The sequence below is a fragment of the Arthrobacter pasteuri genome (assembly GCF_054510955.1).
Window position 1 is genome coordinate 1 of record NZ_JBTNDO010000001.1, and the last position, 112,176, is coordinate 112,176.

Annotated in this window: 113 protein-coding genes and 2 riboswitches (1 of these 115 only partly in view); of the genes, 55 read left to right on the forward strand and 58 right to left on the reverse strand. The window is 66.3% G+C overall.

Translation table 11 applies throughout. From position 1 onward, the window contains the following. Positions 1–361: 361 nt before the first annotated feature. From ACX80H_RS00005 to ACX80H_RS00040, 8 genes are all read left to right on the forward strand, one after another. Entirely contained in the window at positions 362–1,570 is a 1,209-nt protein-coding gene (locus ACX80H_RS00005; RefSeq protein ID WP_459310364.1) for an NAD(P)-binding domain-containing protein, read from the forward strand. A gap of 124 nt (positions 1,571–1,694) precedes the next feature. Next, positions 1,695–2,831, forward strand: coding sequence for a hypothetical protein (locus tag ACX80H_RS00010; protein WP_459310366.1), 1,137 nt, complete (start codon positions 1,695–1,697; stop codon positions 2,829–2,831). Positions 2,832–3,034: 203 nt separating this feature from the next. Then, positions 3,035–5,836: a S8 family serine peptidase gene (locus ACX80H_RS00015; protein WP_459310368.1), complete on the forward strand. Its 2,802-nt coding sequence runs from the start codon at positions 3,035–3,037 to the stop codon at positions 5,834–5,836. Between the two features lie 168 nt (positions 5,837–6,004). Further along, positions 6,005–6,610 (forward strand): helix-turn-helix domain-containing protein, encoded by a 606-nt coding sequence (locus ACX80H_RS00020; protein WP_459310370.1) that lies wholly within the window; start codon positions 6,005–6,007, stop codon positions 6,608–6,610. Beyond that, the gene (locus ACX80H_RS00025) at positions 6,603–7,346 is read left to right on the forward strand and encodes a B3/B4 domain-containing protein (RefSeq protein WP_459310372.1); all 744 of its coding nucleotides are present in this window, start codon (positions 6,603–6,605) and stop codon (positions 7,344–7,346) included. Before ACX80H_RS00020 ends, ACX80H_RS00025 begins: the two co-directional genes overlap by 8 nt. Next, positions 7,333–8,232, forward strand: coding sequence for an EamA family transporter (locus ACX80H_RS00030; RefSeq protein WP_459310374.1), 900 nt, complete (start codon positions 7,333–7,335; stop codon positions 8,230–8,232). Before ACX80H_RS00025 ends, ACX80H_RS00030 begins: the two co-directional genes overlap by 14 nt. A 27-nt stretch (positions 8,233–8,259) precedes the next feature. Continuing rightward, a complete protein-coding gene (locus tag ACX80H_RS00035; protein ID WP_459310375.1) occupies positions 8,260–9,156 on the forward strand; it encodes a dihydrodipicolinate synthase family protein in 897 nt (298 codons plus the stop codon). Next, positions 9,134–10,366 (forward strand): MFS transporter, encoded by a 1,233-nt coding sequence (locus tag ACX80H_RS00040; RefSeq protein WP_459310377.1) that lies wholly within the window; start codon positions 9,134–9,136, stop codon positions 10,364–10,366. Before ACX80H_RS00035 ends, ACX80H_RS00040 begins: the two co-directional genes overlap by 23 nt. On the opposite strand, the gene ACX80H_RS00045 is transcribed toward ACX80H_RS00040, so the two are convergent. The 6 genes from ACX80H_RS00045 to ACX80H_RS00070 all read right to left on the reverse strand — a co-directional run bounded on the left by ACX80H_RS00045 (position 10,296) and on the right by ACX80H_RS00070 (position 17,014). After that, positions 10,296–10,649, reverse strand: coding sequence for a DUF8691 family protein (locus ACX80H_RS00045; RefSeq protein ID WP_459310379.1), 354 nt, complete (start codon positions 10,647–10,649; stop codon positions 10,296–10,298). The genes ACX80H_RS00040 and ACX80H_RS00045 overlap by 71 nt on opposite strands. After that, on the reverse strand, positions 10,646–11,332 hold the full coding sequence (locus ACX80H_RS00050; RefSeq protein WP_459310381.1) for a hypothetical protein: 687 nt from the start codon (positions 11,330–11,332) through the stop codon (positions 10,646–10,648). The genes ACX80H_RS00045 and ACX80H_RS00050 overlap by 4 nt, the downstream gene beginning before the upstream one ends. 119 nt (positions 11,333–11,451) lie before the next feature. Next, positions 11,452–14,148, reverse strand: a complete 2,697-nt coding sequence (locus ACX80H_RS00055; RefSeq protein WP_459310383.1) for a winged helix-turn-helix domain-containing protein — start codon at positions 14,146–14,148, stop codon at positions 11,452–11,454. Positions 14,149–14,201: 53 nt separating this feature from the next. After that, a complete protein-coding gene (locus ACX80H_RS00060) occupies positions 14,202–15,680 on the reverse strand; it encodes an MFS transporter (protein WP_459310385.1) in 1,479 nt (492 codons plus the stop codon). A 55-nt stretch (positions 15,681–15,735) separates the two neighbouring features. Next, on the reverse strand, positions 15,736–16,587 hold the full coding sequence (locus ACX80H_RS00065; RefSeq protein ID WP_459310387.1) for an HNH endonuclease: 852 nt from the start codon (positions 16,585–16,587) through the stop codon (positions 15,736–15,738). A 73-nt stretch (positions 16,588–16,660) separates the two neighbouring features. Beyond that, positions 16,661–17,014 (reverse strand): hypothetical protein, encoded by a 354-nt coding sequence (locus tag ACX80H_RS00070; RefSeq protein WP_459310388.1) that lies wholly within the window; start codon positions 17,012–17,014, stop codon positions 16,661–16,663. Between the two features lie 181 nt (positions 17,015–17,195). On the opposite strand from ACX80H_RS00070, the gene ACX80H_RS00075 reads away from it, so the two are divergent. After that, positions 17,196–18,335 carry an App1 family protein phosphatidate phosphatase gene (locus ACX80H_RS00075; RefSeq protein ID WP_459310390.1) on the forward strand — a complete coding sequence of 380 codons (1,140 nt, stop codon included), beginning with the start codon at positions 17,196–17,198 and terminating at the stop codon, positions 18,333–18,335. A gap of 32 nt (positions 18,336–18,367) precedes the next feature. Then, positions 18,368–19,270, forward strand: coding sequence for a methylenetetrahydrofolate reductase (locus tag ACX80H_RS00080; protein WP_459310392.1), 903 nt, complete (start codon positions 18,368–18,370; stop codon positions 19,268–19,270). A 61-nt stretch (positions 19,271–19,331) separates the two neighbouring features. Here the strand turns inward: ACX80H_RS00080 and ACX80H_RS00085 are convergent, their stop codons facing one another. Further along, a complete protein-coding gene (locus ACX80H_RS00085) occupies positions 19,332–20,378 on the reverse strand; it encodes an SDR family oxidoreductase (RefSeq protein WP_459310394.1) in 1,047 nt (348 codons plus the stop codon). A gap of 95 nt (positions 20,379–20,473) precedes the next feature. After that, entirely contained in the window at positions 20,474–21,427 is a 954-nt protein-coding gene (locus ACX80H_RS00090) for a LysR family transcriptional regulator (protein WP_459310396.1), read from the reverse strand. 408 nt (positions 21,428–21,835) lie between these two features. Between ACX80H_RS00090 and nrdH the strand changes: the two genes are divergently transcribed. From nrdH to nrdF, 4 genes are all read left to right on the forward strand, one after another. After that, entirely contained in the window at positions 21,836–22,081 is a 246-nt protein-coding gene (gene nrdH, locus ACX80H_RS00095) for a glutaredoxin-like protein NrdH (protein ID WP_087073531.1), read from the forward strand. 38 nt (positions 22,082–22,119) lie between these two features. Then, positions 22,120–22,593, forward strand: a complete 474-nt coding sequence (gene nrdI / locus ACX80H_RS00100) for a class Ib ribonucleoside-diphosphate reductase assembly flavoprotein NrdI (RefSeq protein WP_459310399.1) — start codon at positions 22,120–22,122, stop codon at positions 22,591–22,593. Continuing rightward, entirely contained in the window at positions 22,590–24,749 is a 2,160-nt protein-coding gene (gene nrdE / locus ACX80H_RS00105) for a class 1b ribonucleoside-diphosphate reductase subunit alpha (RefSeq protein WP_459310401.1), read from the forward strand. Before nrdI ends, nrdE begins: the two co-directional genes overlap by 4 nt. 96 nt (positions 24,750–24,845) lie before the next feature. Continuing rightward, positions 24,846–25,820 carry a class 1b ribonucleoside-diphosphate reductase subunit beta gene (gene nrdF / locus ACX80H_RS00110; RefSeq protein ID WP_301228194.1) on the forward strand — a complete coding sequence of 325 codons (975 nt, stop codon included), beginning with the start codon at positions 24,846–24,848 and terminating at the stop codon, positions 25,818–25,820. A gap of 46 nt (positions 25,821–25,866) precedes the next feature. Here nrdF and ACX80H_RS00115 read toward each other — a convergent pair whose 3' ends face one another. Together ACX80H_RS00115 and ACX80H_RS00120 are read right to left on the reverse strand one after the other, a co-directional pair. Then, complete coding sequence (locus ACX80H_RS00115) at positions 25,867–26,763, reverse strand: diacylglycerol kinase catalytic domain-containing protein (protein ID WP_459310403.1); 897 nt, start codon at positions 26,761–26,763, stop codon at positions 25,867–25,869. Positions 26,764–26,771: 8 nt separating this feature from the next. Next, positions 26,772–27,833, reverse strand: coding sequence for an SPFH domain-containing protein (locus ACX80H_RS00120; RefSeq protein WP_459310405.1), 1,062 nt, complete (start codon positions 27,831–27,833; stop codon positions 26,772–26,774). A 104-nt stretch (positions 27,834–27,937) separates the two neighbouring features. On the opposite strand from ACX80H_RS00120, the gene ACX80H_RS00125 reads away from it, so the two are divergent. After that, positions 27,938–28,672: an NUDIX hydrolase gene (locus ACX80H_RS00125; protein WP_459310407.1), complete on the forward strand. Its 735-nt coding sequence runs from the start codon at positions 27,938–27,940 to the stop codon at positions 28,670–28,672. A 297-nt stretch (positions 28,673–28,969) separates the two neighbouring features. On the opposite strand, the gene ACX80H_RS00130 is transcribed toward ACX80H_RS00125, so the two are convergent. Next, positions 28,970–29,161, reverse strand: coding sequence for a helix-turn-helix domain-containing protein (locus ACX80H_RS00130; protein ID WP_459310409.1), 192 nt, complete (start codon positions 29,159–29,161; stop codon positions 28,970–28,972). Positions 29,162–29,492: 331 nt separating this feature from the next. Then, positions 29,493–29,735, reverse strand: a complete 243-nt coding sequence (locus tag ACX80H_RS00135) for a YegP family protein (RefSeq protein ID WP_459310411.1) — start codon at positions 29,733–29,735, stop codon at positions 29,493–29,495. Positions 29,736–30,354: 619 nt separating this feature from the next. On the opposite strand from ACX80H_RS00135, the gene ACX80H_RS00140 reads away from it, so the two are divergent. Continuing rightward, a complete protein-coding gene (locus ACX80H_RS00140; RefSeq protein WP_459310413.1) occupies positions 30,355–30,591 on the forward strand; it encodes a hypothetical protein in 237 nt (78 codons plus the stop codon). On the opposite strand, the gene ACX80H_RS00145 is transcribed toward ACX80H_RS00140, so the two are convergent. From ACX80H_RS00145 to ACX80H_RS00165, 5 genes are all read right to left on the reverse strand, one after another. Further along, entirely contained in the window at positions 30,573–31,433 is an 861-nt protein-coding gene (locus ACX80H_RS00145) for a sigma-70 family RNA polymerase sigma factor (RefSeq protein WP_459310415.1), read from the reverse strand. The two genes, ACX80H_RS00140 and ACX80H_RS00145, sit on opposite strands and share 19 nt — an antisense overlap. A gap of 188 nt (positions 31,434–31,621) precedes the next feature. Continuing rightward, positions 31,622–33,169: an amino acid permease gene (locus ACX80H_RS00150; protein WP_459310417.1), complete on the reverse strand. Its 1,548-nt coding sequence runs from the start codon at positions 33,167–33,169 to the stop codon at positions 31,622–31,624. Between the two features lie 9 nt (positions 33,170–33,178). Continuing rightward, positions 33,179–34,594 carry an aspartate ammonia-lyase gene (locus ACX80H_RS00155; protein WP_459310418.1) on the reverse strand — a complete coding sequence of 472 codons (1,416 nt, stop codon included), beginning with the start codon at positions 34,592–34,594 and terminating at the stop codon, positions 33,179–33,181. Positions 34,595–34,602: 8 nt separating this feature from the next. Continuing rightward, on the reverse strand, positions 34,603–35,661 hold the full coding sequence (locus tag ACX80H_RS00160) for an asparaginase (RefSeq protein WP_459310419.1): 1,059 nt from the start codon (positions 35,659–35,661) through the stop codon (positions 34,603–34,605). 63 nt (positions 35,662–35,724) lie between these two features. After that, on the reverse strand, positions 35,725–36,453 hold the full coding sequence (locus ACX80H_RS00165; protein WP_459310420.1) for a FadR/GntR family transcriptional regulator: 729 nt from the start codon (positions 36,451–36,453) through the stop codon (positions 35,725–35,727). A gap of 128 nt (positions 36,454–36,581) precedes the next feature. Between ACX80H_RS00165 and ACX80H_RS00170 the strand changes: the two genes are divergently transcribed. Further along, positions 36,582–36,917: a nuclear transport factor 2 family protein gene (locus ACX80H_RS00170; protein WP_459310421.1), complete on the forward strand. Its 336-nt coding sequence runs from the start codon at positions 36,582–36,584 to the stop codon at positions 36,915–36,917. Between the two features lie 346 nt (positions 36,918–37,263). Next, positions 37,264–37,458 (forward strand): YegP family protein, encoded by a 195-nt coding sequence (locus ACX80H_RS00175; RefSeq protein ID WP_459310422.1) that lies wholly within the window; start codon positions 37,264–37,266, stop codon positions 37,456–37,458. A 157-nt stretch (positions 37,459–37,615) separates the two neighbouring features. Here ACX80H_RS00175 and ACX80H_RS00180 read toward each other — a convergent pair whose 3' ends face one another. The 4 genes from ACX80H_RS00180 to ACX80H_RS00195 form a co-directional block, all read right to left on the reverse strand. Next, complete coding sequence (locus ACX80H_RS00180) at positions 37,616–38,398, reverse strand: SRPBCC family protein (RefSeq protein WP_459310423.1); 783 nt, start codon at positions 38,396–38,398, stop codon at positions 37,616–37,618. A 210-nt stretch (positions 38,399–38,608) separates the two neighbouring features. Next, positions 38,609–39,520 (reverse strand): alpha/beta fold hydrolase, encoded by a 912-nt coding sequence (locus ACX80H_RS16475; protein ID WP_525929877.1) that lies wholly within the window; start codon positions 39,518–39,520, stop codon positions 38,609–38,611. Then, a complete protein-coding gene (locus ACX80H_RS00190; protein WP_459310425.1) occupies positions 39,471–39,872 on the reverse strand; it encodes a VOC family protein in 402 nt (133 codons plus the stop codon). Before ACX80H_RS00190 ends, ACX80H_RS16475 begins: the two co-directional genes overlap by 50 nt. A gap of 122 nt (positions 39,873–39,994) precedes the next feature. Beyond that, entirely contained in the window at positions 39,995–40,354 is a 360-nt protein-coding gene (locus tag ACX80H_RS00195; RefSeq protein WP_459310426.1) for a hypothetical protein, read from the reverse strand. 91 nt (positions 40,355–40,445) lie between these two features. Here ACX80H_RS00195 and ACX80H_RS00200 point away from each other — a divergent pair, with 91 nt between their 5' ends. Further along, positions 40,446–41,036 (forward strand): hypothetical protein, encoded by a 591-nt coding sequence (locus tag ACX80H_RS00200; RefSeq protein ID WP_459310427.1) that lies wholly within the window; start codon positions 40,446–40,448, stop codon positions 41,034–41,036. Positions 41,037–41,119: 83 nt separating this feature from the next. On the opposite strand, the gene ACX80H_RS00205 is transcribed toward ACX80H_RS00200, so the two are convergent. After that, positions 41,120–42,013, reverse strand: coding sequence for a ribonuclease Z (locus tag ACX80H_RS00205; RefSeq protein ID WP_459310428.1), 894 nt, complete (start codon positions 42,011–42,013; stop codon positions 41,120–41,122). A 314-nt stretch (positions 42,014–42,327) separates the two neighbouring features. Here ACX80H_RS00205 and ACX80H_RS00210 point away from each other — a divergent pair, with 314 nt between their 5' ends. Both ACX80H_RS00210 and ACX80H_RS00215 read left to right on the forward strand, forming a co-directional pair. Then, a complete protein-coding gene (locus ACX80H_RS00210; protein WP_459313322.1) occupies positions 42,328–43,098 on the forward strand; it encodes a CPBP family glutamic-type intramembrane protease in 771 nt (256 codons plus the stop codon). A gap of 21 nt (positions 43,099–43,119) precedes the next feature. Continuing rightward, complete coding sequence (locus ACX80H_RS00215; protein ID WP_459310429.1) at positions 43,120–43,731, forward strand: DNA alkylation repair protein; 612 nt, start codon at positions 43,120–43,122, stop codon at positions 43,729–43,731. Between the two features lie 18 nt (positions 43,732–43,749). On the opposite strand, the gene ACX80H_RS00220 is transcribed toward ACX80H_RS00215, so the two are convergent. From ACX80H_RS00220 to ACX80H_RS00230, 3 genes are all read right to left on the reverse strand, one after another. Then, positions 43,750–44,511: a glycosyltransferase family 2 protein gene (locus ACX80H_RS00220; RefSeq protein WP_459310430.1), complete on the reverse strand. Its 762-nt coding sequence runs from the start codon at positions 44,509–44,511 to the stop codon at positions 43,750–43,752. Positions 44,512–44,549: 38 nt separating this feature from the next. Then, positions 44,550–45,455, reverse strand: coding sequence for a KPN_02809 family neutral zinc metallopeptidase (gene ypfJ / locus ACX80H_RS00225; protein WP_459310431.1), 906 nt, complete (start codon positions 45,453–45,455; stop codon positions 44,550–44,552). Between the two features lie 71 nt (positions 45,456–45,526). Beyond that, the gene (locus ACX80H_RS00230; protein ID WP_459313324.1) at positions 45,527–46,411 is read right to left on the reverse strand and encodes an SGNH/GDSL hydrolase family protein; all 885 of its coding nucleotides are present in this window, start codon (positions 46,409–46,411) and stop codon (positions 45,527–45,529) included. 373 nt (positions 46,412–46,784) lie between these two features. Between ACX80H_RS00230 and ACX80H_RS00235 the strand changes: the two genes are divergently transcribed. Continuing rightward, positions 46,785–47,642 (forward strand): Rieske (2Fe-2S) protein, encoded by an 858-nt coding sequence (locus ACX80H_RS00235; RefSeq protein WP_459310432.1) that lies wholly within the window; start codon positions 46,785–46,787, stop codon positions 47,640–47,642. Between the two features lie 114 nt (positions 47,643–47,756). On the opposite strand, the gene ACX80H_RS00240 is transcribed toward ACX80H_RS00235, so the two are convergent. After that, the gene (locus ACX80H_RS00240) at positions 47,757–49,310 is read right to left on the reverse strand and encodes an MDR family MFS transporter (RefSeq protein ID WP_459310433.1); all 1,554 of its coding nucleotides are present in this window, start codon (positions 49,308–49,310) and stop codon (positions 47,757–47,759) included. Between the two features lie 264 nt (positions 49,311–49,574). Between ACX80H_RS00240 and ACX80H_RS00245 the strand changes: the two genes are divergently transcribed. The 7 genes from ACX80H_RS00245 to ACX80H_RS00275 all read left to right on the forward strand — a co-directional run bounded on the left by ACX80H_RS00245 (position 49,575) and on the right by ACX80H_RS00275 (position 55,523). Beyond that, positions 49,575–50,351: a thioesterase family protein gene (locus tag ACX80H_RS00245; protein WP_459310434.1), complete on the forward strand. Its 777-nt coding sequence runs from the start codon at positions 49,575–49,577 to the stop codon at positions 50,349–50,351. Between the two features lie 122 nt (positions 50,352–50,473). After that, positions 50,474–50,758, forward strand: a complete 285-nt coding sequence (locus ACX80H_RS00250; RefSeq protein WP_459310435.1) for a DUF427 domain-containing protein — start codon at positions 50,474–50,476, stop codon at positions 50,756–50,758. A 122-nt stretch (positions 50,759–50,880) separates the two neighbouring features. Beyond that, a complete protein-coding gene (locus ACX80H_RS00255; RefSeq protein ID WP_459310436.1) occupies positions 50,881–51,909 on the forward strand; it encodes an aldo/keto reductase in 1,029 nt (342 codons plus the stop codon). A 142-nt stretch (positions 51,910–52,051) separates the two neighbouring features. Further along, positions 52,052–52,150, forward strand: a riboswitch (TPP riboswitch). Between the two features lie 38 nt (positions 52,151–52,188). Continuing rightward, positions 52,189–53,034: a hydroxyethylthiazole kinase gene (gene thiM / locus ACX80H_RS00260; RefSeq protein WP_459310437.1), complete on the forward strand. Its 846-nt coding sequence runs from the start codon at positions 52,189–52,191 to the stop codon at positions 53,032–53,034. Next, complete coding sequence (gene thiE / locus ACX80H_RS00265; RefSeq protein WP_459310438.1) at positions 53,034–53,693, forward strand: thiamine phosphate synthase; 660 nt, start codon at positions 53,034–53,036, stop codon at positions 53,691–53,693. Before thiM ends, thiE begins: the two co-directional genes overlap by 1 nt. 200 nt (positions 53,694–53,893) lie before the next feature. Then, complete coding sequence (locus tag ACX80H_RS00270) at positions 53,894–54,694, forward strand: alpha/beta hydrolase (RefSeq protein WP_459310439.1); 801 nt, start codon at positions 53,894–53,896, stop codon at positions 54,692–54,694. A 94-nt stretch (positions 54,695–54,788) separates the two neighbouring features. Then, the gene (locus ACX80H_RS00275) at positions 54,789–55,523 is read left to right on the forward strand and encodes a lipoate--protein ligase family protein (RefSeq protein WP_459310440.1); all 735 of its coding nucleotides are present in this window, start codon (positions 54,789–54,791) and stop codon (positions 55,521–55,523) included. Between the two features lie 51 nt (positions 55,524–55,574). On the opposite strand, the gene ACX80H_RS00280 is transcribed toward ACX80H_RS00275, so the two are convergent. From ACX80H_RS00280 to ACX80H_RS00290, 3 genes are all read right to left on the reverse strand, one after another. Further along, positions 55,575–56,204 carry an MBL fold metallo-hydrolase gene (locus ACX80H_RS00280; RefSeq protein ID WP_459310441.1) on the reverse strand — a complete coding sequence of 210 codons (630 nt, stop codon included), beginning with the start codon at positions 56,202–56,204 and terminating at the stop codon, positions 55,575–55,577. Continuing rightward, positions 56,204–57,289, reverse strand: coding sequence for an S-(hydroxymethyl)mycothiol dehydrogenase (locus tag ACX80H_RS00285; RefSeq protein WP_459310442.1), 1,086 nt, complete (start codon positions 57,287–57,289; stop codon positions 56,204–56,206). Before ACX80H_RS00285 ends, ACX80H_RS00280 begins: the two co-directional genes overlap by 1 nt. Positions 57,290–57,382: 93 nt before the next feature. Next, positions 57,383–57,640 carry a mycoredoxin gene (locus tag ACX80H_RS00290; protein ID WP_459310443.1) on the reverse strand — a complete coding sequence of 86 codons (258 nt, stop codon included), beginning with the start codon at positions 57,638–57,640 and terminating at the stop codon, positions 57,383–57,385. Positions 57,641–57,800: 160 nt separating this feature from the next. Here ACX80H_RS00290 and ACX80H_RS00295 point away from each other — a divergent pair, with 160 nt between their 5' ends. The 4 genes from ACX80H_RS00295 (at position 57,801) to pgsA (ending at position 61,553) form a co-directional block, all read left to right on the forward strand. Next, entirely contained in the window at positions 57,801–58,103 is a 303-nt protein-coding gene (locus ACX80H_RS00295) for a chorismate mutase (RefSeq protein ID WP_459310444.1), read from the forward strand. A 224-nt stretch (positions 58,104–58,327) separates the two neighbouring features. Continuing rightward, positions 58,328–60,322 (forward strand): threonine--tRNA ligase, encoded by a 1,995-nt coding sequence (gene thrS, locus ACX80H_RS00300; RefSeq protein ID WP_459313326.1) that lies wholly within the window; start codon positions 58,328–58,330, stop codon positions 60,320–60,322. Continuing rightward, positions 60,322–60,933 (forward strand): HIT family protein, encoded by a 612-nt coding sequence (locus ACX80H_RS00305; protein ID WP_459310445.1) that lies wholly within the window; start codon positions 60,322–60,324, stop codon positions 60,931–60,933. Before thrS ends, ACX80H_RS00305 begins: the two co-directional genes overlap by 1 nt. Next, complete coding sequence (pgsA, locus tag ACX80H_RS00310; protein WP_459310446.1) at positions 60,933–61,553, forward strand: phosphatidylinositol phosphate synthase; 621 nt, start codon at positions 60,933–60,935, stop codon at positions 61,551–61,553. Before ACX80H_RS00305 ends, pgsA begins: the two co-directional genes overlap by 1 nt. A 34-nt stretch (positions 61,554–61,587) precedes the next feature. Here the strand turns inward: pgsA and ACX80H_RS00315 are convergent, their stop codons facing one another. Next, entirely contained in the window at positions 61,588–62,055 is a 468-nt protein-coding gene (locus ACX80H_RS00315; protein WP_459310447.1) for a DUF7793 family protein, read from the reverse strand. A gap of 231 nt (positions 62,056–62,286) precedes the next feature. Here ACX80H_RS00315 and ACX80H_RS00320 point away from each other — a divergent pair, with 231 nt between their 5' ends. After that, a complete protein-coding gene (locus ACX80H_RS00320) occupies positions 62,287–62,505 on the forward strand; it encodes a hypothetical protein (RefSeq protein WP_459310448.1) in 219 nt (72 codons plus the stop codon). A 50-nt stretch (positions 62,506–62,555) separates the two neighbouring features. On the opposite strand, the gene ACX80H_RS00325 is transcribed toward ACX80H_RS00320, so the two are convergent. Both ACX80H_RS00325 and ACX80H_RS00330 read right to left on the reverse strand, forming a co-directional pair. Continuing rightward, entirely contained in the window at positions 62,556–63,809 is a 1,254-nt protein-coding gene (locus ACX80H_RS00325; protein WP_459310449.1) for an acyl-CoA dehydrogenase family protein, read from the reverse strand. A gap of 96 nt (positions 63,810–63,905) precedes the next feature. Further along, on the reverse strand, positions 63,906–64,526 hold the full coding sequence (locus ACX80H_RS00330) for an AmiS/UreI family transporter (protein ID WP_459310450.1): 621 nt from the start codon (positions 64,524–64,526) through the stop codon (positions 63,906–63,908). 37 nt (positions 64,527–64,563) lie between these two features. Next, positions 64,564–64,676: riboswitch (SAM riboswitch) on the reverse strand. A 465-nt stretch (positions 64,677–65,141) separates the two neighbouring features. Here ACX80H_RS00330 and ACX80H_RS00335 point away from each other — a divergent pair. From ACX80H_RS00335 to ACX80H_RS00345, 3 genes are all read left to right on the forward strand, one after another. Beyond that, positions 65,142–65,456 (forward strand): hypothetical protein, encoded by a 315-nt coding sequence (locus tag ACX80H_RS00335; RefSeq protein WP_459310451.1) that lies wholly within the window; start codon positions 65,142–65,144, stop codon positions 65,454–65,456. A gap of 331 nt (positions 65,457–65,787) precedes the next feature. Continuing rightward, on the forward strand, positions 65,788–66,771 hold the full coding sequence (locus tag ACX80H_RS00340; protein ID WP_459310452.1) for a serine hydrolase domain-containing protein: 984 nt from the start codon (positions 65,788–65,790) through the stop codon (positions 66,769–66,771). A gap of 273 nt (positions 66,772–67,044) precedes the next feature. Continuing rightward, positions 67,045–67,668 carry a hypothetical protein gene (locus ACX80H_RS00345; RefSeq protein ID WP_459310453.1) on the forward strand — a complete coding sequence of 208 codons (624 nt, stop codon included), beginning with the start codon at positions 67,045–67,047 and terminating at the stop codon, positions 67,666–67,668. 39 nt (positions 67,669–67,707) lie between these two features. On the opposite strand, the gene ACX80H_RS00350 is transcribed toward ACX80H_RS00345, so the two are convergent. Then, positions 67,708–68,235 (reverse strand): GNAT family N-acetyltransferase, encoded by a 528-nt coding sequence (locus ACX80H_RS00350; protein ID WP_459310454.1) that lies wholly within the window; start codon positions 68,233–68,235, stop codon positions 67,708–67,710. A 359-nt stretch (positions 68,236–68,594) separates the two neighbouring features. Between ACX80H_RS00350 and ACX80H_RS00355 the strand changes: the two genes are divergently transcribed. Together ACX80H_RS00355 and ACX80H_RS00360 are read left to right on the forward strand one after the other, a co-directional pair. Next, positions 68,595–69,209 carry a DUF2306 domain-containing protein gene (locus ACX80H_RS00355; RefSeq protein WP_459310455.1) on the forward strand — a complete coding sequence of 205 codons (615 nt, stop codon included), beginning with the start codon at positions 68,595–68,597 and terminating at the stop codon, positions 69,207–69,209. A 45-nt stretch (positions 69,210–69,254) separates the two neighbouring features. Next, the gene (locus tag ACX80H_RS00360; RefSeq protein WP_459310456.1) at positions 69,255–69,551 is read left to right on the forward strand and encodes a hypothetical protein; all 297 of its coding nucleotides are present in this window, start codon (positions 69,255–69,257) and stop codon (positions 69,549–69,551) included. A gap of 349 nt (positions 69,552–69,900) precedes the next feature. Here ACX80H_RS00360 and ACX80H_RS00365 read toward each other — a convergent pair whose 3' ends face one another. The 4 genes from ACX80H_RS00365 to ACX80H_RS00380 all read right to left on the reverse strand — a co-directional run bounded on the left by ACX80H_RS00365 (position 69,901) and on the right by ACX80H_RS00380 (position 71,969). After that, positions 69,901–70,377, reverse strand: a complete 477-nt coding sequence (locus ACX80H_RS00365) for a GNAT family N-acetyltransferase (RefSeq protein WP_459310457.1) — start codon at positions 70,375–70,377, stop codon at positions 69,901–69,903. A 77-nt stretch (positions 70,378–70,454) separates the two neighbouring features. Then, positions 70,455–70,949 (reverse strand): GNAT family N-acetyltransferase, encoded by a 495-nt coding sequence (locus ACX80H_RS00370; RefSeq protein ID WP_459310458.1) that lies wholly within the window; start codon positions 70,947–70,949, stop codon positions 70,455–70,457. A 45-nt stretch (positions 70,950–70,994) separates the two neighbouring features. Then, entirely contained in the window at positions 70,995–71,210 is a 216-nt protein-coding gene (locus ACX80H_RS00375) for a GNAT family protein (RefSeq protein ID WP_459310459.1), read from the reverse strand. Positions 71,211–71,270: 60 nt separating this feature from the next. Beyond that, positions 71,271–71,969 carry a helix-turn-helix transcriptional regulator gene (locus ACX80H_RS00380; RefSeq protein WP_459310460.1) on the reverse strand — a complete coding sequence of 233 codons (699 nt, stop codon included), beginning with the start codon at positions 71,967–71,969 and terminating at the stop codon, positions 71,271–71,273. Between the two features lie 73 nt (positions 71,970–72,042). On the opposite strand from ACX80H_RS00380, the gene ACX80H_RS00385 reads away from it, so the two are divergent. Next, entirely contained in the window at positions 72,043–72,783 is a 741-nt protein-coding gene (locus ACX80H_RS00385) for an alpha/beta fold hydrolase (RefSeq protein ID WP_459310461.1), read from the forward strand. 84 nt (positions 72,784–72,867) lie between these two features. On the opposite strand, the gene ACX80H_RS00390 is transcribed toward ACX80H_RS00385, so the two are convergent. Next, positions 72,868–73,218, reverse strand: a complete 351-nt coding sequence (locus ACX80H_RS00390) for a hypothetical protein (RefSeq protein ID WP_459310462.1) — start codon at positions 73,216–73,218, stop codon at positions 72,868–72,870. A gap of 145 nt (positions 73,219–73,363) precedes the next feature. On the opposite strand from ACX80H_RS00390, the gene ACX80H_RS00395 reads away from it, so the two are divergent. Then, a complete protein-coding gene (locus tag ACX80H_RS00395) occupies positions 73,364–73,972 on the forward strand; it encodes a DUF1349 domain-containing protein (protein ID WP_459310463.1) in 609 nt (202 codons plus the stop codon). Positions 73,973–74,152: 180 nt separating this feature from the next. Here the strand turns inward: ACX80H_RS00395 and ACX80H_RS00400 are convergent, their stop codons facing one another. Next, complete coding sequence (locus tag ACX80H_RS00400; RefSeq protein ID WP_459310464.1) at positions 74,153–75,022, reverse strand: EamA family transporter; 870 nt, start codon at positions 75,020–75,022, stop codon at positions 74,153–74,155. Between the two features lie 92 nt (positions 75,023–75,114). Here ACX80H_RS00400 and ACX80H_RS00405 point away from each other — a divergent pair, with 92 nt between their 5' ends. Beyond that, complete coding sequence (locus tag ACX80H_RS00405; RefSeq protein WP_459313328.1) at positions 75,115–75,969, forward strand: LysR family transcriptional regulator; 855 nt, start codon at positions 75,115–75,117, stop codon at positions 75,967–75,969. 22 nt (positions 75,970–75,991) lie between these two features. On the opposite strand, the gene ACX80H_RS00410 is transcribed toward ACX80H_RS00405, so the two are convergent. The 3 genes from ACX80H_RS00410 to ACX80H_RS00420 form a co-directional block, all read right to left on the reverse strand. Then, on the reverse strand, positions 75,992–76,156 hold the full coding sequence (locus ACX80H_RS00410) for a hypothetical protein (RefSeq protein ID WP_459310465.1): 165 nt from the start codon (positions 76,154–76,156) through the stop codon (positions 75,992–75,994). A 39-nt stretch (positions 76,157–76,195) separates the two neighbouring features. Continuing rightward, positions 76,196–76,546, reverse strand: coding sequence for a hypothetical protein (locus tag ACX80H_RS00415; RefSeq protein ID WP_459310466.1), 351 nt, complete (start codon positions 76,544–76,546; stop codon positions 76,196–76,198). A gap of 329 nt (positions 76,547–76,875) precedes the next feature. Then, entirely contained in the window at positions 76,876–77,649 is a 774-nt protein-coding gene (locus ACX80H_RS00420) for a GAF domain-containing protein (protein WP_459310467.1), read from the reverse strand. A 473-nt stretch (positions 77,650–78,122) separates the two neighbouring features. Here ACX80H_RS00420 and ACX80H_RS00425 point away from each other — a divergent pair, with 473 nt between their 5' ends. After that, on the forward strand, positions 78,123–78,653 hold the full coding sequence (locus ACX80H_RS00425; protein ID WP_459310468.1) for a sigma-70 family RNA polymerase sigma factor: 531 nt from the start codon (positions 78,123–78,125) through the stop codon (positions 78,651–78,653). 222 nt (positions 78,654–78,875) lie between these two features. Here ACX80H_RS00425 and ACX80H_RS00430 read toward each other — a convergent pair whose 3' ends face one another. Together ACX80H_RS00430 and ACX80H_RS00435 are read right to left on the reverse strand one after the other, a co-directional pair. Continuing rightward, on the reverse strand, positions 78,876–79,334 hold the full coding sequence (locus ACX80H_RS00430) for a DUF7793 family protein (protein ID WP_459310469.1): 459 nt from the start codon (positions 79,332–79,334) through the stop codon (positions 78,876–78,878). A gap of 320 nt (positions 79,335–79,654) precedes the next feature. Further along, complete coding sequence (locus ACX80H_RS00435; RefSeq protein WP_459310470.1) at positions 79,655–79,855, reverse strand: hypothetical protein; 201 nt, start codon at positions 79,853–79,855, stop codon at positions 79,655–79,657. 733 nt (positions 79,856–80,588) lie between these two features. On the opposite strand from ACX80H_RS00435, the gene ACX80H_RS00440 reads away from it, so the two are divergent. The 3 genes from ACX80H_RS00440 to ACX80H_RS00450 all read left to right on the forward strand — a co-directional run bounded on the left by ACX80H_RS00440 (position 80,589) and on the right by ACX80H_RS00450 (position 82,831). After that, on the forward strand, positions 80,589–81,425 hold the full coding sequence (locus tag ACX80H_RS00440) for an alpha/beta fold hydrolase (RefSeq protein WP_459310471.1): 837 nt from the start codon (positions 80,589–80,591) through the stop codon (positions 81,423–81,425). A 158-nt stretch (positions 81,426–81,583) separates the two neighbouring features. After that, complete coding sequence (locus ACX80H_RS00445; protein WP_459310472.1) at positions 81,584–82,132, forward strand: MarR family winged helix-turn-helix transcriptional regulator; 549 nt, start codon at positions 81,584–81,586, stop codon at positions 82,130–82,132. 234 nt (positions 82,133–82,366) lie between these two features. Continuing rightward, on the forward strand, positions 82,367–82,831 hold the full coding sequence (locus tag ACX80H_RS00450; RefSeq protein ID WP_459310473.1) for an SRPBCC family protein: 465 nt from the start codon (positions 82,367–82,369) through the stop codon (positions 82,829–82,831). Between the two features lie 208 nt (positions 82,832–83,039). Here ACX80H_RS00450 and ACX80H_RS00455 read toward each other — a convergent pair whose 3' ends face one another. After that, positions 83,040–83,489: a hypothetical protein gene (locus tag ACX80H_RS00455; protein WP_459310474.1), complete on the reverse strand. Its 450-nt coding sequence runs from the start codon at positions 83,487–83,489 to the stop codon at positions 83,040–83,042. Positions 83,490–83,748: 259 nt separating this feature from the next. Next, positions 83,749–84,102 (reverse strand): hypothetical protein, encoded by a 354-nt coding sequence (locus ACX80H_RS00460; RefSeq protein WP_459310475.1) that lies wholly within the window; start codon positions 84,100–84,102, stop codon positions 83,749–83,751. Between the two features lie 170 nt (positions 84,103–84,272). On the opposite strand from ACX80H_RS00460, the gene ACX80H_RS00465 reads away from it, so the two are divergent. Further along, the gene (locus tag ACX80H_RS00465; protein ID WP_459310476.1) at positions 84,273–84,617 is read left to right on the forward strand and encodes a hypothetical protein; all 345 of its coding nucleotides are present in this window, start codon (positions 84,273–84,275) and stop codon (positions 84,615–84,617) included. A gap of 1,109 nt (positions 84,618–85,726) precedes the next feature. On the opposite strand, the gene ACX80H_RS00470 is transcribed toward ACX80H_RS00465, so the two are convergent. Further along, complete coding sequence (locus ACX80H_RS00470; RefSeq protein WP_459310477.1) at positions 85,727–86,149, reverse strand: GNAT family N-acetyltransferase; 423 nt, start codon at positions 86,147–86,149, stop codon at positions 85,727–85,729. A gap of 268 nt (positions 86,150–86,417) precedes the next feature. Between ACX80H_RS00470 and ACX80H_RS00475 the strand changes: the two genes are divergently transcribed. Beyond that, positions 86,418–87,230, forward strand: a complete 813-nt coding sequence (locus ACX80H_RS00475) for a hypothetical protein (protein WP_459310478.1) — start codon at positions 86,418–86,420, stop codon at positions 87,228–87,230. Between the two features lie 285 nt (positions 87,231–87,515). Here ACX80H_RS00475 and ACX80H_RS00480 read toward each other — a convergent pair whose 3' ends face one another. Continuing rightward, positions 87,516–88,064 carry a TetR/AcrR family transcriptional regulator gene (locus ACX80H_RS00480; RefSeq protein ID WP_459310479.1) on the reverse strand — a complete coding sequence of 183 codons (549 nt, stop codon included), beginning with the start codon at positions 88,062–88,064 and terminating at the stop codon, positions 87,516–87,518. Between the two features lie 68 nt (positions 88,065–88,132). Between ACX80H_RS00480 and ACX80H_RS00485 the strand changes: the two genes are divergently transcribed. Next, on the forward strand, positions 88,133–89,023 hold the full coding sequence (locus ACX80H_RS00485; RefSeq protein ID WP_459310480.1) for an alpha/beta fold hydrolase: 891 nt from the start codon (positions 88,133–88,135) through the stop codon (positions 89,021–89,023). Between the two features lie 210 nt (positions 89,024–89,233). Here ACX80H_RS00485 and ACX80H_RS00490 read toward each other — a convergent pair whose 3' ends face one another. The 5 genes from ACX80H_RS00490 to ACX80H_RS00510 form a co-directional block, all read right to left on the reverse strand. After that, positions 89,234–90,181, reverse strand: a complete 948-nt coding sequence (locus tag ACX80H_RS00490) for a phosphotransferase (protein WP_459310481.1) — start codon at positions 90,179–90,181, stop codon at positions 89,234–89,236. 220 nt (positions 90,182–90,401) lie between these two features. Beyond that, a complete protein-coding gene (locus ACX80H_RS00495) occupies positions 90,402–91,364 on the reverse strand; it encodes a class C sortase (RefSeq protein ID WP_459310482.1) in 963 nt (320 codons plus the stop codon). 72 nt (positions 91,365–91,436) lie between these two features. Further along, positions 91,437–92,927 (reverse strand): SpaH/EbpB family LPXTG-anchored major pilin, encoded by a 1,491-nt coding sequence (locus ACX80H_RS00500; protein ID WP_459310483.1) that lies wholly within the window; start codon positions 92,925–92,927, stop codon positions 91,437–91,439. Between the two features lie 90 nt (positions 92,928–93,017). Continuing rightward, entirely contained in the window at positions 93,018–96,902 is a 3,885-nt protein-coding gene (locus tag ACX80H_RS00505; RefSeq protein ID WP_459310484.1) for a DUF7933 domain-containing protein, read from the reverse strand. A 1,388-nt stretch (positions 96,903–98,290) separates the two neighbouring features. Next, complete coding sequence (locus tag ACX80H_RS00510; RefSeq protein ID WP_459310485.1) at positions 98,291–98,569, reverse strand: alpha/beta fold hydrolase; 279 nt, start codon at positions 98,567–98,569, stop codon at positions 98,291–98,293. A 122-nt stretch (positions 98,570–98,691) separates the two neighbouring features. Here ACX80H_RS00510 and ACX80H_RS00515 point away from each other — a divergent pair, with 122 nt between their 5' ends. Beyond that, complete coding sequence (locus ACX80H_RS00515) at positions 98,692–98,967, forward strand: terminase gpP N-terminus-related DNA-binding protein (RefSeq protein WP_459310486.1); 276 nt, start codon at positions 98,692–98,694, stop codon at positions 98,965–98,967. Between the two features lie 22 nt (positions 98,968–98,989). Here the strand turns inward: ACX80H_RS00515 and ACX80H_RS00520 are convergent, their stop codons facing one another. From ACX80H_RS00520 to ACX80H_RS00540, 5 genes are all read right to left on the reverse strand, one after another. Next, positions 98,990–100,186 carry a low temperature requirement protein A gene (locus ACX80H_RS00520; RefSeq protein WP_459310487.1) on the reverse strand — a complete coding sequence of 399 codons (1,197 nt, stop codon included), beginning with the start codon at positions 100,184–100,186 and terminating at the stop codon, positions 98,990–98,992. Positions 100,187–100,472: 286 nt separating this feature from the next. Continuing rightward, on the reverse strand, positions 100,473–100,898 hold the full coding sequence (locus ACX80H_RS00525; protein WP_459310488.1) for a hypothetical protein: 426 nt from the start codon (positions 100,896–100,898) through the stop codon (positions 100,473–100,475). Then, positions 100,888–101,079 (reverse strand): helix-turn-helix transcriptional regulator, encoded by a 192-nt coding sequence (locus tag ACX80H_RS00530; protein WP_459310489.1) that lies wholly within the window; start codon positions 101,077–101,079, stop codon positions 100,888–100,890. The genes ACX80H_RS00525 and ACX80H_RS00530 overlap by 11 nt, the downstream gene beginning before the upstream one ends. Before the next feature lie 710 nt (positions 101,080–101,789). Continuing rightward, entirely contained in the window at positions 101,790–102,839 is a 1,050-nt protein-coding gene (locus ACX80H_RS00535; protein WP_459310490.1) for a LacI family DNA-binding transcriptional regulator, read from the reverse strand. Positions 102,840–102,880: 41 nt separating this feature from the next. Next, on the reverse strand, positions 102,881–104,626 hold the full coding sequence (locus ACX80H_RS00540) for a glycoside hydrolase family 13 protein (RefSeq protein WP_459313329.1): 1,746 nt from the start codon (positions 104,624–104,626) through the stop codon (positions 102,881–102,883). A gap of 112 nt (positions 104,627–104,738) precedes the next feature. Between ACX80H_RS00540 and ACX80H_RS00545 the strand changes: the two genes are divergently transcribed. The 5 genes from ACX80H_RS00545 to ACX80H_RS00565 all read left to right on the forward strand — a co-directional run. After that, positions 104,739–106,673 (forward strand): glycoside hydrolase family 13 protein, encoded by a 1,935-nt coding sequence (locus ACX80H_RS00545; protein WP_459310491.1) that lies wholly within the window; start codon positions 104,739–104,741, stop codon positions 106,671–106,673. Positions 106,674–107,073: 400 nt separating this feature from the next. After that, a complete protein-coding gene (locus ACX80H_RS00550; protein ID WP_459310492.1) occupies positions 107,074–108,378 on the forward strand; it encodes a sugar ABC transporter substrate-binding protein in 1,305 nt (434 codons plus the stop codon). Between the two features lie 121 nt (positions 108,379–108,499). Further along, positions 108,500–110,116, forward strand: coding sequence for an ABC transporter permease subunit (locus ACX80H_RS00555; protein WP_459310493.1), 1,617 nt, complete (start codon positions 108,500–108,502; stop codon positions 110,114–110,116). 1 nt (position 110,117) lies between these two features. Beyond that, complete coding sequence (locus ACX80H_RS00560; RefSeq protein WP_459310494.1) at positions 110,118–111,077, forward strand: sugar ABC transporter permease; 960 nt, start codon at positions 110,118–110,120, stop codon at positions 111,075–111,077. Next, positions 111,077–112,176 carry the 5' portion of a glycoside hydrolase family 13 protein gene (locus ACX80H_RS00565; protein WP_459310495.1) on the forward strand. The gene runs 841 nt beyond the window's last position, so only the first 1,100 of its 1,941 coding nucleotides appear in the window; the start codon lies at positions 111,077–111,079; its stop codon lies off the right edge, out of view. Before ACX80H_RS00560 ends, ACX80H_RS00565 begins: the two co-directional genes overlap by 1 nt.

Sequence of the window (112,176 nt, forward strand, 5' to 3'; positions counted from 1 at the left end):
CCATGGAGCAAATCAGTAGGCAAGAAGCTGGAAGGTCGCGAGTGAACGGGATATCCCTATGGCGGCGAAAGCATCGCCGATACTTCCTCGAAGGCCGTTCTGCGGCGGTTCCGTGGACAGATTCTACTCCTCCACGCGGTGATACCTCCACGTTCTGGGAACGACTTCGGCATCGAAAGCGGTCTAATTCCTGGTTCTGATTCCAATGGGGACGGAGGAAGTAAACGCGCTTTCTGTCTCTGCCGTAACCGGCGATCGTCTTATGCGTCGAACCTCGCGGAACTGGTCGAAACTGCACGAGCACATCCGTTTATTAGGGCGCAGACTGGTACCACTAGGGTTCGGCCGAGGCAGGCGTGTCATGGTGATCGAGTGTGCAGTGATCGGAGCCGGCCCCGCCGGGCTCGCCGCAAGCGCCTCGCTGTCGGGGTTCGGCATCGAGCACGTGGTCCTGGAGCGTGCCCGGCCGGGCGAGACGTGGCGGACCCAGCGATGGGATTCGCTGCATCTCAACAACCCCGGGTTCATGAACGTGATGCTGGGCGAGCAGGATCCGGACTCGTACCTGACCCGGATGGATGTGGTGCAGCGACTGGAGACGCTGGCTTCGAAGGCACCGGTGGTCACGGGGACCGCTGTGGTCGGACTGTCACGGGTCGGTGGGTGGTGGCGTCTGCACACCAGTGACGGCCCGGTCGAAGCCCGTACCATCGTGGTGGCAAGCGGGGGCGAGAACGTTCCCAAGGTGCCTGCTCTGGCGAGCAGACTGCCGGATCGGATCGTCCAGCGCCACGCGTCCACGTACAGGAACCCGGGCGAGCTGCCCGACGGCGGCGTACTCGTTGTCGGCAGCGCCCAGTCCGGGACGCAGATCACCCAGGAGTTGCTGGCCGCCGGCAGGACCGTGTGGCTGGCCACCAGTCCGGTGGGTCGCGTATGGGCTGAGTACCGCGGCAAAGATATCCTCACGTGGCTGGACGAGGCAGGTTTCTTCGACGACCGGCCCGAGAACCTGCCGGACCCTCGAGCAGTCCTGGCCGTGCCCGCCCTGCTCGCACCCGGCGGGCACAGCATGAGCCTCCAAGTGCTCGCCCAGGCTGGAGCAACACTCACCGGTCGCCTCGTAGCAGCCGACGGCGAGGCGCTCACTTTCGATGACAGCACAGCAGCCAATATCGCGTACGGAGATCGTGCCGCAGCCGCCATCCGCGCCCGGATCGACACACACATCCGCACGTACCGCATCGACGCCCCTGCGGCCGGGCCGGACCCAGCGGAACAGCCGATCGAGGGCGACCCACCGCGCCACCTTCGCCTCTCGAGCACGGGGATTGCCAGTGTTGTCTGGTGCATGGGATACACGGGTGCCTTCCGCTGGCTCGGGGATGACCTCACCGATGCGAACGGAGCAGCGTTGCGCCGGGGGACGGCTTCGCCGGCTCCGGGGATCTGGTTCATCGGCCTGCGGTGGCTCGTCCGCCGCACGTCGGGAAACTTCATGGGCTTCCCCAAAGATGCAGACCTCGTCGCTGACTCGGTGCGAACCTACCTGGGTGCAACGAGGCTCTGAGCTCTGGCACGGCAGCAGGGGCGATGACATTGTGCATGACCGCGGGCATGAGCAGTGCCAAGGCCTCCACGCGCGGGTGCCGCCGGGCTGCTGTTACTCTGGCGCCACCAGACCAAGGAGCACAGTGGCACCGACCATCGACCCGCAGGACCTGACCCCGAAGCAGATCGAGCTGATCAACGAGGGCAGGAAGCTCGAGGGCATCGATCTCACGATGTTCGGCTACTTCGGGGGCCCCGAACTGCAGGGTGCGTGCATCGGCCGGATGCAGCTCGACGAGGACGGCCAGCTCCCGGCATCCAATTACGACTCGCCCGAGGATCGGCTGGAGGCCCTGGTGATCGCGCAGCTCCTGCGCGGCGCCCTGCGCCAGGCGATTCCGATCGTGCTCGACGGGCTCTTCGACGACGTCTTCGCGATGCGTACGATCGAGGCTGCCGGCGGGGACCTGCAGGAGTACATCTCCTCGGCCGGGGCGAAGGTGGTCGACATGCTGCCGCCGGCATACCGGCGCCACTACTCCGCCGCATTCCTGCAGCGCTTCGCCGTCGTCGCGGCCGAGGTCGCTTCCGAGTTCGAACTGGGCTGGCACAGTGCCCGCACCTTCGCGCACGAGGTCGCCGTGTACTGCATTGCGAAGAAAGGTGTCCGGAACGCGGACACCGAGTACGGCGCGAACCTCGGAGCGGTCAACCTCGACCGGGCGACGGTCGGCCTCCTCGAGGACCGCACCGTGCTCGAACAGGCTTACCACCGGGCCCCGGGCGAGGAGCCCGAAGCGCCGGCCTGGTTCGTCCCCTACGATCCGGCGTCCCGCGTCAACGCCTACCTCTACCCGCAGGGCATGCCCACCACGGAACAGGTCGACCTGCTCGAGCACCAGATCACGAGCGAGGTGCCGGAGAAGTATCCGGGCCCTGCACGCCAGCTGGCGCTTCGTGCCGGTGACCTGATCGACATCAGCCCGTACGCCTCCCGCCAGTACTTCCTGTGCCCGGTCGCCGTCGAGAAGGAAGTGCTGGAAGTCCTCGGGTTCACGGAGCTGCCGGACGAGGCCGAGTGGGAGGATCTGCTGCTGCACATCGCCTGGCACGGCGCCGCAGAGCACCCGACCTGGAGAAGCTACGACTACATCGCTCCGGGGTTCGACGGCGAGCACGCGTACGTCGCACTGGTCGCCGGCACCGACGAGATGCACAGCCCGGTCCTGACGATCCAGTACCTCGGGGAGGTCGGCGAGGAGCCGGAATCCGAGGAATGACCTTGTCGTGCCGGTGCAGCCGGCAACTCCTCCCTGGAGCGGCCCCAGTCAGCGATGGGCTGATACCTGCCCGTGACCTGCGGAAACACTGCGGATTCATGCCGGTAAAACCACATGATCTCTCGGCTACGCTTCGGCAGGGGACAGCATCAGGGCCTCCCCGCCGCCGCCCACCATCGGTGGGATGACCACCGAGGACGCGCATGTTCACCCGCCCCCGCCGCACTACTCGAGGAGCGGCGGCAGCCACCATTGCAGCCCTGCTCGCCGCCCCACTGTTCGCCGTTCCGGCGTCCGCCGTAGAGCCTCTTCCCGAGCCGATCGCCAACCCGGCGATCCGCGGCACCGAGCCCCCGCGGCCGACCGACCGCTTCATCGTGAAGTTTCAGGACCAGGCGCAAGCCAGCTCCAAGGCCCGCGGCAATGCCTACGGTGTGAAGGCCAGGGAGCTCGGCATCTCCGTCAAGGAAGTCAAGGTCATAGGCACCGGGGCGACTGTCGTGGAGACGAGCCGCGAGCTGGGGTCAGGCGAGGCGGAGGCGTTCGTCGAGTCGCTCGAGTCGAACATCGCCGTCGAGTACGCCGAACCGGACCAGATCATGCAGGTCACCTCGCTCTCGCCTGACGACGAGTTCTACCACTACCAGTGGCCGGTCTTCGGCGAGAACGGCATCGACGCCAACGCGGCCTGGGACACCACGACCGGCGAGGGCATGACGCTCGCCGTCGTCGATACCGGCATCACCCGCCACGCAGACCTCGACGCCAACGTCCTCCCCGGCTACGACATGATCGGTGATCCGGCGGAGGGCCGCGACGGTGACGGGCGGGACCCGGACGCGACCGACGAGGGCGACTACGGCGTTTCCTCCGAGTGCGGAGCAGCGCCATCGTCCTGGCATGGCACCCACGTCGCGGGAACCATTGCGGCCGCCGCCAACAACGAAGGTGTCGTAGGCATCGCACCGGGGGCGAAGATCCTCCCCGTACGGGCCCTCGCCGAATGCGGTGGCTGGATGTCCGACATCATCGACGGGGTCATCTGGGCCTCCGGAGGAACCGTGCCGGGCGTCCCGGCGAACCCGAACGCCGCCCAGGTCATCAACCTCAGTGTCGGCGGCAGCGGTGGGTGCACCACCAGCTGGCAGAGCGCCATCAACGGCGCTGTCGGCCGTGGATCGATCGTCGTCACGGCCGCCGGCAACGACAACGAGAACGCAGCCCTCGTCAGCCCGGCCAACTGCGAGCACGTCATCGCCGTCGCTGCTTCCGGCCTCGACGGGGGACTGGCGCCCTACTCGAACTACGGCGACACCGTCGACGTCGTCGCCCCCGGCGGCAACATGGACATCGACCCGCTCGGCGGCGTCCTGTCCACGATCAACATGGGTTCCAGCGGTCCGGTCGAGGACTACAGCGGCCAGGCCTACGCGTTCTACCAGGGCACCTCGATGGCAGCACCGCACGTCTCGGCGACCGCCGCCCTCATGCTCTCCGCCAACCGCACCCTGGCCCCGGCGGCGGTCGAGGACATCCTCAAGGGCACGACCAGGCCGCTGCAGATCCCGTGCGAAGGGGGCTGCGGCACCGGACTCATCAACGCCCGAGCAGCCGTCGATGCAGCACGTGCCGGCGGGGTGCCGACACCGCCGGAACCCGGCACGCTCATCGTCCCCGGAGCCGTGGTCATCTCCGGGAACACGCGCGTCGGCCAGACGATCACCGCTGATCCGGGAACGTGGACGCCGGCACCGGAGACGTTCACCTACCAGTGGCTGCGCAACGGGGAGCCGATCACCGTCCACGGCACCGGCAAGGACTACGTCCTCGCGGCGGATGACCACGACAAGCACCTCAGCGTCGTCGTCACCGGGACCAGGACGGGCTCTGCATCCGTCTCGGCGACCTCACCGCAGACCGGCCCGATCGCCCTGGGCGAGCTCACGGGACCGGTTCCGGCCATCAAGGGAACGCCCGCCTTCGGCCGGACCCTCACGGTCGACGCCGGCATCTGGAGCACGAACACCTCGCTCGACTACCGCTGGTTGCGCGACGGCGTCCTGATCGCCGACAAGACCGGGTCGACCTATCCGATCGCCCTGGAGGACATGGGCCACAGGATCTCCGTGCAGGTCATCGGCAGCCAGGCCGGCTACGCCACGCTGTCGAAGGATGCCGTACCGACCGCTGTCGTCACAGCCGGCTCCCTCACGGCCCCCGTGCCGACGGTGACCGGCACGACCAAGGTCGGCTACACCCTGACCGCGAACACCGGCACCTGGACGACGGGGGCGACGCTGAAGTACCAGTGGTACCGCTCCGGCGTCCCGATCACGGGAGCAACAGGCGCCACCTTCGCCCTGACGGCCGTCGACCTCGGTAAGAGCGTCAGCGTCGGAGTAACCGGCTCGAAGCCCGGCTACACCACCGTTGTGAAGTACTCGGCGTGGCCCGGAACCGTCGTCGCCGGAAGCCTGGCAACCGCCAAGCCCACCGTCACCGGCACGACGAAGGTCGGTTCCACCCTCACCGCGAACACGGGCACCTGGACGTCGGGGACGACCTTCACGTACCAGTGGTTCCGCACCGGCGTTCCCATCACCGGAGCCACCGGAAGGACGTACGCGCTCACGGCGGCCGACCTCGGCAAGAACATCAGCGTCGGAGTGACGGGCTCCAGGCCCGGCTACACCAGCGTCCTGTCCTACTCGCTGCGGACGGGAGCGGTTGTCGCAGGCACCCTGACCGCCCCGAAGCCGACCGTGTCGGGGACGACCCGGATCACCTACACGCTGACGGCCAACACCGGCACGTGGACCGCAGGGACGACCCTGAGGTACCAGTGGTTCCGGACCGGCGTTCCTATCGCGGGCGCAACAGCGAAGACCTACCGGCTCACCTCGGCGGACCTGGGCAAGAACATGAGCGTCGGGGTCTACGGCTCCAAGTCCGGCTACACCAATGCGACGGTGTACTCGGTGCGGACGGTGGCCGTCACCCGGTAGGGCATCGAGCATGAAGGCGGGTCCGGGATCATCCCGGGCCCGCCTTCTTCGTCCGGGTGATTCGTCCGGGTACTTCGTCCCGTCAGAGCACCGGCTCGGCGGGGCGCGAGTCGCGTGGCAGCCAGAGAGTCATTGAATACTGCACTACTAGTGCAGTATGATGCACTTATGGATGAAAGCACATCAGCCCTGGCCACCGCGATCGGTGATCGGGTGAAGGAGCAGCGGCAGTCGAGGCGCTGGACCCTCGATCAGTTGGCGGAAGCGGCGGGCGTGAGCCGGCGGATGGTCGTCAATGTCGAGCAGGGAGCGGTGAACCCGAGCGTGGGAACGTTGCTGAGGATCGGGGACGCACTGGGCGTCGGGCTGCCGGCATTGGTCGAGTCCCCGCGGCCCAGGCCCGTTGCGATCACCCGGAGGGGTGAGGGCGCGGTTCTCTGGAGGTCGGAGTGCGGCGGCCGGGGTGTACTGGTGGCCGGAACGGAACTGCCGGATGTGGTGGAGCTCTGGGATTGGACTCTCGGCCCAGGGGACCGACACGCGAGCGAGGCCCACTCGGAGGGCACGAAGGAACTGCTGCAGGTCCGGCAGGGATCCGTCACCGTGGAGGTGGGGGACGAGTCGTTCGTCCTCGAGGAGGGTGATGCCGTGTCGTTCCCCGGCGACGTCGCCCACGCCTACGCCAACGAGGGCGAAGAACCGGCAACGTTCTCCCTGGCGGTCTTCGAGCCCGGTGCAGGGTCAGGACACGGAGTGGAGGTAACCGGTGCGTGAGCCGGGAATGCTCCAGGAGTTCCTGGACGGTGCTCGGGTCGACGATTCGGTGTTCTCGCTCCGGCCCGACTACCGCGCCGTCCTGCTCGCGGTGGACGGGCTGCAGCCGGGTCCCAGCGACGAGTCCAGCGACCTGCTGCTCCAGGCAGCGGAAACGTCCGCGCGGAAGGCGCTGGACGACCTGCCGGTGGAGAGCCTCCCTCAGGTGGCTGCCTGGCGCGAGGCCTACAGGTCGTTCGGGGCGAAGCCGCAGCGCACGCGTAACAGCCTCGAGTCGCTGCTGCGCCGCGCCGGGTCCGGGCTGCCCCGGGTGAACCGGCTGACCGACATCTACAACGCGGTGTCGGTACTGCACCAGATTCCACTGGGCGGCGAGGACCTGGCCGGCTACACCGGTCCGCCCCGACTCATCCGGGCCACGGGTACCGAGGCCTTCGACACCATCGCCGGCGGCGATGACGTGATCGAACACCCGGACCCGGGGGAGGTCATCTGGTGCGATGAGACAGGCGTGACCTGCCGTCGCTGGAACTGGCGTCAGGGCCGTCGCACCCAGCTCACCGACGGCACGACGACGGCTCTGTTCATCCTCGACGCCCTGGCGCCCCTGAGCGATGATGCCCTCACTGCAGCTGCCGACGACCTGACCCGCCACCTGATGGATCTAGGACCGGACGTCATCGTCGTCGGCCGCCTCATCACCGATGACGGGGAGCGCCACCATGAGCAGTCTTAGGGCGGGCGCAGCGGTGCCGCCGTGGGGACTCGCGGTAGCAGCGATCCTCTCCGTGCAGCTGGGGTCGGCCCTCTCCGTGGACCTCATCGGGGAGATAGGCGCCGGGGGCACCGCATGGCTCAGGCTGAGCATGGGTGCCGTGATCTTCCTGATCATCGCCCGCCCACCCCTGTCGCGGGTGCGGCGGAGCGATGTTCCGGTGCTGCTGGGACTGGGGATCACCACCGGGCTCGTGACAGTCGGGTTTCTCGCCGCGATCCAACACATCCCGCTCGGCACGGCGGTCGCCATCGAATTCCTCGGCCCGCTGACCGTCGCCGCCCTGCAGAGCCGTTCCCCGCGCGCGTTGATCTGGCCAGGTCTCGCCCTGTGCGGTGTTCTCCTCCTCACCGAGCCCTGGCATGGCGCGGTCAATCCGACCGGCGTCCTGTTCGCCGGACTGGCCGCCGTCGGGTGGGGCATCTACATCATGCTCACCCAGCGCATCGGCGACCGGTTCACCGGCATCTCCGCGCTGTCCCTGACGATCCCGGTCGCGGCCGCCACCGCCGCGGTCATCGGCATCCCTCAGGCGGCAGGGCACCTCAGCCCCGGTGTCCTCGCCGCGGCAGCCGGCCTTGCCATCCTCCTGCCCGTGCTGCCCTTCGCCCTCGAGATGCTGGCGCTGCGCCGGATGACAGCGACCGCCTTCGGGACCCTCATGGCCCTGGAACCTGCCATGGGCCTGGTGCTCGGGATGATCGTGCTCCACCAGCAACCCTCTCCCATCCAGTTCCTCGGGATCCTCCTCGTCGTCCTAGCTGGTGCCGCAGCACAACGCGGCGGCCGACGGCGACGTCCCGCCGAGCGACTACCCGGCGGGTCGACGCTGGACCCCATCACCTGACGCCTCACCCATCATCGGAGCCACTCCATGTTCACCGGACTCAGCGCCTTCCCCCTCACCCCATTCGCCGGCGACGAGGTCGACGAGACAGCCTTCGCGCGCCTGATCGAACGTCTCGCGACAGCGGGCGTCGATTCGATCACGGCTCTCGGATCCACGGGCTCCTACGCGTACCTCACCCCTGAGGAGAGGAGCCGCGTCGCCCAGCTGGCCGTGGAACACGCCGCCGGCACTCCTGTCGTGATCGGCATCGGAGCTTTACGGACCTCGCAGGTCCTCACCAACGCGGCCACCGCAGAGAAGGCCGGGGCGGCAGGCCTGCTCCTGGCACCGATGACGTATCAGCCCCTCACCGAGGACGACGTCTTCGCGCTGTTCCGGACCGTCACGGCGCACTCCTCACTGCCCGTCATCGTGTACGACAACCCGGGTACCACCCACTTCACCTTTACTCCCGAGCTGTACGGGCGCATCGCCGAACTGCCCGGAATCGCCTCCATCAAGATCCCCGGCGTTCCCGCTGAACCGGCGGAGGCCCGAACCCGGGTCGGGAAGATCCGGGCCGTTCTCCCCGACCACGTGACCATCGGTGTCTCCGGCGACGCCCGCGCGGCCACCGGACTGGCCGCCGGCTGCGACGCCTGGTACTCGGTCATCGGCGGGACCCTGCCGGTCCTCGCCCTGGGAATCACCCGGGCGGCCCGGGAAGGGCGGTTCTCCGATGCCATCGCGGAGTCGGAACGGCTCGCCCCGCTGTGGGAGTTGTTCTCCGGGTTCGGTGGGAGCATCCGCGTCGTGTCCGCCATCGCGGAACACCTGGCACTGGCGCCCGCATCCAGCCTGCCGCTGCCCCTTCAAGGCCTGACCGAGGCCCAACGTGATCGCGTCGCCGAAGTGATCGATGAACTCGGCCTCGACCGGTAACCCTGACACCCGGGTGCCGGAGCGGATGAAGCGCCGTCGCGGGGCGCTGGGCCGCTACGTCTTCGCTGCGACGCTGGTCCGGAGCGCCGACGGCGGCGCGGTCGTCGCCATCGTCCTCCTCGCCCATGCCTCCGGGCTACCCGGCTGGCTGGCGGGATTGCTGGGGGCATCCATCACCGCCCCCCACCTCCTCGGGCCTTTCATCGCCCGCCGGCTGGACACCGCCCGCGACGGACGTCGGGTCATCGCGTTCTCCGCTGTCCTCCACGGCCTACTCCTTGCCGGCGCGGCACTGCTCATCCCCGTCACCTGGGCGCTCTGGCCGGCCGTCCTGCTGTTCATCTCCGGGGTCTTCGGGCCGATGCTCACCGGGGGGATCAGTAGCCGCCTGCCCTCCATCGCCGGACCGGGGAAGCGCGACCAGCGCAGGGCGCAGAGCTGGGACGTGGCGAGTTACGGGATCAGTGGCACCCTCGGACCTGCGGCGGTGGCCTGGATCGCTGCCACCTCCGACGCTCTGACAGCACCCTTGGTCCTCGCTGGTGCGGCAGTCCTCGGCGCCGGAGCGGTCCTCGTGCTTCCCCGCCAGGAACCACCCGATCAGGCGGTGGCGGTGCCGTCACCGGGTCGGACACTCGGGCACATGACCCGACACGGTCCTCTGCGGCGCACGCTGGGCCTCACCGTCACGGTCGCTTTTTCGGTGGCCGCGTTGCCGATCTACGCGGTCGCCATCGCTCCCGCCCTGGGCGGCGCTTCGACAGCCGGACTCCTGGTCGCCGCGTACGGGGTGGGCAACCTCCTCGGGTCAGCAGGACTGATGGTCCGGCCGCTCCGCGGCGACGCGGACCGGCTCATGAGCTCCCTGGCTGTCCTCGTGGCGGCAGCGTTGATCCTGGTGATCCTCGCCCCCTTTCTCGGGGCTTCTCTGGTGGCGTTCTGTCTGGCCGGAGTGGCCAATGCGCTGTTCTTCGCGGCAACGTTGGCCGCTCGCAGCGAGTACGCACCCATCGCGTCCCGCGGGCAGGTCTTCATCTGGGTAGGTGCCCTCAAGATCGCCGCGGGATCAGCAGGAACGGCCGTCGCCGGTGCGACGACGTCCCCCGCCGCCTGGGCACCACTGGTTCTCGCGGTGGCACTCACCGCACTGGCCACGACCACCAGTATCGTCGACAGACGCCGGCTGCCGTTCCGTCAGGAGCAGGGGTAGTACCTGCACCTGCCGATCGGCGCTCGCGGTCCCGGTGCGTTCCCGTCGGCAGCGGATGCGGACAGGGACGGTCGACGTCGTCGTCGCGCAGGAGGGTGATCGAGAGCAGGACAACTCCCAGGTCGCCGACTCGCCGGAGCACCCCGTGGAGGGCGGCCTGATCGACGACGGCCCCGGTGAGCACGGTGGAGCCCTCCACGCCCTGCGTGAGCGTGAAGCCCTCGAACCAGGAACCCCATCCCGCATCGAGCTGCGCTGCCAGACGGATCTCGTAGCGGCTCATCGCGCCAGGCGGCCGAGGCCCGCTTCGTCCGCTCCTGCCCGCGACGCTGCTGGGTTCCGCTGCTCGGACCAGAGGGAGTAGCCGAGCCAGATCAGGGCGAGGCCCATGGGGACGGCGGCCATGCGCTCGAGCGTGTGGGGCAGGAACGCGCCGGCGATCGGCGTGGCCACCGCCGCGGCGATCAGCAGGATGCCCGCTCCGCGTGACAGTACCCGGGCGCGGGTGACGGCGATACCGAAGAGCAGTGCGCCACCCACGTAGAGCAGGGCCCCGATCACGGGAAGTGCGGCCAGCGCGCGCAAATCCGTCACGGCCTCGTACCGACCGAACAGCCCGACGACATCCACGGAGATCTGGGGTGCGTCGACGACGAACAGGGGCGCGATGAACGCTTCGGCGAAGGTGAACGAGGACTGCAGGATGAAGAAGAAACCGAACATCAGGTACCCGATGAGCCCGAGGATCCCGAAGTGCCGTACCTGCCGCAGGTAGATGGCTGTGATGCCGACGACGGCGAGCACCGCTTCCGCAAAACTCAGGACGTGGACGACCGCCCAGCGTTGCGTGGACAGCGAAGCGGCGACGTCGGCGGGGTGGATGAATTGGATGACGATGTAGGCGAGCCCCGCCAGGACGGCGGCGATCGCGCCACCGCGCGTGAGGGTGGACGGCGTGATGCTCATGGTGCGCTCCTCGTGTTCCGTGGCCGGACGATCCGGCCACACCCGAAAGCTACGCAGCGATGTGGTGACGCGGCATCACCACATCCGACCAAAATGTGGTGATGCCGCCGCAGGCGGCGCTAGATCAAGCCCAGCGACTCGGCCCGGCGGACGGCGTAAGCCCGGCTGCTGACGTCAAGTTTCCGGTAGATGTGTTTCGTGTGGGTCCGCATCGTGTTGAGCGAGACGTAGAGCTCCCGGGCGATCTCCGGGCCCGACAGACCTGTGGCCAGGAGCCTCAGCACGTGGAGTTCACGGTCGCTCAGCGCCTCGGCGGGGTGCTCCGGGGCCAGGGCGGCGTCAGTATCGCGGAGTGCCTGGCTGACCCGGCGGACGTACTCGGGCCGGATGCCGGCCCCGGCCGCGGCGCGCAGGATGGCCAGCATCGGCGCGCCCTCGTCGACGAAGAGCCGAAAGGCGCCCTCGGCTTCGGCCTGGGCGAGGGCGCGTTCGAGGGGTGCGAGTGCGAGTGCTGTCTCACCCTGCGCGTGGAATGCGAGAGCCTGCAGCACGCGGATCTCGCTCAGGCTGCCCCTGCGCCCGCCGCCTTCCGCCGAAGACTCCAGTCGGCCGAGCAGTTCCTGCGCATCGTCGAGCGGACTGCCCGGGGGAGTGACGGCATGCTCCGCGATCAGCAGCCGGGCCAGTGTGATGTAGCCGAACTCCCGGAGATAGTCCGGCGTATCCGTGAACGCCAGCCCTTGCTCGTCCACCCAGACCCGCGCCTCGGGAAGGCGCCCCTGCGTGATGAGAAGGCGGGCCCGGAGCCCGCCGATCGGGCGGACGTCGGGGAAGAATCCACGGCGGTAGTACTCTGCTGCGCGTGCCAGCGACTCGAGAGCGAGATCCGGTTCACCGTCGGCCTCCTGCACCCTCGCCATCGCCACGAACCACCGGTGGCGATGCTCGTGCGAGAGGGCGGTATCGCCCAAGGCCGTGCTCGCCGCCAGGTGACTCCTCGCGGTCGCGAGGTCGTCGCGCTCGCGATAGATCTCGCTGATGCCCGCGTGGAGGTCTGCTGTCGGCTGACCGCCGCTGCAGTGCTCGATGGACTGCTGCAGTGCGGCCTCGTAGATCGCCTGTGCTTCCCGCAGCCGGCCGAGCGGCAGCAGCATGTCGGCGATGACCATGGTCGTGCTCAGGGCGTCGGTGAGGTTGCCGGCGGCCTGGAGGCTCCTCGCGGAGTTCCCGAAGGCGATGACGCCGGCCTCGAGGTCGCCGTCGGCCCACAGGGCGATGCCCAACATGCCGGCCGCGGCGCCCCGGCCCAGGTGGTCCTCGGGGCCTACCGCGTCCAGTGCGCGGCGGGCAGCGAGGGTCATTCCGGGCTGGTCTCCCATTGCCAGGGCGAGGGAGGCACGGTAGAGCGCGATCGTGACGGGCAGGGTCCGGAGCTCCTCGCCGGGCTCCGAATCGTGCACGGGTGCCGTGCCGTCGCCGTCGCCCGCGAGGAGACGCTCAGCCTCGGTCAGTCGGCGATCGGCGGAGGAGAGGTCGCCGGCGACGAGCGAGGACCATGCGGAGAACACCCGGAGGACGGGCCTGCGTTTCTGGGCGTCCTCGGGGAGCCTCGCCAGCCATCCGAGGAGGGTCGCATCCTGCCGGCTCCGGCGGACGCCGGGGATGGTTGTCTCGATGATCCGGGCGGCACGTGGGAAGTCGGCGGCTTCGAACGCATGCCTGACCGCCTCGTCGGGCGAACCGTTGCTCTCGTACCACTCGCTGGCCAGACTGTGGAGCTCCGCACTGGGTCCCGGGCCGCGCGCGAGCATCCTCGAGCGCAGCACATCGGCGAACAGATGGTGGTATCGGTACCACTGCCGACTGTCGTCCAGGGGAACGATGAACAGGTTGGCGCGCTCGAGCGATTCCAGCATCCGGAGGCTGTCGGTCCGTCCGGTCACCGCGTCGCACAGCGGACCGCTGAGCCGCTCGAGGATGGCGGTCTGGAGGAGGAACTCGCGCACGGGGAGCGGCGCGTGCCGGAGAACCTCCTCGGTGAGGTAATCGATCACGAAGCGATGGCTGCCCGTGAAGGCGTCGATGAAGGCGGGGACGTCCGTGCTGTCGCGCAGGGACAACGCCGCAAGTTGGAGCCCTGCGATCCAGCCCTCCGTACGCGTTTCGAGCGCTGCGACGTTCTCGTGCGTGAGGGAGAGTCCCATCACCCCGTTGAGAAACGCGGACGCCTCGTCGGGAGTGAAGCGCAGGTCGGCGGCGCGCACCTCGGCCAGGTCGCCGGCGGCCCGCAGCCGCGCCAGGGGCAGGAGCGGATCGGAGCGGCTCGCGATGGCGACGTGTAGTCCGGGCGGCAGGTGGTCGAGCAGGAAGACGACGGCGTCGCGGACGGACGGGTTCTCGATGACCTGGAAGTCATCCAGGAACAGCATCATCGGCTGCGCGCGGCGGGACATGTCGTTGAGGAGAGAGGTGAGGGCCGCTTCGGCCGACAACCGCACGTCGTGATCCTCCGGCCCGACCTCGGGGTCGGCATGATGGAGTGCGGCAGCCAGGTAGGAGAGGAAACGGACGGGATCGTTGTCACTGTCCTCGAGGGACAACCATGCGACGCTCACCGCCGGCTCCTGTCGACGCAACTGCGCGATCCACTCGGCGAAGAGCGCCGTCTTGCCGAACCCGGCAGGCGCAGAGACGAGGGTGAGCCGTCGTCCTTCCCGAAGCGCGGCGGTCAGTCGGCCGACGAGACGGGGACGGGAGATCGAATGCGGGCGCGGGGACGGCACGAAGAGCTTTGTCGCCAGGACCTCCATCACCATGGGCTCATCCTAGGATGCGGGGACTGCGCGGCCGTTCCTCGGCTCGTACATCATCACTCCGGCCGGGCCTCACCGGCCTGCGCGTAGGATGCCGAAACCCGCCGGTAGACCGGAGTTGCGAAGGCCACGAGTGCCGCGGCGATGACGATGATCCCGGCGACGAGGAAGATCAGGGCGATGCCGCGGGAGGTGCCCTCACCCAGCAGCGGGGCCAGCTGGGCGGCGCCCGCCGTCGACCGGGTGTACGGGATGATCCAGACCTGGGCGATCGGCGCGATCAGGAACGCGGTGATCGGTGCTGCCGCGGACTCGAACGCCATGGCGAATCCGAACACGCGCCCCTGCCGGTTCAGGGGCACGACCTGCTGGATGACCGTCTGCTCGGCGGCCTCGACGAACGGCACCAGGACCAGGTACAGCCAGATGCCGAGGACGTACAGCCATGCCCATTCCCGTACCGTGAACAACGCGCCGACAACACCCATCAGGATCACGGCGATGAGCATGGTGCGCAGCGGATTGGGCCCGAGGCCGAACTTGCCGATCAGGGCGCCGCCCACGAGGAACCCGGTCGCGCCGAGCGCGAAGAAGGTTCCCCACAACTCCACGGAGAACATTTCCAGGCCGTAGGGATCCATCAGCGCCATGTAGACGCCGCCGACGAAATTGTTGAACGTCGAGAACAGGATCAGCGCGAACAGTCCCGGAATGACCAGGACCGCCGCGAGGGAGCCGCGCAGGTCGAATCCGCCGTGCGCGTCCGTGGCAGCCGGGCGCACTTCTTCGGGCATGCGCAGGGTGAGCAGATGCGCGAAGGCCAGCGCCGTCAGCACGAGGGCCACGACGATCGTCCATCCCATGCCGATCAGCCCGACCGACAGCCCGGAGAGCACCGAGGTGATGATGAACATCAGTCCCTGCACCATGCCCACCAGCCCGTTGGCATTGGCACGTCGGTCCGGCTCGACGAGGATGGTGACCGTGGTGGAGAGGGCGATGTTCCGCAGGTTCTCCACGACCGCGCCGATCAGGATGATGAGGGTGAAGACCCAGAACCACGGCTGCCGCAGGTCGAGGAGCCTGGCGGCGGGTGTCAGCAGGTACATGACACCGGACAGGACGAACATCGCCAGCGTGAAGCCGGCGGCGAAGCGCATCACGGCCAGCTTGCGGTAGCGGTCCACGAAGGTGCCGAAGCTGATGCTGGAAAGGGCGATCAACAGCATGTACGCACCGCCGATCACCCCGGTGGCGATCACGTTGCGGGTCTGCAGGTAGGCCCAGAAGGTCAGGGCGAACCACAGGAAACTGGTGGTGATGTTCGCGAGGCCGGTGTTCACGAGGATGCCCAGGAAGGTGCGGGACCGTTCCGCCGGACTCCGCAAGGTGGTGTCGACGTCGCCGCTGTCGTCCCGGTCCGGGGTGCCGCTGTCGTCGGCCTGCAGGGAGGGGGCGGGCAGATCCTCGGGGAAGCCTGCGCCGTCGTGGGGAACCGCAGCGGCCCTGGGCAGGGCCGGTTCCTGCCCGGTCATGCGCCCCAGTGTACTGACAATCACCACGTACCGAAACGGTGGTGCGTGGGCAGGCTCAGGCGCCCAGGATCCGCGCGGCGGCCGCCTCTGCTTCGAGCTGCTCGTCGGTCAGCGTGGATCCGCGGAGGAACCCGCTGGTCCGCAACCGGCTCCTGATCTCCTCCACGGTGAGCGGTTCGGGCCAGCGGCTGTGGGCCACGACGTGGCAGTTCGGGCAGAGGGGGATCAGGTCGACGAGCGGATCGACCTCGTACCCTGCGTCCAGGAGCTCCAGCGGCGTGATGTGGTGGACCTGGACCAGGTCAGCGGTCACGCCGTAACCCTGCTCGAAGTCCATGCCGCAGGCGTGGCACGCGGAGCCGCGGTGGGCCACCGCCACCCGGCGCAGCTCGAGGTCCCGCTCGAAGCGATTGACCACCACGCGCCGGATCGCGGCGGACGGCAACGCTCCGGGGACCGGATCCAGTGAGCCGGGTTCGGGGGAACCGGCGGCGGCCCAGAGCGAGCGCATGGCCACCTCGGTCCCGCCGTCGATGGCGAGCACACCGAAGCCCCCGGCCAGGGCGGGGACCCGCTCGACGAGCTGGTCCAGCGATACCTGGTCACCGTGGGGGAGCAGGCTGTCGAAGTCGATCCCGATGCACTGTGCCGGCCCGTCGGATCCCCGTGCAGCAGCCACCTCGGAGGGAATGCCCGCAAGGGTCCCATGCCCGATCAGCCCCCGCATGGCAGGACGCCGGCCCGCGACGACCACCCAGACATCCATGCCGTGGTCCAGCGGCGTCCTGGCCGGCACCATCCAACGCTGCCTGACGACGCCGGTGCTCCGGACGGTGCCGACGTCCGAGGCGTACGTCCCCCGCCACTCCGGCCGCTCCGGGTCCCACTCGATGATCAGTGCCGTCATGGCATCGAGTGTGCCACGACCGGTCCGGGAGGCTCGGGGTCAGTCCTGCAGGTCTGGTGCTCGGGCCTCGTTGTCAGAGGGTCCAGGCCGGCTGGCCGTCCCACAGCCCGTATTCGTCGAAGGTCCCGATGATCTGTCGGATGCCGGGCGCCAGGACGGGGACGTTGTCCTCCACCGCGATCAGGGGGCCGTAGTGCCGCAATTCGGCCATCTCATTGGCGAAATGGAGCGCCCGGGCGTGGTCGGCGGTGAGCGTAACCCCGCCGGCCGCCACCGCCTCGAGGGCCGGTTGCGCCTTGCCGAAGCGGATGGCATGCGCCAGGTCGACCGCGGTGGCGCGGAGGTCGACTGTCGCGCAGGTGTCCCAGTCGTGCAGGATCCTTTCCTCCACGAGGCGCACGCCCTTGTATTCCCACCCTAGTGCCATGACATCCCCACTGATCGTTCGCCTGATCGAAGTTCCAGCGTCCCAGCCGCCACTGCCCGCTACAAGATCGTCCCGGGGATAAGTCGGAGTTGTTAGACGCCTGTGACCTGCGCCCTCGTGTTCTGCCCGACCGGCGCGGCAGGGCTCGTCCCCGGGGTGCCGCCGTGCCAGACTGGGGGGCATGTGTCCACGATCTGCGAAGTCGCACACCCCGTCCGCCGGCCCCGGAAGCAGGAATCCCGCGAAGCCGGGGCTCGAAGACCGTCACGTCGCGGTGCGCCTCGACGACGCCTGGCTCAAGTTCCAGACGCGCCTGGCGATCCGGCGCGGCAGGGTCGACACCGTCATCCCGTACACCGGGTACGGCACGACGTCGTGGGTGCGGGTCCTGGCACGCGTCGTGCTCGGTGACCCGAGAGATACGGGGCGGAGTGCGCAGGCCGGCCCGCTCAAGCCCCTGAAGGAAGGGATGCGCGGCTGGCGCAACTTCACGAGCGCCCCCGTGGCCCACGCCGTCGTCCACGTCACCGTCGGCGACACGGTGCACGACGTCGAGGCCGACCGCGGCGGTGTGGTCGACGCGCGCATCCCCGTGACGCTCGACGCCGGCTGGCACACCATCACCCTGCAGGCGGGGAACTCCCGCGTGGTGGAGGCACCCGTGCGGATCGTCGCTGAAGACACGGATTTCGGCGTCGTCTCCGACATCGACGACACCGTGATGGTGACGGCCCTGCCACGCCCCTTCCTCGCTGCATGGAACACCTTCGTGCTCGACGAGCACGCGCGGACACCGACCCCCGGTATGGCCGTACTGTACGAGCGGATCGTACGGACGCTTCCGTCGGCGCCGGTGCTCTACCTGTCGACGGGCGCCTGGAATGTCGCGCCGACCCTGTCCCGCTTCCTCTCCCGCAACCTGTATCCGGCAGGGCCCAAGCTCCTGACCGACTGGGGACCGACCCGCGACCGGTGGTTCCGCAGCGGCCAGGAACACAAGCGGACGTCGCTCGAGCAGCTGGCCGAGGAGTTCCCCGCCGTCAAATGGCTGCTTGTGGGCGACGACGGACAGCACGACGAGGCGATCTACTCCGAGTTCGCGCAACGCCACCCGCAGAACGTCCGGGCCATCGCGATCCGCCAGCTGTCCGTCGGTGAAGCGGTGCTCGCGGGCGGCCGCTCCAAGACCGGCGTCCAGCCGACACCGGGTATCCCGTGGATCTACGCGCCCGACGGAGCCGGGATGTCCGAGAAGCTCGAGGAGCTCGGCATCATCCACAGCGAGGTACGCTCGGCCGATGTACCGGAGGAGACGGACTGATCGATCCTGCGGCACCCACGAAGAGGACTCAGATGTCGCCACCCACCTATCCCGCCCTGTCCTACGAGTTGTACCCGCCCCGGAACGCCGAGGCAGAGGACTCACTGTGGACGACCATCCGCCGCCTCGAGGACACGCGTCCCGATTTCGTGTCGGTCACCTATGGTGCTGCCGGCAGCAACCAGGAGACGGCGATCGACCTCCTGCGCCGCCTGTTGACGGAGACCACGCTCAAGCCGCTGGCACATCTGACCTGCGTCGGGACCAGCCGCGCCGACCTGACGGAGATCGTCGACCGGCTCATCGGTGGCGGGGTCCGCGGCATCCTCGCCCTCCGCGGTGACGCGCCCGAAGGACGGGAGAGCCGGCCCGGCGACGTCGAGCACGCTGACGAGCTCGTGCGGCTGATCCGGGAGGTCGAAGCGCAGCGGGTCGCCCAGCTGGCAGCCGGCAAGGTATCGGTCGGGGTAGCGGCCTACGCGACCCGGCATCCGGACTCGCATAGCTTCGATCAGGACATCGAGGTGCTGCTCGCCAAGGAAGTGGCAGGGGCCGACTTCGCGATCACCCAAGTGTTCTTCCAGGCCTCCGACTATTCGCGGCTCGTCACGCGCGCACGGCGAGCAGGCGTCACCATCCCGATCATCCCCGGCGTCATGCCCATGACGAGTACCCGGCGCCTGAAGAAGCTGAGCGGGCTCGCGGGGATCGACGTCGACGAGACCCTCTGGGGACGCCTGGAGGGCGCCCGCACCGACGAGGAACGCCGCCGGGTCGGCGTCGAGGCGACCGTGGACTTGGCTCGGGCAGCGCTCGACGACGGTGCGCCGGGGCTCCATCTCTACACCTTCAACGAGCACGCCGCCGCGCTCGACGTCCTGGATGCCCTCGAGCTGGAGCGTCCACCGGAGGCGGGCCTGGCAGCCTCGATGTAGCCGACCAGATGTAGCCGACCAGATGTAGCCGACCCGCGGGCGGGGCCCTGCGCTCGCGTACCTAGGATCCCCTGCCCATGGCCTTGACCGCCTGTCCCACGGTCCCCGCGGCCCCAGCCGCGAGGGGAAGGACGCCCTTGAGCTTGTCCCCGAACACGACCGCGCCGGCACCCACCAGGGCGGTGCCGAGGACCATCCGCTGCGCAGTGCGCCGTTTACCGCTCCAGCCACCCGTCACTGAGGCATTCGCCGGATCCAGGGAGGGCCCGTAGAGGTTGCCGGTCGAGTCCTCGGCCGATTCCTTCCTGGACAGATGGCTGTTCTCCACCTGCACCGCCATCACCTTCTCGAGCCGGGCCGGCATGAGTCGGTGCTGCCGGACCATGGAGCGGCCGATCCGGCCTACCGCCACCTCCCGGGTCGGTACCTCGATGACGTCGAGGATGGCCTTGGCGACGCGGTCCGCACTGTAGACCGGCGGCATCGCCACCGCCCGGCGGCCGGTGTAGTTCGCGGCGTGGTTGAAGAACGGCGTGTCGATGGTGGGCGGGAGGACCGTGCACACGTGGATGTGCTTCTTCCGGTCGAGTTTCAGCTCGGACCGCAGGCTGACGCCGAGGGCCCGGACGGCCGCCTTCGACATGGAGTAGGCGGAGGTGTAGGGCTGGGGGATCTCCCCGACGATGGACGCGACATTGACGAGGACGCCGGAGCCCTGGTCCTGCATGCGCTCCAGTGCGGCCCGGGCCCCGTAGACGTAGCCCATCACGTTGACGTCGATCACCCGCTCGAAGTCGCGCAGGGGCACCTCCAGGAACGGCGAGAAGAACGAGACGGCGGCGTTGTTCACCCAGACGTCGATGCGCCCGAACTCCTCGACGGCCCTGCTCGCAAGCTCCTGGACCGCATCGTACTCGGAGGTGTCCGTGGGAACGGCGATGGCACGGGAGCCCAGCGCCGCGCACTCGGCGACGAGCGTCTCGAGCGCTTCCACCCGCCTGCTGGCGAGGACGAGATTCGTGCGGCGACGGGCGAACCGAAGGGCTGTGGCCCGGCCGATGCCGCTCGCTGCCCCGGTGATGACGACCACGCTGTTCTTGATCCGCATTGGGTTTCTCCTCGGAAGATCACGGGAAAACCAGCGGATCGGTGTCCGCTCCTGACCCGAAGGTACGGACAGCGCCGGACGGGCGCAATGGGAATTCAGGAGCTGGAGGGGCGTGCGTGCCCGGGAGCGGTGTGCTTGGGGCCGATGCTCTGTCCCCGGAGGATGTCCGCGAGCTGGTCCATGAAGAGCCGCACCCGTGCGTCGTCGGCATCGCCCGTGCGCAGGGCGAAGATGCTGCGGGCCAGCCGGATCTCCGGGACGTCGAGCGCCACGATGCCCTCGGGCCGGTTGACCATGGCGAGTTCGGGCACCAGTGCTGCTCCCAGGCCCGCTGCGGTCAGCTCGAGGCTGGCATTGAAGTCGTCGCAGTAGGCCGCGATACGGGGATGCAGGTTGCAGCTCGCGAAGAGACGTTCGATGACCGTCGCATCCGCGGTGCCGGGGTGGTGCATGATCCACGGCATGTCCGCGAGCTGGTCGGCGGTGACGCGCGAGCCGCTGCGGATGCCCCAGCTCGCGGGCAGGATGACCCGGAAGTCGTCGTCGCCGATCCACTGGCGGCTCAGGGTCGACGGCCAGGCGAGGCCGGCCTGCCCGACCTGGTACACGAGGGCGAGGTCGAGATCGCCCCCGGTGCGCAGTCCCTGGATGGTGTGCGCCGGTTCGCCGACGAAGACGCGCAAGGACACGCCGAGCCGCTGCCATTCCGGCGTGCGCAGCAGCCGCGGGAGGGCGAATGTCGCGAGGCTGGGGAAGATGCCGAGCCGGAGCTCATGGGCGGGACCGGTACCGGCACGGGCGGTCGAGGCGAGCAGCGCATCGATGTCGGTCAGGACCTTCGAGGCATGCCGGGACATCGCGAGGGCGGCGTCCGTAGGAATCGCGCTGCGGGCGGCCCGCGTGAAGAGCGTGGCGCCCGTGTCCCGTTCCAGCGCCGACATCTGCTGGGATACCGCCGACGCCGTGTAGCCGAGGCTCGTGGCGGCGCCGCTGAAGGACCCGTGGCGGATGACCTCGAGCAGTGTCCGCAGGTGGACCGGGTTGACCACGTAGCACTCTCCTCGTCGGCTGGATCCTTCGCCCCAGTCTTCTACACTCGACTCCCGCGACACGCCAGGGAAACGCGACACGGAAGTTTTTCAGTCTGTGCGGAAGTACTCCACAGCGTGTGGACCAGATGTCTTTTCCGGCCTCGGATCGGCTCGTTTCCGGGCTTTCCGGAGCCCTGGATCTGTGGACATCGTGTGGACTACTCGCTCCCGTAATGACATACTTGTAATACATCATCTAGGGGTAGGCACGAGTTGGTCGCACTAGATGTAGTATCGAGGGACAGAACAACCGCTGGACGGGCATGGGCCCGGAGGCGCGGAAATCCCCGGATTTCCTTCCCCTTTCCGGGGCCGCGCGCCACCCATGACACAGCACGACAGCAGTAGAGAAAAGGGGACTTAGACATGACCGTCACGGTTTACACGAAGCCGGCTTGCGTACAGTGCAACGCCACCTACCGGGCTCTGGACAAGAAGGGCATCGCCTACCAGAGCGTCGACATCTCGCAGGATCCTGCAGCACTCGAGCGCGTCCGCTCGATGGGCTACATGCAGGCTCCGGTCGTCATCACGGACAATGACCACTGGTCCGGATTCCGTCCCGACAAGATCAACTCGCTCGCCGACTCCGTCGTGAGTTCGGTAGCCTGACCGGTTCCCCTCGGGGATCCGCCGGTGTGGCATCGAACATGGCCACGACCGCCGTGGAGGACCGAGCCGACCACCCCGATCCGGCAGAAGCCGGAGTCGGGGAGGGTCCGGTCACCGATGCCCCGCTGATCTACTTCTCGTCGGTCTCCGACAACACCCACCGCTTCGTCAAGAAGCTGGGGGTCCGGGCCGCCCGCATGCCACTGCTCACCAGGGAGCCGACGCTGCGGGCGCTCCGACCCTACGTGCTGGTCCTTCCCACCTACGGGGGGATCACCGGCAAGGGTGCGGTACCACGCCAAGTCGTGAAATTCCTGAACAACGAGCAGAACCGCAGCCTCCTCCGGGGGGTCATCGGGGCCGGTAACACCAATTTCGGTGAGACCTACTGCCTTGCCGCCGACATCGTCGCCGCCAAATGCAACGTCCCCGTCCTGTACAGATTTGAAGTCATGGGCACGTCCGAGGACGTGGACCGAGTTACCAGAGGATTGGAAGAGTTTTGGACATGAGTGTTGCAGAGACGGAGACGGGCGCACCCGCAGCCGCGGTGGACCGCTTCAAGGACATGGGCTATCACGAGCTGAACGCCATGCTCAACCTGTACGGCGCGAACGGGGAGATCCAGTTCGACGCCGACCGCGAGGCTGCGCACCAGTACTTCCTGCAGCACGTGAACAACAACACCGTGTTCTTCCACGACCTCGAGGAGAAGCTCGACTACCTCGTGAAGAACGAGTACTACGAGCGGGAGACGCTCCACCAGTACACGATGAACTTCATCCGCGACCTCTTCAAGCGCGCCTACGCCAAGAAGTTCCGCTTCGAGACCTTCCTCGGCGCCTTCAAGTACTACACCTCGTACACACTGAAGACGTTCGACGGCAAGCGCTACCTCGAGCGCTACGAGGACCGCGTCTGCATGGTCGCCCTCCACCTGGCCCGCGGCAACGAGGAGCTTGCCACGCAGATGGTCGACGAGATCATCGACGGCCGCTTCCAGCCCGCCACTCCCACGTTCCTCAACGCCGGCAAGCGCCAGCGCGGCGAGCTGGTCTCCTGCTTCCTGCTCCGCATCGCAGACAACATGGAGTCCATCGGCCGGTCCATCAACTCGGCCCTGCAGCTCTCCAAGCGCGGCGGCGGCGTCGCGTTCGCGCTGACGAACATCCGCGAGGTCGGCGCGCCGATCAAGCAGATCGAGAACCAGTCCTCCGGCGTCATCCCCGTGATGAAGCTCCTCGAGGACAGCTTCTCCTACGCGAACCAGCTCGGTGCCCGCCAGGGTGCCGGCGCCGTGTACCTGCACGCCCACCACCCCGACATCAACCGCTTCCTCGACACCAAGCGCGAGAACGCCGACGAGAAGATCCGCATCAAGACGCTGTCCCTCGGCGTCGTGGTGCCCGACATCACCTTCGAGCTCGCCAAGCGCGACGAGGACATGTACCTGTTCTCGCCCTACGACGTCGAGCGCGTCTACGGCATGCCGTTCTCCGACATCTCGGTCACCGAGAAGTACTACGAGATGGTGGACGACGCCCGCATCAAGAAGACCAAGATCAAGGCCCGCGAGTTCTTCCAGACCCTCGCGGAGATCCAGTTCGAGTCCGGCTACCCGTACATCATGTTCGAGGACACCGTGAACCGGGCCAACCCGATCGACGGCAAGATCATCATGTCCAACCTGTGCTCCGAGATCCTCCAGGTCTCCGAGCCCACGACGTACAACGAGGACCTGTCCTACGACCAGGTGGGCAAGGACATCTCCTGCAACCTCGGCTCGCTGAACATCGCGAAGACGATGGATTCGCCCGACTTCGGCCGGACCATCGAGACCGCGATCCGCACCCTCTCGGCCGTCTCGGACATGAGCCACATCAGCTCGGTGCCGTCGATCGCCAAGGGCAACGACGCCTCGCACGCCATCGGCCTCGGCCAGATGAACCTGCACGGCTACCTCGCCCGGGAGCGGGTCCACTACGGCTCCGAAGAGGGCCTGGACTTCACCAACATCTACTTCTACTCCGTGGTGTACCACTGCATCCGGGCGTCGAACCTGATGTCCATCGAGACCGGCCGCCGCTTCGCCGGCTTCGAGAAGTCCAAGTACGCGAGCGGAGAGTTCTTCGACAAGTACACCGATCAGGTGTGGGAGCCGGCGACGCCGCGCGTGCGTGAGCTGTTCGCCGACGTGCACATCCCCACGCAGGAGGACTGGCGTGCCCTGAAGGCCTCGGTCATGGAGCACGGCATCTACAACCAGAACCTGCAGGCCGTCCCGCCGACCGGTTCCATCTCGTACATCAACAACTCGACGTCCTCCATCCACCCGGTGGCGTCGAAGATCGAGATCCGCAAGGAAGGCAAGCTGGGCCGCGTGTACTACCCGGCGCCGTACCTCACGAACGACAACCTGGAGTACTACCAGGACGCGTACGAGATCGGCTACGAGAAGATCATCGACACGTACGCCGCCGCCACGCAGCACGTGGACCAGGGCCTGTCCCTGACACTGTTTTTCAAGGACACCGCCACCACGCGTGAGATCAACAAGTCGCAGATCTACGCCTGGCGCAAGGGCATCAAGACCGTCTACTACATCCGTCTCCGCCAGCTCGCGCTGGAAGGGACCGAGGTGGAGGGCTGCGTCAGTTGCATGCTTTAGGCAACTAAGTCGTCAGGCCGGGCATTCCGCCCGGCCTGACACTCCAGGCTCCACCGGTATCACCGGCATTACTTACACGCAGACAAGGAACACACCATGAGCGAGAAGCTGAAGCTCGTCGACCAGGTCCAGGCCATCAACTGGAACCGCATTCAGGACGACAAGGACGTCGACGTCTGGAACCGCCTGGTGAACAACTTCTGGTTGCCCGAGAAGGTGCCGCTGTCCAACGACGTGCAGTCGTGGGCGACCCTGACGCCGGAGGAGCAGACGCTCACCATGCGCGTGTTCACGGGCCTCACCCTGCTCGACACCGTGCAGGCCACCGTCGGTGCCGTCAGCCTCATCCCTGACGCCGTCACCCCGCACGAGGAAGCCGTTCTCACGAACATCGCGTTCATGGAGTCGGTGCACGCCAAGAGCTACTCCTCGATCTTCTCCACGCTGGCCTCCACCAAGGAGATCGACGAGGCCTTCCGCTGGTCCACAGAGAACGTGAACCTGCAGAAGAAGGCGAACATCGTCACGGACTACTACCGCGGCGACGATCCCCTCAAGCGCAAGGTCGCGAGCACGCTGCTCGAGTCCTTCCTGTTCTACTCCGGCTTCTACCTGCCGATGTACTGGTCCTCGCGCGCCAAGCTCACGAACACCGCCGACCTGGTGCGCCTGATCATCCGTGACGAAGCCGTGCACGGGTACTACATCGGCTACAAGTTCCAGCGTGGTCTGGAGAGCGTGACGCCGGAGCGCCGCCAGGAGCTCAAGGACTACACCTTCGAACTGCTCTTCGAGCTGTACGAGAACGAGGTCCAGTACACGCACGACCTCTACGACTCCGTCGGGCTGGCCGAGGACGTCAAGAAGTTCCTGCACTACAACGCCAACAAAGCGCTGATGAACCTCGGCTACGAGGCGATGTTCCCGTCCTCCGTGACCGACGTGAACCCGGCGATCCTCTCGGCGCTGTCCCCAAACGCCGACGAGAACCACGACTTCTTCTCCGGCTCGGGCTCCTCCTACGTGATCGGCAAGGCCGTCAACACCGAGGACGAGGACTGGGACTTCTAACCCTGTTGTAGGAGTGCCATCGCCCAGGTCGCTTCCAGCAGTCCTCCTACACGACCAGCCGGAGCGGGCGTTCCCCCAGCTGCACCCTGATTTCCTGGCCCCAGGATGCAGTGAGGCGGTCTTCTTCCATGCCGTCGCCGAAGACCACGAGCCGGTCGGATGCCACGGTGATGCGCAGTGTATTGCCTGCCTCCAGTACGCCCTCGGTCAGGGAGGTTCCGGTGATGGGGGAGGGCCAGGCCTCGCGGACGAACCAAGCGAGTCGACGGTCGGTGGGCGCCGGCAAGGCGCGTCCTCCGCGTTCCAGCGCGATGGAGGCGCACCAGCCTGTGGCGCCTGTGCCGGTGGAGATGATCAGGCCCGAAGATGAGTGGCTCTCGGTGCGGCCACCGGGTTCCGTCAGGTGGTACCTGGCCGACTGGTGCGAGGCGTGCCCGATGAAGACCTCGTTGAGCCCGGAGAGTTCCTGCCCGTCGTCAAGCCGTGCCGTCACCATGGCGAGCTCCTGGCGGTTCAGCCGCTCCGGTCCGGCCAGGGCGGCACTTCCGATGAGCTTTGCTGCCGCGTCGGGCGTGTGCCGGACCAGGACTCCGGGATTCGCTCCCCGCTCCGGATCGATACCGATGACGGGCTGGCCGTCGAGGTACTTCGCCGCATTGGCCACCAGCCCGTCCTGGCCCACCACGGCGATAATGTCTTCCGATGTGAGCAGGAAGCGGCTGAGGTCGGCGCGCTCCACTTCGGCGTGACGCCAGTCGGCAGGAACCGCCGCCCGGACCATCCCCAGAGCGGCGGCGATGCGGTCGTGGCGTTCCTGGACGTCCTGAAGGCCGCGGCCCCGCGTGCGCAGGAAGAATTCGGCCTGGCCGCGGGTGGCGTGCCGGTCCAGGAGCTCCTGAAGTTCGGTCCGCCGGTGGACGATGACGAGACGGGGTTTTGCCATGACGGATACTACTTTCCGATGCTGCCGGCGGCGCCGGCCGTTGGACGGGCTGCAACGGTCGGAACCGTGCCGCCGGCGGGCTCCCGGAACAGCCCGGCAAGTGCCCCGCTCAGCAAGTCCGGGGTGATGGTGAGGTTCCCTATGTTCGGCAGTGACCCGGCTGCCTCGCGCAGGGCCAAAGCCAGCAGGGTGGCCTGTTCCATGCCCTGGTAGACCGCCATGGTGGCGGCCTCGCGTGCCGCGGCTGCCTCGCCTACCAAGCGGATCTGGTTCGCTTCGGCGGAGGTGTTGATGCCCTTGCGTTCGGCCGAGGCCTGGGTTTCAATGAGTCCCGCCGCGGCTTTTTCCTCCGCCGCACGCCGGGCGTTGGCGCCTTCCTGGGCGACCAAGTGTTCGCGCCGGGTGGCCAGTTCGATCTGACTTGCCATTTCGTTTTCGGAGATGGTCCGTTCGCGTTCGACGGCGACGGCCCGGCGTTCGTAGACGGCCCGGTCCGCTTCGGCTTGGAGCTGTTCCCGGACCGGTGTTTGGAGTGCCCTCTCGACGTCTGACTCCGGCCGGATGGCCAGGACCTGCACCCCGAGGATCTCGATGCCGGTGGACAGGAGCCGGGTGTCCGCGCGCAGGGCCTCGGTGAGAACGGCGCGGAGCTGACTGACGCCACGCTCCAGAGCCTGGGCCAGCGTGGTGGTGGCGATCTGGTCGATGGCGTGGCTTTGACAGAGCTGGCCGATGATCGTGGCCACCTGCTCCCTCCCCGCCGCGGGCCCCGCACCGGCCAGTTGGAGGCCGAAGTCGAGCCGGCTGGAGACAGCCACGGGGTCGATGAAGCGGTAGGTCACGTTTGCCTGAACGCTTACGTCCTGGTGGTCACGGGTAATGGCGTGGAAGAGCGTGGGCAGTTCCTGGTCATCGACGGGAACCTCACTGAGCACGGAGTTGGCGGGGCGGTACCAGAATGCCTGACCGACTCCCTGGTGCCGGACCGAACCTTTCTGGAGGTGGACGACGTAACCGGTGGGGCTGCCCAGGAAGTGGCTGATCCAGGGGTAGCGCGTGATGCTGGCCATGGGATTCTCCTAAACCTCTATGTTCTCGTCACAGTGACGATAACCGACGATAGACTCCGGTGCGATTTATTGTCAAGGTGACGATAAATGCCTACGATGAGCCCATGCCTGAGTCCCACATGGCGCCTGCGCGCTTCCCGGTGACGGTCGACGTCGTCGCCCTGACCGTGGCCGATGACGCCCTGAACGTCCTGCTCATCACCCGGCTGCTCGAACCGTTCCGCGGCCGGCTCGCCCTGCCTGGCGGATTCGTGCTGCCCGGCGAAGACCTGGTCACCGCGGCGGCCCGCGAACTGGCGGAGGAAACCGGCGTCGAGCACGTCCCGGGGCATTTGGAGCAGCTAGGGAGCTACGGCCCGAAGGGGCGCGATCCGCGCGGGGATGTGCTGACGGTGGCCCACCTGCTGCTCGCTCCCACCTTCCCGGTTCTGTCGGCAGGGAGCGACGCCGAGCATGCCGCTTGGTACCCGGTGCACCAGGTTCTGGATGGCGGATTGCGACTCGCTTTCGACCATGAGCGGATCCTCGCTGACGCTGTAGAACGGGCGAAGTCAAAGCTCGAATACTCGCCGCTGGGGGCGGTCTTCTGCGGCGAAGAATTCACGGTTGCCCAGCTCCGGGCCGTGTACGAGGCTGTGTGGGGTACGCGCCTGGACCCCCGGAATTTTCACCGCAAGGCCACGGGAACGCCTGGCTTCCTGGAAGACACAGGGCGCATGACCACAGGCGATGCCGGCCGTCCTGCGGCGCTTTTCCGGCTGGCGCCGGCAGCCCGTCCGGCTGCGGGTCAGCCAACGCGCGCTGTGCTCAACCCACCCCTCATGCGCCCGCGCGCCTGACGCCCATGCAAGCATGGCTGGGACGAACTGATACACGTTCACCGCTGTAAGCGCGACTGTTGCTGCCCCGGTGCTGATGGTAGGACTGTCTCAGCAGTTCAGAAGAAGTTCGGGCACTAAGGACCATCTGACGTGTCAACGATGAGGTCCAGCGAGACCACTGAGGCGGCTTAAATTGACGGGAGAGGCTCTCCTCCTATAACTCGGTGCGTCCGGTCCTGGTGGCGGAAAGTCAGGAGTCGATCGAGGCCATGTTCGCGTCGTCGCACCCCGCGAGTGTGGCGACCAGGGGGTGGATCAGTGCCCGGAGTTGACCGCTTCGAGGTACTGCTGCACGGCCGTCTCGGTCACCCGGTAGGAGCGGCCGAACCGGATCCCGTGCATTGCCCCGGACTGCACCAGGCGGTACACCGTCATTTTCGAGACCCGCATCCGGGCCGCGATCTCCGCAACTGTCAGCAGGTTCTCCGTCGAATTTTTCTGCACCATCGTCACCTGCTCCTTACGTCTCGCTGGATACTTCCGTGTCTCTATCAACAGTGGCCGCGGCCGACGTTTTCCGCATGAGGAGCTACTACTCGTTTTCCTGGTTCATGCAGCAAGTAATTGCCGGAGGTGGTGAACGTTCACGTTCAGCCATTCTCGGCGACCGCGGGTATGGGCGAGTCGTCCCCACCCGCGAGAATCAGCTCTCGAAGCGGGTTTTCTTTCCGTAGCTCCGGCATATTTTTGGCCGGGCGCTGTGAGTACTTCAAGGTCCAGACGATCTGGCGCCAATCGGGTATCGACCCTCGCTGGCGGCCGTCCTCGGACTAAGAATTTACTGCGCTGCCGTGTACGCCGGTGAGGGGGCCGGCTTCATTGCTGGTTTACGGGACGACTTCGGGCAGAGGTCGGTGATCAGCCCCGTCCCAGCGCACTCACGGACCACGCGGATGCCCTCGACCGCTGACGCTTTGTCCGGGAACTGCCCTGATACGGCTACGACCGCTCCATCGGACGCTTTCAACCTGAACCTGAAGAAAACTCCTCCGTCATTGAAGATCTCGAACGTTCCAGCCACAACTACCCCCTAATCGCCCAGGCAGATTAACTGCTCGGGTTCGTCACTGAATCCGGAACTCAACGCTGCGTTCCGGCTGGCCCGGAAACGGGATAAGGCTTCCCCTATGTGACCCCAGCCACACCCAATGCACTTATAGTAAGGGCCTTATTCCGTACTGGCGAGTAATAGCCGTTGAGGCTGGCCGGCGCAAGGACTTTCACGGTGGTGATTACTAAGTAGCCTAGGGCTAGTGCGTACTTATTGCTAAGCATCCTAAACTTTTGGGCGTTCTTTGCTAAGCAACCTAGAATTCTTTTTCCTTGATTTTGAACGCCCTGAAGTACTTACATTCGACGGGTAGTGCCACGAGGAAGCAGGTATTCAGTACTGTTGTTTGTATTGTCTCCCGTTCCCTCGGTTCCACGCCGACGAAGCTGCCGGATCAGTGCAGTGATCCCAGGCTCGGGGCAGTGCCTTTTAAAGCGCGGCGAGCCTGACATCGTGATGGAACGGTGTCGCAGCAGGAACGTCGCCGGATGGTCGCCATCGGTCACGTTTCCGTCCCGCCACTCGTCAAAGGAGTACAGGGCATCGACGCCCTGCCGGGGAAACCCGCCTCAACCGAAGGATGATCACCATGAAGACGATGACCTGTAGCCAGCTCGGCGGCCCGTGCGACCACACCCTTCGGGGCGACGACGCCGACGCGGTGATCAAGGCCCAGGACCGCCATCTCCGCGATGCCGTCCGGGCCGGCGATGCCAGCCATGAGCCGGCACACGAGGAGATGAAGAGCCGGTGGCGTAGGCCGCTCGCCGCGATGGGCTGGTACCGCGACACGAAGAAGGCCTTCGCTCAACTGTCGGAGGACTGAGCCGGCCGGTTCGCATGGCGGCGCTGCACCGAGGCCAGTGCTTCGGGGTCGGCCCGGAAGGTGATTCCGCTGACCCAGCCGCCGGCGACGGCGAAATCGAAGACCACCTTGACCTCGCCGCGGTGGATCCATGCCGCGGCGGGGCGCGAACCAAGGAACACCGCGAACGCCGTCCTGGCGGCACCGTTGAAGAAGGAAGCCACCTGCTGGCGCCCGGCCATTCTCTGCGGGGTGCCCAGCGCGACTGCGGCGTCGTCGCCCGTGACGATCACGTCGGGAGCGAGCAGCTCAAGCAGGCGGCTGAAGTTCCCTCCGCGCGCGGCAGCGAGGAAGGCATCGACGACCTGCCAGTCGGGCATCCTGACGGGGGAGGGGCCGGCGACCTTGGCACGAGCCCGCGAGGCGAGCTTTCGGGCAGACTCCGGGCTGGCGCCGAGGATCGTGGCGATGGTCGCGAAGTCGACGTCGAAGCTCTCGTGAAGGACGAACGCCACCCGCTCCCGGGGCGTCAGGCGTTCGAGCACGACCTGCAGGGCGGAGCCGACGGTATCGGCCAGGGCCACCTCGTCGGCCGGATCCGGGTAGGTCTCGGCGGGATCCTCCGCGTGATCCTCGAGGTCGTCCTGTGGCACGGGCGTTTTCGCCCTCAGCCGGTCGAGGCACAGCCGGGTGGTGACGGTCGTCAGCCAGGCCGGGACATGGTCGATCTGGCCCGCGGAGGACAGGCGCAGCCACGCCTGCTGGACGATGTCCTCTGCTTCGGCATGGTCGGAGAGTATCCGTTCGGCCAGGCGGAGGAGCCGCGGGCGCTCGCCCTCGAATATCGCAGTTCGCTCGTGCATGTCGACACGCTTTCTCCCGGTCCCTCGTCATCCTAGGGACACAAAGGCCCGGTGGCACGAGGTGCAGCCGCAGGAAGCGGTGACCTCGTGAAACACGGGGAGAGGGGAAACACGAACGGACGCAGAGGCCCCCGCAGTGCGCGGGTTTCTCATGCGTCCGTTCGCTCCAGCGATGCCGGGCGGTTCGGCTAGTCGCGGGCCTTCGCGCCGGGACCGGGACGGTTCGCCACCAAGGGGTAGGGGCCGGTGTGGCCGTCACGGACGGCCGCGAGTTCCAGGACGCGGTCGCGGCACAGGCTCCAGCCGAGCATCAGGAGGGGGATGATGACCACCAGGGAGCCGATGGTCCACGTGCCCACGGGCGAGTCGAAGGCCATGAGGACCAGCACCGCCAGGAGGAACGCGAGGGTGATCCACCCGGTGACGGGGGCGCCGGGCATGCGGAAGGCGGGGCGCAGCAGCTCGCCGCGCCTGGCCAGCCGCGCCAGCTGCATCTGGCACAGGACGATGACTCCCCAGGTGCTGATGATGCCGAGGGACGCGACATTCAGCACGATCTCGAACGCCTGAGCGGGAACCACCGCGTTGAGGACGACGCCGAGAAGGGCGACGGCCGCGGTCAGGGCGATGCCGCCGTACGGAACGCCTGCCCTGTTCATCCGTGACGCGAACTGCGGGGCGGAACCTGCGACCGCCATGGAGCGCATGATGCGGCCCGTGGAATACAGGCCGGCATTGAGCGAGGACAACGCTGCAGTGAGGACCACCAGGTTCATGATGGCGTCCACGCCGTTCACCCCGATAGAGCCGAAGAACGTCACGAACGGGCTCTCGCCAGCCTTGTAGGAGGTGTAGGGCAGCAGCAGCGAGAGCAGGATGAGCGAGCCGACGTAGAACACCGCGATGCGCACGATCACGGTGTTGATGGCCTTGGGCATGATCTTCTCCGGGTTCTCGGTCTCACCCGCCGCGGTACCGATCAGCTCGATCGAGGCGTAGGCGAATACGACACCCTGCATCACCACGACGGCGGGCAGCAGGCCGTTGGGGAACATGCCACCGTTGTCCGCGATGAGGCTGAAGCCGACCTCCTGGCCGTCCACGGGAGTGCCGAAGATGACGAAGTAGATACCCACGACGAGGAAGGACACCAGGGCGACCACCTTGATCAGCGCGAACCAGAACTCGAGTTCCCCGAACACCTTCACGCTGATGAGGTTAAGGCCCAGCACCAGGACGAGGGCCGCCAGGGCCCAGGCCCACTGCGGCACGTCCGCGATCGGCGCCCAGTACTTCCGGAAGAAGTTCATGTAGAGCGCGACGGCCGTGATGTCGACGATCGCGGTCATGGCCCAGTTGAGCCAGTACAGCCAGCCCGTGACGAAGGCGGCCTTCTCGCCGAAGAACTCGCGGGCGTAGGAGACGAACGAACCGGAGGAGGGCCGGTGCATGACCAGTTCGCCGAGGGCCCGGAGAATCATGAAGGCGAAGAACCCGCAGACCGCGTAGCTGAGGATGAGCGCAGGACCCGCCGCGGCGAGGCGGCCGCCGGCACCCATGAAGAGGCCGGTGCCGATGGCGCCACCGATGGCGATCATCTGGACCTGCCGGGGCTTCAGGCCCTTATGGTAGCCCTCGTCCTCGCGGTGGAGGGTCGCCTCGGAGGCGTGGGCGTGTGCAGGGATCGTGTGGTCGGAGATGGCCGGTTGCTGCGTGGCCGGTTGTTGCTGTGTCATGACGGTCCTTTACTTGCTCAGGTTGGCGAGGCGCCGCGGGCTGAGGAGTTCGGTGAGCTGCTCGCCGGTGAGCAGCCCGTGTTCGAGTACGAGTTCGGCAACACCCTTGCCGGTGGCGAGGGCTTCCTGGGCGATGGACGTTGCGGTGGCGTAGCCCAGTTGCGGGTTGAGGGCCGTGACCAGGCCGATGGATTGTTCCACCGTGAGGCGGAGGTGTTCGGTGTTCGCCGTGATGCCCCGGACACAGCGGGCCGCGAGGGTGCGGCAGGCTGCCTCCAGGTGGGAGATGCTCTTGTGGAGGCTGTGGACGATGATCGGTTCGAAGGCGTTGAGCTGCAGCTGACCGGCTTCCGCGGCCATGGTGATGGTGACGTCGTTGCCGATGACCTCGTAGGCGACCTGGCTGACCACCTCCGGGATGACCGGGTTGATCTTCCCGGGCATGATCGAGGAGCCGGACTGCACCGCGGGAAGGTTGATTTCACCGAAGCCGGCACGCGGGCCGGAGGAGAGCAGCCGCAGGTCATTGCAGATCTTGGACAGTTTCACCGCGACGCGCTTGAGCACGCCGGAGAGGTGCACGAAAGCGCCGACGTCCTGCGTCGCCTCGATCAGGTCCACCGCCGTGACCAGCGGCAGGCCGGTGATCTCCGCCAGGTGCCGGCAGGCGGCCTCGGCGTACCCGGCGGGGGCGTTCAGGCCGGTGCCGATCGCCGTCGCGCCGAGGTTGATCTCGTGGATCAGCAGATCGGCTTCCGCCAGGCGGAGCCGATCCTCGCCGATCGTCACGGCGTAGGTGCCGAATTCCTGACCGAGAGTCATGGGGACCGCATCCTGGAGCTGCGTGCGGCCCATCTTCACGACCGTGCGGAACTCGAGGGCCTTGGCAGCGAAGGCATCTTCGAGCACGGTGAGCGCTTCGAGCAGCTCCCGGGCGGCGAAGATAGTGCCCAGCTTCACCGCCGTGGGATACACGTCGTTCGTGGACTGGCTGAGGTTGACGTGGTCATTGGGGTGCAGCCGCGCGTAGTCGCCCTTCGGGTGTCCGAGGATCTCGAGAGCCCTGTTGGCGATCACCTCGTTGGCGTTCATGTTCGAGGATGTCCCGGCACCGCCCTGGATGACGTCCACCACGAACTGGTCGCTGAGCCGGCCCGCCAGTACGTCGGCACAGGCCTCCTCGATGGCCCGGGCGCGCTCGCCGTCGAGCAGGCCGAGTTCGTGGTTGGTGCGTGCGGCGGCGAGCTTCACGGCAGCCAGACCCCGGACCAGATGCATGTTGGAGGACAGGGGCTGGCCGGTGATGGGGAAGTTCTCCACCGCGCGCAGCGTGTGGACTCCCCAATACGCATCGGCGGGGACATCCCTGTCGCCCAGGAGGTCGTGCTCGGAGCGGAAGGGGGCAGTGGAGTTGGGGTCGGTCATCGTAATCCTTACGGGGCTTCGTCAGCGGGCGTGGACAGGAAGTCGAGTGCCTGGAAGGTGCCGACGGGCCGGCCTCCGCCGAGCACCGCCGTCCTGGCGATGGAGGCCAGCGGTTCGGTGTCGACGCCGAGCGCTTCCAGCACGGCGACGGCGACGGGCATGCGGGCGCTGTCCCCGCCGTCGGAGATCTTGACCGCCACGGCGCGGCCATCCGGCAGCCCGATCAGCTGGACACCCTGGAAGCCGTCCTTCGCCACGACGCCGGGGACGAGCCGCATGAGTTCGGCGACGTCGCGGTGTTCTCCGGCCACCATGTCGGGGTGGCGTTGCATGGCCAGTCCGACGGCGGCTTCCGCAGTCAGCGTGCCGGCCGCTCCCTCCGCTTCCGCGGCAGCGCGGGCGATGATACCGAACGCGCGGGCCATGCCGCGGAGGGTCAGGGCGAACAGCGGGGTTCCACAGCCGTCGGTGGACAGTCCCGAGGGCCGTTCATCCGTCAGCTCGGCGACGGACTGGGCCACCAACCGTTGCAGGGGGTGGTCGGAATCCAGGTAGCCCGGAACCGGCCAGCCGTTGATCACACAGGTGGCAGCCATGGAGGCGTGCTTGCCGGAGCAGTTCTGGGTCACCTGCGTGGCGGGACGGCCCGCGCGGAGCCACTCCTCCCGCTCGGCGGTGCCGTACGGGAGGTCGGAGCTATTCTCCAGCACATCCGGGGCCAGTCCGTGCATCTCCAGGATCCGTCGGACACCGTCGACGTGCTGTGGAGCGCCGGAGTGGCTGGCCGCGGTGAGGGCGAGCAGATCGGCGGGAAGGTCGAGACCTGCGCGGACCATCGCGACGGCCTGCAGCGGCTTGAGCGCGGAGCGCGGGTAGAAGGGGGCGAGTGGATCACCTGCCGTGAGGAGGGTCCGGGTACCCGTGCCGTCCTGCTCCGTCGCGATCGCCGAGCCGAAGTGGATGCTCTCGACGAGTCCGTCGCGGGTCTGCGCGGCGAGGGGTACGTGCTGCGGAAGGTGATGAGACGCCGGTTCCGGGGCGGAGTCGGCTAGGGCAGGGAAAAGCATGGAGTCCTCGGGGGTGCTGTTCTGGCGGTCGACTACAGGGTGACGGGCACGCTGTGCGGAGAGTTACGGACGAAGGATGGAGTCGAGGGCGGCGCCCACGGCGTGGAGGTGCCGGCTCATGGCGGCGCGGGCCTCCTCGGCGTCGCCCGCTTCCACGGCGGCAAGGATCTGCTGGTGCTCGCGATCCGACGCGTGCTGGCGGTCGGTCACCATGTTGAGGGTCTCCGACTGGTGCGCCAGGGCATCGCGGATATTGGAGACGACGTCCTCGAAGACCTGGTTGTGGCTGGCCCGGGCGATCGCGACGTGGAAGCCGGAGTCGAGGGCGACCCAGGCTTCGGGATCGTCCTCGGCGGCCATGGCGGCCACGATATCCCGCAGGGCTTCGAGCTCGTCAGGGGTTCGCCGTTCCGCCGCGAGTCCTGCCGCGGGTACTTCGATGTGCGGACGGGCCTCGGTGAGGTCCAGTGCGGAGTACCCGCCGAGCACCAGATCCTTGGCCACGTGGTTCGCCAGCACGAACGTGCCGCGTCCCGTCCTGGTCACGGTCAGTCCGAGGGCGTTGCAGGAACGCAGGGCCTCCCGGACCACGGACCGGCTCACTCCGTAGCGCTGTGCGAGGGCGGCTTCCGAACTGAGTTTGGCACCCACCTCCAGCGCTCCGTTCTCGATGTCGCTGCGGAGCGCATTGAAGACGGCCTCGGCGGCACTGACGCGGGCCAGCGGATAGCTCGTGGCGGCCGGCGGATCGGCAGGCTGCTGTCCGGCTGTCCGGCTGTCTGACAGGTTCACAGAAGAAATATGGCACACATCACACGCTCGCGTCAACGTGGCGCCGGCCCACCTGTCGGGGGGGACGGACCCGGTCGTTCGGGGGCACTGGTCTGGACAGCCGCCGACGGGATGGTCAGGATCAGTACATGACGACTCCACCCCGCGAGGCGGTTCTCCGATTCATGCGCGCGTTCCATCAGCAGGAGCGGGACGTCGCCGAGTCGATGATGGCCGACGACTTCGTCTTCACCAGTCCCCAGGACGACCACATCGACAAGAGCGCCTGGCTGGAGCGCTGCTTCCCGTCCGCGGACCACTTCGACGGGCCGGCACGGACCCTGCAGATCATCGAGGTCGACGGCATCGTCCTGCACCGGTACGAGTACGACGTCGCCGGGCGGACCTACCGCAACATGGAGGCGACCCGGGTACGCGATGGCCTGGTGTGCGAGGTCGAGGTGTATTTCGGGGGAGCCGTCTAGCCCGCGCTGGACTGCCGGCGAGTCCAGTGGTGCTGGCGTCGGCGATGTCGCGAGGGCAACCCACCGTGCCCCGCAGGACCGCGCTGCTGCATCCGCACTCCTCCTCCGGTCCGCGCGCTAGCCGGACTGCTCGAGGCGTGCAGGGCCGGTCGCGGCCCTGCCGGATCAGCGACCCGTCCGCCGACGCGGGGCGATCAGGTCCCCTGTCGCAAGGGCGGGTGACGGAGGCATCTGCCGTTGCCTCAACGAACGGCGGCAGGTGTTATAGGGGTGGCGCGCATTCCGCGGGGGCCCTCGGTCACCTGTTCCGGCAGGCCGGCCGTGCTTCAGGACACAGGAGGTACACGTGGCAGGACGGTTCGAGATCTATCACGACGACGGGGAGAAATTCCGGTTCCGGCTCACGGGGGACGACGGGGCCACCTTGGTGACGAGTGAACCCTATGACGACAGAGAGACCACCGTGGCGGGCATCAACGGGATCCGGGACTGTGCCGCTTCAGCGCTGATCGCCGACCTGACACTGGGACAGCGGACCTGAACCCGTCCGCGGGACGGTTCGCGCCCGGGGAGTCCGACGAGCGACAACCCGGGAAGAGGCAGCACGGGCGGGCAACCACCGGGCCCCAGGCTGCCGGGCTCCTTCACAAGGAGCCCGGCAGCAAACCAGTGCGCGCTCGCCGCGAGTGACCTGCGGGTCAGAGCGCTCCGCCCGTCGTGCGGTTCCTGTCGGTCGCGGATGCATCGGTTTCGTCCACGGGGCGGAGCTTCTCCGTGGTGCTCGGAGAGAGACTGTCGTCCGGGCTGGTGTACACCGCAGGGGCGCCACCATCGGCAGGGGTGATGGTGACATCTGCTGAAGCGTCCTCGGTGTTCTCGGAGCTCTTCTTGCTCGCCGCGACACCGGCGACTGCTGCTGCGGCTGCCAGGCCGACGCCCGCCGCGACCTTGCCGGATACTCCGGCCTTACCGCTGTCCCCACGGGACGCCGCAGCAGCTTCCACGCCGGGCTGACCGACGGTGGAGCCGGCCCCGACGGACCCACGCCAGGCACCCGTCGCATAGCCCTCGTCCTCGATGAACGCCTTGAAGCGTTGCAGGTCGGCCTCGGCCTGGTTCTCCACGACGTTGAGCTTGTCGCCGATCTTCTCGACCAGGCCCTCCGGCTCGTACTCGAGCACGAGGTTGATCTGCGTCTGCCCGCCGCCGAGGTCCTCGAAGGACACCGAGCCAGCATTCGTGGCACCCTCGGTCGCGGCCCATGACACCTTCCTGTCCGGCACCTGCTCCAGGATTCGGGCCTCCCACTGGCGACGGATGCCGCCGATCTCGGCCACCCAGGTCTGGCGCTCGTCATCGAGCTGCGTGATCGATTTGACCCCGCCCATGAAGTGGGGGAACTCCTCGAACTGGGTCCACTGGTTGTAGGCCACACTCACCGGCACGTTGACGAGAATTCTCTTTTCAACCTTCGTGCTCATAGCGACTCCTTCAGTTGTTTCGTGGATCGGCAATCAGGATTGAAGCATCATCCCGATTCATCAGCATGCTTAGCATAACGTCCGGAATCGATTGTTGGCGAGGCCCGGGACAGGAGCGCAGTGCAATCCGCTCAGAGGGCCGGTGGTCAGCGTGGTCTTCTTCCCGCGGGGAGCGTCCGAGGGGCGGTCCTTCCGGCAGGACCGCCGTCGTCAGTCGGAGAAGAACTCCAGGAGTTGCGGTGAGACGGCCTTTTCGGACACCTGGTGGGTCTGGCCGTCGAGGACACGGTGCTCGGCTCCTGGTATGGCCTCCGCGATGTCCCGCTGGGCGGCGGCCATGGCGGGAGCCGCTTTTCCGCCGACCATGACCCGCGTGGGTACCGGGATCGTGGCCAGTCGTTCACGCGGGGCAACGAAGTTGTTCGACACCTTCGTCTCGTAGGGCAGCGTGCCGGCAGCTGCCGTCTGGTGTTTCCAGACTCCGGGCATGATGCGCAGCAGAAGCGGAACGAAGGCAGGCAGGCCGATCATCTTCACCAGGAAGTAGGAAACCATCGCTCCGCGCCTGTTGTCGGCCAGCATCTGCTCGAGGCGGGCACCGTGATCCACGGGAACGCCGTCAACCGTGCCGACGCCCGTATAGGGTGCTTCGAAGACGGCCAGTTTACGGATACGGACGCCTGAGGCCGCCGTTTCGAGCGCCAGCGCAGCGCCGGAGGAAATGCCGTACACGTAGGGGTTTCCTCCGCCGCGGTCATGACCGCGGCGAGGTCCTCGATCTCCCGCTGCACCGCGTAGGGTCTCGTGTCGCCGCTCCCGCCGCGGCCACGACGGTCGTAGAAGAACACGGTGAAGGACGGTGACAGTTCCTCGGCAAGCTTGCGCGCGGGTCCGAAGGAGCGGCCGCAGAACGCTCCGTCCACCAGGACGACGCTCGGTCCGGTTCCGGTTCTCTCGTACGAAATCAGCGTTCCGTCCGCCGACGGAACTTCTGCAACAGTCGGGATGCCTGTGTTCTGCCTCATGATGAGAGCCTTTCGATGAGAAGTCCCGGTGCGTGCAGGGGCTGGTGCTAGCTGAGCCAGTCGCCCCGGTTCCGGATCTCCTGCACGGCCCATCCATTGCCGTCCGGGTCCGAGAAGTAGATGAAGGCGGACGCGTCGCCGTCTCCCATCCTGGTGACGGGTGCGACGTCGACTCCCCGCTCCAGCAGCTCCGAGCGGGCTGCTTCGACATCCCGCACCACGAGCTGAAGGCCGGAAATGGGCGGGCTTCCATCGGAACCCATTCCCTCCATGACCACCACGGAGCAGGATGATCCCCTGGGTGTGAGTTGAACGATCCGGACCCCCGGTGCTGGGGACACGTCATGGTCGAGGACGAAACCGACCTGGTCCCGGTAGAACTTCATCGAGCGGTCGATGTCGCTGCTGGGCAGGACGATCACTTCGAGTTTCCATTCCAGGGAGGTCATACCGGAACCCTACAGCCACTGTCACCCCGTGAACCGGGGATCGGGGAGGATTTCGCCCTCCCGGACCGCCCACCGTAATCCACCGGATTCAGCGCACAGAAGGGGAAACGATCGGGTGGACTTCACTCGCGGGCCGTGCCGGAGTCGAACCATCGGATCTGACTGGTCGCGTGGTGGGCCCGCACCATCGTCTGATGCAGCTCGGCGGCCTGGCGTGCGGCTGCCTGCAGCTCGAAGGCCGCCTCGAGCACGCCTTCGACGCTCTGTTTGTCCTCGACGTGATGCCTGCCCGCCTGCAGCCGTTGATGCCACCTCCCCAACTGGTCCAGCACATACGCGATCCTTTCCTGCACGTGCACCAGTTCCCCCAGGGCGTCCGGCCCCTCGGAGGGGACGGAGAAGGCCGTGCCGGAAGACGCAAGCTCACGGGCGGCGAAATGGAGCGCCAGTGCGCGTTCATAGGTGCCGGGCTTCCTGTCCATCCGAACCCTCCCTGAAAGTGCTGGCCTAATCCTGGCTATGACCTTACTGTCGACCTCAAGGGGCGCCGTCCGCGCCCGTAGGCGGTAGGACGTGCTGGTCTTCAAGGTCCATGTTGAAGCGGCTGAGGATGGGTTCGTCGTGACCTGTCCGGACGTCCCTGCGCTTCATCACCGGATCGCCTCGCTCTGGGATGCGTGCGACGTGCGGACTGTCCTCGCTGGGCTCAACGGGGTTCCCGAGGATCTCGTGTGGTTGCAGATCAGGGCGCGGATCGGAGCAGTCACCGTCGTCTCCGACGTCCATCCACTGCACTGGGTCGCCTTCCACTCCGTTGCACGGCCGGCGCATCCCTCCTTCGATCGCGGGACTCTCGTCTTCGACCATGCCCTGACCGCTCTGGGGCACGAGGCCGATCATGCCGATCGGGAAGGGCGTGCACATGCCAGGGTCAAGGTGATCGTGTCGTTCCTGGACGGCACGAAGGTCCAGGTGCCCCGGGCAGGGGGCTACCCCCTCTCCGACGTCATGGACGGCACCCGTGCGACGCGGGACTTCAGCGGATGGCTCAGGTCCCGGTTGACCGGCCACGTACAGCCGGCGTCGAACTGGCATGCTCCCGTTGTCGGCCTGCAGGTAGGTGTCTTTGCTCCCGAAGCCGCCGACGCCCGGCGCTACCGCTGAACCGGGAGCACCGGGGGAGGCCCGTTCTGCCCGGATCGGCCGGCCCCACTCCCGCAGCGTTCCCTCCGCACGGGTCCTCCCGCTCACGCGACGGAAACGCGGCGCGGAGGAAAGGCGATACGGTCCAGGTCCGATGCCGCGATGACGTCCCCGCCGCCTGCTGCTGCCCTCGCCTGCTCCGCCAGCACGGCGACGTCGTCGTACCGGGACGAGAAGTGCGTGAGCACGAGCGTGCCAGCCCTGCCGGCGCCCGCGAGCGCACCCGCCTGGCCCGCGGTGAGGTGGAGGTATTGGTCGGCGAGTGCGGCGTCGTCGTCGCTGAAGGTGCTCTCCATGACCAGGAGATCCGTGCCGTCGGCGAGCGCGACAGCGCCGTCGCACACCGCCGTGTCCATGATGAAGGCGAAACGGCGGCCCGGGCGATGCACGCTCACGTCCTCCAGCCGCACGTCGCCCAGTCTGCCCTCGCGCTGCAGGCGTCCTACGTCCGGCCCGGCGATGCCGAGGGCCGCGAGGCGCTCGGGCAGGAAGGTCCGTCCGTCGGGCTCGGTCACCCGGTATCCGTAGGCTTCGATGCGGTGCCGCAGCGGCTGCACGTCGATCCCGGGAGCGATCGGCCCCGCCTCACCGTGGGGATGGAGCTGCAGATCGACTCCCGGCGTCGCGAGGGAGACGAGCGCGCGCACCACGTCCTCGCCGGACGCGGGGTAGTGGAGGTGGACGGGGGAGGCGACGCCGTCGAGCACCATCCGGGACAGCACACCGGGCAGGCCGAAGCAGTGGTCGCCGTGGACGTGGGTCAGGCAGATCCTGGTGATACGGCTCGACGCGACGCCGGCAAGGGTCATCTGGCGCTGGGTGCCCTCGCCGGGATCGAACAGGATGCCCTCGCGCTCCCACCGCAGGAAGTAGCCGTTGTGGTTGCGGGTCCGGGTGGGCACCTGGGACGCCGTGCCGAGGATGACGAGCTCACGCATGACCCCAGTCTTGCATCGCGGCCGCCGTCCGGCGCTGCGGCCTTGCACGGCGAGAAATCAGGACACGGTGGGGAATCAGGACACGGTGGGGAATCAAGTCGGTGGGGAATCAAGTCGGTGGGGAATCAGGGCACGGATGGACGCGGGCGGTGGACCGGGGGACGACCGGACGAAAGAATGGGCGGACGACGACGAAGGGGCAGGATCAGGTGGAGCAGCACGCACATCCGGCGACGCCGGATCGGCCGGAAGGGCGCTCTCCGCGGACGGGCTCGGACTGGCAGCGGGGCGCCTGGAGTACACCCTCACGCGCGTTGGCGCCTGCCACGCTGGTATCCCTCGCGGGCTTCACCCTGTTCGCCCTCCATCAGCCGCTGATCGGTTACCTGCTGCTGCTGGTGGCCCTCGTCCTGGCCGCCGTCGTCTCCATCGCGCTCTTCCGGGACCTCCTGCTCGTGGCGTTCGGCGTGACGGTCATGAGCCTGGTCCCGATCACCACCGACATCAGCCCCCCGCACATGGTCGTCATGGGCACGGCCATGATCCTCGCCGTCGGCGTCCCCTACGCCGTCTCCCGCTTCGCCTACCGGGACCATGCCATCACCTTCCCGGTCCGGACCGGCCAGCGGTGGAGCCGCGCCGAGATGTGGTACCTGCCCGCCGTCGTCGGAATGGGCTACGTACTGCTCCCCGTCTACATGCTCTCCACCGGCGTGTACCGCAACTGGCCGGCGGCCTCGGAACCCGACGACGTCGTCCGCCTGTTCGTCGGCACCAACGGGCTCGGCATCTGGGACGAGCTCTTCTTCATCTGCACCGTCTTCGCGCTCCTGCGCCGCCACCTGCCCATGGTGCAGGCCAACGTGCTGCAGGCCGTGCTCTTCACCTCCTTCCTCTGGGAGCTCGGCTTCCACGCCTGGGCGCCGGTGTTCATCTTCCCGTTCGCGCTGCTGCAGGCCTTCATCTTCACGAGGACGCGCTCGCTGTCCTACATCGTCTGCGTCCACCTGCTGTTCGACCTCGTCCTGTTCCTCGTCCTCCTCCACGCCCACAACCGCGCGTGGATCGACATCTTTGTCTACTGACCGGCCGAGGACAGGAGCACCATGAGCGACCCCGCCGACTTCATCGACGAGTCCCTCCGGTACGAGGGCTCTGAGGAGCGCGCGGAGGACTACGAGCGGCGCTTCGGGACCGTCTTCGAGTACTACGGCGCGTCGGTGGGTGCCGTGCGCGGCACCATCCGCAACGCGGGACGCCGGTACCCGGACCTCGGGCACGACGACGTCACCGCCCTCGCCTCCGAGCTGTGGTCCCGCCCGGTCTTCGAGCGCCGCCTGGCGGCCGTGGTTCTGCTGCAGTCCTCGGTGCGCCTCCTGCGCCACTCCGACCTGACCCGCATCGAAGGCTTCCTCCGGTCCGCGCACCTCGAGGACCTCGTGGACCCGCTTGCCGTCGACGTCGTCGGGCCCCTGCTCCTCCGCCTTCCGGGGCAGGACGGCGTCCGCGCCCGCGTGGTCCTGGAACGGTGGGCGGCGGCGGACGACGTGTGGCTTCGCCGCGCCGCCGTCCTGGCGCACCTGCCCGCCTTCCGGGCCGGGGCGGGGGACGACGCGTCCTTCCGGCGCACCGTCCGGCTGGTCTCGGGAGCGCAGCAGGGCCGGATGACGGCCGTCGAGGACGCGTTGGCCCTGGTGCGGGCGAGCGGTGCAGGCTAGCGGATCCGGCAGGAGGCGCTAGCGCACGTCGATGGTGCGGATGAGCTTTCCGCGCAGGGCCGGCACGAGGTGGTGGACGCCCATCATGCCCATTCCGTACCGCCGCACCCGCCTCATGGACGTGGCCACCTTCAGCTGCGGGTCGATCCGCACCGCGGCGTACCCCAGGCGGTGGGCAACCCGGACGGAGAAGTCGATGTCCTCGTCGCGCCGGTCGATCGACGTCCGCTCGAACCCGCCTGTCGAGACGTAGGCGGACGCGCGGACGGCCATGTTGTGGCCGGCGACGAACCGCAGGTATGCGGCGTCCAGGTGGGCGACCGCCATCAGGACCCTCAGGAGCCTGAGGGCTCCGAACATCAACAGGTCATCGCTCCACCGGTAATACCGGTCCCGCAGGGGGAGGCTGGTGCCGCCCAGAAGCTGCACGGCGGCGTCCCGGGAGAACGCCGCGCGGATCCGGCCGGTCCAGTCCTCCGCCGGCTCGCTGTCCCCGTCGGTCCGCGCCACCAACGTGAAGCCGTCAGCGATCGCGGCACGGAACCCCGTGTCGCAGGCAGCCCCGGTGCCTTTCTGCGGTTCCGAGAGGATCCTGACGGCCAGGTCCGGATGGTCCGCTGCGAAGCGTTCCACCCGATGGACGGTGTCATCGGTGGAGCCGTTGTCCACGACGTACACGGAGAGGTGGGTGCGGTCCCGCTGTCGGCGCAGTGCCTCGAGAGCACGGGCCACGTCGGGTTCGTTGAAGACGGGGACGACGACGGCGAGCCGGTCACGCACTGGACTTCCTTCCGGTCCTCGAGAGGGTCGCGGGCGGGTCAGGGGTTGTCGAGGTCTGCTGCGGCGAGGGTGTCGCATGATCGCAGGTCGCCGGTCTCGTAGCCCTGCGAGAACCAGGCCTGCCGCTGCGCGCTGGAGCCATGCGTCCACCCCTCGGGGTTCACCCGTCCGGTCGCTGCTTCCTGGATCCTGTCATCTCCTACGGACGATGCCGCGGACAGGGCGTCCTGGAGATCCGTCGTCGAGAAGGGCCGGAGGAACGGCAGGCCGGACTCGGGGTCCGGCACGGACGTGGCGTGCGCGGCCCACATGCCGGCGAGGCAGTCCGCCTGCAGCTCCACCCGGACGGCGCCGGACTCGGCTCCCTGCGGATCCTGCTGGGCGGCCCCGAGCGTGCCGATCAGGTTCTGGATGTGGTGCCCGAACTCGTGCGCCACCACGTACTCCTGTGCGAGAGGACCGCTGGAGGATCCGAAGCGCGTGACGAGGTCGTCGAAGAATGCCGTGTCGTAGTAGGTCTGCTGGTCCGTGGGGCAGTAGAACGGTCCGACGGCGCTGGTCGCGGTGCCGCAGCCGGTATCGGTGCTGCCCGTGAACAGCACCACACCGGGCTGGGTGTAGGTGACGCCGAACTGGTCGAGGTAGGGCTGCCAGAAACTGTCGAGGCTCTCCGCCGTACCCAGGATGCGGCAGTCGAGCTGCTCGTTCGCATCGCTGCCGCGATCGCACGCATTGATGGCATCGACGGAACCGCCGTCCTGTTCCTGCGTGGTCGTGGAGCCTTCCTCGAGCCCGAGCTGGTTCACGACATCGGGTCCGAAGATCAGCGACAGGATGAGGAGGAGGCCACCACCGAGACCGCCCCCGACGGCGGCGCCGCGTCCCCGTCCCCGCCGGTCACTGACGCGGGAGGGATCGAGACGGACGTTGTCATTGAAACTCATGGCTCAACAATAAGCGGACTTAGCGTTGTCATGGGCCACGACGTGGTGGCGCCGCGCTCCTCGATCGCCTGCTACTCGAGGGGCCGGCGTTCTCGTGGCCAGTGGAGCAACGGGTCGATGGAGGTGTACGCGACGGCCAGCTTCAATGCCCTCAACTCCTGCTCGAGCACGTGCGCCGCCCTCTGGTGGCCCTCAGGACCGAGGTGTACGTCGTCGGCGAGGAATGCCTTCAACTGGTGAGTGGTCAGCCAGTCCCCGGCCGACACGAAGGGGATGCCGCGCTTGTCGGCCAGGTCGGTGAGCAGGGCGTCGACCTCGTACCGGCGCCCGCCGCCGTCCTGCGCGCTCCGGCTCAGGGTGCCGATCATCACCATGCGTGAGGACGGATACGTGCGTCCCAGTTCCAACACGAGGGCATTGGCGCCGGCGAGGATGTCGCCGTCCGATGCTCCCTGGAAGGCGTCGTTCCCTCCGCCCTCCACGACCACGAGTGCGGGATCCCCGTGCGGCAGCACCCAGTCGCCGCGGGTGAGTGAGTCGTAGTAGTTCGCGTCACCGGCTTCGTTCGCGGCAACGAATCCGGTGCCGCCGGCGCCGACGAACCGCACGGAGTACCCGAGTTCGCGCAGGGCCAGCTGGGGCCAGCTGTCGTTCCCGGCCGACTGCGAGTCCCCGATGAGCACGGCGGTGCGGCGGATGTCGGGCACCACGACTTCGCGGCGGTCGGTTCCGGGATTGCTGGCGAGACTGCCGGCCGGCAGCTGCGCCGGCTCGGTCCGGGTCCGCATCGTCGCCCTGGTCGACTCCGTGGAGCTCCTACCCGGGGTCTCCTGGCGCGCAGCATCCGCGGAGACGCCAGGGGGAGCTTCAGCGGGCGAGGCCAGGGCTTGACGGGTCTGCACCGAGGTGGGCGACACGGACCCCGCGAGGAAGGCGAGCGACAGCCCGAGGGACATGAGGGCCACGCGTGGGGAACCCCTGGGACGTGCTGGTGGAACCCCCAGAGCCCCGGTCGTCGTGCTGCTGTGCTTCGCCATCCCCATGCCCCCTCGGACTCCCCCTCCAGAGTCCTTCACCAAGCCTACAAGCGCGGGAGACGTGGAGTCGTCCTTGATCCTGTGGCACCCGACAGTAGCGCTACGTGGGCGGGACGGCACACCAGATGCGGATCGGGCCGGATTCTCGCACCGAAGTGCGCAGAGGCCAAGAGAAACCTCCCCGCGCAGCGTCGGTTGTCAGGTGTAGTGGCTGCTGGAACGGTGGGGACCGGGCGGCGCCCTGGTCATACCCCGTCGGTGGACTGCCGTCCCGGACCAGAAGGAGCAACGGATGAACATCCTGCACGTAATGCTGGACGGACTCGAGCACGCCAGGTTCCTCGACAAGGTCGCCGACCCGATCGCGGCAGCAGTCAGCAAAGCCGTCAAGCCGCGCATGATCCGGAACGTGCTCAGCGGCACCGCCATCGGTCACCACCTCCATCCCATGCTGATCGTCGTGCCGTCGGGTGCCTGGAGCATGGGCTCGTTCCTCGACATCGCCGGAGGCAAGAGCTCCCGCAAAGCGGCCGACCTCCTCGTCGGCGTCGGGATCCTCTCTGCCGTACCCACCGCGATCGCGGGCCTGCACGACTGGTCCGACACCCAGGAGAAGGAACGCCGCGTCGGGCTCGTCCACGCGGCCGGCAACTCGCTGGCCCTGACGCTGTACACGGCCTCGGCGGTCGCGAGGGCCAGGGACAGCCGCGCTCTCGGAGTACTGCTCGGGCTCGGCGGCCTCGGTTCGATGCTGTTCAGCGCCTACCTCGGCGGGCACCTGAGCTACGCGAACGCCGTCAACGTGAATCGGACCGCCGGGCACGAGGCGCCGAAGGACTGGACGCGGGTGGCCAGCGACGCCGACATCGTCGAGGGTGGGCGGCAGCTGGTCGAGGCGAACGGCGTGCCGATCCTGCTGCTGCGCCACGGCGGCAGGCTGACGGCCATGGACAGCGTCTGCAACCACCTCGGGGGACCACTGCAGGACGGCCCGATCGAGGACGGCTGCATCACGTGCCCGTGGCACCAGAGCATGTTCCGGCTCGACGACGGCAAGAACTACCGCGGCCCCGCTGCCGTCCCGCAGCCCGTCTACGAGACGCGAGTCACCAGCGACGGCTACATCGAGCTGCGCCAGCCCGCGTCGTGACGCTCCAGTCGGCGCGTAACCGCGCCGACGACCGCCGACGACCGCCGACGACTGCGCCGACGAAGAAGCCCCACCGGGAGGACCCGGCGGGGCTTCTTCGTCGAGCAGGGGCTCCTAGTGCACGGGTGCGGGAGCGTCCCCGGTCACCCGGGGCGCGCGCACGAAGAACGAGGCGACGACGGCGAGCAGGAAGATGACCGCCCCGTACAGGAACGCCGCCCGGATACCGCCGGCCATGGCGGGAAGCGCCGCTGTGCCCTCGGCCGCGAGGGCCGTCGACTGGAGGGTCATCACCGAGATGAACAGTGCAGTACCGGCCGCGCCGGCCAGTTGCTGCGCTGTTCCGAAGACCGCGCTGCCGTGCGAGTACAGGTGCGGCCTGACGGACCCGAGGGCCGAGGTCATCAGCGGGGTGAACATGAGGGCGAGCCCGACGCTGAGCAGGACGTGTGCCACGAGCACCAGGTGCGCGGGCGTCGTCTCGGTGACCCGGGTCATCGACCAGAACACCGCGCTGACCAGGAGCGCGCCCGGGACCAGGAGGATCCGGGGCCCGCGGCGGTCGTAGATCCGGCCGACAATGGGGCCGAGCAGGCCCATGGCGAGGCCGCCGGGGAGGAGCAGCAGCCCGGACACCAGCGGGTCCAGGCCGAGGACGCTCTGGACGTAGATCGGGATCAGGATGATGGTGCCGAAGAGGGCCATCATGCTCACCGCGATGGCGACGATCGAGATGGTGAAGTTGCCGGACGTGAACACCCGCAGGTCGAGCAGGGCCGCGTCCCGCCGCTGCAGCACGAGCTGGCGGGAGATGAAGGCGGCGAGCCCGACGATGCCGGCGAAGAGGGGGATCCACGCGGGGAAGGCACTGCCGGCCGCGGCTTCACCGAGCTGGCTGAGGCCGTAGATGATCCCGCCGAAGGCCACGGCGGAGAGGATGACCGATGGCACGTCGATCGACGACCGCCGCGGCTCGGTGATGTTCTGCATCCTGGCCGATCCGATGACCAGGGCCGCGAGGGAGATCGGCAGGACCAGCCAGAACATCCAGCGCCAGTCGAGCACACTGAGGATGGCTCCGGAGATGGTGGGGCCCAGCGCGGGCGCCACGGAGATCACGATCGAGATGTTGCCCATGATCTTGCCGCGCGATGCGGGGGGCACGAGCGTCATGACGGTCGTCATCAGCAGCGGCATCATGATCGCCGTGCCGCTCGCCTGGACGACGCGGCCGACCACGAGTACGGCGAACCCCGGGGCCAGGGCGGCGATGAGGGTGCCGAGGCTGAACAGGCCCATGGCGGCCATGAAGACCGGGCGCGTGGTGAAGCGCTGGAGGAGGTAGCCGGTCACCGGAATGACCACGGCCATGGTCAGCATGAAGGCCGTGCTCAACCACTGGCCCGCGCCCACGGTGATGCCGAGGTCCTCGACCAGGCGCGGGATGGCCACGCCCATGATCGTCTCGTTGAGGATCACCACGAACGCGGAGACGAGCAGGATGGTGATGACCAGCCTGTCGCGTGCTGGGAGGGCGCCCTGGCCGACGGCGCCGGAGGAGGCGGTGCCGGCGGACACGGTGTCGGCGGAAACGGCAGGGCGGGACGGCGCGGCGCCTGCTCGGCTCGGAATGGCGTCTGAGACGCGGGACGGTGGACTGGAGGTCATGATGATCCGCTCGGTTCGAAATGCTGTGCGGCGCCGTCGGAGGTCCTCCGTGCGGCCGCGTTCGGCACCGGGCGCTGAGAAGTCGACCCGGTCAATCACTGAACCTCCGGCGTCCGGATCCTATTCCGGGATGCCGTTCTTCCGGTACGCCGTGGTTGCTCCACTAGCATGGGGCGGGTGCGTGGCCCGGGACCGATGTCCAGGGCCTTTCCTCCGCCCACCGCGCAGGACGCGATCCCGGCTCGTCCGACGAAGGAGACTTCCGTGCCCGATTCTTTCTACCGTGATCTCGGCGGCGGGAGGTTCGAATCGACGATCCACGCCCAGGGCGCCTGGAACCCGGAAGAGCAGCACATGGCACCGATCTCGGGCCTCCTGACCCAGTGCCTGCTGGACTGCCAGCCGCGGGACGGCATGCAGCTCGGCCGCCTGAGTTTCGACATCCTCGGGATGATCCCGGGCGGTGAGTTCGAGGTCAGCACAGCGGTCGTCCGGCCCGGACGGACCATCGAACTGCTCGAGGCACGCATGGAAGCCGGCGGCAGGACGGCCATCGTTGCGAAGGCATGGCGCCTCGCCACCCAGGACACGGCAGCCGTCGCCGCCGTGGAGGACCCGCCGATGCCCGGACCCGAGGCCGCCGGACCGCACGAGGGCATGACAGCGTGGCCCGGAGGGTTCATCCGGTCCCTGGAGGTCCGCGTGGTACCGGGCCACCGTCCCGGGCGGGGGCAGGTCTGGATACGGAATCCCTATCCGATGGTGGAGGGCAGGACGACCGCCGACGTCGTGCGCCTCGTGGGCATGATGGACGCGGCCAACGGGATCGCCTCGCGTGTGGCACCCGGCGGCGACAGCTGGATGTTCCCGAACGTCGACCTGCAGATCCACCTCCACCGCCTGCCCGTTGGCGAGTGGCTCGGTCTCGATACGCGCGTCACCTTCGGCGCGAACGGTGTGGGACTCACCTCCAGCGTCGCGCACGACCTCGACGGTCCCTTCGGGCGCATCGAGCAGATCCTCACGGTACGCAAGCTCTGACCATCATGCCCGGAATGCCCCGGCGCTCGCCGGGGTTGCACCGGACACGGACGCCCTCGCCGCCGTCGGCAGGGAGCGGACAGCCTGCCCGCACGACCGGAAGTCCCCGAGGAAGAGGAACCATGACGAAAGCAATGTGGAAAGACAGGGTCGTCGCGGAGTCGGCGGACACCGTGATGGTCGAGGGAAACCACTACTTCCCGCCGGCTTCCATCTCCCAGGAGTTCTTCGTCCCCACGGAGACGCACACGGTGTGCCACTGGAAGGGCACGGCGAGCTACTACACCCTGGTGGTGGACGGCGAGCAGAACAGGGACGCCGCCTGGAGCTACCCGGAACCGAAAGAAGCGGCGGAGAACATCCGCGGTTACTACGCTTTCTGGAAGGGCGTCACCGTCAGCGAGTGAGCATCGGGCAAGGGGCGCCGTCTCACGACGGCGCCCCTTGTCATGCTGGTCGCAGGACAGCTGCGCCCGGCTCAGGATCCAAGGACACGGCGCCGCACGGCGCACAGCGAAGGAGCAATCCCATGGAGTACCGGAAACTCGGCAACAGCGGCACCTCGGTGTCCCACCTCGCCCTCGGCACGATGACCTTCGGGGCGGAGGCGGACGAGGCGACGTCGCACGCCATCCTGTCCGACTACGCCGCGGCAGGCGGCAACCTGATCGATACGGCGGACGTCTACTCCGCCGGCACCTCCGAGGAGATCATCGGCCGCTGGCTCGCGAAGAACCCGGCGGAGCGGGACCGGATGGTCCTCGCGTCCAAGGGCCGCTTCCCGATGGGTACCGGCCCCAACGACCTCGGCCTGTCGAGGCGGCACCTCCGGCGAGCGCTCGATGCCTCGCTGGCCCGGCTCGGGGTCGACCACATCGACCTGTACCAGGTGCACGCGTGGGATCCGCTGACCCCGCTCGAGGAGACCCTCGGCTTCCTCAACGAGGCGGTCGTCCAGGGCAAGATCGGCTACTACGGGTTCTCCAACTACACCGGCTGGCAGCTCACCAAAGCCGTTATGACCGCCCGCCAGCGTGGCTACTCGCTGCCGGTGACGCTTCAGCCCCAGTACTCACTGCTCGTGCGCGACATCGAAGCGGAGATCGTCCCCGCCGTGCTCGACGCGGAGATGGGCATGCTGCCGTGGTCCCCGCTCGGCGGCGGCTGGCTGACCGGGAAGTACTCCCGCGACGCCGAGCCGACGGGCGCCACCCGGCTCGGGGAGAACCCCAAGCGCGGCATGGAGGCCTGGGAGAAGCGCAACGCGGACCGGACGTGGGACATCGTCGACACCGTGACCGGCATCGCGGCCGAGCGAGGCATCAACGCCTCCCACGTCGCGCTCGCCTGGGTCGCCGCGAAGCCCGCCGTGACCTCGGTGATCCTCGGCGCGCGCACACGGGAGCAGCTGGCCGACAACCTGGCGTCGTCCGGCGTCGTGCTGACGCCCGAGGAGCTCGACCGACTCGACGAGGTCAGCGCCCCCACTTTCGGGGACTACCCCTACGGGGCTCCCGGGCAGGAGCAGCGCCGCCGCAAGATCGAGGGCGGCCGCTAGCCCCGGCACTGGTCCGTCCGGCACTGTCCGCCCGGCCCCGGCACATCGGGGCCCGGGCGGCAGATAGTGCCGGCGCTGGTCCCTCCGGCTCGTCGGGGCGGTATCGGGGCTTGGAAGCATCCGCGCGACGCGTTATCGTTCGAGCAGCGACACGGGGTGTCCCTCCACCGGAGGGGCTGAGATAAGACCCGTCGAACCTGATCCAGCTCATACTGGCGAAGGGATGTCCTGCCGGACCCTGGTGTCCGTCTGTCCTCTCGCCCCAGCGAAAGGCAGCACATGACGGAATTCCCTTCGGCAACTGCGGACCCCGCCCGCACGGTCGGCGCCGAGGCCTGCGCCGGGTTGCTCGCAGATCTGCGCAGCGCCTCCCCGCTGGTCCAGTGCATCACCAACGCCGTCGTCACCAACTTCACTGCGAACGTGCTGCTCGCCCTCGGCGCAGCGCCCGCCATGGTCGACATCCCCGGGGAGGCGGCGCAGTTCGCGCCCGTGGCCTCCGGGGTGCTCGTCAACCTCGGCACGCCCACCGAGGCGCAGCGCGCGGCCATGCTCGAGGCCGCCGAGGCAGCGGGGGCGTCGGGCACGCCCTGGGTCCTCGATCCCGTCGCCGTCGGATTCCTGGCCGTTCGCACCCGGACGGCCCAGCAGCTCGTCGCCCAGCGCCCGACCATCATCCGCGGCAATGCCTCGGAGATCATCGCCCTCGCCGGTTCCGGCGGCGGGGGACGCGGCGTGGATTCCCTGGACGAGCCCGCCGCGGCGCTCGACGCAGCACGCCTCCTGGCATCGCGGTACGGCTCCGTCGTCGCCGTGTCGGGTCCCGTTGACGCGGTCGTCCCGGTCGCCGGGGCCGTCATCAGGGTCGCCAACGGTACGCCGCTGCTGACCCGGGTCACCGGCGGCGGTTGCGCGCTCGGCGCCGTGATGGCTGCCTTCGCCTCGCTCACGCCGGACCCACTGCTCGCGGCCACCGCGGCCACCGGCGTGTACACGCTCGCCGCGGAGAAAGCCGCTGTCCTGGCGGAGGGCCCGGGCACCTTCGCCCCGCGCTTCCTGGACGCGCTCGCGGCCATCACCCCGGCCGATGTCCGCCGGGGCCTGGTCCTGCCGGAGGACTCCTGATGCCGCGGCCGGATCCGGCGTCGTACCTGCCGCTCTACCTCGTGACCGACACGGAGCTGTGCGCGCCCCGGACGGTCGTCGACGTCGTCGCCGCCGCCGTGACAGGGGGTGCGACCTGCGTGCAGGTGCGGGACAAGCACGCGGGAGGGCGGGACCTGGTCGCGCTCCTCGCCGCGGTCGCCGACGCCGTCGCGGGCCGGGTGCTGGTACTGGTCGACGACAGGGTGGATGTGTACCTCGCGGCGCGGGAGCAGGGCGCACAGGTGCACGGCGTCCACGTGGGCCAGTCCGACCTGCCGCCCGACCTGGTGCGGCGCATCGTCGGCCCGGACGCCGTCGTCGGGCTCAGCGCGGCGACCGCCGACCAGTTCGCCGTCGCCCATGCTCTTCCCGCCGGCACGGTGGACTACCTCGGCACCGGCGCGGTGCATGCCACGGCCACGAAACCCGACCACCCGACGCCGCTCGGCGTCGACGGCTTCGCTGCTCTGGCGGGCACGGCGCGCCTGCCCTGCGTGGCGATCGGCGGCATCACCGCGGCGGACGCCTCCCCGCTCCGCCGGGCGGGAGCGGCAGGGATAGCGGTCGTGTCCGCGATCTGCGCGGCACCCGACCCCGCAGGTGCCGCGAGGCTGCTGCTGGAGGCCTGGGAGTCCTGAGGAGCCCGGAGTCATCGGTGCAGGACCGGTGCAAGACCCGTGCCGCACCGGTGCAAGACCCGTGCCGCACCGGTGCAAGACCCGTGCCGCACCGGTGCGGGCTCTGTGCGGGACCGATGCGGGTCGGCAGAACGCGATAGCCCGAAGAGGCTCCGACGGCAACCGGGAGAGCGGGTGCCTGTGGCCCCTAGAATCGCCGTGTGGCAACGAGGAGGGACATCCTTGCCGGCATGGTGATCGTGCCGCTCCTCGTGGCGGAGACGGCGTGCAACGGAGGTTCCATGGACAACGGACAGCCCGCGGGTACGACGGCGGGGGATCCGGCCGTCCTGACAGCGCGACCGGGCGCGGCGGAACCGGGTACCGGGCCGAGAACGGGGGTGCACGCCCTCGGCGTGGCGACGACCCGCGACCCGATCGTCTTCGTCCCCGAGTCCGTGGCCACCGATGAACCGGTTCCCCTCCTCGTCGCTCTCCACGGGGCGGGCGGGGACCCGCAGGGTGGGCTGTCCGTCCTGCGCGCGGCCGCCGAGGAGCTCGGGATCGTCATCCTCGCGCCCGCCTCCCGCGCGGCTACCTGGGACGCCATCCGCGGCGGGTACGGTCCGGACACCGAGGTCATCAACAGGGCACTGGAAGAGGTCTTCTCGTTCGTCCCCGTCGATCCCGACCGGATCGGCGTGGCAGGGTTCTCCGACGGAGCCTCTTACGCGCTGGGCCTCGGGCTCGCCAACGGGGACCTTTTCAGCAAGGTGGTCGCGTTCTCACCCGGCTTCGTGCCGGCCGGGCCGCGGAACGGGCAGCCGGCCGTCTTCATCTCGCACGGCACCGAGGATGCCGTCCTCCCCATCGATGCCACGAGCAGGAGGGTGGTCCCCGCGCTCAAGCGCCGCGGGTACGAAGTGGTGTACCGCGAGTTCGAGGGCCCCCATACCGTACCTCCGGCCATCGCCGTCGAGGCGGCGCTCTGGCTCGAGTGGACGCCCCTCCCGACGCCCTGACCGGCGCGGGTCCTTCAGGGCTTGCCGTCGTCGGCCAGGTGCTGCCCGGCCGGTCCGGGCGCAGCTTCTCCCGGGCCCTGCCTACGATGGATGGATGAGCACTCCATGGCATGGCGCTGCCGAGCTGGCGCTCGTTCTCGACCCGGCATCGGATGACGCGGCCGCAGAACTGGAGCGTGGCATCGCGCTGCTGCGCGACGTCGCCGTCGGAAGCAGGCCCCCGACGCTGCGCCTGTACCGCCCGAGTCCCACGGTCGCCTTCGGGCAGCGGGACGCACGGCTGCCGGGCTTCGGCGAGGCGTGCGCCGTATCGACGAAGCACGGCTTCGTCCCGCTGGTGCGGCGGGCAGGCGGGCGCGCCGCTGCCTACCACCGGGGCTGCCTCGTGGTCGACCACCTCGAACCCGCCGCTGATCCCGTCGCCGGCACGCGGGCCCGTTTCGCCGCGTTCGGTGAGTTCTTCGCCGGGATACTCACCGGCGTCGGACTCGACGCGCACGTGGGCGAGGTTCCGGGGGAGTACTGCCCTGGTGAATTCACCGTCCACGGGCGGGCCGACGGCGTCCCGGCCGTGAAGCTCGTCGGCACGGCGCAGCGCGTCGTCGCGGGCGCCTGGCTCTTCTCGTCGGTTCTCGTCGTAGAGGACTCGGAGCCCCTCCGCGCCGTCCTCACCGACGCCTACGCCGCTCTGGGGCTCGAGTGGCGGCCGGCCACTGCCGGAGCGGCACAGGACCTGGCCGGCGGCGTGACGGTCGACGTCGTGGAGGACGCCCTGCTGGCGGCCTATGCCACCACCGTGCGCCTCGGCCCGGCATCCCGCCGCTCCTGACGGCGGGGCGCCGGGGAGGAGCGGCGGGACGCCGGCGACCGGCCCAGGGGATCAGTGTCCGCGCTGGATCCATTCCTCCAGATGCGGAGCCTCGTCGCCGATGGTGGTGCTGTCCCCGTGGCCGGTCCGCGCGATGGTCTCCGGCGGCAGCGTCAGGAGCCGGGTGCGGATGGACTCGATGATGGTGGGGAAGTCGCTGTAGGAGCGGCCCGTGGCGCCCGGTCCGCCCTGGAAGAGCGTGTCGCCCGTGAAGACCGTGCCTGCCTCCGGCAGCAGGTAGCAGACCGAGCCGGGGGAGTGACCCGGGGTGTGCAGCGCGGTGAGCGTGACACTGGCGACGTCGATCGTGTCGCCGTCGCGGATCCACTGGTCGGGGCTCAGCTCGGGGTACACCCTGTCCCAGAGTTCGCGGTCGCCCTCGTGGAGGTGGATCGGCGCTCCGACGGCGTCGAACAGGTCGCCGACGGCGCGGATGTGGTCGTCGTGGGCATGCGTCAGCAGGATCGCCCGGACCGTCCGCCCGTTCACCTGGTCGAGGATCGCCGCGGCGTCGTGGGGTGCGTCGATGACGACGCATTCCTCGTCGTCACCCACGATCCAGACGTTGTTGTCCACGTCCCACGTGCCGCCGTCGAGCGAGAACGTGCCCGACGTGACGAGGTGCTCCACGCGTGCCGCCATCAGAGCTCCACCACCGATCGGAGGACCGCACCGCCGTGCATCTTCGCGAAGGCCTCCTCGACCTGGTCGAGGCGGATGCGCTCGGTGACGAAGGCGTCGAGGTCGAGGTTGCCCTGCAGGTAGTGGCTGACGAGCATGGGGAAATCCCGGCTGGGCAGGCAGTCGCCGTACCAGGAGGACTTCAGTGCTCCGCCCCGGCCGAAGACGTCGAGCAGCGGGAGCTCGATGGTCATCTCGGGGGTGGGAACTCCGACGAGCACCACCGTTCCGGCGAGGTCGCGCGCGTAGAACGCCTGCTTGTAGGTCTCGGGCCGTCCGACGGCGTCGATCACGACGTCGGCTCCGTTCCCGCCGGTCAGGGCCCGGATGCCTTCCACGGGGTCCTCGTCCTTCGAGTTCAGGACGTGGGTGGCGCCCAGGCCCCGTGCGAGTTCGAGCTTCCGGTCGTCGATGTCGACGGCGATGATCGTGGTGGCTCCGGCGAGCCGGGCCCCCGCGACGGCGGCTATGCCCACGCCACCGCACCCGATGACGGCGACCGAGTCACCCCGGGAGACGTTGCCGGTGTTGATCGCTGCTCCGATACCCGCCATCACGCCGCACCCGAGGAGGCCCACGGCCGCCGCATCCGCCGCCGGATCGACCTTGGTGCACTGGCCCGCCGCCACGAGGGTCTTCTCGGCGAAGGCGCCGATGCCGAGGGCCGGGGACAGCACGGTGCCGTCCTCGAGCGTCATCTTCTGGGTGGCGTTGGCGGTGTTGAAGCAGTACTGCGGCTCACCCCGGCGGCACGCCCGGCACTCGCCGCAGACGGCCCGCCAGTTCAGGATGACGCGGTCGCCCGGTGCGACGGTGGTGACGTCGTCGCCCACGGCGCTCACGACGCCGGTCGCCTCATGGCCCAGCAGGAACGGGAACTCGTCGTTGATGCCGCCCTGCTTGTAATGCAGGTCGGTGTGGCAGACGCCGCACGTCAGGATATCGACCAGCGCTTCGCCCGGTCCGGGATCGGGTATTAGGATGGTCTCGATGGCGGCGGGGGCATCCTTCGCCCGCACCACGACGCCCTGAACTCTATGCACCATGTCTTCGCTGTCCTTCCGCTGGGAACAGCGGCCCGGGAACGGGCCACCGTTCCCAGCATATGGCGGGAACGACCGGCGCGGAGGGCGTCCGGGCTAGACGGCGACCCTGGTCCGGACCTCGGCGGCGGACGGGTTGGTGGCTGTGCTGCCGTCCGGGAAGATCACGGTCGGGACGGTCTGGTTGCCTCCGTTGAGGGATGCGACCAGCTCCGCGGTGCCTTCGACCTCCTCGATGTTGATCTCGTTGTAGCCGATGCCCTGTGCATCGAGCTGAGACTTCAGGCGCCGGCAGTACCCGCACCAGGAGGTCGAGAACATGGTGATGGATCCGGCTTCTGGCGTGTAGTCCACGGTGCTCCTCAAATCTGCGTGCGCACATGCCGCACGTGTCGATACGCGGGCAGCTGATCGGCCCGCATGGTACTCAACACTGCAGGAGGCGGTGCCATTCCTCCCCGCATTCCTCCCCGCGGCAGGTGGCGACTGCAGGCGGCAGCGGTAGGCTTCCGCCATGGCTGAAGCAGACGACGAGCAGAACGTGAAGCAGTTGGCGGCCGTCCGTGTCGCCATCAACGAGGTGGACGAGCAGATCGTGTCCCTCATCTCCCGCAGGGAGCGCCTCGTCCGCCGGGCGGGTGCCCTGAAGCATGACGACGCCTCCGTCCGCGCCCCCGCCCGGGTGGAGCAGGTCATCACCAATGTGCGCGGCTACGCGTCGCAGCAGGGCGTGGATCCGACGGTCGTCGAGGAGACGTACCGGGCGATGATCGCCGCGTTCATCGAGTTCGAGATGAGGGTCCGCCGGGAAGGCTGACCTGCACAGCGCCGGTGGCCTCCGTCCTGTCGATGTGCCCGTCGATCTGTCCGTCGATCCACCCGTCCATCGGGCCCGTCGATCCGAGGGGTGTTGGTCGGCCCTGCGCCCACCCGATACGATCAGCAAGGCGGTCCCGGCCCTTGCCGGGTCCCGTCACGCCCGTTCGGGGCGACCAATTTTTCCCAGCACCGAGGAGACCGCCCGTGTCAGCGCCCCAGCCCATGAAACTCGTCGTCGACGGCGAAGAGAAGCAGGCGACGGCGGGCACCACCGGCACCGAGCTGTTCAGTGAACGGCGCGACGTCGTCGTGATGCGCGTGGACGGAGAGCTCAGGGACCTCGACCAGGAACTGCCCGAGGGTGCTTCCGTCGAGGGCGTCACGCTGGAGGACCCGGCCGGCCTCGAGGTGCTGCGCCACTCTGCAGCCCACGTGATGGCCCAGGCCGTGCAGCAGCTGCGTCCGGGTGCCAAGCTCGGCATCGGGCCGTACATCACCGATGGCTTCTACTTCGACTTCGACGTCGAGGAACCCTTCACGCCCGACGAGCTCAAGCAGCTTGAGAAGATGATGCTGAAGATCGTCAACACCAACCAGCGTTTCGTGCGCCGGGTCGTGTCCGAGGACGAGGCCCGCGAGGCCATGAAGGACGAGCCGTACAAGCTCGAGCTCATCGGCCTCAAGGGCGGGGCCACCGAGGAGGACGGGGCGTCGGTCGAGGTCGGCGCCGGAGAGCTGACGATCTACGACAACGTGGACCGCAAGTCCGGCGACGTCGTCTGGCAGGACCTCTGCCGGGGCCCGCACCTGCCGAACACCAAGCTCATCTCCAACGCCTACGCGCTGACGCGGTCGGCTGCCGCCTACTGGCGCGGCAGCGAGAAGAACAAGCAGCTGCAGCGCATCTACGGCACGGCGTGGCCCACCAAGGACGCGCTCAAGGCCTACCAGGAGCGCCTGGCCGAAGCCGAGCGCCGCGACCACCGGCGCCTCGGCACGGAGCTGGACCTCTTCTCCTTCCCGGACGAGCTGGGCTCCGGGCTGCCGGTGTTCCATCCCAAGGGCGGCATCATCCGCAAGGCCATGGAGGACTACTCGCGCCAGCGCCACACCGATGCCGGCTACGAGTTCGTCTACACGCCGCACATCACCAAGGGCCACCTCTACGAGGTCTCCGGGCACCTCGACTGGTACCGGGACGGCATGTTCCCCGCCATGCACGTGGACGAGGAGCTCAACGAGGACGGCACGGTACGCAAGCCGGGGCAGGACTACTACCTCAAGCCGATGAACTGCCCCATGCACAACCTGATCTTCCGCTCGCGCGGGCGGTCCTACCGCGAACTGCCGCTACGCCTGTTCGAATTCGGCTCCGTGTACCGGTACGAGAAGTCTGGCGTCATCCACGGCCTGACGCGCGTGCGCGGCATGACCCAGGACGACGCCCACATCTACTGCACGCGTGAGCAGATGAAGGACGAGCTCACCGGGACGCTCAACTTCGTGCTCGGCCTCCTCAAGGACTACGGCCTCGAGGACTTCTACTTGGAACTCTCCACACGCAACCCGGAGAAGTCCGTCGGTTCGGACGAGATCTGGGACGAAGCCACGCGCACCCTGGCGGAGGTCGCCGAGTCCTCCGGACTGGAGCTCGTACCCGACCCCGGGGGAGCCGCGTTCTACGGCCCGAAGATCTCCGTCCAGGCGCGTGACGCGATCGGACGCACCTGGCAGATGTCGACCATCCAGCTCGACTTCAACCTGCCCGAGCGCTTCGAGCTCGAGTACCAGGCAGCCGACGGTTCGCGTCAGCGCCCGGTCATGATCCACCGCGCGCTGTTCGGATCGATCGAGCGCTTCATGGGCGTGCTCACGGAGCACTATGCCGGAGCCTTCCCCGCCTGGCTGGCACCCGTGCAGGTGCTCGCCATCCCCGTCGCCGAGGCGTTCAACGACTACCTGTTCGATGTCGTCGACAAGCTGAAGGCCGAGGGCATCCGCGCGCAGGTCGACGCCGGGTCGGACCGTTTCCCGAAGAAGATCCGGACGGCGAGCAAGGAAAAGGTGCCGTTCGTGCTGATCGCGGGCGGCGAGGACCAGGAAGCCAACGCCGTCTCGTTCCGGTTCCGTGACGGCAGCCAGGAAAACCAGGTGCCGGTCGATGAGGCGGTCCGGCGGATCGTGGAGGCGGTACGCAGCCGGGAGGCCACGGTCTGATGGAGGACGCGGACAATCCGGGCGGGCACGGCCCCTACGCGGGCGACGCCGCGGTGACGGACGATCTCGAACTGGCGGGCGTGCCCGACGCCTTCCAGAGACTGTGGACACCGCACCGCCTCGCCTACATCAAGGGAGGGCAGGAGCAGGTCACGTCGGAGCAGACCTGTCCGTTCTGCCGTGCGCCTCAGCAGAGCGACGAGGAAGCCCTCATCGTCCACCGCGGCACCCATGCTTTCGTGCTGCTCAACCTGTTCCCCTACAACGCCGGCCACCTCCTGGTCTGCCCCTACCGGCATGTGCCCGACTACACGGACATCGACGAAGCGGAGACCGCGGAGATCGCCGCCCTGACGCAGACGGCCATGCGCGTGCTGCGGAAGGTGTCCAATCCCTCGGGCTTCAACCTGGGCATGAACCAGGGGGCCACCGGAGGCGCGGGCATCGCGGCTCACCTGCACCAGCACGTGGTGCCCCGATGGGGCGGGGACGGGAACTTCCTGCCGATCATCGCGCAGACCAAGGCGATCACCCAGACGCTCGGTGAGGTCCGCGAGCAGGTCGCGGCGGCCTGGCCGTCCTCGGGGACAGCTGCGGGATCGGCGTCCTGATGCTCAACAGGTATGCGCGCGGTTTCTTCACGGCCCTCTTCACACCGCTGGCCCGCCTGTTGCTCAAGTGGGGCGTGACGCCCGACGCCGTGACCATCACCGGCACCATCGGCGTGGCCGCCGGCGCGCTGGTCTTCTACCCGCTCGGCCAGCTGTTCTGGGGCACGGTCTTCATCACGCTCTTCGTGTTCTCCGACCTCGTCGACGGCATCATGGCGCGCCTCAGGGGCCACGGCGGACTCTGGGGTAGCTTCCTCGATTCGACGCTCGACCGCATCGCGGACGGGGCGCTGTTCACCGGCGTCGCCATCTGGTTCTTCACGGGCGGGGAGAACCCGGCCATCGCGATTGCAGCACTCGCCTGCCTCGTGCTCGGCATGATCGTCTCCTACGCCCGGGCGAAGGCCGAGTCGCTCGGCTTCACGGCGAACGTCGGGCTGGCGGAGCGCGCCGAGCGCCTCGTCTCCGTCCTGGTCGTCACGGGACTGACGGGCCTCGGCCTGCCCGAGGGAGTCCTGCTGGTCGTCCTCGTGGTCCTGGCGGCGGCGAGTCTCGTCACGGTCTACCAGCGGGTCAGGGCCGTCCGCAGGCAGTCGCTGGCGGCGAAGCCCGCGTCCTGACGGGCTTTCCTGCGGCGCTGCTGTCCCGCAGCCGTCAGGAAGCCCGGCGGCGGGCGAAGGGGTCCCGCTCGACCGTCAGGCTCATCGCGTGTTCCACCGGATCGGCACACAGGATGTCATGCATGAGCGACAGCCACTCGAGCGCGGCGCTCCGTTCCGTGAAGTACTCCGACGGGTAGTCGGCCTGCTCGTAGGGTACCGCCAGCATGCGGTCCATCGGCTCCGTACCGACCATGGCGCAGGCGAGGACGTCGCGGGCCGTCGTGAGGACGCGGCGGGCGCCCGACGAGATACAGGACACCTTGTCGAGTTCGAAGTACAGGACGTACTGTCGCCGGCCCGTGAGGTCGAAGCACTGTTGAAGGATCGCGATCGCGTCCGACTCCGATATCACGGAGTCCTGCCCGAGCCTCAGGCGCACGGCACACCGTGCCAGCCGGGTGAGGTGGAAAGGGCGGGGGATGTCAGTGCTGGCGTCGGTGCTGGTCTCGGTGCTGATCATGGGGACTTTCGGCGGTCTCGTCGGGTCGGGTCCCCCCGAACCGACTCCCGTACACCGTGTGAGACCAGACGGATCGCCGGGGGAGCACCATTCTAGCCGCCGCCGGAGCCATGACCCGAATCGGCCCCCGCGCTGTGCCGCGCACCCTTCGTGCTCGGGACCGATGATTCCGGCGCTTCAGCCCCGTCTAAGGGAGGAAGCACCCAGACCGATCTCCGGACAGGACACGCCATGACTTACCTGACAGGATTCCTCCCCGACCTGCACATCGTCTCGGACCTGGACCTGCTGCTGCTGCAGCGCGGGGCAGCAGGCCATCCCACTCCGCCGACGGGGCCCCCTTCCCCGCCGTGGCCCGCCGCTGCGCTCGACTCCGTCCTCGACGAACTCGACCGCCGTGATGCCCGCCCGGTCGAACATCGGATGGGGGCCCGGCGGACGCCGCGGTGACGGCACCCGGAGGTCCGTGTGCGCGCCGCGGACCGCGGGCGCGCACCTCCTCAGGCTTTCTCGAGAGCGGGGACCGGTGCGGCCCCGATGGACCAGACACGCGGCGGGACGGCGCCGTTGACCGAGTGGTCGCCGATGATCCTCGCCTTGAAGACCCACGGGTTGTGGTTGGCGGCCGTGCGTGCATTGCGCCAGTGCCGGTCGAAGTTCTTCGCAGTGCTCACGCCGGAGGCGGCGAGCGCGTTGAAGACATCGGATGTCGCGCGGGTGGCGAGCGCTGACAGGACGACCTGGGCCTTCGCTGTCTCGAGTTCGGCGACGTCGTTGCGGCGCTCGTCCTCGACCTCGTCCCCGAGGAAAGCGCCCTCGTACGCGAGCTGCAGTGACCGGGCGGCCCGTTCGACGGTCGCGTCCGCCGCATACGCTGCCGCGGAGACCTCCCCGATGACTTGCAGGATCTGCGGGTCCGCCGCGAACGACGACGCATTGCCGTGGCTGAAGATTCTCGTGCGGTTCCGGACCTCGCGGGCCACGTCCCGTTCGGCGGCCGTGATGCTGCCGGCGAGGACGGCGAGGAGCACTGCCTGGTAGAACGCGGTCTGGTACTTGAACCGGGTGTCGAAGTCGATGACGTTGACGGCGTCGACCCGGGCCTGGTCGAAGGTGGACGTGCCGGAGCCCGTGGTCTGCTGGCCGAAACCGTCCCAGTCGTCCCGGTGGGTCACCCCCGGCTGGTGCGTGCTGACCACCGCGATGACCTTGACCCCGTTGTCGGTGCGCTGCGCGAAAGTGTCGATCCAGTCCGCGAAGATGCTGCCGGTCGAGTAGTACTTCGTTCCACTGATGCGGAAGCTGCCGGCGTCGTCCGGGTCCGGGCTGACCTTCGTGATGACGTCTCCGATGGTGACGGTGCCGACCTCCGTCCAGGAATTGCCGATGATCTCGCCGTCGGCGAAGCGCTTGAGCCACACCTCGCGCTGCGCTCCCGTGGACACCAGGCGGTCCTCCACGAAGGCGAAGTGGGCGCGCAGGGCCTGCGGGATGTTCGAATCGGCGGCCGCGAGCTCCGTGAGGAGGCGGAACAGCTGGGGCAGTGAGGCGCCGGAGCCGCCCGCGGACACGGGGACCCTCAGTGCCCCGAATCCGGCGTCAATGAGTACACGGATCTCCTCGCGGGGGAGCTCGTGCTTCTGCTCGCGGCGGGATGCGCCCTCGGCGATGCGGGCGAACAGCGGGCGGAAGCGGGCGGCGAGGAACTCGTACTCCGCATCGGTGCCTGGAGGGGTATGGGTCAGCGTCGTCATGGTCGGCCTTTCGGTGGAAGCGGGATGAAAACGGGATGAAAGCGGGATGGAAGCGGAATGGAGGGAGGTGTCGGGACGGGTACGGCTGGGGCGTTGTCAGGCGGGGACGGCGACCTGCGGGGCTGCCGGCACCTTCGCCGGGCGGGAACTGACGGCACCGGCGATGACGAACAGCACCGCGAGAACTCCGGCAACGGTGAAAGCCGAGGTCCAGCCGGCCGGCCAGGCGCCGTTGAGTCCGAGGACGGCCGGAGGAACGGTGCTGGCCGTGCCCACCAGGATGGCGCTCCAGCCGGTGATCCGGGCCAGGTGCGCTGCATCGAAGGCCAGAAGTAGGAAGAAGAGCCCCCACAGCACCGCCCACGCGAGCCACAGCACCGAGCTGACCGGGTCGTCGTCCAGGGCGGTGCCGGCGAAGACGACGGCGAGTACGGCGACGAGCCCGCAGAACCATCCGACCCCCGCTGCGCCCAACCCGGCGACCGAGCCCAACCCCACGTAGAGGTAGGTGAGCCCGAAGAGGAAGATGCCGCTCGCCGAGCCGATCGTGGCGGGATCGGCAGCACCTGCGGACGCGATCAGCGTCGCGATCACCAGCTGGAGGGTTCCGATCACCAGGTTGAAGAACCCGGAGTCGCGGGAGGTGACCCGGCCGAGGAGGCCGAGACCATTGATCAGGAGGGCCGCTCCGGACAGGAGGAGGCAGATGTACGACATGGAGGTCCCGTCGACGGGACGCGGAGCCCCGAGGCCCGCGCCGTGCTTGCCCCGGCGCTGATGCGCGGGACCGGATCTTCACCTGGGGCACCCCGCCACGGAGGGGGTTGCCGTCCAACGAGCCAGGGCTTCGCGTTGGAACTCTTGATCTGTAGGTACGAGACTAGGGGCTGGACCGGGGCGGTTTCCAGCACGAGGGCGAGCTTTGACGCTGCGTGACGCCGTATGACGGAGCGGTCGGTGACGGACGACGAGAGGTCCCGGACGAGCACCCACTCGTGGAGATCGGAGTCGTAACAGCTGTTCGTGACCGATGCTGCGTCCCAGCGTCCCGCCTGTTCTCCACGGGACGTCGTCCTCGGGCGAGTTCCAATCGCTTTGATGCAATCTCTCGGCTTCCCATATGTTGTACCAAGTGCGAAGCCGGCGGGTGAGGTGGGCGATCAGGCCGAGCAACGGTGTATGGACCGGATCCGCTTTCCTGCGTGCGTTCCCGACGGAAGGGCGGCCTCGTCACGTCATTGATGCCGCTGCAGACTGCGCTCGTCCTCGGACCAAGGCAAATGCATCCAATGGTGCGAACTCCTACCGACCGACCCGAACGTCAGGAGCGAAATGTCCGCTGCAACATCGGCAAAGTCAACGATGAAATTTGGGACAAGGTTCGGCATCGCTGCCATAGCTCTGCTCGTTCTGGGTCCATTCCTCAACAGGAACTTCGGTGTAGGAGACAGTCTGAGCTTCATGCCGCTTCCCGACGTCTGGGAATCAGCTCCGATTGCTGCGCTGGTGTCGCTGACCTACCTGATCCTGCTGGTGCCGTGCGCGGTGCTCTCAGCCGTACTCATCACGACCTCCCTGGTTATCCGTCAGGCGGAAGCAAGCGAACAAGCAATAACCACTGAGGACTTAACCTCGGACACACACTGATTCCCGCGAGCTTCCTTCTGCCCGACTCACGATGTGCGCGCGATGTGGCCGCTGGTGTGCATGATTTCCCGGTGATCACGGAGAGTTCCGGAGCCGCGGTGGACGTGTCCGCCGAATAGGAGATGCAGGAACTGTCGCCCAAGCCCGCCCGCGCAGCCTCGAAAAACCGCTCCTACGGAACTAATGACCCAGAAGGCGCACCAACGCGAATCGTCAATATATGTTGACGCCGCAGGCCTTCGTCCACTACGTTCAGCGAGGAGGGTGCGTCAACTCAATTTGACAATCTCTTGACCTGAAGCGAAGTGTTCGGCATCCAGAGGAGGATCTCATGCAGCCATGGGAGTGGACAGGGGACGCGGAGTTGCTCGGCCCGGCCCAGCGGCTACTCCGCCCATCGTGGCCGGTGGCGATCGCGGTCGCCTCTTCGCGCCGGGTCTTCGTCGCAACTGCGGGGACGGAGGTGGAGTGCACCTTCGAGATCGGGTCGGTCTCGAAGGCGCTTACCGGCATGCTGTATTCCGACGCGCTGCAGCGCGGCGTAGTTTCACCGACGACGACGCTGGGGGATTTGCTTCCTCTCGACGGTTTCGGGCCCGTGGCCGCGGTGCCTCTCGGCTCGCTGGCCGTCCACCGATCCGGCCTCCCACGCCTGGCCCCCGGGATGTCCGTTCTGCGTCGCAGTCTGGCGTTCTCGATCCACGGACGGAATCCGTACGGCGAGACCCTCGCTGAGCTCCTCGAGCAGACGCGGGACGTGCGCGTAGGGTCGGCGCGGCCTCGGTACTCGAACCTCGGGTTTCAACTTCTCGGGCACGCGACCGCGAGTGCGGACGGGCGCGGGTACGGCCGACTCCTCCGAGATGTCTTTGGCCCCGGGTATTCGACGCCGTCGCGTCAAGACGACCTTCACGACGTCGACCTCCGGGGAACCTCCCGGCTCGGCCGCCTGGTCGAGCCGTGGGTCGGCGAGGCCCTGGCTCCCGCCGGCGGCATCCGGGCGAGCATCGTCACCATAGGTGGCCTCCTGCGGTCGATCCTGGATCAAACTGCTCCAGGGGTCACCGCGCTCGAACCCGTTGCAGATTTCTCCCCGGGGGTCCGGATCGGTGCCGCGTGGATCACTCTGCCGTACCGCCGCCGCACAATCACGTGGCACAACGGCGCGACTGGGGGATTCAGCAGCTGGATCGGTATCGACCGGGAAGCCTGCATCGGTGTAGCCGTGCTGTCCGCGCGGCGCGGGGCAGTGGATCGGCCGGGCTTTCGCCTCCTCGAGGAACTCGTAGCCAGCGGATCGGCAGTCCTCGACTGACGAGGCTGCACTTGATCTACCGATAGCCGGTCGGCGGACTGACAGGATCCGCAACCATCCATCGTTTGTGCCCATACTTCTGCCCCTCATTGCCTACCTCTCCCGGACAAGAAGCCGCACCCTGCACGAACTCACGATCGCCCGTGAGCCGATCCCTGAGCGGAGAGGCTCGCGAGGTACTAACTCACGAGTTCCCAGCGGTGGGACTGCAATACTGCGGGGATGGACCTCGCACATAACGACACCCGGCAACAAAGCGGGAGTCTGTGGGCCGTGTCATCGCTGGTGGTCGTTGTGGCTGCTGTTGTTGGTATCTTCGGGGTTTTCTTGATGCGTGGACTCGCCATGGTGCCCGACTTCTGGGCCTTTCCCATAACTATTGCGGCTCAGATCCTGGTATGCGCCGTGCTGCTCGCACCGGTGTGGCGCGACGTGTCACGAAAGCTGGTAGCGGGGTGCGTGGCCCCCGGGGTCTCTCTGACCGTTTTCTCGGTAGTGGTTGGTGGGTACTGGGCGGCTTTTTGGCTGGTGGGCCTGCCGGCGTGGGTCTTGCTGCGTAGGCGCTGGGGCGAATACCGGTCCCAGAAGAAGGCCCTCGAGGTGTTGGGGTTCGTGGGTCTGTACGCAGCCGCATCCCTGGTGTTTGTCCTGAGCGTTTATCTGCCGAATCCGGTTGCCCTGCTTCTACCTCTGGTACCGGCGGCGAGGCTGTACTTTGATGCACTGCCTGTCAGCCGGAACATGCCGGAGCTTGTTGGACTGGTCCTGTCGGTGGGACTCGTCGTGCTGGTTCTGCTTCAGCCTCAGGGCGATTGGGGTGCGACGTGGTCCTCTGCAGGGGCCGTGGTCACCGGGGTTCTGATCCTTGCGTCGTATACCGGCCGCAAATCACGATGACCTGAACCGGAACCGCCTGGCTGCTGACAAACCGATCCGCTACTGGATGCTGTCGTTCAAGCGCTGGAACATCAGGTGGTCCTGCCAACTGCCTGCGATGTTCAAGTACTTGGGTGCAAGTCCGTACTGTTCAAAGCCTGTCTTGACCAGGACACTCCGAGAAGCAACATTTGGGACCAAAGTCTCGGCCTGCACCCGGTGGAGTTCCAGCTGAGTGAAAGCGAACGCAACTGCCGCTCGGACGGCCTCTGTGGCCAGACCCTTACCTGTCTGATCCTCCGCCAGCCAGTACCCCATGCTGCACGACTGGAACGCACCACGGACGATGCCGCTGAGCGTCAATCGGCCGGCTATCGCACCGTCATCGTTTAGAACGACCCAGGGCGCTGACTCGCCTCGCGCATGGCGGGCAAGTGCTGCTTCGATGTCGGCCCGCTGGCCGGCTACGGTGAAAAAGGTGTCGCCTCGGACAGGATCCCAGGGTGCCAGGAAGTCTCGGTTGCGTACCTGCAACTCTGCCAGTGCTTCGTCATCACCGGATTCAACGAGTCGGATCCGTGAGGTCATGACCTCAACTTTCGCACATGAAATGTGTGCTGAACCATGCCTCAATAGGGGGAGCATGGACGCTTGTCACCTCGTGAGACAGGATGCTCGCTTGGGGGAACATATTGAGTGCAGTCGCTGTCTTTTGTGCAGCCGTCTAACTGGGCGGCTGCGCTATCTCTCCGTCTTTTTCCAAGGGCACTCGGAAGCGTCGAGTATCGGGTCCCTCTCGACCGCCTCGTGGCGCAACGATCGCCCTTACGCGACCGTCGGGCATTGACCGCTAGGCCACGCTGTGCCAAGCTCCGCTGGTGACGGAGAAGGTGACGACCGCGCGCCCGAAGCTTGTAGGTTGCGCCGCGGTGTCGATGGGTGCGCTGGTGACCATTGTGCTGATCTTCGTGGTGATCCGGGTGACCGTCGACTGGCCCCACATCCTCGCGGGCAGCACCCCTGACGACGACTTCGCCACGCGATACGTCGCCCTCCCATGGCTCGCCTACCTCCATATAGCGCCGGGCGTCGTCTATCTCCTGGGGGCGCCGTTGCAGCTGTCGCAGCGATTTCGCACCCGGCACTATCACGTGCACCGGCGGCTCGGACGTGTACTCGTCACCTGCGCGCTTGTCGGCGGACTGTTCGCGCTCCTCTTCGGTGTGCCCCACACTTGGGGAGGTGCACCCGAGGCAGCCGCGACGATCGTATTCGGCTGCTGGTTCCTGGCCTGCCTCGTGCTCGCATTCCGGGCGATTCGGCGCAATGACGTACGCCAGCACCGACGCTGGATGATCCGCGCGTTCGCCGTCGGCATTGGGATCGGCACCATCAGGATCTGGGTAGGAATCTTCGAAGGTGCTGAGCAGATAATCTCCGGTGGAACGACCCCTGCAACACCGGATACGATGATGTTCGGCGTCGCGTTCTGGCTTGCCTTCACGATGCACGTATGTGTGGGCGAATGGTGGTTGCGCCGCACTCCCGCATTGACCGGGTAGCTACGCGGTCATGTTCAGGGCTGCGGTTGAGGAAAGCAGTCGGTCGTGGGCCGCACCGTTCCTCCCGCACCATCGCCGGAGCAAACCGATGCGCTGGCAGATGCTGAGGTCGGCGAGGCGGAGTACCACGCCCAATTCGACCGGTACTCGCAGGGCATGACCGCCGTCGGTCACCCCCTGGAACCGGTCGACAAGTCCGGCGAGGTGATCACGTACAACACCTCAGGTGCTTCCGTCACCTCGGAGGCAGAAGGCCGCTGCTACGCCCAGCACTTCGCCCAGGCCAATCTCGCATGGCAAAGCATCCACGCTCCTCAAACAAGCCTTGAGCAAGCAAAATGAGGATCGGTATATGGACGTCGGTGTTCGTTGGTGTTAGTAGCAAAGATGAGAAGTGTCCTCCTGGAACCAATCCTGCCAAATTGCGTCTACCTGGCTCCTACTGATTGACCCGCTGTTGAGCAGCATGCCGGCTATAGGGCTCGCTTCGGTTTCGTACTCGTCCTGCGGTGCACCGTCTGCGGTGCCAGGCGCGAGGCTGTACGGATCTAGATCATTGAGCAGCCCCATGACCTCCGCGAGGGTACTTCTCCACTCGAGCTTGCTCGGTTGCATGTCAACGGGATGCACTAGAGAAGTCCCAGCCAGGGATCGTCGGCCGCACCGCATCGTTGCCGCCACGCGAGGGAGCTCAGCTGATGAGTGCCTTCTCGAAGACGTCGTCGGTTTCGGTCGCCCACTGCTTTTGCCCGTCAGCATCGACGTATTGGTAGGTCGTCGTTGTCGCTCGTCCCGTAGGAGCGAAGCCCAAGCGCTCGTAAAGCCGACGCGCACCGTCATTCTCGGTGCCGACCCTAAGATAGAGCTTGCCAAACCCCGCCTGCGCAGCGCAGGACTCGGTCCAAGCGCACAGAGCTGTCCCTATGCCAGTACCGCGATCAGACTCCTGCACAAAGAGGTGCTTCAGCTCCGGTGTGTGATCGGCAGCGAGATCCAGCACGACGGTCCCGGCCGGCTGGTGATTACGCCAGGCTGCTGCATAGACAATGGTGCCGGCGGTCTGGTGCTTCAAGAGATTGCGGGCGATGCCCGCTCCCGGCGGCTCGGTCGCTTCCAATGCGGCAACATCGTCGTCGACACAGTGCCGAATCCGAATCTCGTCAGTCATGCTGCCCCCGCCTAGCGTCTTTCTTCGAGCCTACCGAGGACAGCACACCAGTAAACCTCCGTCCGACTGAGCGATCCTCAAGCGGGCGCTACTGCGCGCGTCATGTACGAGCTGTGCGGATCCCCCGTGTAGGAGCCGAAGGGCGGGCACGGCTCGAATCCGTGCCTGGCATAGAGTGCTCGGGCGGGCGCAAAAAAGCCCATGCTTCCGGTCTCCAGCGAAATACGTCCGACGTCACGTGCTCGGGCATCCGCGAGCACGTGATTCAGCAACTTGGACGCTATTCCCTGCCCCCGCAACTCGGGCTCCGTCCGCATGCTCTTGAGCTCCTCGTGCCCTGGCTCCAGCACCGCTAATGCACACGTGCCTGCAATCCGCCGTTCGTACAAAGCGACCCAAAGCCGGACGCCCGGCTGTCGCAGGGCGGGCATGTCCAGCGCGTGCTGACTCTCTTCAGGAGACTCCGGTGCCATATCCGCCAAATGGGCACGCAGGAAGATCTCGAGTGCGGGGTCCTCAAAATCGGCGAGTTGGATGGTGCATGTCATGGAAAAAGGATAGTAAACCCCCATTCCATGAGCGTTTCGACATCCCGTTCTGTACTGTGCACGGCCCGGTCAGGTGTTCTTCCGTGCGCACTGATCGAGGCCGGCTTCGGATGCGCCGCGTATGAAGCCTCGGCGGACCAGGATGCGAGCCGACGGTACATTGCCCGGATCCACACGAGCGATCAAAGTGCTCATTCCGAACAGCTCAGGAATCACGATGCCGGCTTCCTCCACCACATCAGTAGTGTCGAGCACCGTGTGAGGCACCTGAGGGAATCCGGTCATAGTCGAGACTAACGATCAAGGTTCCCTAGGTGTACTGACCGGAGAGGTTGCTTGGCTGACTTACTTGTCTCGACCGTGCACCGGTCGGGCGTTTGCCGGAGGTTCTCCGACCTCGTGAATGGTGTGACCGCTGCAGGCCGTCTTGGTTACGGTGGCCCGCTCGATGCGCGACACCGTGAACCAGCGCATTGCGTTGCGCAGTCGGCACCAGCCGACCAGGTGCCACTGGCCGTTCGCGGAGGCGAACAGCACGGGTTCGACGTCACGGTTGGTGACGGTGTTGTCTCTCGACGTGTAGCGGATGCGGATCACCCGCTGCTCGGCCATCGCCTCCTCCAGCGCTGACCTGACGGTGCGCGAGGAGGAGGGGCACGCTTTGACCCAGACGCGGCCAGCGAGCTCATCGGCTCGTGCTCGGGTCCTTGGATCGAGGACGTCCAAGATCTTCTGGACACCAGCAGCTGCCAAATCGGCGTAGGGGGTATCCGGTGCAGCGGACACGGCCGCCATGAGCGCCACGGCCTGCGCTGGGGACAGGCTGACAGGCGGCAAGGACGCGCCTGCGGCCAAGCCGTAACCACCGCCCGGACCTGGGCGCGACCATACGGGCGCGCCGCTGTTCTCCAACGCCGTGAGGTCTCTTTTGATCGTTCGCACGGACACCGCGAACTCGCTCGCCAAACGCTCGGCGGAGCAGCCCCGTGATCCATTGCGGCGCAGCATCTCGGATATTGCATGGAGCCGTTCGACTCGCTTCACAGCTCAAACTCCGACAGGTTCATGACACAAATGGTGACATGGCCTTGTCCATGGCGCCTGCAAGGGTAGTCATATGACAACCACGACAACCAGTCCCATCATCCTTCTCATCGCCGGCCACTGGCTGGGCGCCTGGGCGTGGGATGAAGTGCTTGAACACCTAGCAACTGACTACTCTCATGCAATCGCGATGACGCTGCCAGGTCTCGACGGGGACGATCCCGAGCGTGCGGCGAAGACCCTCGATGATCAAGCCGCAGCGATCATAGACGCCCTCATCCGGGCCGGGGCCTCCGAGGATCAGCCCGCAACTCTCGTCGCTCACAGTGGTGCGAACGCCCCCGTCAGTCTCGTCCTTGACCGGCACCCTGAGTTCGTCCGCCGGGTGGTATGGGTCGACTCCGGCCCTGTGGCGTCGGGAAGCGCCTTCGCCTCGAACCTTTCGGAGGAGTTGGAGGAGCTTCCGTTGCCGTCCTTCGACGTCCTCGCTCAGCAGGCGAGCCTCGAAGGCCTGAGCGCAAAGGTCCTCGAGCGCTTTCGGGCCCGCGCCGTCCCTGAACCCGGTCCCGTGCTTCGTCAGCCCGTCGAGCTCACGAACGATGCCCGCCGCAGTGTGAGGACCACCCTGGTGTGCTGCTCGATCCCGAGCGCGCAGGTGCTGGAGCTTACCCGTGCAGGCCATCCAATGTTTGCCGAAGTCGCGAGCCTCGAGCACCTGGACTTTATCGACCTCCCTACGGGCCATTGGCCCATGTGGAGCCGTCCCCGCGACCTCGCGAAAGCCATCCGGTCAGCGGCATACCGAACCAACTGAAGTGCACGTACGACCTGAGAGAGGTCAGCCAAATCCGGCTGGCCCCTGTCCGTTCATCAAGTGCCAGCAACGAGCGGGTTGCGGTCAGAACGTAGCCGGCCGGGGCAGGTCACGGGGGACTCGAAGCTCTCCCCACCCGAAACAACTTTCCGCAATGAAGTCTTGAATCTCGCTCTGCACAGAACGAACGAGCGCGTCTACGCCATCGTCAAGGCGGAGACTGCCAGATCCGCCCTCCTCGCCGAGCACCTGCCACCTGACCCAAGTGTCATTCGTCTTGATGATGGTGTCGGCGGGAAGCTCTCTGCCATTCGCGCCGTCGGCGACCCACTCCAGCCGAAACGTCAACGATTCCAGCTCTGTGGGGCTGAGCATCGACTCGAAAATGGGCTCAACGAGTCGCTTCACATCTCGCACGTACTTCAATTCGTTCATGTGCTCACGATAGAGACCTCAAAGCTGCCAGCGCCTGACTCGACTGCCCCTAAGCCGATCGGTCAGTGAACCCTCGCCGCTGCGTCGGATGTGACACTGCTTGAATAAAGCTTACGAATCGAGCGATCGAGCTGGGGGATATGACGTGACACCAGCAACCGGAGAAGCTCACAATGACTGGAGCCGGGGAACGTGGCGCAACCCGCCCGTAGATGTGGTCGCTGATGGTCGGACTCTGCAGGTAACCGCAGCGGAGAACAGTGACGCCTGGAGGCACACCTCGTATGGCTTCGTCCATGACAGCGCGCATGCCTTGCTGGCACCGCTGCCCGCAGAAGGGGCGATGGAGGTCTCATTTCTTCTGGATTACACCGAGCAGTTCGACCAGGCAGGGATCTATCTTCACGTTTCGGAATCCGAATGGATCAAAGCCGGTGTAGAGGTGTCCGACGGAATCCCACAGGTTGGGGCCGTCGTCACACATGGGGTCTCTGACTGGTCGGTAGCACCTGTCCCTGAGTGGATCGATCGGGAAATCACAGTGCGCCTCAGCAGGGCCGGTAACGCCGTCACCATCAGAGCCCGCGCTGGAGATGAGCCTTTCCGGCTCGTCCGCGTCGCCCCTCTTGACGAAACCGCGAGTGCCGAAGCCGGCCCGTTCTGCGCCTCTCCCACTCGGGCCGACCTCAAGACCACCTTCACCCGATGGGTCGAAACCGATGCAGACGCGACGCTGCACCCGGGACACGACTAGAGCCACAGCCCCTGTCTGCAGGGCATGCCACGAACGGTAAACAATCGCCAGCCGTCGTACGTCCCGCCGAAGGTCGACTGCAGGCGGTGGGTGCGACGCTCTGGCAGCGCTTGCACCCATCGGTTGCGGGAATAGTCAGCAACGCCTTTGACCGGTACACCTCCGAGGATTACGTGGTCCTTATTCGGGTCGTGGTGGGTTGCTGGGGAGGAGGAGGGCTGTGGTGTTCGCGGTGACGATGAGGGCTATGCCTACCCATTCGATGGTGCCGAGGTGTTCGTGGAGCAGTGTCGCTCCGATGAGGGCGGCCAGGACAGGGTTGATGCTTATGAGCGTCCCGAAGAGGCTCGCTGGGATCCTGCGTAGGGCGATGAGGTCTGCCACGAACGGGATCGTGGAGGCCAGGACGCCGGAGCCGACGGCGTAGAGCACAGTGGACGCCTCCGGGCGGGTGGTGACGAGTATCCAGGCGCCGATGGGCAGGAACAAGGCGGCCGAGATCCCTGTGGCCGTGGCGGTGCCCTGAACCCCGGGGATGCGGTGCCCGATGGTCCTGTTGAGCAGTATGTACGCGGCCCAACTACATGCGGCAATGAGCCCGAACCCGATGCCCAGATAATCGGTGGTCGGTTGAGGGCGGGTGATCGCGATGACGCCCGCTCCTGCAATGAGGGCGCAAAACGCACTGGTCCTGGTCAGGGAGCTGAGCAGGGCTACTGCGAGGGGTCCGCAGAACTCTAGGGTTACCGCCAACCCGAGACCGATGCGTTCGATGGCCAGGTACAGGGTGAGATTCATGGTCCCGAATACCACGGCCAGGAGCACCACCGGCCACCATTGCGCCCGGGTAAACTGCCACACCCTCGGCCGAACGACCGGGATCAGGATCAGCGCGGCAATGACCTGGCGGACGGCGACGACGCCGACGGGCCCGATGACAGGAAAGGCCAGGGACCCGCTGGCCGCCCCAAGCTGGTTCGAAAGCGCACCCCCTAAAGCAACCCCGATACCAGTCGTCCGGTCACTGCCTGTCTGCTTGATCGTCGTCATCCTGGAAGTCTGACCACCGCTGTTCCGCTGCGCATAATGCATGAATGCTCGTGTTGATGCGCTATACGCATGGATAGGCTGGAGGCGTGGATATGGAACTGCGTCACCTTCGATCCCTCGCCAGTGTCGTCGATACGGGGACGTTCACCGATGCGGGAATCGAGCTCGGGATCTCCCAGACCGCTGTCTCACGCAATATCGCAGCCCTGGAATCCGTCCTCGGGGTCCGGCTGCTGCACCGCACCACCCGCAGCGTCGAACTCACCCCCGCCGGTGAGCGGGTCCTGCGGCGTGCCCGCCGTGTCCTGGCCGTCGTCGCTGATCTACGCCAGGAAGCACTGGCCAGTGTGAGCACGATCCGGATCGGGTACGCGTGGTCCGCCCTCGGCAAGCACACCCCTGAGTTCCAACGCCGATGGGCTGCAGCCCTCCCGCACCATGAGCTGCGCCTGGTCCGGACGAACACCCCGACCGCAGGACTGAATGAGGCAACCAGTGACCTGGCGATCCTGCGCCGCGTCCCCGAAGCAGTGAACCTCGAGCTGGCCCTGATCGGTGCGGAAAAACGCTACTGCGCGATGTCCGTCGATGACCCGCTGGCCACCAAACGCACCGTCACCCTCGCCCAGGTAGCGGAATCATCGTTGGCGGTCGATCATCGAACCGGAAGCACTCAACTCGACCTCTGGCCTGAGGACGGCCAGCCACAACGCACTATCCCCACCAACGACGTCGATGACTGGCTCACCCTCATCAGCAGCGGCGCGGCCCGCGGCGTCACCGCAGAATCAACAGCACACCAATACCGCCGCCAAGGCCTCGCATACCGGCCCGTCCGCGACGCACCACCCGTACCCATCTATGTCGGTTGGGAGAGAACTGACCCACCGGCGATCCTGCAGGACATCATCAGCCTCCTCGCGAACCTCTACCAACCGCCCCACTAGAAGCCTGCGCGCAACGGCATCCTCACGCGTGCATTGTTCCGGTGAAGCGTGTGGCTGTGGGTGTGGTGTTGCGTCGGATGAGTTCGAAGGTCGCTATAACGGCCAGGGCTCCGATGTTGAGCTCGGTGGCGAACCGTCGTCGGGCTTCACTGGAGATGGTGACCCTGGCGTTGAGTTCGACGAGCATCGACGGACACACGGTCCGGCTGAGATTCGTGGCCTCTCTCTAAGCGAAGCCTTGGCCTCCGAATCCTGTTCCCTCCCCCCACAGTGGGTGGCCAGCGATCACAATGTAGAGGAGTAAAGCTGTAGCTCCAGTAAGAAAGACATCCCACAGTGCAATCGGCCCACGGGTGCGGACGAGTAGGCCGAAGTGCACGAACTGGGCGCCCACGAGCATCAGTGCCCACGCGATCGCGACCCACCCGACCAACCATAAAAGCGTCGAGGCGTATTCGGCTGCCTCACTGATGAAACCGACCCGGTCCACGATGAGGAAAGCTGCCCAACCACCCAGGACCATCCCCAGGGCGATAATCGGCACGATCGAGAACCGATGCTGAAGGGTCTGATCCATGCAGATAAAGTACGCCCGGGCTCGTCCCCTAACAATGGAACATCAGGATGAGCAGCACCTGCAGGCTCATCAAGCGGTCGATCATGAACCAACGGAGCAGGCCGGATCAACGCACCTTCGCCGACGCTACAGCCCGCTGGAGCATGCCCCGTCGCATTGAGGAACCCTTTGACCGAACGATCGGGCGCTGCCATGTGGTGAGCGTGTGCTCCTGGTGAGCAGGAAACTGACCTGCAGAATGCGGCGCTCACTGCAGCGGATGCAGTCAGATGTTCACTGACCGGGGGTAGGTTGAATAACAGTCAGCCGGCTCGACGTCCGCGGAGAGGTCAGACGGCGAGTTCGTGTTCGGCGATTTCTGCGAGGCGACGCAGGGACTGTTCGTCTGCTTCTGAGAAGGTGCGTGTGTGCTGATCGATAACGCAAAGGGTGCCGACGATCCAGCCGTCAGGGCTCCGAAGCGGGTGACCGGCGTAGAAGCGGATGAAGGGCTCTCCGAGAACGAGCGGGCTCCATCGAAGGTGGTCATTGTGGAAGGTGTCGCGAACGATGAGCGGATCAGGGGTCCGGATGGTGGTGTTGCAGAATGACCGGGCCCTGGGCATGTTCTGCTCCACCGGGCCGACGACGGACTTCAGAAATTGCCGTTTGTCGTCGATGAGGGTGACGATCGCGGTGCTGACGCGGAAGTGCTGCTGCGCGGTGCGGGTGATGCGGTCGAAACGTTCCTCGGGAACTGTGTCGAGGAGATTTGTGCGGGCGACGGCGTCGATGCGCGCCTGTTCCTGTTCGGAGTCGGACAACAGAAATGCGCCGGCGGCTCCGAGAGCGCGTCGTGATCGTTCAGGAGAACCGTCAGCGGTGTCTTCCGCCAGATAGGGAACCGGGAGTGCCGGTGACTTCTGGCCGAGATCGTTCACGGTATCGGCGAGGAGATCGCTTTCGCGGGACGGCAGGTCGGCCAGGCCATTCAGATACCTGCTGACGGTTTCAGGGGACGCAGTCCCGCCCGAGGCGAGGTACCGGTCCGTGATGGTGTCGATCGTCAGTGCTGCCACAGAGATCGCCTGGAGCATCAGGGCACGCTGTGGGCGTCCATGCATTCCGATACCTCCACCTTCCTTGCCCATACTCTGCTGCTCTCGCCGGCGCCGTCTGCCTGACAGCGAACCTGTTCATTGAACCAGTACGCCCAAGCAACAGCACGTCTCGTGCCGCAGGACGGGCCGCGCCCCGAACAGTATCAGCCCTCTCCTTCGGTCACGGGGACCAGTATGAACGGCAGGGATTGGAGCGACTGCTGTGGTTGCTGGGATCGGTGTGGTCACTGGACGCCCTGTCTGGGACGGACTACATTCAGGGCGAAAGGCATAGCTCTTTCACCTTCGGAGCGGCGGCACGAGCGCTCTGGTTCCGGTCTCAGTCAGGAAGCCCCGCCATTTCCTCCGCCTTGCCTCCCCCCGATCGTGGCCTCGCTGTCGGACTGCGGAGCTCCTACCGTCCCAGGACCGCTAGTAGCGGCGCGCAAGGGGGTTCGGGAGATGCACCACCGGATCTCGCTGCTGTTCTTGTCGCTGTGGGGTGCAAGGACCCGGAGGCCTTCCAGATCCTCTATGAGCAGTGCGCGCGCAGGGTATACGGGGTGGTGCGCCAGACTCTGCAGAACCCGGACAGTTGCGCGGAGGTGACACAGGAAGTGTTCCTGATGGTGTGGGAGCAGGGTGATCGATACCGGCCGGAACTTGGCCACCCGGTGTCCTGGCTCATGACCCTCGCACACCGCCGCGCAGTGGACCGGCTCCGAATGGACACTACCCGCAGGGCCCGCGATGAGAAGTGGGGGCGGCGCAACTGGGACACCGGCTTCGACGAGGTCGCAGAGACAGTCCTGGAACGTGAGAACACGGCGGATGTGCGGGCTGCCATGTCTGTCCTGTCACCCCTGCAGCATCAGGCGATTTCTTTGGCCTACTTCTCCCACCTGACCTATAACGAAGTGGCCGAGCACCTCGGGATCCCCGCTCCCACGGCGAAGACGCGGGTCCGCGACGGAATGAAGAAGCTGCGCAAGGAATTGGAGACGCAGCACGACAAAGAGCCATCCTAAGCGGGTCCACCCGGAAGGCCTCGTTCAGAAGGGTTCGTCCTACCTGAGGTCTAGGTGCAGCCCACCGTGATATCGGGTACCCCGTCGTGGCTCAGCCGACGGGGTACTCGGTAGCTTGGAGGTAGCGGGCCGACGTGCGTGGCGTTGCGGGCGAGACCGGCATTGGTGGACGCGCTGGGAAACCTGGGCCAGGTCCTTGAAGTCGACGGTCTGTGACGCGAGTCAGCTTCGTGGTGTTTGATAGCGGGGCCGTGCAAAGGGATCGAGGTCGACGGTGAGGCTCATGGTGTGAGGGATGGGATCAGCACACACCATTTCATGCATCAGAGCCAGCCACTGGGCTGCTGTGGACTTGTCCTGGAAGTACTCGGCCGGATAGGGGGCGTGGGAGTACCCGGCGGCCATCATCCGGTCCACCGGCGTGCTGCCGAGCATCGCAGCGGCTAAGACGTGCCGAGCAGCAGTTAGGACACGCCGTGCCTCAGGAAGAATCTCCACGACGTTTTTCATGTCCACGAGCATGACGTACGGCCGGTAGTCCGTGAGTTCGAATCCCCGGCGCAGGATCATCAGCGCATCGGCTTCCGTTACCGATACCGGCTCGTGGGCACGAAGGGCCACAGCGCACCGGTCGAACCTGCTGATCTCGTACTTGGTCTCAAAGGTGTAGACGGGTCTCATACGTCTCCAGCAGCGGCGGTGGGTGAAATTCTGAGTTCGGACTCAGCGTGAACGGTGTGAGACCAGCCCGACCCGGGGGTATCCAACCAAGATAATCTCCCAGTGAGCTGTATCGATCATGCTGATCGTAGGTGTGGTGCCGTCAATGGTGCACCATGAATGACCAGTGTGGGCGTGAACGCCGTCCGGATAGGAGTGACGCGTGAGATGGGCAGCACATCGACGGTGATCAGGAAGCTCATGCTGCGGAGTGGCCCATGTCCTCAGCCAGGGCAACGAAGACGAGAGTGTCGAAGGGTCCAACAATGAGATGATCTGCGCTAACCGGCAAGAACGTCGCGGACGTCCAACTCGTCGCTGACTTCCTCGAGGCGGAATTTCGTTTCCGGATGAGGGTCGCCCTGAGTGTCGTATTCGAAGTCCAGCTCCCGATGCAGTTTGCTGTTGATGACTTCGACGTTCTCGGTGGGAAGGTGTGCGAGGTCCGGGAAGGCGTCATCGGGGGAGAGCCGGGAGTTCATTCAAGTCCGTTTCGTGCAGGGGAAGCTGAGGTTCGAGTGAGACCGGCGTAGAAACGCCGAGTGAAAGGCGGATGTACTTCAGACACGACAAACGAACCAGTCCAGTATCTCCATGCTTCCCTCAACGATGCCTGTAGCGCCGGTCAAGTTTTAACCGGCAGAACCCCCGCGGACCCAGTGCTCGAACCCGGCCATCAGGTACCGGCACCCCGCAAGGGCCCGGAAGTCTTGACCCGTACATGATCGGCCGGCCCTCGTCATCGGTCTCGGGCAGCTCGGCGTCGAGGCGTTCCATCACCTGCTGAGCAACACTCCAGGGGTGGCCCATCCAGATCGGGGTGGACAGGACCAGGATGTTTGCGGCGAGGATCTTTCACGGATCTCAGGCCACTGGTCTCCATTGCCCATGTCAGCCTGCACGCCGCGCCTGACGTCGTAGTCCATGACAGGCAGCGACGAGGTACCGGCACCGTGGCCCTTGAGCTCATCGAGCATGTTCTGGGCCATGAGTTCACTGCTGGACGGGTCAGAGGATCTGACCTCGTCAGCCCGATCGTGAGGGAGCACGAACATGGAGTATCAACGGGCAGCAGCATCAGATGCATCCGAGATGTGAGCGTCACCCATCCGAAAGACAGCATGCTTACGAATGAAGAGGGTCGATGCAGTACACAGCGAGTCCGGCACTCCTTCAGTCGGGCCGTCGACAAAAGATCCTGAGGAGGACAAACGCATGACGGAAATCGTCGCTCACCACGGCCTGTTCAAGAACACCAACCTCCACGTCGACGACACGGGAGGAACCGGTCGTCCGGTGGTTCTGATCCACGGGTGGCCCCTGTCGGGGGAGGCGTTCAAGAACCAGATTCCGGCCCTGCAGGCCGCCGGGTACCGGGCGATCACCTATGACCGGCGCGGGTTCGGCCGCAGCGACAAGCCGATGACCGGCTACACCTACGACACACTGACCGGGGACCTCCAGGCCCTGCTCGAGGAACTCGACCTGCGGGACGTGACCCTGGTCGGGTTCTCCATGGGTGGGGGAGAGGTTGCCCGCTACTTCTCCCAGTACAGCCCGGAGCGGATCCGCAGCGTCGTCTTCGCCTCCGCCGTCCCGCCGTTCATGATGCAGGGCGACGACAACCCAGAAGGGCCCCTGACTAAGGACGCAGCCGCCGGCATGACCGCGGACCTGACCAAGGACCAGGAGTCGTTCTACGACGGGTTCACCACCGACTTCTTCTCCGCGAACGGCGAACTGAAGGTCACCGAAGCCCAGCGTCAGGAAGCCCTCGAACTGTGCCGGCAGGCCGACAAGAAAGCTGCCCTGGCCTGCATGGAAGCATTCGGCACTACCGACTTCCGCGATGACCTGCTCAAGGTCACGGTTCCGGCGATGGTCCTGCATGGTGACGCGGACGCGACCGTACCCTTCGAGGGTTCCGGTCAGCGCACGCACGCTGCTCTGGCCGGAAGTGACCTGCATGTCATCGTCGGCGGGCCGCACGGCTGCAACGTCAGCCACCCCGACGAGTGGAACCAGGCGCTCATCACCTTCCTCGCAAGGTAAACAGCGCCCTCCAACAGGGGAAGCAGGCAGACCGGCAGAACCCTGCATACGGTTGGTCGCCGGTTACACCGGGCAACCGGCGACCGGCGACCGAGCCATGCTCGTCAGTAAGGCCGCATCGCCCTTCGAGCACGGGAGTGAACACGATGAAGAACGACGTGAAGGTGACCTCATCCACTGCAGCAATCAACTGCATGGACTCCGGTGAGATCGGCGCAACCGGTGAAACCGCTGTGGATCATGTGGGGCCGACCGATGAGTGGTCGACCATGAGGCTTCTCTCCACCGCGGCCCGCCTGTGGGAGCGTAGGGTCAACAAGAGCCTCAGCCGAATCGACCTGTCACAAGCGAACCTCATCGCCCTGCAGGCCCTGGCCGAGACCGGTACCACGAACCAGGCGACCCTCGCCCGTAGGGTCCAGGTCTCCGCGCAAACCCTCGGCAGGACCTTGAAAACCCTGGAGAAGCGCGGGTACGTACAACGGTCTCCCGGCGCTGTGGGCCAGCGCGGCATCCACGTCTCCACGACGCAGGCCGGCAGGGAGGCCCTCGCCTCCGTTCGGACAACCCACGGGGAGAATGGCCCGGAAGACACCTTGGGTGCTGATGCTCCCGGCCACGCCCGGACGATTACGCCCATCGAGGACCTTCGGGAAGACCTGATACGGATCCTCACAACCATCGCTCCTCGATCAGCGTCGCAATGACCCGCAGGCTGTCGCCCCGAGAAGATTCCGGTCCGTGGAGTGCGTCCGTGGTCGGCGAGGTCCAGGGTCGAGTGGACCAGGTCCGCTTCCGGCAGGACCAACGGCAGGGCGCGGAGCAGTACACGCGAGACGCGCCAGGGACCTAGAGTCGGGTACGGGCTCGGTCCCTGGAAGAATCTTCGCCGGACGACGCGAAGTAAAACCCGTCGCCCACAACCCGAAGGAGAACGCTCGATGAATGACACAAGCATTTCCGCCAGCCGCACGATCGACGCACCGGCCGCCGCTATCTTCACGTTCCTTTCCAACCCGGCCCACCACGCGGCCCTGGATGGTTCCGGGATGGTGCAGTCGGACAGCAAGTCCGACCGCATCACCGGCGTGGGCCAGATGTTCACGATGAACCAGAACTGGGACAAGATGGGCGGCGACTACCAGACGGACAACCACGTGGTGGGTTATCACGAGAACAAGCTCCTCGCCTGGAAGACCGCGCCCGCGGGGGAGGAGCCCCCGGGCTGGGAATGGGTGTGGCGGTTCGAGACGGCCGGTCCCGGTTCCACCGAGGTGTCCGTCACGTACGACTGGTCCGGGGTCACTGACAAGGAGACCCTGAAGAAGCTCAGCTTTCCCGAGGTTTCGCAGGACGCCCTGGACTCGACACTGGCGAATCTTGCAGCGCAGGTGTCCGAGGCCTAAGTCTGCCCGACACGAGTAGTACGACGACGGCCGGCTCTCCTCTCTCAGGGGCCGGCCGCCGTCATTCCTGCACGCTTTGAAAGGGCGACCCGATCACCACGGGGGCGCTAGCGCCAGGTGCTTGATTTCGGGTTGCACGAAACGAGGCGTTTATCGACCTGATGGGGGAGTCGGGTCGGCAGCTGAACCAGGCCGGCATCGGCCGTAGCTACCGTGTGCTCGTGCCCGGTTCGGCGTCCTGGACTACCTCACCGGCCGTTCCCTCGGACGCGCCACCTTCTTCGTCGGGGCCGTCGGGGTCGTCGGGGTTCGTTTCGTCCTGGTCTGGTTCTTCGAGGTGTCCGACGGATTTTTCCTGCAGGAACTGGCACAGTGAGGCCGCCAAAAGCAGTTCTGCCGCCAGCCCGTGAAGTTCGGCTGCGGTGAGAGTTGTTTCGGCGTCGCACATCCCGAACGTGATCGACCACCGAGGGTCGCCGAGAGCTACGGGCTGCATGTAGATGCCTGTGCCGTCGTTGCGCAGCGGGACCGTCACGAGACCGGTGTCAGCGCCATCGAGACCGTCCTGCACAAGAACGGTGATCAGTGCACCACCCTCGCGGGTGGTTCGGAACTCCCGGACCCAAGCTTCCAGGGTTCGCCTACTTCGAAAGGGCATGCGCACTTCCTCTCCTCACTACGGAAGGCGCGCAGCAACGACACCAACCGGAACGTACATACGAAGCTTGCCGCCCAGAATCGACCAAGGTCTCCCTGAACAAGCGGCACCACAATGAATAGAGCATTCGGAGCGAACCCTATTCCGGATCCCCCGCTCATCATGGCGGAGACTTCCTCTCCAAGATCAGCACAGTCCTCCCGCTTTGCTTCGGCTTCTCCATGCCGGCACGCCACCAATCGGGACAGGCTGTTGCTGCTTAGAGGCGGTTGGGGGAGACGATCGCCGTCACGGCGAAGGCTGATCCGACGACCGCCGCCATGATGCCGAAGAGGCGCGCGTAGAGGGGCGTCGAGAGGAAGGACCGCGAGTAATCGGCGCCCATGGGGCGGTATTCCTTGATGGCAGATGCCATCCCGTCGGCGGTGCCGTTGATGTTCAGGCTCGCGCAAAGACCCAACAGGAAGAACAGGGTGCCCACGCCCACGAAAGCGAATCTCCGTGCTTCCGCGAGATCCATGACGAAGGTGACGAACAGCAGCACGAAGGCGAGGAAGATCAGAACGTACAGCGTCTTCGCGGGCTGCGGGAGCCTGCCGATGAAGGAGAACATGCGGCCAGCCTACGACGACGGGTGGGAGGTGGTCGCTCGGGTGCAGGCTGGGCTTAGGTGTCTCACCCGGTACGGACGACGATCCTCCTGCGGCACTGCTCCGTTGCGACTACATCACGTTCTCTCGTCGTCAGCCGCGTGCAGGCTTGTAGCTGCTTACGGTGGAGAGCATGCAGGCATCTGAAACTGTCCACGCGGAAAACCACCAGTTCATTGATGCACCGATCTACCGGGTCAACTTCTGGGAACAAGCCTCACCGCCGCGCGGCTGGATGCTCAATGCTTTTGTTCTCAGCGACGTCGAGGATCTGACGGGGATTCGATGCACCTTGCAGCTTTCGGCCCGACTTGAAGGAACGCTGTCCAACGAGTTCGTGGGACGATCCCTCAGCGGGAAGGGAAACGGCGCCGGGGCTATTAGCGGCTGCCCACGGATCGCAAGAATTCCCATGCTCTTGTACTCAAGACTCCGCGACACTCCGGCCGACGCCAAGAGTGCAGAATGCGACCGTTAGTGCACAGGGCCCACCCGCTGCGACGTTTCCCGAGGAGAGCGGATTGCAGGGAGCACTGAACAAAGTTGGGGGCCGGCGACCAGAATCCTGTATTCACCCTGGTAACTTCTCCGCTCTTAGCTACTACGATCAGCAGACACTCATCAGTTTCGGTTCGGGGGGACTATGGAAGCGACAGCAAAAAAGTGCGTCCAGTGGGGCATCGTCCTCATTGTGGCCGGCGGGTTCGTATTGGTGCTCCTTCCACAGCTGATCGGTCTGCTTGCAGAATCAGTGGGACCAACTGCCTCTATCGGAGTCGGACTGGTAGACATTGTTCTGACACTGGTTCGATGGGCGTTGATACCCATGGGGACAACCCTTATCGGCGCTGCCATCGTCATCCGAGCTTTGACGCCGGCAGTTCAGGATTCAAGGCAAGCTCACACCTGAGCTATGCGAATCATGCGACGTTCACCAGTCCTGGCGCTTACCGGGCTACTCGCCGGCCTCCTGATCACAGGATGCACCGCCGGGGACCTCGAAACGGAGTATCCGCCTCCGCCAGCCCCCACCGGTCCCGTGGTTTCAGCGGTTTCCGAGTCCATTTCGGGCACCTACACCGGAACGCACATCATCGAGCTCGGCGAACCGCCTGAGGACGCCAACCACATCCGTACTGATCTGACGTGTCTGAGCCCTGGAACCCTTACCCTGGACGATGGCTCAGTCGTGATCTGCCCGACCACCCCCGCCTCCACCAGCTCCATGACCTCATATCAGATTCTGCCCGGTCAGCACTCGGTCACGGTGTCTGCGGCCGAACCGAGCACGAAGTACACAGTCTCCGTCGTCTACGAAGACGGCGCATCCGTCACTTAACACCTGCACCCACACGCTCACCACTGCGACAAAGAGGAGCTCCGCCAGGGCAGCCGAAGTTGCGGGTGGGTACGCCTAGCTGTACTCACCGGAGAGGTTTATTGAGTAACCTGTCTGCCCCGACCGTGCACCGCTCTGGCGTTCGCTGGAGGTTCTCCGACCTCGTGAATTGGCTGCCGCGGGCCTGCTGGTTACGGCGATCCGCTCGATACGCGACACGGTGAACTATCCCCGCTCGCACGTAGCGTCTAATCAAACCGCACGAAAGCTCGGATGGATCCTCCAGCGAATTCGTCTGCCTGCTTGTAGCCGAGAGCTTCGTAGAACGCCTTCTGCTGTGGTTCGTCATCAGTGATGAGGACCTTCTGCCGCACGTGCGGGTACTGTTCGAGGGCTCGCTCAGCAAGAGCCCGTCCTAAGCCCCTCCTGTGGTGTGACGGCCGGACGAGGATGTCCTGGAGATAGCAGATCGAAGCACCGTCGGAGATCACGCGCGCCAGTCCGACAAGCATCTGACCGTCGCGGGCCGCCACGAGTGTCGACGATCCTTCGAGTGCTTTTCGGAGAGTGTCCGGATCCTTGGTGTAGGCACGCCACTCCACCGCGTTGTAGAGCGCGAGAACGTCGCTCAACGTTAGGTCCTGAGCCTCTACTATCTCGATCGTGGTCATGATTCATCGAAACACAGCGCAAGCTCTCGTCTGCATTCAGGGTCTCATCTACCGTCGCACCGACACCTTTGCTTGAACCACCTTGCGGGCACCGCATGCGCGATACAAGCATTACATTCGGTAAGTGTCTTTCTTCGGGTTTTCTGTGGTCGTGGCGGTTCTGCTGTCAATCGTGATTCCCGTGATCGTCGGAGCGGCCGTCAGCCGAGGTGACCGGAACGGTCGCGCGGTGGGCCGCCCGAACCCAGACACAAGGGCATTGTTCATAGTGAAGAATCGTCGCTGGCAGTCTGTCCTGTTCCGTGTGCTCGCCATCGTTTTCCTGGTTATCGGTGGTTTTTTTACGCTCGTCTCGGTCGTGGAATCCGAGACGATGGATGGGCCGGGTCCCCTTGTCGGTGCGGCCGGGATCACGGCGGCCGGAGCGCTCTTCGTCCTCCTGGCCATTGGAATCCGCCGGTTCCGGGTCGATGTATTCGACGACCACCTGACAGTCCGGCCCTGGTTTCGAGCGACGCGGGTCGTCGCACTGACCGAGATCGGGTCGGTCCGTCCGGCGCTCAACCATTTCGGGGGAGTCGACGTAAGAGACGTCAACGGCAAGATGCTCTTCACTGCGACCAAGATCAGCATCGGCTATGACGACATCGTCGCCTATCTGCAAGAACGATTCCCCCGGCAGCAGACCATCAAGCCCGACGTGCCTGGCGGCGTCGCATCCTGGCAGGGCGCAACCCTTCGAGCCGAGTCGCTCCCGCTTCCCCGCGGGCGCAAGGGCACCTTGGAGTCGGGCGTTCTCCTGACTGCTGGAGGGGTGGCCGCGCATATGTATACGAGGGAGATCGTCAACCTGCTCAATCACCGGGTTGGCATCGTGGAGTCCACCAACTCGGACCCCCTCGTTTTCCTGTGCTGGCCCGACTCGGGGTCGCCCACGTCGATCGTCTGGGAGTCCACCAAGGATTTACCGGCCGAATCGCTGGCCCTCCTCGCCGACCCCATGGACAGAGGCCCTGCCGCGGTGCTCACCGGAACCGAGCTCACCGACTTCTCGGAATGGATCACCGCCCTTCCCCGCTAACCCGGCCCGGTTGGACGCGTCCCATCCGAAGAGATGCGGCTCAGTTGCTCAGGGAGTTTGGTTCGGGTCGGCTTCCATGTGCCGTAAAGCCATACAGAAAGGCCGCCATTCAGCGCTGCGACTCACAGGCGGGGGAGTAGTGGTCTCTCGTCCCGGTGTCTTGCAACCCAACGGTTGCGAGACATTGGCACTGGACGGATCACGGCCGGGGCCTGGTCCGGGTCTATCAGGTTTTCAGCTGCCGCCGGCGGTGCAGTTTTCGAGAGGTTGTTGGTTCGGCAGGTGTCAGTCCAGGCAGGCGCGCACGATGCGCTCAACGACCGGCCGTACCGGCGCGTCGGGATCCACTGTGAGCCGATGCAGGACGAGTCCCTCCGAGGCGGCCATGAGTGCCCGGACGGCATCCGCTGGTCGAGCGGCCCCGACGCCCGCGAGAAGGTCTGTCGCCCATTCGACGTAGGCCGCCCGCTGCTGGAGTAGTGGTTCGAGCAGCTGGGAGTCATGGGCGCCCTCGAGAAACAGCGCGTAGCGCGCCCTGGTGCGACCTGCGAAGAGAGCCGTTTGGGCACTGATCAGGCTGGAGAGCGCGTCGATCAGCTGATCAGGGGTAGTGATTGTCGCAGTGGCTCCGGCATGGAAATCGTCGCGCTCACGCTCCGCAATCCAACCGACGACGCCCGCAACGAGGGCTTCTCTGGTGCGGAACCAATTCGAGGTGGATCCTCTTGGCAGGCCGGCTCGATCGTCCACGCGCGCATGGACGAGGGCGCGGATTCCCTGCTCGCCGACAAGGTCAAGGGCGGCATCCAGTGCACGCTCGCGGGTGGTGGTCACGGCGTCGATAGTACTCGTTTACTATCTCTGTAGTAACATCTGTACTACGGAAATAGTAATGTGTGATCATGGATGAACAGACGGAGGCCTCAGCCATCAGGGACCATACGGTGGCGGTTGCTGGGCTCGATATGCATGTGGTGGAGGCCGGGTCCGGGACACCGGTGCTGTTGCTCCACGGATTCCCCCAGAGTTCGCGCGAGTACGCCGCGGTGATGGCGGACCTCAGCCGGAGTGCTCGCGTGATCGCTCCCGACCTGCGGGGCGCCGGTCGGACGGACGCCCCGGCGGAGGGCTACGACGTCGACGCCCTGGTCTCAGACGTGATCGGGCTGCTGGACGCCCTGGGACTCGACCGGGTGGTTCTTGTGGCGCATGACTGGAGCGCATTGATCGGCTTCGAACTGTGTCTTCGTCATCCCGACCGGGTCAGCCGCTACGTGGCGATCGCAGTGCCCGCCCCCTACATCTGCATGACCCCGAAGCTCGCTGGTGCCATGATGCGCGCGATGCCTCACCTGTGGTTCCAGTGGGTGATTGCAATGCCAGGGCTCGGCCCGTGGCTGCTGTCACGCGGGCGTCAGCGGCTGGCGTATTGGCTGCTCCGGTCGTTCGAGGTACGGCCGATGCGGGACGACGACGTCGAGGCGTATGTCGCCGCGTTGCGTGACCCGGCCCGGGCGCGGGCGGCATCGAAGCTCTATCGGCGGGTGATACTTCCCGGGTTCATGAGGATCCTGCGCGGAACTTACCGCGGGCGGGTTCTGCTCACACCTACCCTCGTATTGTTCGGCGCTGAGGACAAGCTGTTACCACGCGACGCGCTCGGTGTCTCTCCTGAGGACGCACCCGACCTGACCGTCGAGTTCCTCCCCGGCGGCGCGCACTTCCTCGTGGACGACAATCCTGCCGAGGTCACCCGCCGCCTCCGCGCATTCGCCGAGCTGCCCGCGCGCTGACGGCTACTGATCTGGAGCAACCGGGATGTCTCATCCTGCTGTCTCGTGTCCCATCGGTTGCGAGACAAGCCTTGTGCCGGATGTAACTGGCCTTCGTGCTTGATCGTTGGCTTGTACCGCTCCGCGTCAGGAGTGGTGAATGACATCCACCACTACTGATGATCGCCACGCACGACCGACTCCCATCGAGTGGGTGCTCTGTGTTCTTGTCTAGGGGTGGGGTGCGGTGGCGGTGAGTTCGTCGAGGATGAAACGTGCCATGCCCGCCCGAGCACGGATCAGGTCGTGCAGTTCGGCTGTGACAGGTCCCTCCAGTTCGCGGGGGAACAGGGCGGACAGGCCGCTTTGGAAGGCCATGGAGATCGCGAAGCCCCGCCGGACCAGGGCCGGGGAAAGGGACATTCCTGCATCCAAAAGTCCGTCGAGGTATGCGCTCAGGCAGGCGGGAGCGAGCATGGCCATGGTAGGGCCGTCCAGGAGTCCTTCGTTGGCGCGTCCGGCCAGTAATTGGCCTAGATCGAAGCCGGCCGTGGTTGTTCCGAAGCTGCCCCAGTCGAGGGCGACCGTTCCGGTCCTGGTCTGCAGCATGTTCTGCGGGCAGGCGTCCCCGTGAGCTCTCGTCCTGGGAAGCGTTGCCGCCTCGGCCAGCAGGGAAGGGATGTAGTCGACGAAGATGAGCATGTCCTGTTCGAGGTGAGGGTCGATCGTGCCGTCGAAGGCGGGGTGGGAGTGCAGGATTCCCGAGCGGAGCATTGGAAGGAAGACGTGCTCGCCCGGTCCCGTGACGAAGTCCGCAATGTCCCGCCCTGTTCCCATTGGAGCTCCCGGGACACCTGCCAGGTATCCCAGCAGGTACGCAACCTGCGTGTAGCAGTCGTTGTTCCAGTCCCTGGCCCGATCCGTTCGAACGTCCTCCATCCAAATGCCGGCGCTGTCCTCATCCAGGTCCTCGATGAGGTACATGTCAGGGAGCCGTAATCCTGCCGGAAGGAAATTCGCCAGATCACTCCGGTAGACCTCCACCTCGGTGCGCCACGGAACGTGCGCCACGAGGTAGCCCCGCATGTCCACCGGGATGGCGTCGATGCCTGCCCATCGCAGGGGAGTATGGACCACTTTCAATACGGCGTGGAAACGTCTCGTTCCGCGCTCATCCATGGCGGTACCCGCCAAGCGCCACAACCCCCCGGTGGTCATGCTGGACAGCGGCACCCCGAACGGTACGAGCTCGTGCTGCAGTACCCGGACCGGCCGGTCAGCATGTGCTGCTGACGCTGCTACCCGTTCAACAGTGGACAGAGGAACCTCGACGTCCTGCACACCATCAGTGTCCGCTCGAACATGGGAGCGGACAAGAGCAACACCGGGCGGGCCAAGGTCAGGGGAACGACACCGGTTGCGCTTGGTGCTCCTGTGGAAGGTTCGATTGGACTGGCCTTGGTGGTCGGCCTGATGCCCAGACGTAGGTGCCGGTGGCGACGACGACGCCGCCTGCGATGTACATCCACCATGGGAATCCGGGAACATCGGGGGCTTCACCTGCCGCGTCGACGTCGGCCTGGGGTGTGGGCGTGATGCGTTCACCGGTGACCAGGATGCGGTGGCTGTTGATACCGAGCGGGGTGCAGGTGACGAGGGTCATCAGATCCCTGCCCGGCTGGATGAGCAGGCTCTCGGTGTCCTCGGGCTCGACGACGAGGGTCCCGACGACGCGGTACGCGAGGGTCTTACCGAAGACCTCGATGGTGAACGTGTCGTCGACTTCGACCTCGTTCAGTTTGGAGAAGAGCTCGGACGTCGCGAGGCCGCGATGTCCGGTGATGACCGAGTGGGTCGACAGTCCCCCGACGGGAAGCGCCGTACCCTCGAGGTGGCCGATCCCGCGCTCGAGCACGGTATTGCTGGTGCCGTGGTAGATGGGCAGGTCGAGGGTGATCGCGGGGATCCTGATCCGCGCCATCAGGCCTTCGGAATCGCCCCGGAGCATGGCGCCATACGTCAGGGTGCTGTCGGCGCCGGGATCCTTCGCCAGGGGAAGGCGCTCATTCGCAGCGACATCGGCGCCGCCCCCACCCAGACTTTGGTTGTAGGCACGTGCTTCGGCGAGTCTTTTGCGCAGCGTGTCCGCACCCAGATCATTGATGTCCTGGGTGAGCTTGTCGATCTCGCGTGACTGCTCGACGGAGCTGAACCAGGCGGCCGCAGCGGGATACAGGAGGAGGGCTGCACCGGCGATGATCGCCATCGCGACCACCAGGGAGAGCATGGGCAGCCGCCAACCCGACCGTCCTGCCAGGTCGTGGTGCAGGGGAGTCAATGTCCGCTCGGTGGAGGAGTCCATGGGTGCTTTCTCTGGGACACGCGAAGGCGGGGCGCCGTCCTGACGCCCCGCCTTCGAGTTCATGCCGTTAGATTACGCGGTGACCGGAGCCGTCGAAGCACGACGCCGCGCGGCGACGATCGCCGTCCCGAGGGCGATGGAAATCAGGCCGATTCCGCCGACTGTGAACCACAGGGCACCGTCGCCACCCGTGAGAGGGAGCGCGAAGGCCGGAACCTGGTCGTGCTCGAACTCGACGTAGTTCTGGACCGGAGCGGTGATCGAGCTCGGACCGGCGACGACCTGCGTCTGGACCTGGTTCGGCGCGGGGATCTGGAAGCCACCCGGAGGCGTGATCTCGCGTACGTAGTAGTTCCCCGGCGTGATGATGGGGATCGCGACGAAACCATTCGCCCCGGTCGTCCAGTTCTGGAGGCCGTCGATGAATACGGCATTCTGGCCCAGGTTGGCGTCGTTCTGGTTGAGGAACACCTGGTACACGGCACCTGCGAGAGGTGTCCGCACTCCGTTCTCGCCCTGGAAAGCGAAGACCGTGAGCTGGCCGATTGGGGTGCTGCCGGTCACCGTCTCCGTGGCACCGTTCACGATGCTCGACGCCGTGTTCGTGATGATGCCGTTGGAGGGGATCGTCACCGCGCGGCTCAGGACGGTCAGGGTGACATCCCCCGCGGGCAGCGCCCTGAGGCGGGTCAGGCCCGCCGGCGTGAAGGTCGCCGTGAGCGTGCGTGACGCCTCGTCATACACGAGCGTGTACTCCGTCCCCTCGACGAAGTTCTGGGTGGCACCGGCTGCGTTGGCGACCCGCACACTGGTCGGGGCGACGCCTGTCGGACCGGCCGCAAGGTACTCGAGCTGCTCGGGCAGTGTGTCGGACAGGACGAACGTGTCGAGGGCGTCGCCCGCGGCAAGGGTCGGCACATTGGACCTGATCGCCCAGCGGATGAGGTCCGGGTTCCGGGCCTCGACCGAGTTGGCCGGAGCCGGCACGCGGGTCTTCGTCAGGTCGGTCACCGCGTTCTTCGGGTAGGCGTGGACATCGTAGATCCACTGGTTCGACGGCGCTCCACCGGGGCCGGTCGGGAAGGGCAGCGTCACGAGGAACGGCGCCGCCGGGTTGGTGGCTCCTGCGGGCAGCACCGTCTCGGTCACGAGGTACAGCCCGATGGGCAGGGTGTTGAAGACCGCGACGCCGTCGGAGCCCGTCGTCCCCGTGAAGGTGTCAGCGACGGTCACGCGGGAGGCTGCTGTCGCCGGGGTCAGCGCGGACACCTGGTTCCAGCCATCCGGCGTGGTGAGGTCCACACCCTGGACCAGCGCAGCGGTGAACGTGGCGCCGGCCAGGGGCGTGCCCGGGACGGTGACCTCCTGGCCGGTGCCGATGTTCTGGCCGTTCTCAGGACCGAGGGCGAACTTGTGGATGGTCAGGGTGCGGGCCTGGTTCGGGTCGATGTTGCCTGCCTGGGTGACGGCGGTTGCCGGTGAGACGGCGACGAATGCTGCCGCTGCGCTCAGCGCCAGCACGCCGACAGCGGCGGAGAGCCGCCGGAGGATGGGAATGGACACGTGTTATCTCCTATGGAAGTGGTACGAGGGTGAGACCGGTTGACGAACATGAAAGAGCAGGAACGGGGAAATGGAGGGGGAGTGGGCGCATCAGCGGAAGGCGCCTCGCATTCGTCGACGCCTGTTCCACACCATGAGGACGAGGGCCGCGACGAGCAGCACTCCACCTCCGATGTAGAACGCGTCGGCGCTGGTGCCGCCGGTGAGCGGCAGGGTGGTCGGCTCCACCGGGGCATTGACGAAGCGGTAGAGCGCCGTCTGACCCGCTGGTGGAGCGGTGATGGTTCGCGAGGCCACCGGAACCCATGTCGAGCCGGACAGCCGCTCGAGACGAAGTTCCTGGTAGGCGAGTTTCCGGGTCGGGTCCGTGGCCGCCTCCGAAAGCGTGTAGCCATGGCCCGGGCGCACGTCGAAGGTGTTCGTAGGGTTGCCCGACGCAACGTATTCGGCGCCGGGCCGCGTTTCTGTCGGCAGGACCCCGCCGGCCAGGACGGCCGGTGTTGCCGTGACCGTCCAGTCCTGGGCCCGGAACCCCGGCCGCGGGTCGATGACCTGCTTGAGCAGGGTGAGGGCCGCCGTCGCATTCGTCACGGTGCAGGTGATCGAGGCGCCGGATGTCGGGGTGATGTCTCCCGCCGCGGTGACAGTGACGGTGGCACCCGTGGCGGTGCTGCACTGCCAGGCGCCGGTCTGCACGTAGGTGGAAGGGCCACCGCTCTCTGCCAGACGGTAGGTGACGCCGGGGGTCACGGGCACGTTCGAGGCCGCCCCCGATCCGGAGCGTCCGGAAGGGCCGGGCAGCGCGCTGCTGGGGCCCATGGCGCTGAGGGTCCAGTCCGTCGGCAGTGCGGAGCCGAACGCCACATCCTTCACGAGCGTCAGGAATGCGGTAGGCCGATTCACAAGTGCGCATTCGATCGTCGCACCGGGAGCTATGCCGGTGAGGCTGGCGCTGATGGCCTGCCCGGCCGGAGCGTTGGCCGGAGCGAAAGTGGTCGGGACGGCAGTACCGTTCACCGTGCAGGAGCCGCTGACGAAGGCGAAACCCTCCTGCTGGACCTCCGAGACGACGACCGTTGCCCGTGACGCCGTCGACCCGTAGAGCACCTGCCAGCTAGCTTGGCCGGCAGCATCGGTCTGCTGTCTGGGCACATCACTCGGGAGGGCGGTCGCGGAACCTGTTGTCGCCATCGCCGTCGTGCCCACGGTCCAGTCGACGCCGGGACGAGTCAGGCCCGAGGCCTCTCGGATGGTCTTCGTGATCCGCACGCTTGAGGCCGCAACAGGACCTGGGGAGTTGACGAATGTGCAGTTCACATTCACGCCCAGACCACTTGGCATCGTGACGGTGCCTGTCGGGGTGGTACCGGCGCTCAATCGCACGCCGTTTGCCCAGCAGTCGTAGGAGGTTCTGTAGCTGCTGAGCGCGGAGCCGGAGTTAGCGGCCATGGCCTCGGAGATGGTGATCGTGCTCCCGGCCGAAGCGGGGAAGGGGCCCAGCTGCTCGGTCTGCCGACCGGTCGTAGCACCGGAGGTGGTTGCCGTGGCGATTGTCGCCAGTGGCGATCCTGTCGCGGCCGTCAGGGTGAATTGATCGCTGGGGGCCTGGCGTGCCACCACGTTCTTCTGCACGGTGATGGTCGAGGGCGTCGTGCAGCCTGCGAGGTCGGTGGAATTCACGGCGACGCGGGGGGTGCCCGGTACACGGCGTCCCGTGTTGGCGTCGAACTCGTAGGCGCTGCCGGCGTTACCGAGGTAGAGGGTACCGCGTGGCGAGAACGCCACGCCGTTGGCGGCGGCGAAGGGTGCGTCCGTGCCGGTCAACGTTTTCGGCGTCGACGTGCCCACCGCCAGCGTGCCACCGTTCGCGGCAGCGAGCGTGGCCCTGGCGATCGTGTAGATCGTCGCGGTAGTCGTGGTGTCGGTCGCAGGCGCGCCTACAACGTACAGGTTACCAACGGCGTCGAAAGCCATGTCTCCGTTCGCCGATGCAGTGGCGGCGGTGAACGAGCCCACGTAGGCGAAGCGGGAGGCGGTGGGGTTCGTCTCGGTGAAGCTCCAGATGTGGAACTGCCCACTGTTGAACTTACCGAAGAGATAGCGGCCGCTGGAGAGGTCGACGGCGCCGGCAACGATGGTGCCCGGTACCTCCGTACCGTTGGTGGTCCTGGTCGTGTAGGCCGTGCCGGTCAGTTTCTCGAAACCGCCGTTGGATGTCCACTTGAGAACGGACAGCACGTCGCTTCCGTCAGTTGACCGGTCGAGCGCGTAGGCGACGCTCCCACCTGCGCCGACGCCGAGGGCGTTCGCTGATGAAACGCTCGTCCAGGTTCCGATGGCGGCAGGAGAACCTCCTGCTGTGATGTCCGCTTGCTCCAGTGCACCGGTGGCCTGGATCGAGTAGAAGTGATTTGTGTCGCAGAACAGGCGCACAGGCTGCGCGGTGTTCGTGAAGGTGCAGGTGACCTCGGCTCCCACGTCACCGGGCATGGTGATCGCAGCCGATCCGCCGGATCCGGATGCGATGACGGTACCGGACCGAGTGCACTCGTAACTGTTCGAGTAGCCGATACCGGCATTGTTGGTCGATGCTTCGGAGATCGTGTAGGTGGAGCCGGGCTGGACCACCGAGCGGGAGATCTGCGCGGTCTGGATGCCGGTGGCTGTACCGGTGGTCGTGGCCGATGCCAGGATGGTGGCCCCCGTTCGCAGTGACAGGGTGAACTGATCGGCGGGCGTCGCGCGTGACGGCAAGTTCTTGCGCACCGTGATCGTCGTCGCGGGCTCGATGGTCAGGTCGATGGCAGGCGAGGCGACGAGTCCCGTAGGGGCCACGGTGCCGCTGGAGTACGTTCCGGGATCGGCGGCAACCACATCGACGAGAATGGTGCACGAGGTCGCACCCGCGGCGAGGTCCCCGCCGACAGCGGTGATGGAGCCCGAACCTGCTGCGGCAGTGACGCTAAAGGGAACACCCGTGACGTTCGCGCACGTCCCGGCGACCGGAGAGTTCGAGGCGACCCTCAGGCCCTGCGGCAGCGTCGTGGAAAACCGCCAGTCGGCTTTCAGCAGCTGATCCGCGGTGTTGGTGATCGTATAGGTCAGGGTAGTCGGGACCGTCGCTGTGGATTGGGCCGGTACGGCGACGTCGAGGGCGGGCGTGACGTCGAGGACGCGGATGTCGTCTACGCCGAACCCACTGCCCGTACCCGTCACGGTGTTCGTGAGCTGCACCCTGGCAGCGGAGATCTGCGCGGGGGTAAGGAGCGCGGTGTTCGACCCGTTGTAGGTTGCTGCACGGACGGAGGTTGACCAGGCGGGGTCGACGATGCCGGAAATGGTGCCAAGGGTCCGAAGCGGCGGAGAGGTGTAGTAGACGTTGCCCGTGCTGGTGCACGGCACCACGGGGGCCGGGAACCCTGTCAGGAGGGTCGTGGTATCCGAGACGAGGTTCAAGGACAGGGACGCATTGTTCGTGCCACACCGCGTGCCCACGGCACTGAACCCGAGGGCGTAGTACCGGGCATCAGGGGCCGTCACGCCGATTCCCGCCGCGGACTGGAGAACCGTCGTACCACCCAGGACTGTGGCGTAGGGCAGTGAGACGAGAGCGTGGTTGACCTGTGTGCTGGTGGTCGAGCCATTCGCGGGGGACGCGGCGGACGAGGAGCCGGACACACCTGCCTGTACCTGGCCGAGCACATCCGCCATGCGTCGGACATCACGCGCCGCGAGGGACGATTGGCCCAAACCGTTCTGCTGGGTCGGACAAAACGCGGTATTGGGGAAGGGCGCCACATAGTTGAGAAGCACTCCCGTGCAGCTTGTTCCGCTCACCCATCCCGGAGATGCCGTGTACTTGCCGCCGGAGTAGGAGGGAAGCCCGCTGGCGGTGTTCGTCAGTCCCTGCTCGAAGGACTCGGCCCATACCTGGCGGGGCCCCTCGGGAATCCCTGCGGCCGCGACACCGGCCACAGCGAAAGTTCGGAACTCGTCTGCCGTCTCGGCCTCCGCCGGTGGTGCGCGATCGGATTCAGTCGGAGGTTCATCGCCCCGCACGTCGTGATCCGTGGCGGTGGCCGGCTCAGAAGGCGAAATAGGTTCCACGACGTGGGAGGGGGCGGAGGTGAGGGGCTCCGGTTCGTCCGGAACCGGCTCTTGGGCAACGCTCGGCTGGGCCGACGGCTGCTTGGCAGCCGGTGTCGGCATCGGAACGGAGGTGGAGGGCGTGGAGGGCTCGTCCACACCCTCGGTGGCCTCGGGCGGCGACGAAGATTCCGCCGGAACAGGAATCGAACTCGCCTCAGCAGGTAACGCGGCGACAGCAGGCCCCCACCCGCACACCCCGACCACGAGGGCGACCGCCGCCGCAACAACGCACACACCGCGCCGCGCTCGCGATTGGGCAACGACGGGCCTGGGGCCGTTCAAACGATTCAACTGGGCAGCGCGCCTTCCGATGACGTGGCGGTACATGCCGGCCACCACGACAACGATTCTGGGCACGCCGGAGAAGGCGTTGAAAACCAGTGAAAGTGAGACCGAGACAATATGAAACCCCCACGGGCACGATAGAAACCCGTCGACGGAACGAGCAAGGCACAAACCGATCTTGCGGTAACCCTGTGGATTACCTGAGGTTCGGTCCGACAAGGGTGGCCTTTTCGAAGAGACGCATGGTGGGCGTAGTGGCCCGCACCTTGGTTGTCAGGGTTTGCTGGCGGCAGTAGAGCGTTGCACGGCTTCACCAAAAGGGTCGGGCTGCCTCTTCAGTGGCGCTCTCTTTTGCCCGGCGCAGGGGGCACGCATGGACGCTGAGCTCGTTGCTCATACCTGGGGAACGGAGACGGTCCTTGAAATTGATGGTCCTCCTGCTGGCCAGTCATACGACGTCGTCCTGATACGAGAGGACGGGCAGGAGTTGCTGTCCGGGACTTTCCTTGGAACAGATCGAACCATCACGTGCCGTATGAACGCAGCTGTCCTGCGTGAGGACCTGGCTCGATCGCAGATCCGCGATGCGGAGGGAGCAGCCATCGCCTTATCCGACGTACCACGGATCTAGTTGAGGTGCGCCAGCTGAGGAGAGTCGTCGAACGACGATGGTCACAGTCCCAGTGTGGTTTTTGGTGTGGGATGGCAGGTTAGGAATGACAAGCTAGGGCTTGCCAAATATCAAACCGGGCCCTGAATGATCGACCCGCGACCGTTCCACCAGCCGGCCACTAACCCGGAGCGCAGCCTATTCAATTCGCGTCTTGAAAGAGGATCCCTTGGCGATCATGGAAAAGCGCTACGGCGGCCAGTAGGGTAGTCGTCCCGTTTTCTCAGAATGCGTTGACAGGTGAGTGGTGGGTCCTATGTCAGTCTGCTCGTTCGAACCGGTCGATTGCGAGGTTGGCGACTGCGGCGGGGGCGTCGTCGGTGATGAAATGCGCTGCGCCGTCGACGTAGGCGGACTCGACGCGATCGGCGTACCGCTGCGGATTGCGGCAGGTACGTTTCATGAGTTCCTCGGTCCAGGGTCGGTCGCGGCGGCCGAAGACGACGAGGGTCGGCATCGTGAGCCGCTGGCGGCTGTAGACGCCGCTGGTCAGACGTGCGGCTTCGGGCAGGATCATGCGGCGGGTGAGTGGACGCACCGCACTGTCGATGTCGGGGGGGGGCGCATCGGGGCGAGGTGGGTTTCAATGACCGGCTCTGGCATCGGGTGGGCAACGTACTCCTCGAGTGGAACCAACGTGGGAAGAGAACCAGGGCCGGTATGGCCGCTGCCGCGGAAAATGGGTGGAAAGCTGGCCGACGGGAAGTAACTGCCGATCGTGCAAAGGTCAGGCGCGCCAGGCACCTCAAGGCGCAGGGTTTCGCTCCTGCCGATATTGGGAAGATCATGGGCGCCAGCCGGGCGACGGTGTATCGCTATCTCCGCATGGGACAAATGGAGGTGCCTTGGGAACTGCGTCCGCCCCCGGTTCGCCGCCCCGCTAACATCCCTGCTCAAAGCCCTGAGTCTTACCCTTCATCGCGTTCCGCCGGGTGAAATCTCTCCGAGCTCGTTCTCGTCAGTGCTGGGCTCGGATGCTGGACCGCGATTCTGCGTACAGGGTGCTTTCCGCGGCGACGAGCAGTCCGGCCACCGTCGTCACCAGGGCCAGTGCCGCTAGCGGGGCCAATGGTGAGGCCGCTGGTATGAGTAGCAGGAGGATTACCGCCCCACCCAGGCGCCATTTCTTCCAGCCACCGCCTACGCGTCGCCAGAACGCTGCACTGCCGAGCAGGTAGAGGGCTGCGCCCCCGAAGAGGGCGAAGCTGCCGAGCGCACCGAAGTTCTCGGTCTCGTATACATGGGCGAGGACATCCTCTACCCCAAGGGCGGTGAGGACGATTCCGGCTACGAGGGGCAGATGGAGGTAGGTGTAGGCATCGACTGCGGCTGAGGACCGTTCAGCTCCGCGCAGGGCGGCGAATCGGTGCTCGGCGGCGATGGCTGTGACGTCGAAGTGCAGCCACCAGAGACAGATCGATAGGGCCACCCCGAGCACTGCGCCGGCCAGAATGGCAATGCTCACCGGTTCCTGTGAGGCCCCCACTCCGATCGCGACGATCGATTCGCCAAGCGCCAGGATGACGACGAGGCCGTACCGTTCCGTCCAGTGGGCGGCTGAGTGGACGCGCCAGTCGCCCTTGGTGGACGTGAGGTAGGTGATCCCCGCATCGACGCCGACTCCGGCCAGCCAGAACCAGGTCTGCGCCGCTCCACCCACGAGGGCGCCGGTCAGGATGAGCACTGAGCCGAGGATCATTCCGCCGGCAGTCTTGGCGACTTGTCGGCGGAGCGGATGATCATCGCCCGCCGCGTAGGCGTAGAGGGTCACGTGCAGCACGCGGACGACGACGTACGCCAAGGCCAGCACGAGGGGTCCGCTGAGACCACCGTCGAGGTCATGGAAGGCCTCGGGGATTGCGAGGGACGCGATGAACATGGCGACCATGACGGCGGACAGGCCGAACCGCATGATCCCCTCATCGACGTGGGTCTGGTTCGAAAGCCACGAGAAGGAAACCCAGGACCACCACAGCAGGGTCAGGATGATCATGCCTTGCAGGACTCCGAAGAACGAGTGCTCGTGCGCCATGAAACCGGTGACCTGCGTGAAGGCGAAGACGAAGACCAGATCGAAGAAGAGCTCGAAAGTGGTGACCCGGTGTGATTCGTCGGACACCCGGGCGGCAGAGAGAGCTTTCCTTGGCTGTGGCATAGCACCAAGGATAAATGTCATCAGGCGCCCAACCCGGTACCCGCTCTCGCAACGTCTCAAGGGGGTCGGTTTCGCCCTGCAAACTGTCTCGCAACTCACTTCTCCGTCATAAAACACCGCCCACTCTCACGAGACAGGGTAGTAAGACAGGAAAGGACCAGTAGTGGCGGGGGAGTAGTGGTCTCTCGTCCGGGTGTCTGGCAACCGATCCTGTGGGTTTTACTGTTGACGATTGGTGCAGTGCGGCCCTGTGTCGGTCAAAGACACGTGGGCGGATATTCGTTGGTCAGCTTCGGTGGTTGATGACGGCGAAGGAACCGGCGCCGGTAATGAACAGGGTCCCCATGAGCAGAGTCATGATCATCGGTGGTTCGGCGCCGAATCCGATGGCGAGCGTGGCGATGCCGATCAGCGGGAGGGACACCAGGCCGACGACAGCTAACGCGCGGGTGAGGAGTGTGTCCTCGCGTTCGTCTCCGGTTTGGGTCCACGCCCGTTCGAAGGTCGTGGCACGTTCCGGCCGGCGAAGTACTCGCCATGCCATGATCAGGGCTGCGGCGATGCCGATTCCGAGTCCGACCACGAACCCGGGGATCATGGCGCCCGGGGCGTGCTCGCGGAGTAGCACCACGGTGATGGTTACCAGGCCGAGGATCACTCCCAGGATCCCGAGGGCCACTATGTTGCGGTGAGCACGCTTGTCAGTCTGCATGGAATATCTCCTCTAGTGGGCGGTGGAAGTAGCGGGCGATGGCGATCGCCAGGGGCAGGGACGGATCGTAGCGACCCGTCTCGATCGAGTTGACGGTCTGCCTGGAAACCTCGAGGATCTCGGCTAGCTCCCGCTGGGACATGCCGGTCTTGGCGCGAAGATCGCGGATGTTGTTCTGCACGCCACCCCTCATGTAAAAGACGCTTGTCCTGGCAAGGGTCCTTTACGTGCAGGTGGTTGTCAATCACCCTGATCCTTCAGTCGTTGCGCGGGGCGGAAGCGGCCTAACACGGGTAGCTAGGCTCAGAAAGGTCCGAGACGAGTACTTTCGAGACGAGATGCGTTGGGACAGGTTTTCGACACAAGACCAGGCCAAGCACCTTGGGGGAGTGGCTGCTCGTGACTCGGCTCGTCTCAGTGCCTTGTAAAGCTTTAGGTTTTCGAGACGGCATGGGCAATCTTGGCGCGACGCGTTTTGCAGAGTGCGTCTCCCTGGTTTGGGCGAGCAGCCGTTCGGCGTGCGTCCGCCGCTGGTGAAAGTATCACATCGGCCCTCCTGGGCCTGGTCCTGCCCACCAGGGACTCGGGTGACCGGTCCCGCCGCGGCCACCCCTGTTGTCATCTTTGCCGCAACGCAGGCATCGTCTATAGAGGCTCCCGTCTTCAGTGTGTTCGAGGTGCCACCTGTGGCTGATGTTCAGCTTGCACAACAGAGCCTTGAACATAACTTGCCCTCTTTCAGGGTCACGCAATTCACTCGACTATCTAATAGTGCTCCTGATGCGGAGCGGCGTAGATACCTTGGCGCCTCCGGGGAGGGCGTTATGCCGTGAGTGTGCGCCCGCGCGCAAGAGCACCGCTGCGTCCGAGACGGTTTGCAGGCGTGGAGGTTCAGTGGAAGGTGGAGTTCGGGTCCGTGGTGGGGGCTGCGGTAGACGACCGAACCACGATGCCGATAGGGAGCTCGGTTAGCTCAGGTGGCGAGCCGCTACCGCCTGGTTGTGGCTCGGCGAGTTCATCGAGGAGAACTTGTGCTGCTCGCGTCCCTTGTTCCTGGACGAACTGGTCGATGGTGGTCAGTCCGAAAATCAGGCCGAGTGGGTGTTTGTCGACGCCGATGACGGACAGCTGTTCGGGGACGTGGAGCCCGAGGTCACGAGCTGCGAGGATCACGCCGATGGCCATCTCGTCGGAGGCGCAGCAGATCGCGGTCGGACGGTTGTGCGGGTCGGCGAGCAGGGACTTCGCCACCGTGTATGCGCTGTTCGCGGTGTAGTCGCTGATGACCGACCATGCGGCTCGTTGCTCGAGACCGGCTGCTTCCATCGCCGTGCGGTAACCCTCTCGCCGGGATCGCGAGATATGGAAGTAGAGATTGGACTCCTGCTCACCGCCGATGTGTGCAATCCGGGTGTGGCCGAGACTGATGAGGTGCTCTGTTGCGAGGCGCCCGATGGCGTGTTCGTCGACGGTCAACGAAGCCATGCCAGGAAGCGCGCCGCCGATACTGACGACAGGAATACCCAGTGAGAGGAGTCTAGTGGCGTCGTCGTCGGTGAGCCGAAGGCCGACCGTGATCACACCGTCGAGCCGTTTCCTCAAGAGGAAATCATTCAGGACGCTTTGGCGGTGCCGATCACCCTGGAAGTCGTACAGGGTGAGGTCGTAGCCGGCATCGATGAGTTGACGCGTGAGACCTTCGAGAACGGTCGAGAAGTACCAGCGGTTCACGTAGGGAAGGACGACACCGATGTTGCGGCTGCGGCCCGTGGCGAGACTGGACGCGTGGTAGGAGACCTGGAAACCGAGGTCGGCGGCTGCGGCCCGGACCCGGACGCGGGTCTTTTCGGACACGCTTCCGCGTCCGCTCAGTGCACGCGACGCAGTCGCCTGCGAGACGCCGGCGGCGAGTGCCACATCCTTGATGCCCAGTACGGCCACGTTCCCTCCCGGTCGTCACTGCCCGCGACCGCGACGTGGACTCACTTGAATCGCAGCCAAACGCACTGCTCGTGGACCAGTATATGGCTCGTCCGGGACGTGCTCTCGGTGACGTCGATACTGTCGAGGATCACGTCGAACGGGGGAAGAGGAACGTCCTGGGTTCCAAGGTTCAGAAGCACCAGTACGTCACGATTCACGAACGCGATGACGTCATCGTCGAAGCCGTCGTGCCAGGAGAAGGATCCGGAGCCCAGCCGAAGGGCTTTTCTTTGATCGAGTGCTGCACGGTAGAGGGACAGGGTTGAGCGAGGATCGCCCTGTTGCGCAGAGCGGGCGTAGTCGCTCCACTTCGCCGGTTGCGGAAGCCACGAGACGCCGGTGTCGTTGAAACCGGCAGTGGGGCCATCCTGCGTCCATGGGAGGGGGATCCGGCACCCATCCCGGCCAAGACGCGCGCCGGACGTTCGACCAAAGGTCGGGTCCTGCCGCACGTCCTCGGGAAGTTCCGTGTGGTCGGGAAGGCCTAATTCTTCGCCCTGGTAGAGGTAGGCTCCGCCGGGGAGGGCGAGCATGAGCATCGCTGCAGCGCGAGCCATGACAAGACCCCGTTGGGTGTCGGGTTGGGCATCGTCGGGGCCGATTCCGTCGCCTTCTCGAATGCCCTCGGGCTGCCCTCCGTTGGGGTAACCGAACCGAGTCGCATGCCGCACGACGTCGTGATTGGAGAGAACCCAGGTGGTAGGCGCATCGACGGCATCGAAGCCCCGCAGTGAGGACTCGATCACCGACCGAAGCGGTTCTGGCTCCCATCTCGTGCCGAGGAAGTTGAAGTTGAAAGCCTGCTGCATCTGGTCAGGACGGACCCACTCCACAAGTCGTTCCACCGGGGAGATCGACGCTTCGGCGCACAGCACGCGTTCTCCGTCATATTCGCGCAGAATTGCGTTCCAACGTCGGTAGATGTCGTGCAGCTCGGGCTGCCCGAACATGGGCGCCTCGTGCCCGGGAAACCCTTCAATGCTTCCGCCATCAGCTCGTCCGCCCCAGTCCGGCAGGTCCGGATGCTTCACCAGCGCATGAGCCACATCGACCCGGAATCCGGCGACACCGCGGTCAAGCCAGAACCGGAGCGTTTGTTCGAATTCCTCCTGTACGACGGGGGAGTGCCAGTTGAAGTCAGGTTGCGAAGAGTCGAAAAGGTGTAGGTACCACTGGCCCGGACTGCCATCGGGCTCGATGACCCGTGTCCAGGCGGAACCGCCGAAATGCGACTGCCAGTTGTTCGGCGGTAATTCACCAGAGTCTCCCTTGCCGTCGCGGAAGATGAACACATCCCGCTCGGCGCTTCCCGGTTCGGCGGCGAGGGCGGTACGGAACAGCGCGTGTTCAGAAGAGCAGTGATTGGGGACCAGATCGACGATGACGCGGAGACCGACTTCACGGGCTCGGGCGATCAGGGTGTCGAAGTCATCGAGCGTGCCGAACATGGGATCGACGTCGCGGTAGTCGCTGACGTCGTATCCGCCGTCGCGCTGCGGCGATGGATAGAAGGGCGACAGCCAGATCGCGTCGACGTCGAGGTCCTGGATGCTCGCCAGTTCTGCCGTGATTCCCTGGAGGTCTCCTTCCCCGTCGTTATTCGCATCGCGGAACGAGCGGGGGTAGATCTGGTAGATCACAGAAGACCGCCACCATTCATCACTGCGACGCGACTCCTCGTTCGACAAGTGGACTAGAGCAGAGCGGACGGGTTCGTGCAGGGCGGTAGCGGCAACCTTCGACATGGTGGCAAGTGTACCGAAAACAGCCCTATAGTGGAACCGCTTCCAACCGGGACAAGTGATTACCAGTCGATGCCACAGGCGCAGCGCGTGGTGTTCGAGGAAGGCGCAAGGGATGACCAACAAATCCACACCTGGACCAAAAATCGCTGGTGAGCTTCGGGAGACAGCCCGGGGCCAGTGGGACGCCCAGCGCGGCGGGGGGGCTGGGTCGCTCGAAGGCGCCGGTTTCACCGACCTATCGATGGTGCCTCACCATGACGGATCCGCGCTGTACGTCTCCAACCTCGCTCCGGGTATCGGTGACACGGTGTCGGTGTTCCTGCGGGTACCACGGGCTAGCGGAGTGACCCGGGCGATGCTGCGCACCTACATTGATGGCGAGCAGGCCCTGACGGAGACGACGATCGATCGGGAGACTGAGCACGAGGTATGGCTGCGGGGCCAGTTTCGGGTCGAGAATCCAGTAGTGAATTACCGGTGGCTGCTCGACGGGATACCGGGGGGCTACCAGTGGTTGAACGGGGAGGGGATCCACGCCCGAGACGTCACCGACGCCGCTGACTTCCGAATCACAACCCACCCAGCCCCACCGGCATGGGCAGCCGACGCCGTCCTCTACCAGATCTTCCCGGACAGATTCGCCAAGTCCGTCGAACGCCCCGCGCCGGAATGGGCGATCCCCCAGCAGTGGGACGACCCGGTGATCGGCTCCGGCCCGGAAACCCCGTTCCAGTACTACGGGGGAGACCTCGACGGCATCACCGCCCATCTAGACCACATCGCTTCGACAGGAGCGAACACCGTCTACCTGACGCCGATCTTCCCCGCGCGGTCCAACCACCGCTACGACGCCTCCACATTCGACGAAGTCGACCCATTGCTCGGCGGAAACGCGGCCCTAGTCCGGCTCACGGAGGCGGTTCATGCACGCGGCATGCGCATCATGGGTGACCTGACAACGAACCACTGCGGCGCGGCACACGAGTGGTTCCAGCAAGCCATCGCCGACGCGGACTCACCCGAAGCCGGTTACTTCACCTTCACCCATCACCCCGACCAGTACGTGTGCTGGTTCGGGCATCCCTCGCTGCCCAAGTTCGACCACAGTAGCCAAGCGCTGCGACGAGCCCTGTACGAAGGGCCTGACTCCACCGTGGCGAAATGGATCGGTGAACATGCTCTCGACGGGTGGCGCATCGACGTCGCGAACATGACCGGCCGGCTCGGCACCACGGACCTCAACCACATGGTTGCGACCACACTCCGCGCAACCATGGCCGAAGCAAACCCCGAATCGCTGCTCCTGGCAGAACACTCCCACGACGCCTCCGGCGACATGCTCGGCGACGGCTGGCACGGCGTCATGGACTACGCCGGTTTTTCCCGCCCCCTGTGGCAATGGCTCAGACGACCGCAGCCGGTGCGCTTCGAGTCAGGGCCCTTCACACCCATGCCCACCTTCGGCGCGACATCCATGGTCCCAACGATGCGCAGCTTCAGCGCGGCACGTCCCTGGCGTGCGACAGCGCACGCGCTCACCCTGATCGGTTCACACGACGTGCCGAGGATCGCCGAATACTTGGACCGGAACGAGGACTTGATCACCGTCGCGTTCGGGCTCCTGGCCTCCATGCCCGGTATTCCCATGCTTTGGGCTGGCGACGAAATCGGCCTGGAAGGTTTCAATGGAGAGGACGGGCGCCGCCCATTCCCCTGGCATGAACCCACCCAGTGGGACACGGCGCGCCTTGCCACCACTCGGGCCCTGTTCAACGCCCGCGCCGACAGGGTGGCGTTGCGCCACGGAGGCCTCCGCTGGCTCGGATTCAGCAACGACGCCGTCACCTTCCTGCGTGAGGCGCCGGGCGAAAGCGTACTGATCCACGCCGCCCGCGCCGCTCACACGCCCGTCAGGCTATCCAGTGCAGTCCTCGGGCGGAACCTGACCGGCCTCGCCGGCACGCCCAACCTCCACGCCGACGCCGACGGCACCTTCACGCTCCCCGCTCACGGTCCAGCCTTCTCGATGTGGATCAGCAGCTCATAACCCAATGCCCATCAACGCCCTATCGAATGCCAGCGTGAAATCAGGGTTGCCGAGGTGGGCACCATCAAAGGCCACTCCTCCGCCTCAGGGCGGACGCGAAGTATGCGCTGGTAGCTGCTGAGCAACGACCTCCGGCGCACGCACCCCCTTCCTGTCGCGCCTGCCGGGCCAGGCCCAACCCGACCTTTGCCTCGAGGCAATTTGGGAGCGACGCTGTCGACGAGTCCCGCGAGTTAACCCCTCCACGACCCTCGATAGGGGTCGAAACCAACTCTTGATAAGCAAATTTTTGTAAGCGCTTCCATTTCGGTTCTCTGCGCGCTACTGTCGACGTGTCCGCAGCGCAGCGCTCTCGCCATAATCGGGGCCCGCGCCAACCGATTCACGCTTGAGGAGCACCATGCGCAACAGAACTACGCGCGCTACTGTCCAGTCCTTCGCCGTCGTTGCCAGCCTTTCCTTCCTCCTCACCGGATGCACCGGTGGTGGCGGTACTGAAGCAGCTCCGGCCGAGTCGACGGAGGCAGCACCGTCAACAGGAGAAAGCGCCGCACCCGCTGTTCGAGGCGACGAAGACCTCATCATCTGGGCCGAGCCGCCCCGGGTCGAGTACATCCAGAAAATCGCTGATGCCTTCGCCGAGGAGAATGGCATCACGGTCGGCGTCCAGGGAATCGTCAATCCGCGGCAGGAGTTCATCACGGCGAACTCGGCGGGGAACGGGCCCGATGTGGTCGCCGGTGCCCACGACTGGATCGGGCAGCTTGTACAGAACGGTGCCGTCGACCCGCTGCAGCTCTCACCGGATGACCTCGCCGGGTACTCCGAGACGGCGGTTGACGCCTCCACCTACGAAAACCAGCTCTACGCCCTGCCGTACATGGTCGAATCAGTAGCTCTCTACTGCAACACGGAGTACGCCCCGGACACCTACGCCTCGATCGAGGACGTCATCGCGGCCGGGCAGCCAGCCGTGGATGCCGGCACCCTGGATGTTCCGCTCATCCTGCAGCAGGGCGAGTTGGGCGACGCGTATCACATGCAGCCACTGTTCACCTCCGCAGGCGGATACGTCTTCGGCCGTGATGCGGAGGGCAACTACGACCCAACCGATCTCGGGCTGAACAAGCCCGAATCCATCGCCGCAGCCGAGAAGATCGCTTCGCTGGGCGAAGGCGGTGCCGACACGATCCGACGGTCGATCAGCAGTGACAACTACCTTTCGCTGTTCACCGAGGGCCGAGCAGGCTGCATGGTGTCGGGTCCGTGGGCGCTGCCGGACGTCAAGGAAGCGCTGGGGGAAAATTACTCGATCCAGCCCGTCCCGGGTTTCGAGGGCATGCAGCCGACCCAGCCGTTCATGGGCAGCCAGGGTTTCATGGTCGCTTCCAACGGTAAGAACAAGGCCTTCGCACAGGAATTCGTCGCCAACGGCGTCAACAACGAAGAAGCCATGCAGACCTTGTTCGAGGCGAGCAACCAGCCGCCTGCCATGGTGTCGGTGCGTGAAGCAGTGACGGACGAGGACGTGCTGACATTCGCCACCGCAGCCGACCAGGGTGCCCCGATGCCGGCGCTGCCCGCCATGGCGGAAGTTTTCGCCCCGCTCGGGCAGGCATGGTCTGCGATCGTAGGCGGCGCTGACCCGACCGAAACGATGAACCAGACCCACGAAACGATCGCACAGGCCATCGCTGGCCAGTGACGCCACTTCACACCCAGGTGCCGGGCCGACCGGCGCGGCCCCTGGGTGCCCGGGGACCATCAGCGCCCCCTACACAAACAACCCATAGAGGTTTCTCAAGCGACTTTTGGAGCGTGACGGCGTGGACCAGCGTCTAACAAGCAGGGCTGAGAAGAAGACACAACGGGATGACCCCGGCAACAAGAAAGAAAGGTCCAGCAGTGTTATCGGCCTGCTGATCAAGATCGTCGCTCTCGGCACGATCATCGGGTTGGCAGTCATGCTGACCCCGGCTCTGGTCAGCACCCGGCAGTGGGGTTTCCTGGCTGCCATTTGGGGTGTTGTCGCCGTACTCGCCGTGACGTATGCAAGCCGCCGCTTCGTGCCGGCCAAGTACCTCGTCCCAGGCACGCTCCTGCTCGTGTTGTTCGTGGTGTACCCGATCCTTATGACCTTCCAACTTTCCACGACGAACTACGGGGACGGAACGCGAACCACAAAAGAAGTGACAGTTTCGCGCATCATCGGGAACGCCGCGCAGCAGGTCCAAGGTGCCAGGACCTTCGGGCTCTCGGTCGGCAGCGAAGGCACGGCGACCTCCGGCCCTTACACGTTCCTCCTCGTGGATGCCGCAACTAATGATGTCTTCGCCGGTACACCGGACGGGCTCAGCGAGCTGGACCCGAACACAGTCACGGTGGAAGACGGTGTCATCACCGCGGCGGAAGGATTCACCCTGCTGGACCGCCGCCAGATCAACGAGTTCAGCCAGCCGGGCGGGGACCTCGAGGGGTTCGCCGTACCGACAGAGGACGGTGTCATCACCGCTCAGGGGTTCAGCGCCGTCGAACTGTTCTCACCGCTGGAGTACGACGAGGCCACCGACACGATCACCAACGTCGACACCGGTGTGGAGTACACGCCCGTCCAGTCCGGCGACCGGAAGTTCTTCACCAGCGCCGAGGGCGAACGCCTGTCCGACCAGTCCTGGGGCGAGAACGTCGGCGTGGGCAACTACGTGCGGGCGTTCACCGACCCGCGGATCAGCAGTGACTTCGTCGGCATCTTCATTTGGACCCTCGTGTTCGCCGTCCTGTCCGTGGGCACGACCTTCGCGCTGGGCCTGTTCCTGGCCACAGTTCTCAATGACCCCCGGGTGCGCGGTCAGCGGGCGTACCGGTCGATCCTGCTCCTGCCGTACGCCATCCCGGGGTTCATCGCCCTGCTGGTCTGGTCGAGTTTCTTCAATTCCGAGTTCGGCCTGATCAACAACCTGCTGAACCTCGACATCAACTGGTTCGGCAGCCCGTTCTGGGCGAAAATCGCCGTGTTGCTGGCTAACCTCTGGCTGGGCTTTCCGTACATGTTCCTGGTCTGCACGGGTGCGTTGCAGGCCATCCCATCCGACTACAAGGAAGCCGCGTCACTCGACGGGGCCACCGGGTGGACGAATTTCAGCAAGATCACCTTCCCACTGCTGTTGGTTGCGATCGCGCCTCTTCTGGTGTCCGCCTTCGCCTTCAACTTCAATAACTTTGGCGCGATCTATCTACTCACCGAGGGCGGGCCGTTCAGCCCCGACAACCCGACCGCCGGTGGCACGGACATCCTGATCAGTTACACCTACCGCCTGGCATTCGGGGGCGGCGCCCAGCAGATCGGCTTCGCATCGGCGATCTCGGTGATCCTGTTCATTATCACCGGCGTCCTCGCCGCACTTCAATTCCGTGCCACCCGGGCACTCGAGGAGGTTGGCTGACATGACACAAGTAAATCCACAGGCCGGTCAGGTGACATCCCCTGCCGCTCTCACTGATCCCGCCCAACGCGGCAAGCCGTTCGAGAGCTCGCCCGCGACGAACAAGGTCCGCCGCGGTCGATGGTTCCAGGAAGTAGGGTGGCGCCACCTCGTCGGCATCATCGCCATCGTGTACGCCGTCATCCCAATCCTGTACATTCTCTCGGCGTCCTTGAACCCTGTCGGCAGCGTGTCCGGGACGTCCATACTCCCGCAAACTTTCAGCCTGGAGAACTACGGCGCCCTCTTCTCCAACCCGGAGCAACCCTTTGCACGATGGTTCCTCAACACCCTGATCGTGGCGGTCGCCGTCGTCGTCGCCTCGATATTCTGCAGCGCGCTGGCGGCCTACGCATTCTCCCGCTTTCGCTTCAAAGGCCGTCGGGGCAGCCTGCTCACGCTGCTGCTGATCCAGATGTTCCCTCAGTTCCTTGCGGCCGCAGCGCTGTTTCTGCTGTTCACACAGATCGGCGAAGTAATGCCGGCCATCGGCCTGGACACACTCGCCGGGTACATCATCGTGCTCCTGGGAGGTGCACTGGGTCAGGTCTGGCTGATCAAGGGTTTCTTCGACTCGATTCCACGCGAACTTGACGAAGCTGCTCTCATGGACGGGGCCACGCACACCCAGCTGTACTTCAAAATCATCCTGCCGCTGGTCACCCCGATCCTCGCAGTAACCGGGCTACTCGCATTTATCAGTGTCCTCGGCGAGTTCATCCTCGCGTCGATCTTCCTGCGCGACAATGAGGTCAAGACCCTCGCCGTTGGGTTGTACGGGCTCCTCGACGCTGACCGGACCAACAACCTTGGCATCTTCGCCGCAGCAGCGGTGCTCACCTCCATCCCGGTCATCCTGTTGTTCCAATACCTGCAAAAATTCATCGTCGGCGGCATCACCGCAGGCTCGGTGAAAGGCTGATGGACGCTCCCGCAGCACCCGCGGATGATCAGAAAACCCCTTCCTCCCGCCACCTGCTCCACCATCCGCACCACGACGGGTCGGCACCGTATGTCCCGGAGCAGGCGCCCACCCTGGGAAACGTGGCCCCGGTGCGCCTCTTCGTGCCGCACGGCGCCGACGGGACACCGGGGGCCACCGCGGTCACGCTACGTGCGGTACACGACGGCGAACCGCACCTGGAAGCCGCCGAACCGGAGGCCAGCGACGCATCCGGGACGTGGTGGCAGGCACCCCTGCGGGTGGTCAACCCGACCACCCGGTACCGGTTCCTGCTGACCGGGCCGCCCGGGTCCTTCGCCGGAGCGTACACCTGGCTCAACGCCACCGGGGTCCACCGACGGGAAGTCACGGACACCGCGGACTTCCGGGCGGTCGCGCACCCGCCGGTGCCCCACTGGGTCGCCGACGCGGTGGTCTACCAGGTGTTCCCGGACCGGTTCGGCCGCTCCGCCGCCGCCGACACCCGGACCCTCCCGGCATGGGCAAAACCCGCAGCCTGGGACGACGCGGTCATCCACCAGGGACCGGACACCCCGTTGCAGTTCTTCGGCGGGGACCTGCCCGGAATCGTCGAGCACCTCGACCACCTCGTCGAACTCGGGGTCACAGTCCTGTACCTGACGCCGTTCTTCCCGGCGCACAGCAACCACCGATACGACGCGTCCACGTTAGACCACGTCGACCCGCTGCTCGGTGGCGATGAGGCCTTCGCGGACCTGGTGCGGGAAGCACACGCACGCGGCCTGCGGGTCATGGGGGACCTCACACCGAACCACACCGGTAACTCCCACGAGTGGTTCCTCACCGCGCAAGCCAACGCCGAAGCGCCCGAGGCCGCGTACTACTTCTTCGACAAGCACCCCGACCAGTACGCCAGCTGGTTCAACCTGCCGTCACTGCCCAAGCTCAACCACTCATCGGCCGCACTGCGCCGGCAGATGTACGAGGGACCCGACTCCATCGTGGCGCACTGGCTCGCAGCAGGACTCGACGCGTGGCGGATCGACGTGGCGAACATGACCGGCAGGCACGGCGCGCAAGATCTCGCCCACGACGT

Excerpts from the sequence above, each read along its gene's own strand:
- ACX80H_RS00005 (WP_459310364.1), top strand. The coding sequence starts at position 362 with ATGGTGATCGAGTGTGCAGTGATCGGAGCCGGCCCCGCCGGGCTCGCC.
- ACX80H_RS00015 (WP_459310368.1), top strand. The coding sequence starts at position 3,035 with ATGTTCACCCGCCCCCGCCGCACTACTCGAGGAGCGGCGGCAGCCACC.
- ACX80H_RS00020 (WP_459310370.1), top strand. The coding sequence starts at position 6,005 with ATGGATGAAAGCACATCAGCCCTGGCCACCGCGATCGGTGATCGGGTG.
- ACX80H_RS00030 (WP_459310374.1), top strand. The coding sequence starts at position 7,333 with ATGAGCAGTCTTAGGGCGGGCGCAGCGGTGCCGCCGTGGGGACTCGCG.
- ACX80H_RS00035 (WP_459310375.1), top strand. The coding sequence starts at position 8,260 with ATGTTCACCGGACTCAGCGCCTTCCCCCTCACCCCATTCGCCGGCGAC.
- ACX80H_RS00040 (WP_459310377.1), top strand. The coding sequence starts at position 9,134 with ATGAACTCGGCCTCGACCGGTAACCCTGACACCCGGGTGCCGGAGCGG.
- ACX80H_RS00045 (WP_459310379.1), bottom strand. The coding sequence starts at position 10,649 with ATGAGCCGCTACGAGATCCGTCTGGCAGCGCAGCTCGATGCGGGATGG.
- ACX80H_RS00050 (WP_459310381.1), bottom strand. The coding sequence starts at position 11,332 with ATGAGCATCACGCCGTCCACCCTCACGCGCGGTGGCGCGATCGCCGCC.
- ACX80H_RS00055 (WP_459310383.1), bottom strand. The coding sequence starts at position 14,148 with ATGGTGATGGAGGTCCTGGCGACAAAGCTCTTCGTGCCGTCCCCGCGC.
- ACX80H_RS00060 (WP_459310385.1), bottom strand. The coding sequence starts at position 15,680 with ATGACCGGGCAGGAACCGGCCCTGCCCAGGGCCGCTGCGGTTCCCCAC.
- ACX80H_RS00065 (WP_459310387.1), bottom strand. The coding sequence starts at position 16,587 with ATGACGGCACTGATCATCGAGTGGGACCCGGAGCGGCCGGAGTGGCGG.
- ACX80H_RS00070 (WP_459310388.1), bottom strand. The coding sequence starts at position 17,014 with ATGGCACTAGGGTGGGAATACAAGGGCGTGCGCCTCGTGGAGGAAAGG.
- ACX80H_RS00075 (WP_459310390.1), top strand. The coding sequence starts at position 17,196 with ATGTGTCCACGATCTGCGAAGTCGCACACCCCGTCCGCCGGCCCCGGA.
- ACX80H_RS00080 (WP_459310392.1), top strand. The coding sequence starts at position 18,368 with ATGTCGCCACCCACCTATCCCGCCCTGTCCTACGAGTTGTACCCGCCC.
- ACX80H_RS00085 (WP_459310394.1), bottom strand. The coding sequence starts at position 20,378 with ATGCGGATCAAGAACAGCGTGGTCGTCATCACCGGGGCAGCGAGCGGC.
- nrdH (WP_087073531.1), top strand. The coding sequence starts at position 21,836 with ATGACCGTCACGGTTTACACGAAGCCGGCTTGCGTACAGTGCAACGCC.
- nrdI (WP_459310399.1), top strand. The coding sequence starts at position 22,120 with ATGGCCACGACCGCCGTGGAGGACCGAGCCGACCACCCCGATCCGGCA.
- nrdE (WP_459310401.1), top strand. The coding sequence starts at position 22,590 with ATGAGTGTTGCAGAGACGGAGACGGGCGCACCCGCAGCCGCGGTGGAC.
- nrdF (WP_301228194.1), top strand. The coding sequence starts at position 24,846 with ATGAGCGAGAAGCTGAAGCTCGTCGACCAGGTCCAGGCCATCAACTGG.
- ACX80H_RS00115 (WP_459310403.1), bottom strand. The coding sequence starts at position 26,763 with ATGGCAAAACCCCGTCTCGTCATCGTCCACCGGCGGACCGAACTTCAG.
- ACX80H_RS00120 (WP_459310405.1), bottom strand. The coding sequence starts at position 27,833 with ATGGCCAGCATCACGCGCTACCCCTGGATCAGCCACTTCCTGGGCAGC.
- ACX80H_RS00125 (WP_459310407.1), top strand. The coding sequence starts at position 27,938 with ATGCCTGAGTCCCACATGGCGCCTGCGCGCTTCCCGGTGACGGTCGAC.
- ACX80H_RS00130 (WP_459310409.1), bottom strand. The coding sequence starts at position 29,161 with ATGGTGCAGAAAAATTCGACGGAGAACCTGCTGACAGTTGCGGAGATC.
- ACX80H_RS00140 (WP_459310413.1), top strand. The coding sequence starts at position 30,355 with ATGAAGACGATGACCTGTAGCCAGCTCGGCGGCCCGTGCGACCACACC.
- ACX80H_RS00145 (WP_459310415.1), bottom strand. The coding sequence starts at position 31,433 with ATGCACGAGCGAACTGCGATATTCGAGGGCGAGCGCCCGCGGCTCCTC.
- ACX80H_RS00150 (WP_459310417.1), bottom strand. The coding sequence starts at position 33,169 with ATGACACAGCAACAACCGGCCACGCAGCAACCGGCCATCTCCGACCAC.
- ACX80H_RS00155 (WP_459310418.1), bottom strand. The coding sequence starts at position 34,594 with ATGACCGACCCCAACTCCACTGCCCCCTTCCGCTCCGAGCACGACCTC.
- ACX80H_RS00160 (WP_459310419.1), bottom strand. The coding sequence starts at position 35,661 with ATGCTTTTCCCTGCCCTAGCCGACTCCGCCCCGGAACCGGCGTCTCAT.
- ACX80H_RS00170 (WP_459310421.1), top strand. The coding sequence starts at position 36,582 with ATGACGACTCCACCCCGCGAGGCGGTTCTCCGATTCATGCGCGCGTTC.
- ACX80H_RS00180 (WP_459310423.1), bottom strand. The coding sequence starts at position 38,398 with ATGAGCACGAAGGTTGAAAAGAGAATTCTCGTCAACGTGCCGGTGAGT.
- ACX80H_RS16475 (WP_525929877.1), bottom strand. The coding sequence starts at position 39,520 with ATGGATGGGCCGTGCAGGAGATCCGGAACCGGGGCGACTGGCTCAGCT.
- ACX80H_RS00190 (WP_459310425.1), bottom strand. The coding sequence starts at position 39,872 with ATGACCTCCCTGGAATGGAAACTCGAAGTGATCGTCCTGCCCAGCAGC.
- ACX80H_RS00195 (WP_459310426.1), bottom strand. The coding sequence starts at position 40,354 with ATGGACAGGAAGCCCGGCACCTATGAACGCGCACTGGCGCTCCATTTC.
- ACX80H_RS00205 (WP_459310428.1), bottom strand. The coding sequence starts at position 42,013 with ATGCGTGAGCTCGTCATCCTCGGCACGGCGTCCCAGGTGCCCACCCGG.
- ACX80H_RS00215 (WP_459310429.1), top strand. The coding sequence starts at position 43,120 with ATGAGCGACCCCGCCGACTTCATCGACGAGTCCCTCCGGTACGAGGGC.
- ypfJ (WP_459310431.1), bottom strand. The coding sequence starts at position 45,455 with ATGAGTTTCAATGACAACGTCCGTCTCGATCCCTCCCGCGTCAGTGAC.
- ACX80H_RS00230 (WP_459313324.1), bottom strand. The coding sequence starts at position 46,411 with ATGTCCCTCGGGCTGTCGCTCGCCTTCCTCGCGGGGTCCGTGTCGCCC.
- ACX80H_RS00235 (WP_459310432.1), top strand. The coding sequence starts at position 46,785 with ATGAACATCCTGCACGTAATGCTGGACGGACTCGAGCACGCCAGGTTC.
- ACX80H_RS00240 (WP_459310433.1), bottom strand. The coding sequence starts at position 49,310 with ATGACCTCCAGTCCACCGTCCCGCGTCTCAGACGCCATTCCGAGCCGA.
- ACX80H_RS00250 (WP_459310435.1), top strand. The coding sequence starts at position 50,474 with ATGACGAAAGCAATGTGGAAAGACAGGGTCGTCGCGGAGTCGGCGGAC.
- ACX80H_RS00255 (WP_459310436.1), top strand. The coding sequence starts at position 50,881 with ATGGAGTACCGGAAACTCGGCAACAGCGGCACCTCGGTGTCCCACCTC.
- thiM (WP_459310437.1), top strand. The coding sequence starts at position 52,189 with ATGACGGAATTCCCTTCGGCAACTGCGGACCCCGCCCGCACGGTCGGC.
- thiE (WP_459310438.1), top strand. The coding sequence starts at position 53,034 with ATGCCGCGGCCGGATCCGGCGTCGTACCTGCCGCTCTACCTCGTGACC.
- ACX80H_RS00275 (WP_459310440.1), top strand. The coding sequence starts at position 54,789 with ATGAGCACTCCATGGCATGGCGCTGCCGAGCTGGCGCTCGTTCTCGAC.
- ACX80H_RS00280 (WP_459310441.1), bottom strand. The coding sequence starts at position 56,204 with ATGGCGGCACGCGTGGAGCACCTCGTCACGTCGGGCACGTTCTCGCTC.
- ACX80H_RS00285 (WP_459310442.1), bottom strand. The coding sequence starts at position 57,289 with ATGGTGCATAGAGTTCAGGGCGTCGTGGTGCGGGCGAAGGATGCCCCC.
- ACX80H_RS00295 (WP_459310444.1), top strand. The coding sequence starts at position 57,801 with ATGGCTGAAGCAGACGACGAGCAGAACGTGAAGCAGTTGGCGGCCGTC.
- thrS (WP_459313326.1), top strand. The coding sequence starts at position 58,328 with ATGAAACTCGTCGTCGACGGCGAAGAGAAGCAGGCGACGGCGGGCACC.
- ACX80H_RS00305 (WP_459310445.1), top strand. The coding sequence starts at position 60,322 with ATGGAGGACGCGGACAATCCGGGCGGGCACGGCCCCTACGCGGGCGAC.
- pgsA (WP_459310446.1), top strand. The coding sequence starts at position 60,933 with ATGCTCAACAGGTATGCGCGCGGTTTCTTCACGGCCCTCTTCACACCG.
- ACX80H_RS00315 (WP_459310447.1), bottom strand. The coding sequence starts at position 62,055 with ATGATCAGCACCGAGACCAGCACCGACGCCAGCACTGACATCCCCCGC.
- ACX80H_RS00320 (WP_459310448.1), top strand. The coding sequence starts at position 62,287 with ATGACTTACCTGACAGGATTCCTCCCCGACCTGCACATCGTCTCGGAC.
- ACX80H_RS00325 (WP_459310449.1), bottom strand. The coding sequence starts at position 63,809 with ATGACGACGCTGACCCATACCCCTCCAGGCACCGATGCGGAGTACGAG.
- ACX80H_RS00330 (WP_459310450.1), bottom strand. The coding sequence starts at position 64,526 with ATGTCGTACATCTGCCTCCTCCTGTCCGGAGCGGCCCTCCTGATCAAT.
- ACX80H_RS00335 (WP_459310451.1), top strand. The coding sequence starts at position 65,142 with ATGTCCGCTGCAACATCGGCAAAGTCAACGATGAAATTTGGGACAAGG.
- ACX80H_RS00340 (WP_459310452.1), top strand. The coding sequence starts at position 65,788 with ATGCAGCCATGGGAGTGGACAGGGGACGCGGAGTTGCTCGGCCCGGCC.
- ACX80H_RS00350 (WP_459310454.1), bottom strand. The coding sequence starts at position 68,235 with ATGACCTCACGGATCCGACTCGTTGAATCCGGTGATGACGAAGCACTG.
- ACX80H_RS00365 (WP_459310457.1), bottom strand. The coding sequence starts at position 70,377 with ATGACTGACGAGATTCGGATTCGGCACTGTGTCGACGACGATGTTGCC.
- ACX80H_RS00370 (WP_459310458.1), bottom strand. The coding sequence starts at position 70,949 with ATGGGGGTTTACTATCCTTTTTCCATGACATGCACCATCCAACTCGCC.
- ACX80H_RS00375 (WP_459310459.1), bottom strand. The coding sequence starts at position 71,210 with ATGACCGGATTCCCTCAGGTGCCTCACACGGTGCTCGACACTACTGAT.
- ACX80H_RS00385 (WP_459310461.1), top strand. The coding sequence starts at position 72,043 with ATGACAACCACGACAACCAGTCCCATCATCCTTCTCATCGCCGGCCAC.
- ACX80H_RS00390 (WP_459310462.1), bottom strand. The coding sequence starts at position 73,218 with ATGAACGAATTGAAGTACGTGCGAGATGTGAAGCGACTCGTTGAGCCC.
- ACX80H_RS00400 (WP_459310464.1), bottom strand. The coding sequence starts at position 75,022 with ATGACGACGATCAAGCAGACAGGCAGTGACCGGACGACTGGTATCGGG.
- ACX80H_RS00405 (WP_459313328.1), top strand. The coding sequence starts at position 75,115 with ATGGAACTGCGTCACCTTCGATCCCTCGCCAGTGTCGTCGATACGGGG.
- ACX80H_RS00410 (WP_459310465.1), bottom strand. The coding sequence starts at position 76,156 with ATGCTCGTCGAACTCAACGCCAGGGTCACCATCTCCAGTGAAGCCCGA.
- ACX80H_RS00415 (WP_459310466.1), bottom strand. The coding sequence starts at position 76,546 with ATGGATCAGACCCTTCAGCATCGGTTCTCGATCGTGCCGATTATCGCC.
- ACX80H_RS00420 (WP_459310467.1), bottom strand. The coding sequence starts at position 77,649 with ATGCATGGACGCCCACAGCGTGCCCTGATGCTCCAGGCGATCTCTGTG.
- ACX80H_RS00430 (WP_459310469.1), bottom strand. The coding sequence starts at position 79,334 with ATGAGACCCGTCTACACCTTTGAGACCAAGTACGAGATCAGCAGGTTC.
- ACX80H_RS00435 (WP_459310470.1), bottom strand. The coding sequence starts at position 79,855 with ATGAACTCCCGGCTCTCCCCCGATGACGCCTTCCCGGACCTCGCACAC.
- ACX80H_RS00440 (WP_459310471.1), top strand. The coding sequence starts at position 80,589 with ATGACGGAAATCGTCGCTCACCACGGCCTGTTCAAGAACACCAACCTC.
- ACX80H_RS00450 (WP_459310473.1), top strand. The coding sequence starts at position 82,367 with ATGAATGACACAAGCATTTCCGCCAGCCGCACGATCGACGCACCGGCC.
- ACX80H_RS00455 (WP_459310474.1), bottom strand. The coding sequence starts at position 83,489 with ATGCCCTTTCGAAGTAGGCGAACCCTGGAAGCTTGGGTCCGGGAGTTC.
- ACX80H_RS00460 (WP_459310475.1), bottom strand. The coding sequence starts at position 84,102 with ATGTTCTCCTTCATCGGCAGGCTCCCGCAGCCCGCGAAGACGCTGTAC.
- ACX80H_RS00465 (WP_459310476.1), top strand. The coding sequence starts at position 84,273 with ATGCAGGCATCTGAAACTGTCCACGCGGAAAACCACCAGTTCATTGAT.
- ACX80H_RS00470 (WP_459310477.1), bottom strand. The coding sequence starts at position 86,149 with ATGACCACGATCGAGATAGTAGAGGCTCAGGACCTAACGTTGAGCGAC.
- ACX80H_RS00485 (WP_459310480.1), top strand. The coding sequence starts at position 88,133 with ATGGATGAACAGACGGAGGCCTCAGCCATCAGGGACCATACGGTGGCG.
- ACX80H_RS00490 (WP_459310481.1), bottom strand. The coding sequence starts at position 90,181 with ATGGATGAGCGCGGAACGAGACGTTTCCACGCCGTATTGAAAGTGGTC.
- ACX80H_RS00495 (WP_459310482.1), bottom strand. The coding sequence starts at position 91,364 with ATGGACTCCTCCACCGAGCGGACATTGACTCCCCTGCACCACGACCTG.
- ACX80H_RS00515 (WP_459310486.1), top strand. The coding sequence starts at position 98,692 with ATGGCCGCTGCCGCGGAAAATGGGTGGAAAGCTGGCCGACGGGAAGTA.
- ACX80H_RS00520 (WP_459310487.1), bottom strand. The coding sequence starts at position 100,186 with ATGCCACAGCCAAGGAAAGCTCTCTCTGCCGCCCGGGTGTCCGACGAA.
- ACX80H_RS00525 (WP_459310488.1), bottom strand. The coding sequence starts at position 100,898 with ATGCAGACTGACAAGCGTGCTCACCGCAACATAGTGGCCCTCGGGATC.
- ACX80H_RS00540 (WP_459313329.1), bottom strand. The coding sequence starts at position 104,626 with ATGTCGAAGGTTGCCGCTACCGCCCTGCACGAACCCGTCCGCTCTGCT.
- ACX80H_RS00545 (WP_459310491.1), top strand. The coding sequence starts at position 104,739 with ATGACCAACAAATCCACACCTGGACCAAAAATCGCTGGTGAGCTTCGG.
- ACX80H_RS00550 (WP_459310492.1), top strand. The coding sequence starts at position 107,074 with ATGCGCAACAGAACTACGCGCGCTACTGTCCAGTCCTTCGCCGTCGTT.
- ACX80H_RS00560 (WP_459310494.1), top strand. The coding sequence starts at position 110,118 with ATGACACAAGTAAATCCACAGGCCGGTCAGGTGACATCCCCTGCCGCT.